Annotated in this window: 93 protein-coding genes, 1 pseudogene and 3 riboswitches (2 of these 97 running past the window's edge); of the genes and pseudogenes, 36 read left to right on the top strand and 58 right to left on the bottom strand. The window is 64.2% G+C overall.

The genetic code is table 11. The annotated features are described in order from the left end of the window. The 4 genes in view from rfbA to rfbC are tightly spaced (at most 10 nt apart) and all read right to left on the bottom strand, a layout consistent with a single transcriptional unit that may run on beyond the window. Positions 1-738 carry the 5' portion of a glucose-1-phosphate thymidylyltransferase RfbA gene (gene rfbA / locus IVB26_RS15930; RefSeq protein ID WP_247972519.1) on the bottom strand. It extends 168 nt beyond the left edge of the window, so the window shows 738 of its 906 coding nt (coding positions 1-738); its start codon is at positions 736-738; the stop codon falls past the left edge of the window. Then, a complete protein-coding gene (gene rfbD / locus IVB26_RS15925) occupies positions 647-1,636 on the bottom strand; it encodes a dTDP-4-dehydrorhamnose reductase (protein ID WP_247972518.1) in 990 nt (329 codons plus the stop codon). Before rfbD ends, rfbA begins: the two co-directional genes overlap by 92 nt. 7 nt (positions 1,637-1,643) lie before the next feature. Further along, positions 1,644-2,702 carry a dTDP-glucose 4,6-dehydratase gene (gene rfbB / locus IVB26_RS15920; RefSeq protein WP_247972517.1) on the bottom strand — a complete coding sequence of 353 codons (1,059 nt, stop codon included), beginning with the start codon at positions 2,700-2,702 and terminating at the stop codon, positions 1,644-1,646. Positions 2,703-2,712: 10 nt separating this feature from the next. Continuing rightward, complete coding sequence (rfbC, locus tag IVB26_RS15915; protein ID WP_247972516.1) at positions 2,713-3,270, bottom strand: dTDP-4-dehydrorhamnose 3,5-epimerase; 558 nt, start codon at positions 3,268-3,270, stop codon at positions 2,713-2,715. Positions 3,271-3,568: 298 nt separating this feature from the next. Here rfbC and IVB26_RS15910 point away from each other — a divergent pair, with 298 nt between their 5' ends. The 3 genes from IVB26_RS15910 (at position 3,569) to IVB26_RS15900 (ending at position 9,701) form a co-directional block, all read left to right on the top strand. Further along, on the top strand, positions 3,569-5,902 hold the full coding sequence (locus IVB26_RS15910) for an AAA family ATPase (RefSeq protein ID WP_247972515.1): 2,334 nt from the start codon (positions 3,569-3,571) through the stop codon (positions 5,900-5,902). Between the two features lie 93 nt (positions 5,903-5,995). Further along, positions 5,996-8,092 carry a hypothetical protein gene (locus IVB26_RS15905; protein WP_247972514.1) on the top strand — a complete coding sequence of 699 codons (2,097 nt, stop codon included), beginning with the start codon at positions 5,996-5,998 and terminating at the stop codon, positions 8,090-8,092. Positions 8,093-8,231: 139 nt separating this feature from the next. Further along, positions 8,232-9,701 (top strand): exopolysaccharide biosynthesis polyprenyl glycosylphosphotransferase, encoded by a 1,470-nt coding sequence (locus IVB26_RS15900; RefSeq protein ID WP_247972513.1) that lies wholly within the window; start codon positions 8,232-8,234, stop codon positions 9,699-9,701. A 55-nt stretch (positions 9,702-9,756) separates the two neighbouring features. Here the strand turns inward: IVB26_RS15900 and IVB26_RS15895 are convergent, their stop codons facing one another. Beyond that, entirely contained in the window at positions 9,757-10,125 is a 369-nt protein-coding gene (locus IVB26_RS15895) for an H-NS histone family protein (RefSeq protein WP_247972512.1), read from the bottom strand. Positions 10,126-10,846: 721 nt separating this feature from the next. Between IVB26_RS15895 and IVB26_RS15890 the strand changes: the two genes are divergently transcribed. Beyond that, positions 10,847-11,230 carry an H-NS histone family protein gene (locus tag IVB26_RS15890; protein WP_247972511.1) on the top strand — a complete coding sequence of 128 codons (384 nt, stop codon included), beginning with the start codon at positions 10,847-10,849 and terminating at the stop codon, positions 11,228-11,230. A 459-nt stretch (positions 11,231-11,689) separates the two neighbouring features. Here IVB26_RS15890 and IVB26_RS15885 read toward each other — a convergent pair whose 3' ends face one another. The 11 genes from IVB26_RS15885 to IVB26_RS15830 all read right to left on the bottom strand — a co-directional run bounded on the left by IVB26_RS15885 (position 11,690) and on the right by IVB26_RS15830 (position 23,754). Further along, the gene (locus tag IVB26_RS15885) at positions 11,690-12,160 is read right to left on the bottom strand and encodes a nucleotidyltransferase family protein (RefSeq protein WP_247972510.1); all 471 of its coding nucleotides are present in this window, start codon (positions 12,158-12,160) and stop codon (positions 11,690-11,692) included. Between the two features lie 67 nt (positions 12,161-12,227). Next, entirely contained in the window at positions 12,228-13,343 is a 1,116-nt protein-coding gene (locus IVB26_RS15880) for a serine/threonine protein kinase (protein WP_247972509.1), read from the bottom strand. A 186-nt stretch (positions 13,344-13,529) separates the two neighbouring features. Then, positions 13,530-13,772, bottom strand: coding sequence for a hypothetical protein (locus tag IVB26_RS15875; RefSeq protein ID WP_247972508.1), 243 nt, complete (start codon positions 13,770-13,772; stop codon positions 13,530-13,532). A 1,644-nt stretch (positions 13,773-15,416) separates the two neighbouring features. Then, positions 15,417-16,544, bottom strand: coding sequence for a mandelate racemase/muconate lactonizing enzyme family protein (locus IVB26_RS15865; protein WP_247972507.1), 1,128 nt, complete (start codon positions 16,542-16,544; stop codon positions 15,417-15,419). Positions 16,545-16,588: 44 nt separating this feature from the next. Continuing rightward, positions 16,589-17,626: a tagatose 1,6-diphosphate aldolase gene (locus tag IVB26_RS15860; RefSeq protein ID WP_247972506.1), complete on the bottom strand. Its 1,038-nt coding sequence runs from the start codon at positions 17,624-17,626 to the stop codon at positions 16,589-16,591. After that, complete coding sequence (locus IVB26_RS15855) at positions 17,623-18,582, bottom strand: sugar kinase (protein ID WP_247972505.1); 960 nt, start codon at positions 18,580-18,582, stop codon at positions 17,623-17,625. The genes IVB26_RS15860 and IVB26_RS15855 overlap by 4 nt, the downstream gene beginning before the upstream one ends. After that, positions 18,579-19,652 carry an ABC transporter ATP-binding protein gene (locus IVB26_RS15850; protein WP_247972504.1) on the bottom strand — a complete coding sequence of 358 codons (1,074 nt, stop codon included), beginning with the start codon at positions 19,650-19,652 and terminating at the stop codon, positions 18,579-18,581. The genes IVB26_RS15855 and IVB26_RS15850 overlap by 4 nt, the downstream gene beginning before the upstream one ends. A gap of 6 nt (positions 19,653-19,658) precedes the next feature. Continuing rightward, positions 19,659-20,663: a zinc-dependent alcohol dehydrogenase family protein gene (locus IVB26_RS15845; protein ID WP_247972503.1), complete on the bottom strand. Its 1,005-nt coding sequence runs from the start codon at positions 20,661-20,663 to the stop codon at positions 19,659-19,661. Positions 20,664-20,670: 7 nt separating this feature from the next. Continuing rightward, positions 20,671-21,498, bottom strand: coding sequence for a carbohydrate ABC transporter permease (locus tag IVB26_RS15840; RefSeq protein WP_247311985.1), 828 nt, complete (start codon positions 21,496-21,498; stop codon positions 20,671-20,673). 4 nt (positions 21,499-21,502) lie between these two features. Continuing rightward, positions 21,503-22,390 (bottom strand): carbohydrate ABC transporter permease, encoded by an 888-nt coding sequence (locus IVB26_RS15835; protein WP_247972502.1) that lies wholly within the window; start codon positions 22,388-22,390, stop codon positions 21,503-21,505. 62 nt (positions 22,391-22,452) lie between these two features. Continuing rightward, complete coding sequence (locus IVB26_RS15830; RefSeq protein WP_247972501.1) at positions 22,453-23,754, bottom strand: ABC transporter substrate-binding protein; 1,302 nt, start codon at positions 23,752-23,754, stop codon at positions 22,453-22,455. A 191-nt stretch (positions 23,755-23,945) separates the two neighbouring features. On the opposite strand from IVB26_RS15830, the gene IVB26_RS15825 reads away from it, so the two are divergent. After that, a complete protein-coding gene (locus IVB26_RS15825) occupies positions 23,946-24,986 on the top strand; it encodes a LacI family DNA-binding transcriptional regulator (protein WP_247972500.1) in 1,041 nt (346 codons plus the stop codon). Positions 24,987-24,996: 10 nt separating this feature from the next. Beyond that, positions 24,997-25,731 carry an SDR family NAD(P)-dependent oxidoreductase gene (locus IVB26_RS15820; protein WP_247972499.1) on the top strand — a complete coding sequence of 245 codons (735 nt, stop codon included), beginning with the start codon at positions 24,997-24,999 and terminating at the stop codon, positions 25,729-25,731. A 22-nt stretch (positions 25,732-25,753) separates the two neighbouring features. On the opposite strand, the gene IVB26_RS15815 is transcribed toward IVB26_RS15820, so the two are convergent. Then, a complete protein-coding gene (locus IVB26_RS15815) occupies positions 25,754-26,536 on the bottom strand; it encodes an SDR family NAD(P)-dependent oxidoreductase (protein WP_247972498.1) in 783 nt (260 codons plus the stop codon). 161 nt (positions 26,537-26,697) lie between these two features. Here IVB26_RS15815 and IVB26_RS15810 point away from each other — a divergent pair, with 161 nt between their 5' ends. The 7 genes from IVB26_RS15810 to IVB26_RS15780 all read left to right on the top strand — a co-directional run bounded on the left by IVB26_RS15810 (position 26,698) and on the right by IVB26_RS15780 (position 33,904). After that, positions 26,698-27,873 (top strand): zinc-dependent alcohol dehydrogenase, encoded by a 1,176-nt coding sequence (locus IVB26_RS15810; protein ID WP_247973175.1) that lies wholly within the window; start codon positions 26,698-26,700, stop codon positions 27,871-27,873. A gap of 11 nt (positions 27,874-27,884) precedes the next feature. Next, entirely contained in the window at positions 27,885-28,451 is a 567-nt protein-coding gene (locus IVB26_RS15805) for a hypothetical protein (RefSeq protein WP_247972497.1), read from the top strand. Then, the gene (locus IVB26_RS15800; protein ID WP_247972496.1) at positions 28,435-30,033 is read left to right on the top strand and encodes an alpha-amylase family glycosyl hydrolase; all 1,599 of its coding nucleotides are present in this window, start codon (positions 28,435-28,437) and stop codon (positions 30,031-30,033) included. The genes IVB26_RS15805 and IVB26_RS15800 overlap by 17 nt, the downstream gene beginning before the upstream one ends. A gap of 148 nt (positions 30,034-30,181) precedes the next feature. Beyond that, positions 30,182-30,379, top strand: a complete 198-nt coding sequence (locus IVB26_RS15795; protein ID WP_247972495.1) for a CsbD family protein — start codon at positions 30,182-30,184, stop codon at positions 30,377-30,379. Next, complete coding sequence (locus IVB26_RS15790; protein WP_247972494.1) at positions 30,376-31,551, top strand: DUF305 domain-containing protein; 1,176 nt, start codon at positions 30,376-30,378, stop codon at positions 31,549-31,551. Before IVB26_RS15795 ends, IVB26_RS15790 begins: the two co-directional genes overlap by 4 nt. A gap of 178 nt (positions 31,552-31,729) precedes the next feature. Next, positions 31,730-32,509 (top strand): Crp/Fnr family transcriptional regulator, encoded by a 780-nt coding sequence (locus IVB26_RS15785; RefSeq protein WP_247972493.1) that lies wholly within the window; start codon positions 31,730-31,732, stop codon positions 32,507-32,509. Positions 32,510-32,632: 123 nt separating this feature from the next. Next, positions 32,633-33,904, top strand: a complete 1,272-nt coding sequence (locus IVB26_RS15780; protein ID WP_247972492.1) for a DUF892 family protein — start codon at positions 32,633-32,635, stop codon at positions 33,902-33,904. 19 nt (positions 33,905-33,923) lie between these two features. Here IVB26_RS15780 and IVB26_RS15775 read toward each other — a convergent pair whose 3' ends face one another. The 3 genes from IVB26_RS15775 to dctA are packed head-to-tail and all read right to left on the bottom strand — an operon-like array spanning position 33,924 to position 36,647. After that, on the bottom strand, positions 33,924-34,763 hold the full coding sequence (locus IVB26_RS15775; RefSeq protein WP_247973174.1) for a bifunctional allantoicase/(S)-ureidoglycine aminohydrolase: 840 nt from the start codon (positions 34,761-34,763) through the stop codon (positions 33,924-33,926). 18 nt (positions 34,764-34,781) lie between these two features. After that, positions 34,782-35,288, bottom strand: a complete 507-nt coding sequence (locus IVB26_RS15770) for an ureidoglycolate lyase (RefSeq protein ID WP_247973173.1) — start codon at positions 35,286-35,288, stop codon at positions 34,782-34,784. A 24-nt stretch (positions 35,289-35,312) separates the two neighbouring features. Further along, positions 35,313-36,647: a C4-dicarboxylate transporter DctA gene (dctA, locus tag IVB26_RS15765; RefSeq protein WP_247972491.1), complete on the bottom strand. Its 1,335-nt coding sequence runs from the start codon at positions 36,645-36,647 to the stop codon at positions 35,313-35,315. 191 nt (positions 36,648-36,838) lie between these two features. Here dctA and IVB26_RS15760 point away from each other — a divergent pair, with 191 nt between their 5' ends. Beyond that, the gene (locus IVB26_RS15760) at positions 36,839-37,735 is read left to right on the top strand and encodes a LysR substrate-binding domain-containing protein (RefSeq protein ID WP_247972490.1); all 897 of its coding nucleotides are present in this window, start codon (positions 36,839-36,841) and stop codon (positions 37,733-37,735) included. A 1,176-nt stretch (positions 37,736-38,911) separates the two neighbouring features. Here IVB26_RS15760 and IVB26_RS15755 read toward each other — a convergent pair. The 4 genes from IVB26_RS15755 to IVB26_RS15740 all read right to left on the bottom strand — a co-directional run bounded on the left by IVB26_RS15755 (position 38,912) and on the right by IVB26_RS15740 (position 46,116). Next, positions 38,912-41,224: a TonB-dependent receptor gene (locus IVB26_RS15755; RefSeq protein ID WP_247972489.1), complete on the bottom strand. Its 2,313-nt coding sequence runs from the start codon at positions 41,222-41,224 to the stop codon at positions 38,912-38,914. Continuing rightward, positions 41,205-42,284, bottom strand: a complete 1,080-nt coding sequence (locus IVB26_RS15750) for a HoxN/HupN/NixA family nickel/cobalt transporter (protein ID WP_247972488.1) — start codon at positions 42,282-42,284, stop codon at positions 41,205-41,207. The genes IVB26_RS15755 and IVB26_RS15750 overlap by 20 nt, the downstream gene beginning before the upstream one ends. 263 nt (positions 42,285-42,547) lie before the next feature. Continuing rightward, entirely contained in the window at positions 42,548-44,839 is a 2,292-nt protein-coding gene (locus tag IVB26_RS15745; protein WP_458309353.1) for a TonB-dependent receptor, read from the bottom strand. A 281-nt stretch (positions 44,840-45,120) separates the two neighbouring features. Beyond that, complete coding sequence (locus tag IVB26_RS15740) at positions 45,121-46,116, bottom strand: Bug family tripartite tricarboxylate transporter substrate binding protein (RefSeq protein ID WP_247972486.1); 996 nt, start codon at positions 46,114-46,116, stop codon at positions 45,121-45,123. A 225-nt stretch (positions 46,117-46,341) separates the two neighbouring features. Between IVB26_RS15740 and IVB26_RS15735 the strand changes: the two genes are divergently transcribed. Beyond that, on the top strand, positions 46,342-47,478 hold the full coding sequence (locus tag IVB26_RS15735; RefSeq protein WP_247972485.1) for a GNAT family N-acetyltransferase: 1,137 nt from the start codon (positions 46,342-46,344) through the stop codon (positions 47,476-47,478). A gap of 27 nt (positions 47,479-47,505) precedes the next feature. Here IVB26_RS15735 and IVB26_RS15730 read toward each other — a convergent pair whose 3' ends face one another. Continuing rightward, entirely contained in the window at positions 47,506-48,729 is a 1,224-nt protein-coding gene (locus IVB26_RS15730; protein WP_247972484.1) for an FAD-dependent oxidoreductase, read from the bottom strand. 434 nt (positions 48,730-49,163) lie between these two features. Between IVB26_RS15730 and IVB26_RS15725 the strand changes: the two genes are divergently transcribed. From IVB26_RS15725 to IVB26_RS15715, 3 genes are all read left to right on the top strand, one after another. Then, positions 49,164-50,510, top strand: a complete 1,347-nt coding sequence (locus IVB26_RS15725; RefSeq protein ID WP_247972483.1) for a lipopolysaccharide biosynthesis protein — start codon at positions 49,164-49,166, stop codon at positions 50,508-50,510. A 207-nt stretch (positions 50,511-50,717) separates the two neighbouring features. Further along, positions 50,718-51,893 carry a glycosyltransferase family 4 protein gene (locus IVB26_RS15720; RefSeq protein WP_247972482.1) on the top strand — a complete coding sequence of 392 codons (1,176 nt, stop codon included), beginning with the start codon at positions 50,718-50,720 and terminating at the stop codon, positions 51,891-51,893. Between the two features lie 29 nt (positions 51,894-51,922). Continuing rightward, complete coding sequence (locus IVB26_RS15715; protein ID WP_247972481.1) at positions 51,923-53,458, top strand: glucosamine inositolphosphorylceramide transferase family protein; 1,536 nt, start codon at positions 51,923-51,925, stop codon at positions 53,456-53,458. Here the strand turns inward: IVB26_RS15715 and IVB26_RS15710 are convergent. From IVB26_RS15710 to IVB26_RS15680, 7 genes are all read right to left on the bottom strand, one after another. After that, a complete protein-coding gene (locus IVB26_RS15710) occupies positions 53,441-55,180 on the bottom strand; it encodes an FAD-dependent oxidoreductase (protein ID WP_247972480.1) in 1,740 nt (579 codons plus the stop codon). The genes IVB26_RS15715 and IVB26_RS15710 overlap by 18 nt on opposite strands. Positions 55,181-55,226: 46 nt before the next feature. Next, positions 55,227-55,718: a MarR family winged helix-turn-helix transcriptional regulator gene (locus tag IVB26_RS15705; RefSeq protein WP_247972479.1), complete on the bottom strand. Its 492-nt coding sequence runs from the start codon at positions 55,716-55,718 to the stop codon at positions 55,227-55,229. Positions 55,719-55,889: 171 nt separating this feature from the next. Beyond that, on the bottom strand, positions 55,890-56,837 hold the full coding sequence (locus IVB26_RS15700; protein ID WP_247972478.1) for an ABC transporter substrate-binding protein: 948 nt from the start codon (positions 56,835-56,837) through the stop codon (positions 55,890-55,892). Between the two features lie 101 nt (positions 56,838-56,938). After that, on the bottom strand, positions 56,939-57,982 hold the full coding sequence (locus tag IVB26_RS15695) for an ABC transporter permease subunit (protein ID WP_247972477.1): 1,044 nt from the start codon (positions 57,980-57,982) through the stop codon (positions 56,939-56,941). Further along, positions 57,975-59,498: a sugar ABC transporter ATP-binding protein gene (locus IVB26_RS15690; RefSeq protein WP_247972476.1), complete on the bottom strand. Its 1,524-nt coding sequence runs from the start codon at positions 59,496-59,498 to the stop codon at positions 57,975-57,977. The genes IVB26_RS15695 and IVB26_RS15690 overlap by 8 nt, the downstream gene beginning before the upstream one ends. 129 nt (positions 59,499-59,627) lie before the next feature. Continuing rightward, positions 59,628-61,073, bottom strand: a complete 1,446-nt coding sequence (gene xylB / locus IVB26_RS15685; RefSeq protein WP_247972475.1) for a xylulokinase — start codon at positions 61,071-61,073, stop codon at positions 59,628-59,630. A 13-nt stretch (positions 61,074-61,086) separates the two neighbouring features. Further along, complete coding sequence (locus tag IVB26_RS15680; RefSeq protein WP_247972474.1) at positions 61,087-62,010, bottom strand: LysR family transcriptional regulator; 924 nt, start codon at positions 62,008-62,010, stop codon at positions 61,087-61,089. A 106-nt stretch (positions 62,011-62,116) separates the two neighbouring features. On the opposite strand from IVB26_RS15680, the gene IVB26_RS15675 reads away from it, so the two are divergent. The 11 genes and pseudogenes from IVB26_RS15675 to IVB26_RS15625 all read left to right on the top strand — a co-directional run bounded on the left by IVB26_RS15675 (position 62,117) and on the right by IVB26_RS15625 (position 73,001). After that, positions 62,117-62,440, top strand: coding sequence for a Dabb family protein (locus IVB26_RS15675; RefSeq protein WP_247972473.1), 324 nt, complete (start codon positions 62,117-62,119; stop codon positions 62,438-62,440). Continuing rightward, complete coding sequence (locus IVB26_RS15670) at positions 62,437-63,516, top strand: maleylacetate reductase (protein ID WP_247972472.1); 1,080 nt, start codon at positions 62,437-62,439, stop codon at positions 63,514-63,516. The genes IVB26_RS15675 and IVB26_RS15670 overlap by 4 nt, the downstream gene beginning before the upstream one ends. 4 nt (positions 63,517-63,520) lie before the next feature. Continuing rightward, positions 63,521-64,894, top strand: coding sequence for an amidohydrolase family protein (locus IVB26_RS15665; RefSeq protein ID WP_247972471.1), 1,374 nt, complete (start codon positions 63,521-63,523; stop codon positions 64,892-64,894). A 21-nt stretch (positions 64,895-64,915) separates the two neighbouring features. Continuing rightward, entirely contained in the window at positions 64,916-65,818 is a 903-nt protein-coding gene (locus IVB26_RS15660) for an NAD(P)-dependent oxidoreductase (RefSeq protein WP_247972470.1), read from the top strand. Positions 65,819-65,833: 15 nt separating this feature from the next. After that, a complete protein-coding gene (locus tag IVB26_RS15655; RefSeq protein ID WP_247972469.1) occupies positions 65,834-66,718 on the top strand; it encodes an intradiol ring-cleavage dioxygenase in 885 nt (294 codons plus the stop codon). Between the two features lie 58 nt (positions 66,719-66,776). After that, positions 66,777-68,171 carry an FAD-linked oxidase C-terminal domain-containing protein gene (locus IVB26_RS15650; RefSeq protein WP_247972468.1) on the top strand — a complete coding sequence of 465 codons (1,395 nt, stop codon included), beginning with the start codon at positions 66,777-66,779 and terminating at the stop codon, positions 68,169-68,171. 10 nt (positions 68,172-68,181) lie between these two features. Continuing rightward, the gene (locus IVB26_RS15645) at positions 68,182-69,705 is read left to right on the top strand and encodes a sugar ABC transporter ATP-binding protein (protein WP_247972467.1); all 1,524 of its coding nucleotides are present in this window, start codon (positions 68,182-68,184) and stop codon (positions 69,703-69,705) included. Beyond that, on the top strand, positions 69,698-70,648 hold the full coding sequence (locus IVB26_RS15640) for an ABC transporter permease (RefSeq protein WP_246920908.1): 951 nt from the start codon (positions 69,698-69,700) through the stop codon (positions 70,646-70,648). The genes IVB26_RS15645 and IVB26_RS15640 overlap by 8 nt, the downstream gene beginning before the upstream one ends. Beyond that, a pseudogene (locus tag IVB26_RS15635) lies at positions 70,645-71,621 on the top strand (ABC transporter permease). Before IVB26_RS15640 ends, IVB26_RS15635 begins: the two are co-directional and overlap by 4 nt. A gap of 42 nt (positions 71,622-71,663) precedes the next feature. Beyond that, the gene (locus IVB26_RS15630; protein ID WP_247972466.1) at positions 71,664-72,638 is read left to right on the top strand and encodes a sugar ABC transporter substrate-binding protein; all 975 of its coding nucleotides are present in this window, start codon (positions 71,664-71,666) and stop codon (positions 72,636-72,638) included. 75 nt (positions 72,639-72,713) lie between these two features. After that, the gene (locus IVB26_RS15625) at positions 72,714-73,001 is read left to right on the top strand and encodes a YciI family protein (RefSeq protein ID WP_247972465.1); all 288 of its coding nucleotides are present in this window, start codon (positions 72,714-72,716) and stop codon (positions 72,999-73,001) included. 88 nt (positions 73,002-73,089) lie between these two features. Here IVB26_RS15625 and IVB26_RS15620 read toward each other — a convergent pair whose 3' ends face one another. The 7 genes from IVB26_RS15620 to IVB26_RS15590 all read right to left on the bottom strand — a co-directional run bounded on the left by IVB26_RS15620 (position 73,090) and on the right by IVB26_RS15590 (position 82,560). Continuing rightward, positions 73,090-74,085 carry an ABC transporter ATP-binding protein gene (locus IVB26_RS15620; RefSeq protein WP_247972464.1) on the bottom strand — a complete coding sequence of 332 codons (996 nt, stop codon included), beginning with the start codon at positions 74,083-74,085 and terminating at the stop codon, positions 73,090-73,092. Continuing rightward, positions 74,082-75,071, bottom strand: coding sequence for an ABC transporter ATP-binding protein (locus tag IVB26_RS15615; protein ID WP_247972463.1), 990 nt, complete (start codon positions 75,069-75,071; stop codon positions 74,082-74,084). Before IVB26_RS15615 ends, IVB26_RS15620 begins: the two co-directional genes overlap by 4 nt. A gap of 19 nt (positions 75,072-75,090) precedes the next feature. Continuing rightward, positions 75,091-76,014 (bottom strand): ABC transporter permease, encoded by a 924-nt coding sequence (locus tag IVB26_RS15610; protein ID WP_247972462.1) that lies wholly within the window; start codon positions 76,012-76,014, stop codon positions 75,091-75,093. Then, positions 76,011-76,952: an ABC transporter permease gene (locus tag IVB26_RS15605; protein WP_247972461.1), complete on the bottom strand. Its 942-nt coding sequence runs from the start codon at positions 76,950-76,952 to the stop codon at positions 76,011-76,013. Before IVB26_RS15605 ends, IVB26_RS15610 begins: the two co-directional genes overlap by 4 nt. A gap of 17 nt (positions 76,953-76,969) precedes the next feature. After that, a complete protein-coding gene (locus IVB26_RS15600) occupies positions 76,970-78,571 on the bottom strand; it encodes an ABC transporter substrate-binding protein (protein WP_247972460.1) in 1,602 nt (533 codons plus the stop codon). A gap of 185 nt (positions 78,572-78,756) precedes the next feature. Then, complete coding sequence (locus tag IVB26_RS15595) at positions 78,757-80,190, bottom strand: PepSY domain-containing protein (RefSeq protein ID WP_247972459.1); 1,434 nt, start codon at positions 80,188-80,190, stop codon at positions 78,757-78,759. Positions 80,191-80,202: 12 nt separating this feature from the next. Continuing rightward, a complete protein-coding gene (locus tag IVB26_RS15590) occupies positions 80,203-82,560 on the bottom strand; it encodes a TonB-dependent receptor (protein ID WP_247972458.1) in 2,358 nt (785 codons plus the stop codon). A 116-nt stretch (positions 82,561-82,676) separates the two neighbouring features. Then, positions 82,677-82,878, bottom strand: a riboswitch (cobalamin riboswitch). Positions 82,879-82,950: 72 nt separating this feature from the next. Here IVB26_RS15590 and IVB26_RS15585 point away from each other — a divergent pair. Beyond that, positions 82,951-83,523 (top strand): histidine phosphatase family protein, encoded by a 573-nt coding sequence (locus IVB26_RS15585; protein WP_247972457.1) that lies wholly within the window; start codon positions 82,951-82,953, stop codon positions 83,521-83,523. Here IVB26_RS15585 and cobT read toward each other — a convergent pair. The 8 genes from cobT to cbiT form a co-directional block, all read right to left on the bottom strand. Next, positions 83,516-84,568: a nicotinate-nucleotide--dimethylbenzimidazole phosphoribosyltransferase gene (gene cobT / locus IVB26_RS15580; protein ID WP_247972456.1), complete on the bottom strand. Its 1,053-nt coding sequence runs from the start codon at positions 84,566-84,568 to the stop codon at positions 83,516-83,518. The genes IVB26_RS15585 and cobT overlap by 8 nt on opposite strands. 10 nt (positions 84,569-84,578) lie before the next feature. Beyond that, complete coding sequence (gene cobF / locus IVB26_RS15575; RefSeq protein ID WP_247972455.1) at positions 84,579-85,328, bottom strand: precorrin-6A synthase (deacetylating); 750 nt, start codon at positions 85,326-85,328, stop codon at positions 84,579-84,581. 38 nt (positions 85,329-85,366) lie between these two features. Beyond that, positions 85,367-86,044: an energy-coupling factor ABC transporter permease gene (locus IVB26_RS15570; RefSeq protein ID WP_246931078.1), complete on the bottom strand. Its 678-nt coding sequence runs from the start codon at positions 86,042-86,044 to the stop codon at positions 85,367-85,369. Positions 86,045-86,081: 37 nt separating this feature from the next. Beyond that, positions 86,082-86,301: riboswitch (cobalamin riboswitch) on the bottom strand. Between the two features lie 45 nt (positions 86,302-86,346). Further along, positions 86,347-87,078 carry a uroporphyrinogen-III C-methyltransferase gene (gene cobA / locus IVB26_RS15565; RefSeq protein ID WP_247972454.1) on the bottom strand — a complete coding sequence of 244 codons (732 nt, stop codon included), beginning with the start codon at positions 87,076-87,078 and terminating at the stop codon, positions 86,347-86,349. Continuing rightward, positions 87,075-88,385, bottom strand: a complete 1,311-nt coding sequence (locus IVB26_RS15560) for a cobyrinate a,c-diamide synthase (protein WP_247972453.1) — start codon at positions 88,383-88,385, stop codon at positions 87,075-87,077. Before IVB26_RS15560 ends, cobA begins: the two co-directional genes overlap by 4 nt. Beyond that, on the bottom strand, positions 88,385-89,167 hold the full coding sequence (gene cobM / locus IVB26_RS15555) for a precorrin-4 C(11)-methyltransferase (RefSeq protein ID WP_247972452.1): 783 nt from the start codon (positions 89,165-89,167) through the stop codon (positions 88,385-88,387). Before cobM ends, IVB26_RS15560 begins: the two co-directional genes overlap by 1 nt. After that, on the bottom strand, positions 89,164-89,532 hold the full coding sequence (locus tag IVB26_RS15550) for a cobalamin biosynthesis protein (protein ID WP_247972451.1): 369 nt from the start codon (positions 89,530-89,532) through the stop codon (positions 89,164-89,166). The genes cobM and IVB26_RS15550 overlap by 4 nt, the downstream gene beginning before the upstream one ends. Beyond that, a complete protein-coding gene (cbiT, locus tag IVB26_RS15545) occupies positions 89,529-90,710 on the bottom strand; it encodes a precorrin-6Y C5,15-methyltransferase (decarboxylating) subunit CbiT (protein ID WP_247972450.1) in 1,182 nt (393 codons plus the stop codon). The genes IVB26_RS15550 and cbiT overlap by 4 nt, the downstream gene beginning before the upstream one ends. Between cbiT and IVB26_RS15540 the strand changes: the two genes are divergently transcribed. Beyond that, complete coding sequence (locus IVB26_RS15540) at positions 90,709-91,455, top strand: cobalt-precorrin-6A reductase (RefSeq protein WP_247972449.1); 747 nt, start codon at positions 90,709-90,711, stop codon at positions 91,453-91,455. The genes cbiT and IVB26_RS15540 overlap by 2 nt on opposite strands. Here IVB26_RS15540 and cobJ read toward each other — a convergent pair. The 7 genes from cobJ to IVB26_RS15505 are packed head-to-tail and all read right to left on the bottom strand — an operon-like array spanning position 91,431 to position 99,338. After that, positions 91,431-92,165 (bottom strand): precorrin-3B C(17)-methyltransferase, encoded by a 735-nt coding sequence (gene cobJ, locus IVB26_RS15535; protein ID WP_247972448.1) that lies wholly within the window; start codon positions 92,163-92,165, stop codon positions 91,431-91,433. The genes IVB26_RS15540 and cobJ overlap by 25 nt on opposite strands. Continuing rightward, the gene (locus IVB26_RS15530; protein ID WP_247972447.1) at positions 92,162-92,893 is read right to left on the bottom strand and encodes a precorrin-2 C(20)-methyltransferase; all 732 of its coding nucleotides are present in this window, start codon (positions 92,891-92,893) and stop codon (positions 92,162-92,164) included. Before IVB26_RS15530 ends, cobJ begins: the two co-directional genes overlap by 4 nt. Before the next feature lie 2 nt (positions 92,894-92,895). Further along, positions 92,896-93,525 carry a precorrin-8X methylmutase gene (locus IVB26_RS15525; RefSeq protein WP_247972446.1) on the bottom strand — a complete coding sequence of 210 codons (630 nt, stop codon included), beginning with the start codon at positions 93,523-93,525 and terminating at the stop codon, positions 92,896-92,898. Continuing rightward, positions 93,525-94,688, bottom strand: coding sequence for a precorrin-3B synthase (gene cobG, locus IVB26_RS15520; RefSeq protein WP_247972445.1), 1,164 nt, complete (start codon positions 94,686-94,688; stop codon positions 93,525-93,527). Before cobG ends, IVB26_RS15525 begins: the two co-directional genes overlap by 1 nt. Then, a complete protein-coding gene (gene cobN, locus IVB26_RS15515; RefSeq protein ID WP_247972444.1) occupies positions 94,685-97,933 on the bottom strand; it encodes a cobaltochelatase subunit CobN in 3,249 nt (1,082 codons plus the stop codon). Before cobN ends, cobG begins: the two co-directional genes overlap by 4 nt. After that, complete coding sequence (cobW, locus tag IVB26_RS15510) at positions 97,933-98,967, bottom strand: cobalamin biosynthesis protein CobW (RefSeq protein WP_247972443.1); 1,035 nt, start codon at positions 98,965-98,967, stop codon at positions 97,933-97,935. Before cobW ends, cobN begins: the two co-directional genes overlap by 1 nt. Continuing rightward, positions 98,964-99,338 (bottom strand): DUF1636 family protein, encoded by a 375-nt coding sequence (locus IVB26_RS15505; RefSeq protein ID WP_246930030.1) that lies wholly within the window; start codon positions 99,336-99,338, stop codon positions 98,964-98,966. Before IVB26_RS15505 ends, cobW begins: the two co-directional genes overlap by 4 nt. Before the next feature lie 94 nt (positions 99,339-99,432). Further along, a riboswitch (cobalamin riboswitch) is annotated at positions 99,433-99,652 on the bottom strand. 40 nt (positions 99,653-99,692) lie between these two features. On the opposite strand from IVB26_RS15505, the gene cobO reads away from it, so the two are divergent. Further along, complete coding sequence (cobO, locus tag IVB26_RS15500; RefSeq protein ID WP_246930025.1) at positions 99,693-100,328, top strand: cob(I)yrinic acid a,c-diamide adenosyltransferase; 636 nt, start codon at positions 99,693-99,695, stop codon at positions 100,326-100,328. A 5-nt stretch (positions 100,329-100,333) separates the two neighbouring features. Further along, complete coding sequence (locus IVB26_RS15495) at positions 100,334-101,782, top strand: cobyric acid synthase (RefSeq protein WP_247972442.1); 1,449 nt, start codon at positions 100,334-100,336, stop codon at positions 101,780-101,782. On the opposite strand, the gene cobD is transcribed toward IVB26_RS15495, so the two are convergent. Together cobD and cbiB are read right to left on the bottom strand one after the other, a co-directional pair. Beyond that, positions 101,771-102,736 carry a threonine-phosphate decarboxylase CobD gene (gene cobD, locus IVB26_RS15490; protein ID WP_247972441.1) on the bottom strand — a complete coding sequence of 322 codons (966 nt, stop codon included), beginning with the start codon at positions 102,734-102,736 and terminating at the stop codon, positions 101,771-101,773. The genes IVB26_RS15495 and cobD overlap by 12 nt on opposite strands. Positions 102,737-102,747: 11 nt before the next feature. Next, on the bottom strand, positions 102,748-103,689 hold the full coding sequence (gene cbiB / locus IVB26_RS15485) for an adenosylcobinamide-phosphate synthase CbiB (RefSeq protein ID WP_247972440.1): 942 nt from the start codon (positions 103,687-103,689) through the stop codon (positions 102,748-102,750). A gap of 120 nt (positions 103,690-103,809) precedes the next feature. Here cbiB and cobU point away from each other — a divergent pair, with 120 nt between their 5' ends. The 3 genes from cobU to bluB are packed head-to-tail and all read left to right on the top strand — an operon-like array spanning position 103,810 to position 105,729. Beyond that, positions 103,810-104,313, top strand: coding sequence for a bifunctional adenosylcobinamide kinase/adenosylcobinamide-phosphate guanylyltransferase (gene cobU / locus IVB26_RS15480; RefSeq protein WP_247972439.1), 504 nt, complete (start codon positions 103,810-103,812; stop codon positions 104,311-104,313). Beyond that, complete coding sequence (cobS, locus tag IVB26_RS15475) at positions 104,310-105,092, top strand: adenosylcobinamide-GDP ribazoletransferase (protein WP_247972438.1); 783 nt, start codon at positions 104,310-104,312, stop codon at positions 105,090-105,092. Before cobU ends, cobS begins: the two co-directional genes overlap by 4 nt. 4 nt (positions 105,093-105,096) lie before the next feature. Further along, entirely contained in the window at positions 105,097-105,729 is a 633-nt protein-coding gene (gene bluB / locus IVB26_RS15470) for a 5,6-dimethylbenzimidazole synthase (RefSeq protein WP_247972437.1), read from the top strand. 188 nt (positions 105,730-105,917) lie between these two features. Here the strand turns inward: bluB and IVB26_RS15465 are convergent, their stop codons facing one another. Further along, positions 105,918-107,600, bottom strand: coding sequence for a ShlB/FhaC/HecB family hemolysin secretion/activation protein (locus IVB26_RS15465; RefSeq protein ID WP_247972436.1), 1,683 nt, complete (start codon positions 107,598-107,600; stop codon positions 105,918-105,920). A gap of 11 nt (positions 107,601-107,611) precedes the next feature. Beyond that, positions 107,612-115,343: the 3' portion of a leukotoxin LktA family filamentous adhesin gene (locus IVB26_RS15460; RefSeq protein WP_247972435.1), read on the bottom strand. Its footprint extends 9,251 nt past the window's final position; 7,732 of the gene's 16,983 nt are visible here — the last part of the coding sequence; its start codon lies off the right edge, out of view — the gene reads right to left on this strand; the stop codon is at positions 107,612-107,614.

Genomic DNA, 115,343 nt, shown 5'->3' with positions numbered 1-115,343 from the left:
GCCCTGTCGCTTTTCGAGCGTCTGCACGAAGGTCCCTGCATCGATAAGCGACTCGACCGTGCCCGTATCCAACCATGCAAAGCCTCGTCCCATGCGCTCGACGTGGAGAGCGCCGGCCGCGAGATAGCGCATTTGCAGATCAGTTATCTCGAGCTCTCCCCGCTGCGACGGCTTGACACGGCGGGCATATCGCACGACCCGGTTGTCGAAAAAATAGAGACCGGTGATGGCCCAGTTCGATGTCGGCTTTCTCGGCTTCTCCTCGATTTGCAGCGGACGGCCCGCCTCGTCGAATGTAACGACGCCGTATCGTTCGGGATCACGCACGTGATACGCGAACACGGTTGCGCCTTCCTCGCGGGCTGCGGCCTTGGCGAGCAGCTCGCTCAAGCCGCCGCCGAAAAAGATATTGTCTCCGAGCACCATTGCGACCCGATCGGTTCCGATGAAATCGGCACCTACGATAAACGCTTCCGCAAGCCCACCGGGACGGGGTTGTTCCGCATAACTGAGCCGAATTCCCCACTGACTTCCATTCCCGAGCAATCGTTCAAACTGGGCCCGATCTGCCGGCGTCGTAATCACCAGGATCTCGCGGATTCCTGCCAGCATCAGCGTCGACAGCGGGTAGTAGATCATCGGCTTGTCATAGACGGGCAGCAGTTGCTTGCTCACCACACGTGTGATCGGGTAGAGCCGCGTTCCGCTGCCGCCAGCCAGGACAATTCCCTTCAGCATCGGTGTCTCCTTTTCCGACAAGTTGGTCGAGACAGGTTTCGAGAGAGTGGCGCCAGGCCGGCAGTCGAATTCCAAACACGCGCTCCGCTTTGGATGAGTCCAGGCGGGAGTTTAGGGGCCTGCGCGCAGCGCAGGGATACTGCTCGGTCGTGATCGCTTCCAGCGCCGGCGGCCGCACTCCACGACGGGCTAAACCATCGAAGATTGCCTCGGCAAAGCCGTGCCAGCTCGTTGTTCCCTCGCCGGACACATGAAAGATGCCTGCCGCGGTGCGGCGATCATCGGTGACCGACCGCTCTGCGATCTTCAGGAGCGCTGCGGCCAGTTCCGCCGCTGACGTCGGGCTTCCGTGTTGGTCGCCGACGACCCTTACGATTGGACGCGTCTCGGCCAGTCGCAACATCGTCCGAACGAAGTTGCTGCCTGTTGCGCTGTAGATCCAAGACGACCTGACGACGGTCGCGAGCGGATGCGCCGCCAAAACGGCCGCCTCGCCGGCCAACTTTGATGCACCATATGTGTTCAGCGGCGCCGGCACGTCGGCTTCGTCGTAAGGCTCGCGCTTGGCACCATCAAAGACATAATCCGTCGACAAATGCACAAATGGAATGTTTCTCTGCCATGCGACATCCGCTAACGCAGCCGCACCATCGCGGTTGATACTGAAGGCTTTTCCGACTTCAGCCTCTGCCCCATCCACAGCCGTATAAGCAGCGGCATTGATGATCAAACTAGGGGCGATCGAGGCGACCGTCCTGTCGATCCCGTCCCGGACTTCTAGATCGAGCTCCTCACGTCCGAGGGCTATCGCAGACAGGCCGCGAAGAGCAGCGAGATCACGAAGGCAACTGCCCAATTGGCCATTTCGACCAGCAATCAGAATCGGTCGTTCGATCATGGCAACCTCAGTGTCGAGTGGCTGGGAGGCCAAGGCGCGCGCCATCGTAGACCATATTGCGAGCCCGCGCCCACCAGGTGCCGCTGCCCAGATACCATTCCACCGTGTCGGCGAGACCTTGTTCGAAGCTTCGGCTCGGCTGCCATCCCAGCTCGCTTCGAGCTTTAGACGCATCAATTGCGTAACGTGCGTCGTGTCCCGGACGGTCCGGCACAAACGAGATCAATGATCGCCTTGTTGCCGGCCCTGGACGTAATCGATCAAGCACGTCACAAATCTGGGTGACGACCTCCAGGTTTGAGCGTTCGCTGTCGCCGCCGAAATTGTACTTCTCTCCAGCTCTGCCCTCGAATAGCAGCCTGATCAGGCCTGCTGCGTGATCGTCGACATGAAGCCAATCGCGCACATTGCTGCCGTCGCCATAGACAGGCAATGACTTGTGCTCCATCGCGTTGAGAATCGTCAGCGGAATGAGCTTTTCCGGGAATTGGAATGGTCCGTAATTGTTCGAACAGTTCGATACGATCACTGGCAGGCCATAGGTCTTATACCAGGCGAGCGCGAGGTGGTCCGAGGCAGCCTTGCTCGCCGAATAGGGCGAGCTCGGCCGATAAGGGGTATCTTCCCGGAAGCAGTCCACCGGCCCCAACGAACCGTAGACCTCGTCAGTCGACACGTGAACGAACCTGAACTGTCTCTGCCTCTGGCTTGGAAGCCCGTCGTAATATCGTCTAGCTGCTTCCAGCAGAGTATAGGTGCCGACGATGTTGGTATTGACGAATGTTGCCGATCCGGTAATCGACCGATCGACATGGCTCTCAGCTGCCAAGTGGATGACTGCACTGGGCTCCCACTTGTAAAACAAACGAGTGATCGCTTCCTGATCGCAAATGTCGTGCTGCTCGAATCCATAGCGGCTTGTCCCCTCGATGGATGCCAGCGAGGCCAAATTGGCTGCATAGGTCAATTTGTCGACATTGATGACAGAGGCCCCGACCTCCGACACCAACTGTCGACAGACCGCAGACCCGATAAATCCCGCTCCACCGGTCACCAGGACACGCATGCCACGCCCTCTATTCAAACACTGATGCAAGCTGGTCAAAGGTGGGCAGCGCTCGATCCTTCGGTGAGAGCTGGGCCGCCGAGGCCCTCACCGGCCATTCGATCGCCAATTCGGGATCTGCCCAATAGACACCGCCGTCGTGGTCCGGGGAGTAGACCTCGTCGACTTTATAAAAGACCGTGGTTTGAGGCTCGAGCGTACAGAAGCCGTGAGCGAACCCTTTTGGAACGAGCAACTGCTCGTCACTCCCGCTATCCAGTTTGATCGAGATGTGCTTGCCGAACGTCGGCGATCGCCGCCGCAGATCGACCACCACATCGAGGATCGCTCCCCTCAGCACGCGGACCAGCTTGGCCTGCGCGAAGGGAGGCCGCTGGAAGTGCAATCCACGAACTGTCCCGACCCGCTCCGAGCAGGACTGATTGTCCTGGATGAAATCGTGAGAAATTCCCTTTTCGGCAAAATCAGAGCGGCGAAACGTCTCGCAAAAGTAGCCCCGCGAATCAGAAAAGCGCTTCGATCGGACCAGCTTGACATCCGGAATCGCCAAACTTCGCACTTCCAGCATGACCGCACGCTCCGATACGCGGCGCTATCGCCCCGGACGGTCGGCCTGATCTCCCCAATGTCTGCCCAACGGAGTAGCGCACCGAACCAGGTCCGCCTCTCTGTTCGCAACAAATATCGGGTTTAACCCGGCACCGGCCTCTCGCGGAATTAAATTCCCAGACAATTAATGCCCGAGCCATATTTAATTGGCAATACAAATTTTATCATATATATTATTTTAAATGCGGCCGCAGGTTCTAATGGCGCCTGCGGCCTTGTGCTCCCGCGCGATTGTCGACAGCCGAGAGAATTGTCCGATGCTTCAGACCAATACGCTCCAGACCGATGGGGCACGTCTACCCTCCGCCATGCCAATGCAGCCGGATCGCCAGGACGGCGCAGGCATCGGCGAGCTCATTAAATTGGCGCTCGTCTTTATACGGCGGCAATACCTCGTCATCATTTTCACCACCGTCCTGGCAGGTGCCGCCAGCCTGGTCTACCTCCGGCTGGTCTCGCCGGCCTATACCGCCCAGGTTCAGGTCCTGTTTGAAAACCCAAGGGCACAATTCCTCCAGAAGCAATCGCTACTCTCCGAACCACTCGTCGACATCACCCAGATCGAAACGCAGTTGCAGATCATCAAGTCTCAGGCAACCGCTGCGGCCGTGATCAAGCAATTGAAATTGGGCGATCATCCGGATTTCAGAGAGCCCCAGCCGCTGCAGTCCCGGCTAGTGGGCTGGCTTCGACGATGGCGATCGAATCCGTCGGAAGCTGCGCGATCTGCTGCGCCAGACCAGCCCTCAGAAGCCGCCATTGCGAGCTTTCTGGATCGCCTATCTGCAGGTCGGGTCGGCTTTAGTCACGTTATCGAAGTCGCCTTCACCTCGAGCGATCCAGCGCTAGCAGCGGAAATCTCGAACGCAATTGCCAAAGCCTACATCAACGATCAGCTCGAGGCGAAATTCGAAGCCAGTCGAACTGCCACTAGCTGGCTGCGGGAACGCTTACGAAACCTCGGTGAGGAGGCGCTGACCGCCGAACGTGCCGTCGAGGCTTACAAATCTCAGAACAACATCGTTTCGCCTGGTGGAAAGCCGATCGACGAGCAGCAGATCACGGAACTCAACACTCGGCTGGCTACCGCCCGCGCGCTGAGTTCCGAGGCTGCGGCCAAGCTGTCGCGCTACGAAACTCTGCTTGGCGCCGACCCGGCAAAACCATCCTCGATCGGCAATCTGGATGCTATCGGCTCCGACGCGATGAACAGTCCAATCATTACGTCGCTACGCCAGCAATATCTCGAACTCGCCAGGCGTGAGGCCGAGTTGTCGGCCCGCGTCGGGCGCGATCATCTGGCGGTCGTTAACGTCCGAAACAGGCTGCGTGAATTTCGCGTCTCCATTATGGACGAGGTCAAGAGACTTTCTGAGATCAGTCGCAGCGAAGCCGAACTCGCAAAGCAGCGGCAGCAAGAGATCGAAAAACGCCTGTCCGTGGCCATTGCGCAGTCGCGCCTCACGAACTCGGCAGAGCTGACGATAAGAGATCTGGAAAGTCGGGCGAAAAGCCTGCGGGCCCTCTACGACACCTTTCTTCAGCAGTACATGGGCTCGACGCAGCAGGAGACCTTCCCTATCTCGGAAACCCGGGTCATCTTCCCCGCCTCCGCCGCTCAGGTCAAGAGCAAGCCTAAGACGAAGGTCGTGCTGAGTCTCGGTCTTCTGGGTGGTCTCGCGCTGGGACTACTCCTCGGTTTCGTGAGAGACGTAATGGACCGCGTTTTCCGTACGTCTTCCCAACTCGAGGCTGCGCTTGAACTTCCGTGCCTGTCTCTCGTGCCCATCCTGAACTTGCCCAAGCAGCAGAGGCCGTCGGCCCGGCTTCAACAGTCGCAGGAAGACTCGAGCCAGCGGGTACTTTCGACCGCTCCGGACATTCATCGCGCCGTCGTAGGCATGCCTCTCTCTCGGTACACGGAGGCCATCCGTGCGATCAAGATTGCGATCGATCATAGCCCGGCGAAGACCCCCAACCAAGTGATTGGCGTGACGTCAGCTCTCCCAAATGAGGGCAAGACCACGATTGCTGCCTCCGTGGCGCAGCTCATCGGACACAGCGGGAAGAAGGTGATCATAGTGGACTGCGATCTCCGGAATCCATCGCTCTCGGCCCGTGTCGTCCCGAAGGCAGTGGATGGCATTATTGAGGTCATGAACGGTGATCGCCCACTCGAGGAGGTGGTATGGCGGGATCCGAGGACAAATCTTGCCGTTCTTCCGGCCGTTCAACGCGGGCCCGTGCTTCACTCGAGCGAACTTCTGTCCGACGGCTCGATATGCAAGCTCTTTGACCGACTGCGGCAAAGCTATGACTATGTCATTGTAGATCTTCCGCCGCTGAGCCCGCTTGTCGACGTACGGGTCACAGCGCCTCTGATCGATTGCTACGTTCTCGTCGTTGAGTGGGGACGCACCAAGATCGAGGTCGTTCAGCATGCGCTGCACACCGCCCCGACGATCTCGGACTCGCTGATCGGCGCAGTCCTGAACAAGACGGACATCAAGACGATGGCGCGCTACGACACCCAGCGAAGCGACTATTACGACGACAGTCACTATGTTCGTTATGGCCTTTCAAGCTCCTGAGCGGCCTGGCGCAATGCGCTATCGCGATTTCGCATTGGACGGCCTGCCGATCTGAGCATCCGGAGGAACGCCACGCCAGAGAGGTGACGTAGTATGCTCGTCAGGTTCATGATGCTGACGCTCGTTGTGTCCGTCGCTGCGGCTTTTGCGATGCCCGAGATCCCGCAGAAGCGAGCTCTATGCTCTGCTCTTCTCGCGACCGCGGTGCTGGCAGCCGCGGTCTTCGCCTCATCCTCCGCCATCGCGAGTCTGGTACGACGGTTGGGATTCTTTCTCATCCTCATTCTCGCTGCACCGGCGATCTACATGGCCTTCCAACTCGCTCCAATTCCTATCCACGGGATCGGCAATCCAATATGGGAGACCGCGTCAGCCGCATTGAATGCCCCGCTTGCCGAACGGCTCACGGTGGACATCCGTGCAACTATGCAGGCATTCCTGCACTACAATGCCGCCGTCGCCCTCGCGCTCGTCACGGCCGTCGTCGCGCTGGACAGACAGCGTGCGTGGCAACTCCTCTCCATGCTGGTCTCGATCGCGACGATCGTTAGTGCGTACCTGCTGTTGCGGCAGACGATTGGATCTGACGGCTTCTCGCACGGCGATACTCCTGTCCTCGCCGTGACCGGCACAGTCCCGTCAGTGCTGGGGCTGGTGCTGTCCGCAGCGATGATGGCCCGTGCGTTCGAGGAACGCCGCCGGGTCAAGCAACGCTCTTTTCGAGTGACGACCGCCCTGTCGTTCGCACTCCTCGCAACGTTTCTCTGTCTGTCGGCAATCCTAGCCAGCGGAGATGGGCCGAGAACGGTCACAGCGGCATTGCTCGGAGTGGGAATCGTGCTCGCCGCGTTCGCGATCCAGAACTGGTTCTCTGGGGTTTGGGGTATCGCGAGCGTCCTGGCCACGGCTGCAGTGTTGTTTCTGGCGGCTTTCACCCTCATGCCAATGAGGCCTAATGCCGATCTGACAGTTGCCCTGTCCGAGCACGCCCTGGTGGCGACTGAGCGGATGTTGCAGGATTCCGGCCATGCCGGCTCCGGCGCGGGAACCTACGCGGCATTGCTACCAATCCATCGCGACATTGCCGCACCGTTGTCACAAGAGCGCTCGACGGCTGCCGCGGCCATCGCAATCGAGATGGGCCGCCCCTTTCTGTTCGGCGTATTGATCGTTGCGGTGCTTAGCGCCGGGGCTTTGCTCAGATGCTCCTTGCGGCGAAGGCATGACTACGTCTACGCGGCCATTGGCGCCGGAGCTGCGGCTTCGTTGGTTGTGCTGGCCTTGGTCGAGGACGGCATTCTCGAGTTCGGCGCATCGCTGTTGGCTGCAGCGCTGTTCGGACTTGCGGTTGCCCAAAGCCAGCGTGATAAAGGCGCTGCGACCGTGCAGTCGCGTTCAACGCGGCCCGTAACTGGGCTGGACAATCCGGGCTTGGCATGCGTGCCAATACGCTCATATGGAATTGGCAATGCATCGATGCGTATTGGATTGGGCTCCGTTGCAGTCGCGCTGATCGCGCAAACGGTCTGGCTGTTCGCTCAGCCGTCGTATCCTGGTGGTTTGCCGGTTGACGCGCGTGCTGCCAATCATCCGTCGCGCCAAGCACTTCTGAGGGGGCTAGCGCCGAACTCACCGCGCAGTGATGGCGATTTGCAGTCTGGGAGACTCGCTGGCGACCCACAGCCCGCGGCCAATGGAGCGACGGCTTCAAGACCGGAGCTCGGAGTCCATCCTGCCGCGCCGACTGTACTGGCACAGGCACTGCGGTCCTCGCCATTGCGAGGAGATCTTTGGCTCATGCTTGCGCTACAGTCGAGGGAACAAAGGCCGGTCGAACACGACGTCGCGGCCTTGCTAAAACTCTCGTACTACACAGCCCCAAACGATCTGGCCCTGCTTCCGCTACGACTGACTGTCGCTCTCGGCGAGGCCTCTTTCGTCAACGAGCCTGAATTGCGTGAACTGGTGCAGCGCGACGTCAGGATTTCCTTTGCTAGGCAGCCCGCTCTCCGACCCGCTCTCATTGCTGCCTATCAATCGGCAGCGCCTGATGGGAAGGCCCTTGTGGACAATCTGATTTCGGAATGGGATTCAGCAGCTCTTCAAAGCATGCGCAAGGAAGTTCCGATTCCTTCGCCCGGAACGGATTTGCCTCTGCCAAACCGCGTCTCCGGCCGAGGGCCGCGGTAGTTCCTCTTGTTCCGGTGCAATAAGCAGGCCGCCGGGCATAGAATAACAGCGGCAAATAGCACCATTTAAATAACGAATTTTTTCTTGATACATTCAACAAATTAATAATATATTAAATACTAGTGTTGAGTGCCCCATCATGAATTTCGTGAACCGACACTTCCCCGATCGAAATGATACGGCTCGCGTCAGTCTCGAGCCATCGGCGTTCCCCAAGCATAAATGGCCCCTCCGGTATGACTGGATCGAGCATGTTGCCCTCTGTGCCGATGTCGCGACGATTTTGTTTGCAAGCGCGATCTCCACATTACTGTACCGGTTCCAAAGCGGGCAGATTGAGGGAGGCCACGGCAACGCATTTGGCGTGGCACTGGTCAGCGCAGCTTGCGTGGCTTCCGTGCTGAAGGCTCAAGGCCTTTATCGCCCGATTGAGCTCCTCGTCCTCAAGAACCAGATTCGGGCCGTCTGTGTGACGTGGGCGTCATTGCTGCTCTTGATCTGGGCCGCGTACGGCTTTGCAATTCGTCCGGGCGCATCTCAGCAAGCTGGCCCACTCTTCGCCATCCTGGGCCTGGGGTTTCTTGTAGCCGAGCGATGGGCTGTCAGGTCGCTGTTGGTGAGAGGTCTGAGCGAAAGAAGATTCGCCAGCACGAATATCATTCTAATCACCGACCAGCCGCTTTCGAAGAATGCCGGCCTGCCGGAAACCTTGGCTATGCACGGTTATTGCGTCCAGGGACGGTTCAGCCTGCCGCCGGTTGGGTTCGGTCCCGCCGGTCGCAAGCGGCTCACGTCTCGGGTAATCGACCATATTCGCAACGCCCGGCTCGACCAGGTGGTGGTCGAAGCCAGCCCGGAGCGATGGCCTGAACTGCGGGCATTTGTTGCCGAGCTGCGGGTATTGCCGTTTCCGATCATATTCGTGCCGGTCGGCACATCATCCGAATTGCTTCGGCATCCTACGCGGAATTTGGGAAGTGCCGTTTGCGTAGAATTGCAGCGCGGTCCCCTTACGCCGTTCGAGTGCGCGGCCAAGCGAATCATTGATATTCTTGGCGCGGGGCTCGCCTTGGCTGTATCCGCACCATTGCTTGCGCTTGCTGCGCTCGCAATCAAGCTGGATTCTCCCGGCCCTGTGTTCTTCCGACAACAACGCTGTGGTTTTAATGGTCGGACATTCTTGATCCGCAAGTTTCGGACCATGCATGTGCTCGAGGACGGCAGCGTGATCGTTCAGGCGACCCCCGTCGACCAACGCGTCACCCGCGTGGGCAAATGGCTGCGTCGAACTAGTTTCGATGAACTGCCGCAACTGCTGAACGTGCTCGAGGGCAGCATGTCGCTGGTGGGTCCACGTCCCCACGCCTTGGCCCACGACGGACAGTTTGACAAGCTCGTGCGAAACTACGCGTTTCGCCGCAGGGTCAGGCCAGGACTGACCGGATGGGCCCAGATCCACGGCTGCCGCGGCGCAACTCCCACGGCCTCCATGATCGAAGCACGCGTACAGTACGATCTGTGGTATATCGACAATTGGAGTCTTCGGCTGGATCTCGGAATCCTGTTGCGAACTCCGATGGAAGTATTGCGGGGCCGCAACGCCTACTAGGCTGGATCTTCGCTTAAAGCGCCGAGCTACGCCAGCCTGTCGGCGTAGCGACGCTTCACGCTCTCTGCCGAAACTTCGGAGCCGCTTCCCCTATGCGAAACTCCTCGATCCGACGGCCCGATTTCATGGCAGCAACCAACCACCGCGGCCGCTTGCCACGACCCGACCAGGTTTCAGAAGTCTGGGGGTTGCGATATTTCGGCAGCACGCGCGGATATTTGCGCCTCTGCTTGCCGGCCGGGGAGACGCCCGACTCGCTTCTTTCGGCTAACACAGCCATCCCGCCGCCGAGAACCGCCAGGCGCTTCTCCAGTTCCTGCTTTTCCGCCTTAATCCGATCCGACAAAATGCCGCTAATCTCCTCATGAAGCGACCATAGATCGTCGAGGGACATCGCTTCTAGTTCGAGCTTCTTGGTCGACATGTTGGCATCCTGTAGTTGCGCCCATTTAATATTGTCCCGGCCGGGTAATCAAGAACCAAGTGGTCGGCGTTAACAAAAAAATATGTGGAACCGAACGGCACGTTCGAGCTCCACATAACTGCGTCGCCGGTCCCAATCAAGACAAAAAAATGAACTATCCCGCTCAATTTAATAGCGGGCAAAGTAATATCACGCGCGCTACGTGCACCGACGTCTCGTCTTCAGCCAGGAATAGCAGGTCAAGCTGGCCGCGAGATCAATCTGCGACGCCGCAATCTTGGCAAATAGGATCGTCGCGCGAGCCCGCCCTGCTTCGTTCTTACTGAAATACGGCCATCAGCCCGCTGTAACCGGGAGCTTATGACCGCGATATCCCTCAGCGCGAGCCGTCGCAGCTGGATTTGTAGCTTCAAAGCCTGGATGTCGGTCAATCCAGCCGAGGGAGCGATGAACTGGCCGATGGCCGCTTGAAGGCGCCCTAAAGGGCAATCGATAACATCCAATGTTTCTCTTCGGGCCTGTAGCAAAGGCTGCCTCGCTATCATTAAAGTTGGTGAAAATAATCCTCGCAATAAATATTAAATAATATATTATTTATTTATTGTTGCGTCAATTTGAAAGACTAGCCCTGGACCGGTCGAATATTCAGCGCTCGAAAAACGATATTCGGCGTGGAGATGTCAAGGTAGTCAGGGCGTCGTCGAACGGTGACGAGAATGCTATGCATAGGCAAGATCTCGAAGCCATGGATTTCGAAGAACTATGGCTCCTCCACGAGGAGCTAACAAAGATTCTTGCTGAAAAGATCACGGCCGAAAAGCGGGAGCTGGAGAAGCGCCTGGCGCAACTCAATCAACCGGACCAAGTCGGTGGGCCCGAAAGCGGGGCGGCAGAGATGGGCCTAGGCCAGCCTCCCCGCCGCAAATACCCAAAGGTCGTACCGAAATACTTCAACCCCCTCAAACCGACGGAGACCTGGTCTGGGCGTGGCAAACAGCCGCGCTGGCTGGTCGCCGCGCTACAATCGGGGCACACGCTGGAGGAGTTCAGGATTCACGAGACCGGTGAAGCGTCCAACCGGAATACTGGTGGTCAGGAGCATTGATAGCCCTGCCACTGCAAATGCCCGCGGGTGCGAACCGTTAGATCCACTGATCCGTAACTGGCACTCGCTTAGAGCGCGGCTATTTGAATGCGTCCGCATGGGATCGGCCGCCTCACGAAGGAGCTTGCGGTTTAGACCTTCCCTGCGCGCACCGCGACGGCCGCCTTCAACAGAAACTGCAAGGTTCGCATCCTCGGCAAGGACAATCTCGACGCCAAGCAACTCGGCAAGAGCGAACAGCTGGGTTTCAACCGCGTTCGTCGTCAATTCGCCCGAGACAAGAGAGGTGAGCTCCCTCCAATCGAGGCCCTCGGCAGAATTGTTTAGATCACGCAATTCAACGAGGTGCCGTAGGTCGAGGTCGCCGAGCCAATAACCAGAGTCTTAAAATTGATCATGGATGATCAACATAAGCGCTCGGTAGGTAGGGTGGGGATAGCGGCGCGGGGACGCAATGGTTCAGCGGGTGCCCGAAGCGCTGGTAGAGGTACGCAGGGCCTGGAGCTGCCTGCTGCAGGTCGATGGTCCGACGTCCTGCGATCGATTCAGTTCGACGTGCCATCTCGGGCTTTCGGGAGGGGTCTGATGGTCGACATCGTAGCCAATTGCGCATAGAGCGGAGACTGCCGTTCTGGCTTGGTCCGGCATAACCATAATATCCAGATCAGACATTAGCCGAACGCCTCGTCGCTCCTCGGGAGCGGTCGCCAGCGTCGATGCTCCCTTGAGCATGATCGGCGTAATTTCCAGGCCGTTCATCGCAACGACGGCTTCTTCGAGCTGAGCGACGAGCCGATTGTTGCGCAGCACGTTTCGGCGGTGGATCTGGCGAATATATCCGCAGACGTCCTCGGGCAGGATCGGTGCAAATTTGTCGACAAAATCGATGAGCGCCGGCGTCGTCAGAGTCTGATTTGCGAGGCCGATCACGGACGTCCACTCGACATCGACGGGTGGCATGCCTTACAAGCAATTGCAGAGGCTCGTCAGCGCAGCGCTATGCCTTGCCATTGCATAAATCCATAAGCACGCGCCGAGCCTCCACGGCCTCGCAGTAGGTGAGTTGAAGCGATGGCGCGCCGGCGACGATCCGCTTCAAAGCGAAAAAGCCGGCCTGCGAAAGTCGTCCGTCAGCAGCAAATGCGTTCTCGATGAGCCGCTTCATCGAATCCAGTTGATCTATCGCGGTCAATTCGGCCGGACCGCTCGCGACACGGTTCAGGAAGATGATCCAGCTTGCGGAAAAGCATTGGTGGTACGCATCCGCGATGGGTACGTACCGCACCAGAACGCCGTCGGAGCGGCAATGCGTCGCATCGTACCGGTCGCCATGTAGTCGCGAGAGCAAGTCCCACGATCCTTCCTTGACGGTGAGAGCAAACGGGATTCCGCAGATCGCTCCGTCAGTTCCAACAAGCGCAACGTCATCACCGGCGTACCGAAGTCCGGCGTCCACCAACTGCAGCGTGAGGGTGGACTTTCCGGCTCCCGGTTGTCCGCATAACAATAGGCCCGCACCGTCTTTCACGAGGGAAGCGGCATGGAGGGAGAAGGTCCAGCGATTGCTTCGAATAAGTCGCTCGGTGATGTGTGCTTTGATCGTAGGGGCAAGTGCTTCGACCTGACACCTGGAGATGCTGGAATCCTCTCCGCGCCAGAGCACTTGCTCGTCGAGCATCATTGCCTCGATCGCAATGTCGTCGCCGCCGGCGCTCTGGCCCGAAACACAAAACAGCGAGCGCAGCCGTCTCAAGAGGTCCCGATTTGCAGCCCGGATCCCTATTCGGTGCCGGCCTAAATCCGCCGAGAAGGTAAAATCGGTCGGCATTCGCCAGTCGACCTCGAGCAACGCTCGATCGATCCATATATCCACAACCTGTCGCGTGAACTGGCGTGCTGAGTGCCCGTCAATACCTAACGTCCCGAGCCCCTGATGGATGTCCTCCAGAGAGGCGCCTTGCGCTAGCTTACACCAGATGAATGCGCCTACTTGGTCCAGTTCAAAGATCTTCTGCCCTGTTTCGCTGAAGAGCATTGATCGACCTTCCAGCAGCGCGAACACTGCATCCGCAGCCGGTCTCAACACCATCTCGGCCGACGATCTTTCCAGCACGGCTCCAACCAATGTGAAGAACTCTGCCTCGTCCTGCAGCGACGAGGCGACGACAGCGTCTGGAAGGCTCTCGCCGCCCTCGGCAGCCCATGAAAATCAATCTGACCCGTCCGCGGCACGGCAATTCCCGTCTGCCGGGCACAAGTCACCTAATCGGTCTCGTTTCGAAACGACAATCCGGTCAGGTCATGCCAGAGCTGACCGCCCTGCCTCCTCCCTGCCGAGAAATGTTTCAATACCTGCTCTCAAAGAAAGCTCGCTCGCGCTCAACCGATGAGCATCCAGGAGGTACCGATAGGCTTCGCGATCGGCACTGCGTTCTCGCAGAATGCGCTCCTTCTCGCCAATATCCACCAACTCCGCGCGCATCTGGGTCAACTGCGGCGCATCGGGGGCGCGGTCGTACTCGCCAAAAGTTAAATCCCACATTGTCTCCTCCAGCCGAACGAAACCTGGGCGAGCTTAGCTTAAGTTGATCGGCAGCAATTAACAACGATATTTACAACACCGCCATATAACAAAATTTATTTCATATTTGAACCACGCACAAACCATCCGTTACCAAGTCAAATCGTGGCGTCCCCAAACCGGCGACAGGTAGTAAGGGAATGGCTGAATGTGCGCAGGGCTTGACGCTTTCCGATGTGACATCCCGCCGCGTCAGCCCCCGCAAAATAAATCGCTCGAACGTCGCAAACCGGACCGACAATGCGAATTTAATTGCACATTAAATGAAAAACAAAGAGTATTAACGAATTGCGTGAGGGGGAGTGAGACCGTTGGCTGATCTGTCCGACAAGAGGAAGATATTGGCTTCGTTGCGAGCGGAATATTCCGCACGAAGCCGCAGGGATTTGGACATGATAATTGCTAGGGGTCCTCCAGAAGCTTTCGGTTGAGGTCGAAGCCTCATTGCATAGGCCTGCCGGGCCAAAGCCGGCAGTATCCCAAGAATTCGCCCAGCAAGAATCCGGTCGGTTGGAGAAGCGTCGTTACGAGCAAGGTGCCCTTTGTTCGAACATCGACCCAGGTGCGATGCCCCCCAAGTAACCCGCACCGACAAGAGCGCACTCCAGCCGACCGGCCCCCTTTTATCCGTCAGACGTTTCAGGGAGCTCACATGGGTATGATTATGGTTAAGTGTCCGAAAACCGGTCGCGCGATTCCGACCGGTATCAAATCCGATCGTGAGACGTTCCTGCGAAGCATCGTGTTTTTCGGCAATACTCGTTGCCCGACTTGTCAGGCTGATCACAACTGGTTCGCTCGCGAGGCCTGGGTCGAAGAGCCAATCGTTCGGACGACGGATATCCTCGGTGCGGCTCCCTCGTGCTGATGCAGAGGCCGTTTTAGAGAGTCCGTCCAGATTCTCTCTCTTCGAGACAGGCATTTCTGTTGCGGCGCATTAGAACGCTCGAAAATATTTCCGCGTATCGTCGTAAAGCGAACGGACGGCTCGAGGATGCATCGCTTAGACGTTATTGGCACGTCATCACAATTTTGAGCTTCCCGTCGCGGATTCGAAGGCCTGTTTGGGGGTGTGGTAGTGAGTAGTGGAGTCTGCAGCCTCGCTGTTCTGCGTCACACAACGATCGAACTCGCTAGCCTGCTGGCTCAATTAAAGCGGCTCAGGGAGAGAGTACGAGGGGCGGAAGCACGGCACTCGGTAGAAAGACGGCGGTCAGCGTCGTCGCGGCACATGCAAAGGCCCCGAGCAACGAGGTATCGCACGCGCGGGATTCCCAAGCCGGTGCGTTTCTGATCACCGTCTGGCTTGATTGCAGACCACATGGATGCGCAAGCCTTATTCTCTGGAACTCCCGCAAGCCTCGTGTCCTGTCTATCCCGCTTCCACAAGCGCCGGCTTGACCTTCCTTCGATGGACTTCTCCTGATCTCCCGGTGCGCACATCGTGCACACGCCACCTTCTAACCGCTTGAGAAGCTTGAACTCGCGCTCCAATCCATCCTCGCAGCCGCCCAAAATCCATCCGCTAGATGTTATTGCGCTTTATCGTCTCACCCGGAGCGGTTGATTTTTGGGACCGACCCACGGCGCCATCTCGGCTTCGCGTCAGGCCAAGCTGCGATAGCGCTCGATACTGGAGAGATCAGGCGCGACTCCGAGCCCCGGCTCGTGGTCCAGTTCGACCGTGCCGTCCCTGACGTTGATGACCGGGCCGCAAAGCAGATCGCGCAGCGGGTTGTCATTGGCATCGACTTCCAGCCAGCCATCGCCTCCGACACCGGCAAGCAGATGCGCGGACGCCAGCAAGCCAATGCCTCCGCCGAGATAGTGCGGGCAAAACGTCTTGCCCGCCTTCAGGATGTCGCGCGCCAGCCCGGCACAGACGCTAAGGCCGCCCCATTTCGCGATATCGGGTTGAACCACGCCGAGCACATCTTCGGCCAGAACCTCCCCGAAGGCATCGAGACTCGAGATGTTTTCGCCGGCGGCAATGGGCATCTTGGCGAGTCCGTGCAGCCTGCACCATTCCTCGCGCGGGCGATCGGCGCGGATCGGCTCCTCCAGCCAGCGCAGATCGAATTCGGCAAGCCGCGGCAGCATCTCCATGGCCTGCGCGACCGACCAGCCCTGATTGGCATCGCTGGCGAGCATGCCGGCGCCGACGATTCCGCGCAGCGCGGCTAGATTGGCGAGATCGGTCTCGGCGCCGAACCCGACCTTCAGCTTCAGCGCGCGATGGCCCCGTTTGAGCGCGGCTTCCGCCGTCCGCGTGGCGCCGCCAGGATTGATGCCGCTGGCATAGACCTTGATCTTGTTCGACTGGCCGCCGAACAGCCGCCACAGCGGCAAGCGCTGGCGACGCGCGGAGAGGTCCCACAGCGCGAGATCGATGCCCGCAATTGCCTGCGCGAACGGACCGGGTTCGCCGCATTGAAGCGCCAGCACCTCGGTACCCCCCGTCAGCACCTCAAAGGCCCGAGCGGGGCTGTCGAATTTGCGCCCGACAAGCCCCGGCGCCAGCACCTCGTTGACGAGCCGGGCACGATGCTCCGCGCCTGGGGCCGGAAAGTTCGACCAGGCTTCGCCCCATCCCTCGACGCCGTCCTCGTCGATGGCGCGAACGATGACGGCGGGACGGTTGAGCATCTTGCCGAACGACGTCACCACCGGCGTCGCCAGCGGATAGCGATAGCAGAACGCCTCGATCGAGCGGATGGTGAAGCCGTCAGTCATGTTGCGGAGCCTGCGATCGGGATGAACCACGCGGAACCACTATCTCAATAGGCGCGCGCGAAGTCACCTTCCTGCTTGATATCGGCGAACACCGGAAAACGCGCCTTCCAGGGCGAGCCCTTGGCCGTGGTGAGCTTGTTGAGCCGTTCCAGCACGCCAAGACCATCCTTGCGCAGGCTCGCCGATACCGCCGCACGATCCGGAAAATTCTTCAGAACGGCGTCGAGCCAGATGGTGCGGCCGGCGAGGAAGCCGCTTGCGCCCGCGGCATAGGAGTAGTCGAGAACGCGTTCGAATTTTTCAGGGGCGGCGCCGCCCGACAGCAGCACCCAGGGGATGCTCCGTTGGCGGCAGATGTCGCCGATCGCATCGAACTCCTTCTGCGCGGCCTTCGCCTCCGCAGTGCCGTCGCGGGCCGGCAGGCCGCCCGCCGCAAGCGGGCTCTCCAGCTTGAGGAGATCGACGCAATATTCCGGCTTGGCAAACTCGCGCACGCTGTCGATGACGAGGCCTGGCAGCTTGCCGGGCGATTCCACATAGTCCGCGGTGTGGCTGGCGCTGCCGAGGAACGGATAGACCAGCAATTCAAGGACGTAGGGAATGTCGTGGCGGGCGCAGTCCTCGCCGACCTCACGGACGAAACGCTTCTGATGCTCGTTGACCGCGGCATCGGCGTCCGGCCGGTACCAGGCCAGCACCTTGACGGCGTCGCCGCCCATCGCGCGGATCTTCTCCACGCTCCAATTGGTGATCGCGCGCGACTTGCGGCCGCCCGCGGTTTCCTCGACACGGTGCTCCTCCAGCGTCATGATCAAGCCGCAGCGCGGCGGCAACAGATCGATCGCCGCGGGCACCGCGAAATTCGGGTCGAACAGCATCGAGCTGCAATGCGGCGCGAGGTTCTCGACCAGAAGACGCTTCGCCGCCGTGACGTCGGAATATTCGACCTGTTCCCGGGTGATGCCTTTTGCTTTCGCGATGGCATCGAACAAAGGCGGCCGCTGGTCCAGCGCGACCATGCGAAAGTGGCCCTCCGCGTCAGCGAGCCGTGCCAGGCCGCGGTTCTTTCCAATCGTTCTCATGGCGTCGTCCTCATGAATTCAAGACACTCGTTGATATCAGGGATTCCATTGCGGCCACCGGCGTGGCGGCATTTCATGGCGGCTGTCGCCGCCGAAAACGCCATGGTTGCGCGCACATCGAGTCCGACGCCGATCGCAAGCGCATAGGCGCCGTGGAAGACGTCGCCGGCGCCTGTGGTGTCGACGACCTCGACGGCATAGGCCGACTGCCGGTGCAGTTCGCCGGTCTCGTACCAGCTCACGCCCCCCTCGCCGCGCGTGACGGCGATGACGCGGCAGCCGAAGCGCGCGAGCGTGGTGAGAGATTCATCTTTGGCCGATCCGGCAAAGGCGGTGAGCGCGGGTTCGGAGAAGATGGCATGGTCGGTCAGCGGCAGCAGCCGTTCGAACACCTCGGCATCGGCCATGTCGCCGTCGAGCACCGTTGGAATGCCGCACCTTCGGGCTTCGCGGAACAGCGTCGCTGCGCCCCCGACCCAGCGCGGATCCGCCAGCACGGATGAAGCGCGTGCGACGGCTTCAAGCGGAAGCCAGTCCGCGGCTTCCGGATAGAGGCCGCGGAAGTTGACGATCTGGCGTTCACCGAAACTGTCTACGATGATCCCGGAGACCGACGAGCGACCCTCGGGAAACAGCCGGAAGTTCTCGACATCGACGCCTTCGGTGATGAAGGCCAATCTCATCTCATGTCCTGCGGCGTCGTTCCCTGCCCGCCCCCAGAACGCGACGGACCCGCCAAGCTTTGCTATCGCGACCGAAGCGTTGGCAGACATACCGCCGCCGAGCGTGCCGTAACCGATTGCCTTGATCTTCTCACTTCCACCCGCGAATGGACGATCGACGCGCCAGACCTGGTCGAGCGCGGACAGGCCAAGGCAGATCACATGCACCGGCCTTTCCCGCGACGCGATGTCCGCCAGCGCCGACAAATCACCGATGTCCGCCGACCCGCTCACCGCAAAACCTGCCCGTTGGAAGCATCGAACAGATGCGTCCTGCCCGGCTGCGGCCGCAAGCTGATGCGATCGCCGACCTTCGGCCGCAGCGACGGATCGACCCGCGCGATCGCGGAGACGCCGGCGAGATCGAAATGGATCAGCGTATCCGATCCAAGGGGTTCGACCAGCTTGACGTTGACGGCAATGCCGTCGGCGACCTCCGTGGTCACGGCGAAATGCTCAGGGCGAATTCCGAGCACGGCATTGCCCGCCAGCCTGAGACGGCATGCACTCTCGCCTTCCAGCGGCACCACCATCCCGCCTTGCGAGAGGATCGCGCGCTCCTGCCGCCACTCGACCGGAAAGAAGTTCATGGCGGGCGAGCCGATGAAGCCGGCGACGAACTGATTGGCGGGTCGTTCGTAAACGGTCTCGGGTGTGTCGTATTGCTGGATCGTGCCGCTCTGAAGCACCACGATCCGGTCGGCCATGGTCATGGCCTCGATCTGGTCGTGGGTGACGAAGACCATGGTGGTCTTCAGTTCCTGCGACAGTGCCTTGATCTCGGCCCGCACCTGCCCGCGCAGCTTTGCGTCGAGATTGGACAGCGGTTCGTCGAACAGGAACGCCTTGGGATTGCGCACGATGGCGCGGCCCATGGCGACGCGCTGGCGCTGGCCGCCGGAGAGCTCCTTCGGTTTACGGTCGAGATAGGGCTCGATGTGCAAGAGCGCCGCGGCGCGCTTCACGCGCGCGTCGATCTCGGCCTTCGACACTCCACGCAGCTCCAGCGCAAAGGACATGTTGTCGTAGACCTTCATGTGCGGATAGAGCGCGTAGTCCTGAAATACCATTGCGATGTCGCGGTGGGCGGCCTGCACGCCGTTGACGCGCTTGTCGCCGATATAGAGCTCTCCCGAAGAAATCGGCTCCAGGCCGGCGATGATGCGCAGCAAGGTGGATTTGCCGCAGCCGGACGGGCCGACGAACACCACGAATTCATGGTCCGCGATCTCCAGATTGAGATCGGGGATCACGGTGAAATTGCCGTAGCGCTTGACGAGGTTGCGGATCGAGATCGAGGCCATGATCGCTCAGTCCAGCGCCAGCACAGGCTTGATCAGCTCGCCCTTGGCGAAGCGGGCGAAATTCTCTGGTAGCGCCGAGAGACCGAACTCGCCGTCGACGAGGACGCGGTATTCGTCCTTGTATTTGCGCAGCAGCTCGACATTCGGCTCGAAATCGGAAATCGGGAAGTAGAAGGTCCGGATCATGTAGAAATCCTTGCGGCGAAACACCTTGCCTTCCTCGATGGTCCAGGGCGCGGCGTTCTCGCCGACCAGCACCAAGGCGCCGCGCGGCAGGACCAGGTCAATGCCGAGGTTGCGTGCGGCATGGGCACCGGAGCATTCCATGATGAGGGCAAAGCGCTTCGAGGTATCGCCGACGGGGTACGCCTTCGCACCGAGGGATTGCGCGATCTTGAGCCGTGCGGCGTTGGGATCGGCGACATGGACGTCGTCGTAGCCAAGTGCGCGGAGGGCCAGAACGACGCCGAGGCCGACAGGCCCTGCTCCCATCACGAGAACCGGCCCGGCCTCGCTTGCTGGCACCACGCGGCTGACGAAACGCACGGCGTGGCCCGACGTGCCGATGGTGTCGAGCAGCAGCGGCGCGAGACTGTCCTCGATATCGTCAGGCACCGGCAGCAGGCAATTTTCCGGCACCGGCACGTATTCGGCATAGCCGCCCGGCCTGTTCCAGCCGATCAGGCTGGAGACTTCCAGGCACATCTGGGTGTCGCCGCGCTTGCAGGCGGCGCAGCGGTCGCAGTGCAAGGGGATATAGACGGCGCAGCGCCGGCCATGCAGGCGGTGACCCGGCTGCTCGACCACGCCGAAGATCTCGTGGCCGGCGGTGAATTCGGCGCCCTTGTGCCAGAGCTTGAAGTCCGAGCCGCACAGCGCAGTGCGGGAGACGCGCACCAGCACCTCGCCTGTGCCGATTTCGGGCATCGCCACGCGCTCGATGGTGATGCGATCGTTGCCGTGGAAGACCGCGGCCTGCATGATCGAATTGGGACGGGGTGATACATTCATCAAAGACCTAGCCTTTCACCGCGCCGAGCGTCAGTCCGGAAACGAGCCAGCGCTGAACCAGGGCCGCCAGCACCAGCGGCGGCAGAGCGATCAGCGTCGCCGCAGCCATCAGGGCGCCCCATTGCGTCGAGCCTTCGCCGATGAAGTTGAAGGCCGCCGCGATCAGCGTCTTGGTGTCGCCATTGGAGAGCACCAGCGCAAACAGGAAGTAGTTCCACGAAAACACGAAGGCGAGGATCGCCGACACCGCGACGCCGGATGCCACCAGTGGCAGCGCGATGCGCCAGAGGATGCGCGTGACGCTGCATCCATCCACCTGCGCCGCCTCGAACACGCTGCGCGGGATGCCGTCGAAGGACGGCAACAGCACCCAGATCACGATCGGCAACGTGATCACGGCGTGGCTGAGGATCAGCGCGGTATAGGAGCCGATCATGCCGACCTGCCGGAACATGACGTACCACGGCAGCAGGAACAGCGTGCCGGGCGCCATGCGCGCCGCCAGCGTCAGGATCGCCGGCCAGGAAATCCGCGTCCAGGAGACGGCAAAGGCGGCGGGGATCCCAAATAGCAGCCCGAGCGCGGTCGAGCCGACGGTGACGATGAGGCTGTTGAGCGCATAGCTCAGGAATGGCGTGGTTCTCGTCAGTTCGACATAGTTTTCCAATGTCGGCGTGAAGATCAGCGCCGGCGGATAGGCGGTGACCTCGAAGGACGGCTTGAACGAGGACAGCACCATCCAGACCGTCGGGGCCATGATGATGATCCCGGCAAGCACGAGCTGCACCAGATTGAGCCAGCGGATCCAGCGGTCGGTATTGGCGGCATCGGTCATGGCGTCACCAGGCCACCGCGCCGCGCAGGCGGTTGAAGGCGAGCACGGCGCCGAACACGATCGCGGTCAGGGTCAGCATCAGGGCGCTGGCATAGCCGATGTTGAAGAACTCGAAGCCGACGCGGAAGCCGTAGATGTTGAGCGTGTTCGAGGCGTTGCCCGGGCCGCCCTGGGTGGTGATGTAGATGATGTCGAAGAAGCGCAGGAGATCGACGCTGCGCAGGATCGCCGCGGTGACGATGGTCGGAAGCAGCAGCGGCAGCGTGATGCGCTGGAAGGTCTTGAACGGCGATGCGCCGTCGATCTGCGCGGCCTCATAGACGCTCGGCGGCAGCGATTGCAGGCCGCCCAGCACGATCAAGGCGACGTAGGGGGTCCACTGCCAGCTGTCTATCAGGGCAACCGTCGGAATGACCCATGTCGGCGACGCCAGCCACTCCGACGTCGGCAGGCCGAACGCTTGCAGGATGTAGTTGGCCGCTCCCAGCGAGGGATCGAGGATCACCAGCCACATCATGCCGGCGACCACCGGCGGCATCATGAAGGGCGAGATGAACAGCGAGCGCACGATCCCCGGCAGTCGCTTGGCATGAAACAGCACCAGTGCCAGCCACACGCCGAAGACCAGCTGCAGCACCAGCGACAGCACATAGAGCGCGATCGTGACCCACAGCCCGTGCCAGAATTCGTAGTCGGAGACCAGCTTGGAATAGTTGGCAAGGCCGGCGAAGGACTGCTTGCCGGTCGAGGAGAAGTTCTGGAAGCCGAGCCAGACCGTATAGACGACGGGAAACGCGATCATGGCGACCGTGAAGATCACGGCCGGCGCGGAGAGCGCCGACATTTCCAGCTTCTGCCGGTCCTGCGCGAGTGTCGCAGCCGCATCAGACATGCGTGCGTTTCCTTGGGAGTGAGGAGATACCGGCAGGCAGCAAGCCCGCCGGCCTAGAGCCGTTACTTCTGTGCAATCAGCGCATCGAGCGCCTTGTCGGCATCCGCGCAAGCCTGCTCGATCGGCTTCTGCTTCAGGATCAGATCCTGCACCGCCTGGCCGATGAACTCGCGCGATTCCGGGTTCGCAACGATGGGATAGCCGACCTCGGATGAGCCCTTGGTGGCGAGCACGTCGAGCGCGGCCTGCCATTCCTTGCGGACCGGCTCCTCGTCGATCCACTTGCGATACTCAGGGTCCTTGGCGACAGACGGACGCGGCGGGGCAATGCCTTGTAGCGCCATCTTCTTCTGCACCTCAGGGCTGGTCGCCCATTGCACGAAATACCAGGCTGCCTCCGGCTGCTTGCTGTGCGAGGACACCGCCATGCCCCAGCCGATCGTGGTCGGCACCTGGCCGGCCTCGCCTGCCGGGAACGGCAGCAGGCCGGTGTCCTTCAGCCGGGCGCCGCCTTCCATCACCGTGCGCAGCTCATTGGACGATTCGAACGACATCGCCGCGCGGCCGCTGCGATAGAGCGCCGAAATCTGCTGGAAGCTGTAGTTCACGACGCCGGGCGGTCCGAAGTCGCGCAGCAGCCGGCTATAGGTGTCGAGCGCCTCCTTGCCCTTGGCCGAGCAGAGGTTCGACTTGCCGCTGGCGATGTAGCTGCCGCCGATATTGTGCAGCATGTTGCTGAAGGTGTAGGCGATCGCGGGCTTGAGGCCGCGCGAGACGAACGGCGTTACCGCGCTGTCGCAGGTCTTGATCTTGGCGGCGGCAGCTTCGACCTCTTTGATGGTCTTCGGAGCCTCGAGGCCGCACTTCTTGAAGATGTCGGTGCGGTAATAGAAGATCGGACCTTCGATGTTCATCGGCATGCTGGTCAGCTTGCCGCCGAAGGTCGCGGCCTTCAGTAGCGCCTGGCTCAGCCCGGCCGGGTCGTAGTCCTTGGCGACGTCGGTCTTGGCCATCGTCGTGAGATCGCCGTACCAGCCGGCGGCGGCAAACTGCTCGCCCTCGCGCGAGGGCAGCGTCATGAACACGTCGACCTCGTCGCTGTTCGCGTTCATGACGGTGACCAGACGCTGACGCATCTGCTGTTCCTGATAGCCGTCGACCTTCAGGGTCATGCCGGTCAGCTTTTCGAAATCGGCTTTGTAAGTCAGCAGCGCCTGCGCGACCGGATTGTTGTTGGCGAGAAAGGTGACGGTCTTGCCCTTGAACTTCATCCAGTCGAAATCGGCGGCATGCGCCTGCGCGCCGGCGGCGGCGATCGCGAGAACGGGCAACGCGACGTGGGTCGCGAGCATCCTGACCTTCATCGAACTCTCCTCCCGGCTGGCCGCCTTAAGTCGGCGGACCATTTTGAACATCTACGAGCACAATCTGAAAACGGTTACAAAATAGACCTCAGCCCAGCCGTGTCAAGCGATGGACAGATGGCGCAATCTGCCGCAGACTAGAGAATTATCACGACCACGCGGCGCGATCCGCAAGATGTAACGTTACATTCATGAGATTGACCAACGCCAAGTCCGTCAAACAAGGCATCCGCGCCGTCGCGGCTCGCGCTGGCGTTTCAACCGCCTCGGTCTCGCGCGCCCTCAACAATCCGGATGCGGTGAGCCCTTCCCTGCGCGCGCGGATCGAGCAGGCCATCGACGCACTCGGTTACATCCCGCATGCGCCGGCGCGCATCCTGTCGTCGCGCCGCTCGCGCACGCTTGGCGCGATCGTGCCGACGATCGACAACACGATGTTCGCGCGCGGCATCGCCTCACTGCAGCAATATCTATCGTCAGTCGGATACATGCTGTTCCTCACCACGAGCGGATATGACCTCGATGTCGAATTGCAGCAGGCGCGCAATCTGATCAGCCGCGGCGTCGACGGCCTCGTGCTGCGCGGCGATTGCCATCACGACGGATTGCGCAAGCTGCTTGCCGACAACAAAGTGCCCTTCATCAATGTCGGCATCTACCAGCCCGACAGGCCCTACCCTTGCGTCGGAACAGACAACGAAGCCGCAGCCCACCGCGCAGCAGCCCACGTCATCGAGCTCGGTCATCGCCGCATCGGAATCGTCTCGGCGCTCCAGCGCAACAACGACCGCGCCAGCGCCCGCGTCGCCGGCTTTCGCCGCGCGCTGACGGAGAACGGCCTCGAGATTCCTCCGCAATGGCACGTCGAGGTGCCCTATACGCTGGACGATGCGCGCGAGGCGGCCCGCTATCTCCTCAACCTCAAGGACCGCCCAACAGCCGTGGTGTGCGGCAACGACGTCATCGCCTACGGCGTGTTGCTCGAGGCGGAGCGCGACGGGTTCTCCGTGCCGCGCGATCTGTCGGTGGTCGGCTTCGACGACCTCGACTGGAGCCGCCATTTGCGCCCGAGCCTCACCACGATCCACGTTCCGACCGCCGAAACCTGGCAGCGCGCAGGCGAATATCTGGTGCGGAGCCTCGCCGGCGAGCAGACCATCATGCATCGCGAGATCGATTTCTCGCTGGTGGTTCGCGAATCGACGGCTCCGCCTCCGAAATCCCTGAAGTGAGACGCGTCCAATGAACTCGAACTTTTCCCTTGCACCCGGCTTTCATGCCGTCGTGATCGGCGGCGCCGGGGACATTGGCGCCGCGATCAGCAATCAGTTTTGCGATCTCGGCGCGACAGTCACCGCAACGGGCGCGAACGACGCCGATCTGGCCCGCACCCTGCTGAAGCCACGCGCGGGACTCATGCTCGCGACGCTTGATGTCACCGACGACGCCGCCGTCACGTCCTTCGCCCGCCAGCACCAGCGCGTCGACGCACTCGTTAATTGCGCCGGGATTCTCGCGCGCGACAAGGAGTTCGAGATCGAGACCTTCATGAAGGTCCTCGACGTCAATCTCACCGGCACGTTCCGCACCTGCATGGCGTTCCATCCGCTCCTCGCGCAGACGAGGGGCTCGATCGTCAACATCGCTTCGATGAATGCGACGCTGGCTCTGCCACGGATTCCTGCCTATTGCGCCAGCAAGGGCGGCGTCGTGATGCTGACCAAGGCGCTGGCTCTGAAGTGGGCCGAGGACGATATCCGCGTCAATGCCGTTGCGCCCGGCTACATCGAGACCGCGATCAATGCCGCGGGCCGCACCGATCGCGCTCACTATCAGCGCATTGCCGAACGCACCGCGTTCAAGCGATGGGGGCAGCCGGAAGATATCGCCGGTGCGGTTGCTTTCCTTTGCATGCCGGCTTCGCGATACGCGACCGGAACAGTCGTCGCGGTGGACGGAGGGTTTCTCGCGGGATGAGGCCCGTCGCGCCTACGGCCAGCTACGATTTTGCCGTACCTGGTTCGGCCATCTTGCGATGCTGCTTTGCCAGCACCTCGTTCGGGGTGACGTTGGCGACCGTGGTCTGGATCTTGTTCTTCAGCCCGGTGACGATATCGGAGTCCCCGCGCAACATCGCATCGAAGCCCGCCTTGGCGACATCGTAGGCGCCGTCCTTCTTCTCGGTGCCGACCTTGGTATCCATCATCTCGGCGCGGCGAAAGAACTCGGTGTCGGTGGCGCCGGGCATCAGGCAGGTGACGGTGACGCCGCTGTCGCGCAGTTCTTCGCGCAGCGCGAACGAGAATGAGTCCAGAAACGCCTTGCTGGCGTTGTAGGCCGCCTGGAAGCTGCCGGGCGTGAAGCCGGCGATCGAGCCCGTGATCAGGATGCGCCCGGCATTGCGCCGGAGCATCTCGTTGCCGACACGATGGATCAGATAGAGCGTGCCGGTGATGTTGGTGTCGATGAGATGCCTCACCCTGGCAAAATCCTGATCAAGGAAGGCCTTGCCGAGCCCGACGCCGGCATTGGCAAGCAGTGCGTCGATCGGCCGGTCGCCGACCGCGGCGCAGAGCTTATCGACGCCTTCGGTGGTGGAAAGATCGGCCTCGATCGGCTCGACGCTGACGCCGAGCCGGCGCAGATCGACGGCCACTCGTTCGATCTGGGGCTCGTCGGCGGCGATGACGAGGTTGAATCCTGCCTGGGCGCTGCACCGTGCGAGTTCCAGGCCGATACCGGTGGAGGCGCCGGTGACGACGGCGAGTTGATTGGCGGGCATAAGCGTATCCTCGCTTGACTGTCGATCACGTCCAATCGCTGCCCTGCTCTCTCGTTCCAAATTTGCACGCGCCGGTGCGGTGCGAGATTTGCGCGCGGCGATAGCAACCATCGTTCATTCCTGGACTTAAGTGCCAACTGGTTCAGCCCGGAGGATGGATGATGAAGGCGCTGGTTTGGCACGGCAAGGAGGATATCAGGTGCGACACCGTCACCGATCCGGAGATCCAGGACCCGCGCGACGCCATCATCAAGGTCACGAGCTGCGCCATCTGCGGATCCGACTTGCACCTGTTCCACAATTTCATCCCGGGCATGATGCCCGGTGACATCATGGGCCACGAGACCATGGGCGAAGTGGTCGAGGTCGGCTCCGGCGTCGACGGCAAGCTGAAGAAGGGCGACCGCATCGTCGTGCCCTTCACGATCATTTGCGGCGAATGCGACCAGTGCAAGCGCGGCAATTTCTCCGTCTGCGAGACCACCAACCGCAAGCGGCATCTCGCAGACAAGGTGTTCGGACACACGACCGCCGGCCTGTTCGGCTACACGCATCTGACCGGCGGCTATCCCGGCGGACAGGCCGAATATCTCCGCGTGCCCTTTGCTGACGCCACCCACATCAAGGTGCCCGCCGGCATCCCCGACGAACAGCTCCTGTTCCTCAGCGACATCTTCCCGACCGGCTGGCAGGCTGCCGTGCAATGCGACATCGAGCCGACCGACACGGTCGCGATCTGGGGCTGTGGTCCCGTGGGGCAGATGGCGATCCGCAGCGCGATCCTGCTCGGCGCCAACCAGGTGATCGCGATCGATTGCCTGCCCGAGCGGCTCAGCATGGCGGAAGCGGGCGGCGCCACCACGATCAACTTCGAGAGCGAGAGCGTCCTCGAGCGGCTCAAGGAGCTGACCGACGGCAAAGGCCCCGAAAAATGCATCGATTGCGTCGGCATGGAATCGCATGTGATGGCGTCCCTGCCCGATACGCTGCTCGACCGCGCCAAGCAGATGGTGATGGCGGAGAGCGACAGACCGCATGTGCTGCGCGAAATGATCTATGTCTGCCGCCCGGGCGGCGTGATCTCCGTCGCCGGCGTCTATAGCGGCCTCTCCGACATGCTGCCCATGGGCGCCTTCATGAACAAGGGCCTGACGATGCGAACCGGCCAAACCCACGTCAACCGGTGGACTGACGACCTGCTCCGCCGCATCGAAGAGGGCGAGATCGATCCGTCCTTCGTCATCACCCACACCGTCCCGCTCGAACAGGGACCGGAGATGTACCAGGTGTTTCGCGACAAGCGGGTCTCCTGCGTCAAGGTCGTATTGAGGCCCTGAAGGAGCAAGCCATGTTTCATTTCTCCAACATCGTCCGCACCAAGGGCGACCCGAAGATCATCGAGGGCGGCCCGAGCCTGAAACGCCCCGAAGATCAGCTCGCACGCGCGCTCGGCTGGTTCAGCATCGGTCTCGGCGTCGTCGAGTTTCTCGCGCCCCGACGCGTCACGGAAACGCTGGGCATGGAAGGCCATGAGACCATGGTCCGCGCCTTCGGCGTCCGCGAGATCCTGGCCGGGATCATGTCGCTGTCCGTCGACAAGAACGCCGGCCTATGGGCCCGCGTGGGCGGCGACGGCCTCGACGCCGCTGCGCTGCTCTCGGGGCTGACGCCGGACAATCCCAAGAAGGGCAACATCGCGTTGGCGCTGTTGATGGTCGGCGGCATCGCCATGCTCGACTACCGCGCCGCGCAGGACACCAAGCCACGACGCCCGCCGCGCGATGCACGGCGCAAGCTCTATCCCAACCGCAGCGGCTTTCCCAAGGGCATCGAGAGCGCCCGAACCGCGGCCAGGCAGATCGCAGCACAGGCCAAGCCTGACGAGGTGAAGCAAGGCAATGAGCGAGTTCAGTGACGAAGCTGCGTGGTGGCAATCCGCCGTCATCTACGAGATCGCACTGATCTCCTTCCAGGACTCGAACGGCGACGGCAAGGGCGACCTTGCCGGCCTGTTGTCTCGCATCGACTATCTGAAATGGCTCGGCGTCGACGCCGTATGGCTGACGCCGATCTACAAGAGTCCCTTCCGTGACCTCGGCTACGACATCTCCGACTATTGCTCCATCGATCCCACCTTCGGCAGCCTCGACGAGTTCGACCACCTGCTCGAAGCCCTGCACGCCGCGGATATCCGTCTGATCCTTGATCTCGTTCCCAACCACACCGCTGACGATCACGCATGGTTCGTCGAGAGCTCGAGCTCGCGCAACAGCGCCAAGGCCGATTGGTACATCTGGGCCGACGCGGCCGAGAACGGCGGGCCGCCCAATAACTGGCTGAGCCGCTTCGGCGGCAGTGGTTGGGAATGGTGCGAAGCGCGGCGGCAATATTACTATCATTCCTTCCTGGTCGAGCAGCCCGACCTCAACTGGCGCAATCCCCAGGTTCGGGCCGCGATAGCGGACGTCATGCGCTTCTGGCTCGACCGCGGCGTCGACGGCTTTCGCGTCGACGCCAGCGCGGTCCTGATCAAGGACGAGCTGTTGCGCGACAATCCGTCGAACCCGCAGGCGGAAGGCAAACCGCCGCCGCAGCGACAGACGCCCGTCTTTACCGACGACCGGCCGGAGGCGATGGACTGCATCGAGTTCATTCGGGAAGTGATCGACAGCTATTCGGGGCGAATGTTGTGCGGCGAGGTGCAGGGCAAGACTGACCGCATCGGGCACTTCTACAGCAACGACCGGCCGCGGCTGCATCTGCCGCTGAATTTCGCCCTGCTCGACTCGAAGTGGAACGCCTTGTCGCTGCAAGCGGCGATCGACGCGTATTTCAACGCCCTCCCTGAACATGCCTGGCCGGTCTGGGTGATCGGCGGCCACGACAAGCAGCGGATCGCGAGCAAGATCGGCGAGCCGCCGATGCGCTTGCTGGCGATGCTGCTAATGACGCTGCGAGGAACGCCGTTCTTTTTCATGGGCGACGAGATCGGCCGCAAACGCGTGCCCATTCCGTCCGACTGCGTCCGCGATCTTTTCGAGAGGCTGGTGCCGGGACACGGACTTTGCCGCGATCCCGAACGCGCGCCGATGCGATGGGACGGCAGCGCCGCCGGAGGATTTACCAATGGTGACCCATGGCTGCCGCTGGAGCCCGGCGGGACGCCCAACGTGGCTGAGCAACAGCGCAGCGAGCGGTCGGTGCTTGCACTGTTCCGCGCATTGATCAGGCTGAGGCACGAACATGCGTGCTTGCGTCAGGGTGGCTATGAGCCGCTGCGATCCCAGAACGATGTCCTCGCCTACAAGCGGACCGACGGCAGGACCGAAATCCTGATCGTGCTCAATATCGCCGCCGAGCCGCGGAAATGGCACTGGCTCGGTCGCGGTCGCCTGCTGATGTCGACGCATCTCGACCGGCCATCGGAAACATTGCCGGAGGCATCGATCCTGCTGCGGGGCAATGAAGGCGTGATCATTGAGCTCGAGGTCAGGTGAGGCCCACAGGAACCATCCGCCCGTCAGAGAGTCTCACCAACGCTTCCCGGCGTCCCCCCCTGCTGCCGGAAGCCGAGTGGACGAAACCGCAAGCCCCGGCGCTCCCCCTTCACGCGCCGGGGCTGCGGCATGAGCGCGGAGATAGGTCATGGGCAAGACGAAGGATCTTCAGCGACGGATCGTCGGCAAGACCAGGCAAGCCATCGGCGAGATCATCGGCGACCAGGATCTCCACGATGACGGCAAGGCGCAAGCGCAGCGCGGCCGCGACGAACAGGTCAAGCAGGCCAAGCAGGACAAGCCGAGCGAGTTGAATCCACTGAAGAAACTCAAGCAGCTCACGTGACCGCCGGTTCGCAACCGGCGCATTTCCCTGCAGCGCGGCGCGCTGACCAAAGCGCGTCGTACGTCACCGGCGAACGGCGGCGATCGCGTTGGCTCGCGGCGGCCGAACTCGGCCTGATCAGCAGCACCTTCTCGACCATCGTCAGCCAGCTCTTCGCCGCCCGGATCGGCCGCGATGCGGCGGTCGACTGGATGACGGTCGCCGCCATCCCTGCACGGGACTGGGCCATCAGTGCGGAGCCGTCGTGGCACGCGATCCTCGCCGGGATCGCCTTCCATCAATGGGCGGATTTCTCCTGGGCGCTGTTGTTCTTCGGCGTGCTCGGGCGCTGGACCGCCGATCTGCGCCCGCGGACGATCCTGTTGCTCGCACTGCCCTGGGCCGTGTTCTCTTCAAGTTTGGAATGGTTCGTGCTCGTACCGCTGTTTCCGTTCTGGCAGCCGCTGATCACGCTGCAACAGCCCTATTGGATCGGCTTGCTCGTCCACGGTTCATCGGCCGTGATGTATCCCCTGTTCGCCCGCCTGCGCTGGAGGCGTGGCCATGCGCCGGAACACGACGTCCGCTTCACCAATGCTTGGACCACAGGCGCACTCGGCGTGGTCGCAGTGCTTGGAGCAAGCGCATTGTTCGGCGGCCATGGCTACGAGTCGCCGTGGATCGGCCGTGTCAGGGATGCGGACCAGACCTATATCCGCCACATGACGGCACACCATGCGCAAGGCATCGAGCTGGCGCGGATTGCCGTCGGGCGCGCGCAGGCTCCGCATCTGCAGAAGCTCGCGATGCTGATGGTCGCGAGCCAGTCCGGCGAAAACCGGATTTTCGAGAACTGGTGGCTCAGCTGGTTCGACACCGAGATGCCCGATTGCAGCACGGAGGAACGTGCCGCCATGCCCGGCTTTCTGACGGCCGCCGAGATGCGAGAGGTCAAGACTGCGTCGCCCGATCAGTTCGATACGGTGTTCGTGGAGATGATGAGCAAGCATCACAGGGGCGCGGTCAGGATGGCAGACCAAATGTGGCACAGCCAGGGAGACCCGCGCCTGCGCATCATGGCCCATGCCATTCGTCACGAGCAGCAGGGTGAAATCGCGCTGATGCACGGCGCGAACGGCATTGCCGCCGTCACCACCGCCTTCCACAACATGCTCGGCGACAAAGTCAATTGAGCGACGGAATTTCGCGCCGAACGCGCCTCTCCTCGCTCGGCAGGCGCCTTGAGCTTTGCAAGTGCCGGGTCACGTTTCCGCGGTGCATCGGCGATACATTCGTCGACCTATCACAGGTTAATGCTCGCTCCCCACCCGATCGGCCAAGGTATGAAGCGGGCGGGCCATCGGACATCAGATGCAGGCAGGATTTGCTTTCTCCAAGCTCGCCGATCGATTGACGAGCCTTGCCGAAATATCCAGCGACGATCTCGACCTCCTCGCGGACATGCCGAGCAGCATTGCCCATTTCGGCGCCCGTCAGGCCATCCTGCGGCACGGCGACGAGACAACCCGATGCTGCCTGCTGCTGCAGGGATATCTCTCCTGGCAGAATCCGGAGAGTCCGGACGGCCAGATTACCTCGATCTGCGTTCCCGGTGACATCGCGGACCCCCACACGCTCTACCGTCCCCGCATTGACGGCAATCTGGTCGCGCTCGGCCCCGCCATCGTCGCACTCGTGCCACACCGCTTCTTTCACGAATTGGCGGCGCGCTCGCCGGCGATGTCGCGCGCCCTGCTGCTGATGCTGCTGACAGATCACGCCATCCAGCGAAACTGGACCATCAGCCTCGGCAGTCGAGACGCACTGACGCGCGTGGCGCATCTGCTCTGCGAGATCACCGTGCGCCTGCAAAGCGTAGGGCTCGCCAGGGATTTCCGGTTGTCCTCGCCCTTCACCCAGTCCGATCTCGCTGCCGCTTGCGGCATCTCCCCGGTTCACGCCAATCGCACGATACAGGAGCTGCGCCGCTGCAACCTGCTGCAATGGCGGGGCAAGACCATCGCGATCACGGACTGGCGAGGCCTGGTCCGCCTCGCTGGCTTCAACCCGGCCTATCTGAGCATGCGGTCCGGAGAGGATGCGCGGCCGCCACTCCCGAGACCGGTAGCTGCAGATGTCGCGGTTGCTTGACCACTTTCAAGGCGCACATGCAGTGCGCTGCATACGTCGACGCGGATCTGCGCAATAGGAACAAACAGCAGCGGCGCCTATTGGAGACACATCTTCTACTGTCCTCCGACACCGAGAGCTCCCATGTATCACCACGTCAAGAAGTTGATGTTCACCGTTCGCGTCGATGAGCCGGACCCCCGTTTTGGCAACATGCTGCTGGAGCAATTCGGAGGCGCCAATGGCGAACTCGCAGCTGCAATGCAGTATTCGATACAGGGCCTGAACTGCGAGGATCCCGACCGCAAGGACCTCTTGATGGACATCGGCACCGAAGAGCTCAGCCATCTGGAAGTGGTCGGCACGCTCGCGCGGATGCACCTCAAGCCCTCGAAGTTCGATCGTCAGGCCGCCGAGGCCGATCCCCTGATCGCGATCGCGGGCGGTGGCGGGGTCAATCTCTTCAACTCCCAGGGCAATGCCTGGACCGCGGACTATCTGAAGATCACCGGCGAGCTCGACGTCGACCTGCGCAGCAATATCGCGGCGGAGGCGCGGGCGAAGATCGTCTATGAGCGGCTCATCAACTTCTGCGACGACGCCGGCACCAAGGACGCGCTGCAATTCCTGATGACCCGCGAGATCACGCACATGAAGGCGTTCGCGCTGGCGCTCGAGAGCATGGGCAAGCCGTCGCTCAGCATCGGCCGTATCGCGCCGACTCCAGGCCTGGTCGATCAGTTCTTCAACGATTCGACCGGCAGCGGAGATCACGGCGAGATCGATACACGGGGGCCCTGGAACGAGGGTGGCGATTGGGTCTTCACGGACTCGCCCGCAATCCAGGCCGGCGAGCCCGGCCCCGCCACCGCCATCGTCACGGAGAGTTCGCCGCCGGTGGATGAAGCCGGTCTCGGCGATCTGCTGATCGATGAGCTCCGCGACATCCTGCATGCGGAAAAGCAGCTGACCAAGGCGCTGCCCAAAATGGCGGAAGCTGCCCGCTTCGATCAATTGCGCGAGCTGTTCGAACAGCATCTGGCAGAGACCGAGGCCCAGGTCGAGCGCATCAACGAATGCTTCGAGATGCTCGGCAAGTCCGCACGGGCCAAGCCCTGCAAGGGAATGATGGGGCTCGTCGAGGAAGGTCAGGAGATCATGGCAGAAGGCGAGGACAAGGAGGATGCGGCCGCGGACCTCGCCCTGATTGGAGCAGCGCAACGGGTCGAGCACTACGAGATCGCCGCCTACACGACGGCACGCAATCTCGCCCAGCAGCTTCGCCACAGCGCCATCGTCAGCCTGTTGTCGAAGTCGCTCGCCGAAGAGGAAAACTCAGATCAGCTCCTCAATCAGGTTGCACGATCGCTGATGTCGGTCGCGAAGATGCCGGCCGCGGTCGAGCAGACGGAATAGCCTCTCACAGCGCTCAAGGCTAAATCAGCGGAGGTCCCTGCCGCAGATTCATGTGCCGGTTGACGTCCTTGTAAAGAAGGTAGCGGAACCGGCCGGGGCCTCCCGCGTAGCACGCCTGCGGGCAGAAGGCGCGCAGCCACATGTAGTCTCCGGCCTCCACCTCGACCCAGTCCCGATTGAGACGGTAGACCGCCTTGCCTTCGAGCACGTACAAGCCGTGCTCCATGACGTGCGTCTCCGCGAACGGAATCGTGGCGCCCGGCTCGAACGTCACGATATTGAGGTGCATGTCATGGCGCATGTCGGCCGGATCGATGAAGCGTGTGGTTGCCCATCGTCCTTCCGTGCCCGGCATCGCCACGCGCTCGATCGCGTCCTCGTTGGTCGCGAACGCTTCGGGCGCGGCCAACCCCGGCACGCGCTGGTACAGCTTGCGGATCCAGTGAACCTGCGCAGGGCCCTCGCCGCGGTTGTGAATGCGCCAGGCGCAGCCGGGCGGCACATAGGCGAAGCTGCCGGGCCTCAGCTCAAATTCCTTCTCAACCAACTTGAGAGTCAGCTGGCCGCCCACGACGAACAGCGCTCCCTCGGCATCGTCGTCCGGCTCGGGCATGTCGCTTCCCCCGGTCGGCGCGATCTCCATGAGATAATGGGAGAACGTCTCGGCGAAGCCGGACAACGGTCGCGCCAGGACCCAGACACGCGTGTTGTCCCAGTGCGGCAAATGGCTGACGACGATGTCGCGTTGCACGCCGTTGGGGATGACGGCGTAGGCGTTGGTAAAGACCGCCCGGCCGCTCAGAAGGTCCGTCTGCGGCGGAAGGCCGCCCTGCGGTATGTGATAGGTTTGCGACGACATCATCAAGCCTCGTGAAAGTTACCGGTGCGATGCGATCGACCCGAGATCGAGGTGCATCGCCTCGTTCAGCCAATATTCTTCGAGATTATCGCCGTCTCCCATCCGGTCGACAACGAGGAATGAGCTTGCATCCTCGAGAACCAGCAGCGGGTGGTGCCAGCAGTTCCGGGCATAGTTTACCCCCTGGCGGCCATTTGCCACGAACGCCCGATAGCTCGATACCACCAGCGGGTCGGCGCAAACGACAACCAGCCAGTTCGCTCCGGTCAAGGGCATGAACATCTGGCTTCCGAGAGGATGACGCTCCATCAGGCGGATGGCGATCGGCACAGGCCGTTTTGACGCGACAAACCAGCTGATGTTGATCTCTCCACCTTCCGCGGCGACGTCGATATCGGCGAGTCCATTATAGCGCTCGGCATATCCCTGGTTGATCGACAGGGGCGTCATCCCCTCCGTGTCGACGACGTCTCCGAACGGAGCGAACGCCCTCTTCGTCAAAGGTTCGATCGAGAGTGTCACCATCGCCAAGCTCAAATGCCTCCAAGTTCAAAGGGTCTGCAGACCCGCGACGGAAGCCTCCGCACCGACTGGGTCGGCCCGCAGATCCTCTCCCGAAGGATCGACCTCGCCGTTCAGAATACGGTGCGCCTTGGCATGATCAAGGTCTCCCTCCCATGAGGCGACGACGACCGTCGCAACGCAGTTACCAACATAGTTGCCGAGTGCGCGGGCGATGCCGATGAACCAGTCCACCGACAAGATAAGCACCAGTCCGATCGCCGGGATGGCCGGAATGGCGGCCAGTGTCGCGGCGAGGACGACGATGGCCGAACCCGGGACGCCATGAGCACCTTTGGAGGTCAGCAACGCGACGCCCAGGATAGCCAGGAGATCGCCCGTGGCAAGCGGCGTATTCGTCGCCTGTGCAATGAAGACGGCCGCCAGGGTCAGGTAGATGGAGAACGCATCCAGATTGAACGAGTACCCGGTCGGGATCACCAGACCCACGGTCGATCGCTTGATCCCCAGCAGCTCGAGCTTTCGCATGGTCTGCGGAAGCACGCTATCGCCCGCGGCCGTCCCGAGCACGATCAACAGCTCTTCGCGCAGGTAGGCCAGCAACTTGAACAGGCTGAAGCCAGAGAGCCGCATGATCGCGCCGAGCACGACGACCACAAACAGAACCACCGCGAGATAGAACAGGGCAACGAGGCCCCCGAGCTGCTTGAGGGAACCGATGCCGTATTTCCCGACCGTGAAGGCGATCGCTCCGAAGACGCCGATCGGCGCGAGCCGGACGACGAAGTTCATCATCTTGAAGATGATCTCGTTCACCCGCTCGACGAAATCGACGACCGGCTTGGCGCGCTCGCCGCACAGTGACACGGCACAACCGAACATGATCGAGACGATCAGGACCTGCAGAACATCGCCGGAGCTGAAAGCTCCGACGAGCGTCGTCGGAATGAGCTTCATCAGGAATTCGGAGACACCCCCACCGGAGACCTGAGCCGCCGTCTGGCTGAACCCGCTGAGCGCCTTGGCGTCCAACGTCCTCGGGTCGATGTTCATTCCGGCGCCCGGCTGGAAATAATAGGCGAGCGCAATGCCGAACACCAAGGCGATGGTGGTGACGATCTCGAAATAGAGCAGCGATCGAATGCCGACCCTTCCAACCTTTGTGAGGTCACCGGCTGCTGAAATTCCGTGCACGACAACGCAGAACACGATCACGGGGACCAGCATCTTGATGAGCTTGATGAAGCCGTCACCCAGCGGCTTCATCTGCAACGCGATGTCCGGATAGGCCACGCCTAGAGCAATTCCCGCGGCGAGTGCAACGACGACCTGGAAGAAGAGTGACTTGAAGATCCTGGGCATGGCTTTCCTCGCTCGCTGGGCTTCCATCTGGCTTGGTCGGCCGGAGCCTCCGCCATTCTTGTCGTTGGCGGCGAGGTCGCCGCGTACGGAGCCTTTCGCGGCAAGACGCAGGAAGGCTCCATTGGTCATTCGTTGACCAGGTGCGACATCAAGTCCAATATATAGAGCGACACGATTGATAGGTTTTCGCTATGGATCTCCGCCAGCTCCGGTACTTCATTGCGGTTGCCGAAGAGCGCAGCTTTACGCTCGCCGCCCGGCGGCTGAACCTCTCGCAGCCCCCGCTCAGCCAGCATATCCAGTCCCTCGAGGCCGAGCTCGGGACCCAACTCCTCTACAGGACCAGCCGCAGGGTCGAGCTGACCCAGGCCGGTGAAGCCATGATGGTGCGGGGACGCGCCATCCTGCAACAGGTCAAAGTCGCCGAGGACGAGGTTCGCTCGATTGGGGCCGGCCTGATCGGAACGCTGGATGTCGGAGCGACCGGCTCCATTCTGCGCGGCCGTCTCGCAGAGCTGCTCGCGGCCTACCGGGAGGTCGCTCCACGGGTCAAGATGACGGTGCATGAGCAGGCACCCGCGCTGCAGATCGCGGCACTTCTCGGCCGCACCACCAACATCTGCCTCATTCGCGGCATTCCGGCCGAGCGCGACCTGACCAGCAAGCTTGCATGGCGGGAAGAGGTCGTTCTCGCAATGCCCGGCACCCATCGGCTGGCGCGCCGCAAGCGCATCGCCCTCGGTGACCTGGCATCGGAGGATCACGTCGTCCTCGATCCCAATAGCTCCGACTTCGCACGGTACGTGCAGACGTGCTGTGTCGATGCCGGCTTCCTGCCAAGAGTGTCCCAACAGGTCGTCGACGCCCAGTCGATCCCAAGCTTGATTGCCGCCGGTTTCGGCGTGGCACTCGTGCCGCAGTCGATTGCGCGATTCACAACGGCCGACATCGTATTCCGTCCGATCAGGCCCTCACCGCCCACGGCCGACGTGTTTCTGGTCTTCAGAGAGGACGAGACGTCGATGGTGGTGCACAATTTCGTCAAGCTGGCTCTCCGGTATCTGAATCAGCGAAAGAGTGTGGGCTAACGCCCCGGGCGGCCGATGCCGGTCGCGCTTCCTCCGCCTCGTCATTGCGAGCGCAGCGAAGCAATCCAGAATCTATTCCGTTGAGGGATTCTGGATTGCTTCGTCGCAAGGGCTCCTCGCAATGACGGAGCAAGAGTGCCGTAGGGTGGGCAAAGCGACTTGTCCGCCGTAGCTCGAAGAGCGAAGGCGGAAGCGTGCCCACGTATCTTTCGCGGCCGAGAGAGATCGTGGGCACGGCGCAAGAGCGCCTTTGCCCACCCTACGATGTCCGAGTGCGTGACAAGCAGCAAGTAGGATGGGTAGAGCGAAGCGAAACCCAACGCCTCTCATCCTCGCGGAAGCATGATGGGTTTCGCTTCGCTCTACCCATCCTACGTCATCGCAGACATGCCTTCGCAGCCTCGCGGCGCATTTCGCCCGAGCTTTGCTTGGTCGCTCCACCCTCAAGCCAAGAGGGTGCAGGGAAGGCCGGGTGCCGGCAGGCACCCGCGGTCCGCTGCGCGAATAAAGCGCAAAGGAGACCGCACAGCAGCATACAGGTGGTGCCAATCACTCGGCCTTCCCTGCGCGATGGTCGGACGGCTTATGCCGTGCTCTCCCGGGAGCCGAACTTTCCTTTGGCCTCCCTCGCCCCGCGAATTGGATGATGCAGTCCACCCGGTTGGGCTCGCTCGCATCTCCGCAAAAAGCTTGATCGTAGCAACGACGGCCAGGACCACACGGTTTTGCCGTACGCACGGCTCGCCATGTCGCCGCAGTTTTCCCAGCCCTGTCGACAAAGCCGGAAACTTACAAGCGAGACGAACCTGACAGCGCCGCTCGTCTGCACGCGGCCGCGGACTCACAGGGACTACCCGCCCTGCCCGCACCTCTCATGCCGACGCTGCTGCGTCCACCGCAAGCCCGGCTCGCGACAGTGACGACACAAGATCGCCCCTCTTGGTGAGCCGGGATGGACGACACATACGCCGAAACCGAATTTCGGTAAAGTGGAATATTTTGCGACGGAGGATTGACAGCGGCGCGACACAGACGCGATCGCGTAGCCCGGATGGAGCGCAGCGCAATCCAGGGAAGTACGAAATGCCGGGCGAGCGGCCCCGGATTACGCTTTCGCTCCATCCGGGCTGCTGACCGGCCATGGTTCTTGGTGCGACAGCGCACCAGCCGGCAAACCTAGAACGCCCCGGCGATCGTAAGCCGGAACGTCAGCGGCTCCACAGGATGCAGCACGTAGTCCATCACACCATTCTGGCAGACCGCGATCGGCGCGGCACCACCGGTGCAGAGGTTGTAGAGCGTGTCGGTCTTGAGCAGCGACCCATAGGCATAGGTGATCTGGTTCGCCCTTGTGTTGAAGAGGTTGAGCACGTCGAGCTGAAGACGCCAGCCATTGTCGATGCGGTAGCCAACGCGGCCGTTGAAGATGCTGATCGCAGAGGAGCGGAACGCGTTGTCCTCCGTCAGTGGGCTCGACGCCAGATAGCGCCAGCGCAAGGTTCCGAACCAGCCGGTCTTCTCGCCCAGCGTGACGCCGACTGATGTCACCATCGCCGGCGCGTTTGGAATGTAGTTGCCGGGCGCATTGCCTACTTGCGCCTCCGGATAGCCGGCGAGCGAGGCATAGACCTCCGCCTGCTCGCTGTCATAGCCACGGAAGCGCGCATGGGTCATTGCGAGATCGGCGTCGATGTCGATCCAGGACCTGGGCCGGTAATGGTTGGTCCATTCGAAGCCATAGCGGCGGCTGGCGCGGGTCGCCGACGTGTCGCCGGCGTCGCCGGCGAACAGGATCTCGGAATCCTGATCCAGCATGAAGACGCTGAGCGAGGTGTCGAGGCCGGGGACGATTTTGCTGCGAACACCGACCTCCGCACCCCTGGTGCGCACCAGGAGCGGCGACGGCGTGAGCCGCGTCGCGGGATCGCCGGGGTCCTCCGTCGTGGTCGCGCCGCGGGCGTCGTTGGAATGCATGCCGTAGCCAGCGCCGAGGAAGAACTCGGTCTGGCTGAATGGACCAAGCACCATCCTGAATTTCGGGCTGCCGAGCGCAGCGTCAGTGCGGCCGGAATTGTTGGCGTTGAACAGCGACGTGACGTCGGCGGCATAATAATCGCCGCGCCAACCCACAGTCGTCCTGAGCCAGTCCGTCCAGCGCACCGTGTTTTCGGCATAGACGCCGACGCTGCCCTCGCCGGCCTTGTCGCTGCGGATGTTGGAAAGAAAACCGCGCCGAAACGTGTTGGTGAGCGCGAGGTCGATCGCATCATAGCGCGATTGCAGGCCGAAGGTGGTTTGCACCGGCAGGCCGGCCAACGAACCGTTCAGCGTGCGCGCGATGTTGGCGCCGGCCATCAGGCGATCGTCGTGCTGGTGGAACTGATCGCCGAGCACGGGATCGCTGAGGAAGTAGGTGAAATTATTGAAGAGGTCGAGCTGGCTCTTCACGACATAGGCGTTGGCTTTCCACGAGCCGAGATCGTCGCTCTGCGCGATGCGGCCCGAAAGCGCAAAGCGGTTGGTATTGCCGCCGTCGCTCGGGTCTTCCGAACCGAACCGGTCGAGCAGGCCGCCAGTGATCGCGCGCTGCGGCACCTGGTCGGTCGAATTCCATTTGTTCGCATAGGCCATACCGGTGACGGAGACGCCATCGGTCGCGGTGCCCTGGCTGTAGCGCACGAGGCCGTTGAGCTTGCGCACATTGTCCGGATTGTCCCACGGGCCGTTGTAGGTGCCGATCTCGCCGGCCACGAGCAGCGAACCATCACCGACCTTCGCGGAATCCATGCCGAGCAGGCGGCGGTAGCCGAAGCTGCCGACGCTTAACTGCGCCAGTCCCTTGGTACGGTCGATCAAGCCGATATGAATGCTTCCAACGGAGGCGAAATCGCCTTCGTCGGCGAAGTACGGACCCTTGCGCACATCCACCGCGGCGATGGTTTCCGGGATCAGCCAGTTGAGATCGGCATAGCCCTGGCCATGCGCGTGGGTGCGCATGTTGACGGGAACGCCGTCGACGGTGATGGCAAGGTCGGTGCCATGGTCGAGATTATAGCCGCGCAAGAAATACTGGTTGGCTTTGCCCTCGCCGGAATGCTGCGTCACGATGAGACCGGGCACGGCTTCGAGCGCTTCGCCCGGCCGCGTGAACGGGCGTGCATTGATCTCTTCGCCGGAGATCGTGATCTCGCTCGCCATGCCGGGCTGGCCCTTCGCACCCGAGGCGACGCTGCGCACATCCTGTGCTTGCGTCGCCGCTGGATACACTGGGATGCGGTGGCCGGCCGGGAGCGGCTTGGCTGAGCGGCGCGATGCGACCGGCTTCTTGCGCGCCGCTGTCTCGCCGCCGCCGACCTGGATCGGCGGCAGCTCGCGCGAGGTGTCACGGACCTGCGCGAAGGCGCGGCCGTCATCCGCGAGCAGCACCAGGGCCGAGAGTGCCGTCAGCGCGCCGCCGCCACGGCAGAGCTCACGCCGCTTCGGTCGCATCGGCGCATTCCAGAGCTTTCGTCTCGGCCCGGTGCAGTCCGTCGGCAAAGATGCGACGATAGAGCACGACCGAGACGAGCCAGGCGATTACGAACAGCGCGATGACGGCGAAGCCGACATTGGCGAGCGACTCGTTGAGGCCGTCGACCAGCGTCCAAACGCCCCCGGACAGGCCGAGCCGGTCGGCGGCCAACCCGAGCGCCTCGATGCCGCCGATCAACAGCGCGACCGCCACGGAGGCGCCGGTGATCGTGAGGTTGTACCAGAGCTTTCGCAGGGGATCGACGAACGCCCATCGATAGGCGCTCACCATCAGCGCGGAGTCGGCGGTGTCGACCAGCGCCATGCCGGAGGCGAACAGCGCGGGGAAAACCAGGATATCCGCAACCGAAGCGCCGCGTGCCGCTTCGGTTGCGGAGATGCTGAGCAGGCCGATCTCGGTCGCCGTGTCGAAGCCGAGTCCAAACAGGAAGCCGAGCGGATACATGTGCCATGGTTTTGTGACCAGGCGGAACAACGGTCCGAGCAGTCGCGCGAAGACGCCGCGATTGGCGAGCAGCCTCTCGAGGCCTTCGGCGTCGTGGACGCCCTGCTCCCGTGCAGCGCGGAACGTCCGCCACAGGCCGACGAAGATGACGAGATTGATGGCCGCGATCACGAGCAGGAACAGGGCCGACACCGACGTGCCGATGAGGCCGCCGATCTCCTTGAGCAAGCTGTCGCCGCCAAAGCTCACCACGCCGAGCGCGAGCAATATGGTCGCGGCCACGACGACGGTGGAATGGCCGAGCGCAAAATAGAGGCCGACGCTGTGCGGCGCGCCGCCCGTCTGCATCAATTTGCGCACGACGTTGTCGATGGCGGCGATGTGGTCGGCATCGACGGCGTGGCGCAGACCGAACACCCAAGCCAGCAGCGCAGTCGCCAGCACCGTCGGCCGGTCGCCGAACAGCGCGAAGGCCCAGGCCCATGCTGCGATGTTGGCGGCGATGAGCCCCCCGAACAGCACCAGCGTTCCGGATTCGACCGCCCGTAAAGTCCGCCTCACCGCTTGCTCCATCCACCCGATCCCGCAGTATGATGTTTATCAAGAACCCTCATACTGGCAAGAGCAAGAGCCGCGCCGCTTTCGCGCCTTGCGGCCGAAAAGTACAGCGAAACGGAAAGTCACCTCATTGATTCAATAGAAGATTTTTCGCCCGGCGCTCATAGCCCCGGAGCGGGATGCTCTGCTTTTATTGGCAAGCAACTATTCACTTTGACGACCAATCTGACCGGTCTGCACGCGACGGTCAGGGACATGCCTGCTGCAAGCTGCAGCGATTACATATCCACGGTCATCGACAGCAGATAGGTGCGTGGTGCTCCCAGGAAGAACGTTCCGAATGAAGCCACGCTGGACCAGTAACTCTCGCCGGTCACATTCTGGATGTTTGCGCGGAAAACCGTCTTCTTGCCGTTGATCGCCGTGGTGTAACGAGCGCCGAGGTCGAGCCGCGTCCATTCCGGAATCGGCTGCTTGTTCGCGCTGTCGACGAACTGTCTGCCGGTGTAGATGACGGCGCCGTTCAAGGTGAGATCTCTCATCCACGGCAGGTCCCACTCCGCCCCGATATTGGCCTGAATGTTCGGAACGCCGATGGGCGTGTTGCCCTGATTGGCCGCAACGGCGGTCTTCGTCAGCGTGCCATCCAGCAGCGAGATGCCTCCGAGGAGACGAACATCCGGCATGAGTTCGCCGGAGACGTTGAACTCGAGCCCGCGGACCCGTTGCTCGGCGGTCGCCGCGAAGCGCCCGGCGGACAGCTCGCCGCTCGCCTTCGATATCTCGAAGGCACTGAAGGTGGTTGCGATGCGGCCGAAGTCCACCTTGATGCCGGCTTCGTACTGCTTGGCGACGTAAGGCTGCAGCACTTCGCCGAAATTGGATGCGGTCTGAGGAGCCACATCGCCCCTAGCGAGACCTTCGACATAGTTCGCGTACAGCGAGACATTCTCCAGAGGACGGACGACGAGGCCGACCACCGGCGTGACGGCGCTCTTGTCATAGGACGACGTCAGCGTGCCGACATTGGAGGCATAGTTGTTCGCTTCGATGCCCTGGCGCCGGACACCCAAGGTCAGCAGGATGCGCTCGTCGAGCACGGACATGGTGTCCGCAATCGAAAGCCCCGTGAGCTGACTATCCGAGAGCCGGGGGCGGTCGCTGATCTCGTTGGCAAACTGAGTTGGCGCGATGGTCGGATTGTAGATGTTCGACCCGACCACACTGCCATTGGTCAGCCGCCGGTACAGCGCGTCATGGTAGACCGAGGCCTGGAAGGCAAGGGCATGGTGGACGAAGCCGGTATCGAAGCGGGCACGGAGGCCGCCATCATATGTGGTTCGGTCAATGCTCAGCCCGAAGAACTGAGGCGTAGAGTTCGTGTTGCCGTTCGCGTTGACGATGGTCGGAAGACCGAAGAATCGCTCTACATTGGTCTTGGAGCCACCGACGTCCGCAAACAGCGTAACCTGGTCGCTGAGATCGTATTCGGTCCGCAGCAACGCCGATTTGTCGGTGATGTGCGACCATTCCCAGGGCTGGTTCACATTCAAGCGGCCATCCGGTGCCTTCGGCACTTGCAGGCCGGGAGCCATGAGAAACGGACGCGACGGAGCATCGAACCGGTCGGTTTGCGCGATGAGATAGAGCCAGGACCTGAATCGCTCGCCCTGATAGTCGAGAGCCAGCGATCCGACACCTGTCGTTTCGGACTGGCGATCGATCGGCGTGTCGCCGTCGCGGAGGCTCCCGCTGGCCCGTACGCCCCATTGCTTGCCGTCGCCGTAACGTCGCGCGACATCCCAGTGACCGCCGAAGCGGGCAACCGAGCCGTAGCTTGCGGTCAAGCGGGTCAAATCCTCTTCCGCGCGCTTGGGCACGACGTTGATGACACCGCCGACGCCGCCATTGGGTGCCATGCCGGAAAGCGCGGCCGAGGGCCCCTTGAGCACTTCGATGCGCTCGACGTAGTCGGTAAAGATGCGATATGTCGGCGCGATTCCGTAAAGGCCTTCGAAAGCAAATTCACCGTTGTTGCCTTCGTTGATTGGGAATCCGCGAATGTTGAAGGAGTCCACGATACCGCCCGTCGGGTGGGAGCTTCGCACGGACGGATCGAGGATCAGGGCATCCGCACCTGTTGCCGCCTGCCGATCGCGAATGAACTTGTCCGTGTAGCTCGTCACGTTGAACGGTGACTTCATGGTGCTGGAATTGCCGAGCATTCCCAGCCGCGCGCCCTGAGCGACCTCGCCACCCGCATAGGCGGGAGCGACACCCGATTGCGGTCGCGCTGCGGCTGTTTCGACTTGCGGGGCGCCACGCGCCGGCGCGCGCCGCGAATTCGATCGGGCCCGGACATCGTTTCGCTTGGTCGGCGCACGGCGGGCCGATTGTTGCGCCGGAGCATCGACGGTCACGGGTGGAATGGAACTGCCGCCTTGTGGCGTTTGGGATCGAGCAGGCGATTCAAACCACGTGAGCAACGCAACTCCACCCAGCAGCGCCGCGCCAAATCGCGCGACCGTCTCAACTCCACCCATACGTCGCATTCCCAGAAAGCCCCTCATCGATGGCCCTCTCTAGAAAGGCGCCATGATGACGGCAACGAAAATGCGTGCGCTGCGATTTAGAATGTCTCGATCATCGCTGACTGCAGTGGAAATTTATCTGGAACGATTCCAATGGCGCTGTGCGATCGCGCGCAGAATGAAGATGCGCGGTTGGATCTGCGACAGCACGTCCCTTGCAAAATGCCGCGCGATCGAGATCACGACTCTCTTGTTGCGAGACGGGCGATGTTGAGCTGGTGAATCTGGCTGGTGCCCTCCCGGCAGGCAAGCCGGCGTGATCATTCGCGCTTGATCCCGATCGACTTGACGATGGGTGCCAGGCGGGCCAGCTCGTCCTCGACCAGGCGCTGAAACTTGTCGGGACCTGAATCGACGTCCGGCTCCAGACCTTGCGAACGATAGCTTTGCTGCAATTGTGGATCGGCCATCGCCGTACGGGTCGCAGCAGCGATCCGCTCCACGATCACATCCGGGGTCGCTCTTGGAGCGAACAAGCCAAACCAGCCGGCATAGCTGAGGCCCGGCATGCCGGATTCGATGACCGTCGGAATGTCCGGCGCGCCACTCAACCGCCGATCGCTCGTCACGGCGATCATCCGCAGCTTGCCCGCATGGTGCAATTGCAGGATCTGGCTCGAGACCACGGCAATGACCGAGGAGATCTGGCCGCTGACAAGGTCGTTGGTCGCTGGCCCCATGCCCCGATAAGGGACATGGACAAGGTCCGCCGTGAGGCCGGATTGCATCCTGAACATCTCTCCGACGAGATGATTGCCGGTGCCGACGCCCGGCGTGCCATAGGAAAGCCCGCCCGGATTGCGCCGCGCAAAAGCTGCCAGCTCCCGCAGGTCCTTGACCGGCAAGGACGGATAAACCGCGAATGCCAGCGTGCTGGTGATCAGGCGATAGATGGCGCGGAAATCGCGAACCGTGTCGTAGGCGGGCTGCGCGGAGGACAATGGAATCATCACCTGGGTGCTGCCATTGCCGAGCAGAAGCGAATAACCGTCGGCTGCGCTCTGCGCCACCGCGGCGGTGCCGATCGCGCCGCCGGCGCCGCCGATATTCTCGACATAGATCGGCCCCAGCAGCGAGCCGATCCTGTCGGCCCAGGGACGGCCGATCTGATCACCCGCGGCACCAGCCGTGTAGGGAATAACCAGCCTGATGGGGCGGGAGGGGTATTCGTCAGCGGCTGCGCCGCCGGGCCAGGCGGCCAGAGCCGAGATCCCCGCCGCCATATCGAGCAGTTCTCGCCGTGAGAGAGGGGGCATTTTCTGCATATTCGGGACTGAGCTGGTCATCATACACGAATGTGGTGCCTGGAAAACGTGCAGGACCAGCGGCTGCGGAATTAAGAATCTGGTAACGATACGAACGTGGTTGAACGCATTAATGCAAATCGCACGCCGCCAGTGTCTAGCCCGTAACGACCCTGCTATAAAACGCAGTGACGGCTCGATCGATCTTCGCGAATTGTCCGGTTTCCTTGATTGCGCATGAACAAGCTTAGCAACACGTTCGACATCTCCATCGAGCAGTCGTTCGACTTTCTGTCTTCGGAATATGCCGAGCTGTTTGGCCGCTCGGCCGCCACCGCGTTCCAGCATCCGATCTGGCTGCATTGCCTCTACACCAGGCTCGCGCCGGAAGCGGGTGCGGCACCGCTGGTCGTCGTAGTCCGCCACCGCGCGACGGGAGCCCTCGCGATGGTGCTGCCCCTGCTCCGGATCCGGCGCGGTCCGATCCGAACCGTCGAGTTCGCCGACCTGCGCGTCTCCGACTATCTGGCGCCGGTCTGTAGCCCGGAATTGTTTGCGCAACTGCTCGACGATGCGGCTGCATGCGCGCAGATTCAGCGCCTCGTTCGTCCTTTCGATCTGCTCCGCATGACCAAGCTGCCCGACGGGCGGCTTCCGATCGAAAACCTCCTGGCTGCGTCGCGCCGCGTCGCGATGGACACCAACGCCTACGCGACGGTTCTCGTCGCGCCGTTCGAGCAATGGCGGGCCAGTGCGATCGATCGCTCCTATCAGAAGGAGCTCGCAAAGAAATATCGTCAGCTCCAGAAGAAAGGCGAGCTGAGCTTCTCATGCTGCAACGACAGCGCCTCCGTAATTGAGGCCATGGAGGTGATGAAGAAGTTTCGCGGTCCGCGCTTTCAGGCCCAAGGCGACGGCGATTTGCTGCAGCGCTCCGAATATTTCGGCTTCTATTCCGACGTGGCCCTTCGTGGTCTCGGCGCCTTTGTGCGCCTCTACGCCATGACGATGGACGGCGAAGTGATCGCCGCCGTGCTCGGACTGTGCCATCGCGACAGCTTCCTCATCATCATGAGCGCCTTCGACATCGCCGGCTACAAGAGCCAGTCCTTGGGCGCGCTGATGTTCGAGCAGGTGGCGCGGGATTGTATCGAGCGCGGGGATCAGATGCTCGATTTCACCATTGGCGACGAGCCCTACAAGAAATTGTTCGGCGGACAGCCTTCGCCAATGTGGGCGGTCACGAAAGCCGGCAGCACCGCAGGCGCCGTCGCCCTGTTCGCGCTGAAACAGGCTCCGTGGCTGAAACTGGCGGCCAAGCGGCTATCGGATCTGCGGCTGCTGCCCGCCCGCACCCCAACGCCCACGCGCTGACGGACGGCGGGCGAAGCGTCGCAGGGCTCAGGCGCGCAGCGCGCCGCGAACACGTCCAAGCCAGCCCGGATGCATTTGATCGACGCGGTGTGCCCAGCTGCGCCGCAGGAAGTGCAGCCGCCGCCGGACATCCCAGCCGATATCGTCACGAGACGTCAGCGCCTGACGGAAGCGCGCCATCTTCAGGGACTGCTGGTCCGCCGCGATCTTGTCGCGATCGGAATAGAACTGCGCAATCTTCTCCTGGCCCATACCGGCGGTCATGAGCCATCGCGGCGCATATTCGGTGCAAAGACGATCGACGTCCACCAGCAGGCGCGCGACGCCCGTGCCGGCCGCGGGGCAATTGGTCTGGAACGCATCGCCGATGAGCACGATTCCGGGCTGAAGATGTCCCTCGACGACGGTCAGATCCATCACCCAGTTCTGGACCCGGTCGGTGACGCGGAAATCGCCGAGATAGGGCCGCAATCCCGGCAGCAGACGCAAGAGTGTCGCTTCCGGCTCGCGGCGCAGCTCGCGCATGATCGGATCGGTCGGGTCGCGAAACATGAAGAGATTGGCCCGCATGCCGGCGCGAACGGGAAACAGGCTGAGATAATCGATGCCGTCCGCCGTGCGCTCGCCATAGCAGGTCAGCGCCTCGAAATCGAACGGGCGACCGTCCTGGCGGGCAATCGTGAAGCCGAACGACACCGAATGGCGCTCGGCCAGCACGCGCCGCCTGATACAGAGTTTGTAGCCGAGAGCTGCCGCCATGCCCGTGGCCAGAACGACAAGGCGCGCGGTCACGCGCCGCCCGGAGGCCAATTCGATATGCTGGACATCATCGCTGCAGCTGATCGCAGTGACCTCGTCGACGATCAGGCTGGATGGATCGGGGAGCTGGCTGCGCGCCATGGCAACGAGGTCGGCATATGGAAATCCATAGGCCTGGCCGACGCTGACATCGACCACCTTGCCTTCCCGGATATTGAGCACCTGATCATATCGAGAAGCGGCCTTATCGAGCGCATCGAGGAAGCCCAGCTTGCGGAGCATCTCCAACTGATGGCCGCCGATCTTTTCGACCCGGAACTCGTCCGGATGGACCGCCCGCTTGTCGATCAGGGCGATGCGGTGCCCTGCCCGCGCCAGCACGGCCGCTGCGAGCGATCCCGCAAGGCCGCCGCCGACGATCGCGATGTCCGCGACGGTTCTCGACCCGCCAGCTGTGGCGTTCGGCTCGGTCACAGTTCTATCCGCCGTCATGATCCAGGCTCCCACGGTCAACCAAAGTCGCACGTGCAATTCTCTGGCCTGATGTCGCATCGCAGGGCCGAACGCGATCATTTCTCGATATCGAGGTTAACGGGGCGGAGAGCCTGTCGACCTGACGATAGCCGGCACGCCTCTTGCTCGGGATTCTCCGTAAATTCCGGTTTCTGGCAGCTCAGTGGCCGATCCCGGCGAGTCAGCCCGCATTCAAACGGCTGATCTCGCCTTCGGTCCGAGTCGGGCCTTGCTTGATTTGAGACAATGAGGACGACGATGTTCCACAGTGAAGCAACCGGCATGAGCGCGATGTCGCCGCCGCCGGCAGGATCCTGCACTCCGCCCATTAACACTCGCGGTTTTTCGGCATGCTAGGTTGCCGCCGATATCGGAACATGTCTCTTCAGGAGAGAGCAGCTCCTTAAAATTCCATGATCGGATCCATCCTCCAGTTCCTGCGGCGTGACGTCACGCGCGGTGTCGTCGGGACCATCCTTCTCAAGGTTGGTAGCGGCGCGCTTGCGTTTGCGTTGTTCTCGCTGGCTGCACGAACGATGTCGCCCGATGGCTTCGGCATCTTTGCGACCTGGCTTTCGGTTGCCCAGATCGCCGCCGTCGTGGGACTGGTCGGCCAGGAATCCTTGCTGGTGCGCTTCCTGAACGAGTATCAGGTCGGTGACAGGCCGGACCTCACCAAAGGTATCCTCCTGTCGAGCTTCAGGATTGCCTCGGTCGCAATGCTGATCGTGATCGCCGGGATCGCCATCGTGGCGAACATGAGAGGCGATTGGTGGCTGCTCATTCTGGCGGTGTCGGCCTACACGGCCGTGAATGCCGGAGTGATGCTGGGCAGCCAGGTCGCACGCTCGCTCGTCAGCATCCTCATGGGCGAAGGAAATCGCGAGTTCTTCTGGCGGGTCATCGTCGTCCTGTTTCTGCTCGCCATGCTGTTTGGCCATCGGCAACTCGATCCCGCCGAGTTGATCGCGGTGATGACGATTGCCATGTCGGTCGGCCTGGTTGCGCAGATCATTTCGATCGCGCGGGTGCTGCCGGATCTGCGCGGCACGGCGGCGCGCTCCGAAACGTCCCGCTGGCGGTCGAGCGCCCTTCACTTCTGGCTCGCGTCCATCCTTGAAGTCGCAAACCAGTATTTCGACGTCATCCTGGTCTACTGGATGCTGGATCCGGCGACGGCCGGTATCTACTTTGCCGCCTCGCGCCTCGCCAACATCTTCGCCATGGTGTCCGCGGCGTTGTACACTTTCGGCGCGCGCCGGCTCCCCTCGCTGTATTTCAGCAAGAACCATCGGGAGTTCGAGCGAACCTTGCGGTTGATGGCAGAAGTGACCGCGCTTTGCGTGGCCGCCGGGCTCGCCACGGTCTGGATCGGCGGCCCCTATCTCCTCAACCTGTTCGGGCCCCATTTCACCGAGCAGCATTCGGTTCTGATCGTGCTTGCGATCGGAACGGCCATCCAGGCCGCAGGCGGCCCGTCTGCTGCGATCCTGCAGCTGACCGGCCATGAACGAATCTATGTGCCCGTCGTTGCCGCCAACGTCGCGCTGCGGCTTGCGGGATTTCTCATCCTCATTCCCTGGCTCGGCGTGCTCGGCGCGGCGGTCTCGGCCACAGTATCGCTGGCGCTCGCGACCATTGCCCTGAACTTGCTCTGCCGCCGGCGCACAGGGGTGGACCCTTCGATCCTCGTGCTTTTGCGCTTCAGCGCCATAAAACGCGGCAATTATGCAGTCGGCAGCGCCGATTCCAGCGACTAGGCGTCGATCGCGCATCGGCGCGAGATCGATTGGTTAACGCGCGTTTCGCGTACCATGCGGAAACCAGCGAAATGATCGCGCGAAGGATGTCGACAGACGAGCCTCGCATTAACTCCGTTTGTTTCTAGTCGGTGTCCGCGCGATACCCGCATGGTAGGTACGGAGCCAAGAAGGTGAAGATTTCGTTTCTCTAGCGGGTCGGGATCCGTGCTCCACTATCAGCCGAACAAGGAATTGGGCGAGACGACCGCGACAGCACCCGCGCGGCCAGACGGCGGCGGACCAAAGCTGCACGTGCTTCTCGCGCAAACCCAGGCCGAGAACGCCGGTGCGCAGGAGATCTCCAGGCTGCTCGGCGCCGGGCTGACCGCGCGCGGCTACCGGGTCACCAATCTGTTCTTCTTTCGTAAATCGGAATCGTTCGACGAGCCGCCCGATACGCTCTATTGCGCGTCGAGCCGGCCCGGCAATCCGGTGGCGCTGCTGCGGATGCTGTGGACGCTCGGCCGTCATATCAGGACGATCAAGCCCGACGCCGTGCTGACGTTCCAGCATTTCGGCAACGTCATCGGCGCCGGCGTGACGCGCCTCGTCAGCCGCGCACCGGTCATCGCCAACCAGGTTTCATCCGCGCTGGCGATGAGCCGGCCGGTCCGCACCGCCGACATCGTCATGGGCAGTGTCGGCTTCTTCGACCGCATCACGCTCAATTCGCGGGACATGGAGCGCGAATATTCGCGCTACCCTGCGGCTTATCGTTCGCGCATGGTGCATGTGCCGCACGGCTTCGACGACAAGGCGCTTATCCTGTCGAAGGAGGCTGCACGACAGAAATTCAATCTACCGCCGGATCGTGTCCTGCTCGGCTGCGCGGCGCGGCTGCATCCGCACAAGCGGCTCGACATGGCGATACGTCTGTTGCCGGATCAACCGTCCTGGCATCTCGCGCTCGCCGGCCAGGGCGCCGACAAGGCCCGACTGCGGCAGTTGGCCAGCGACTTGAAGGTATCGGACCGGCTGCATTTGCTCGGGGAAATCCCCCCCAGCCGAATGGCGGATTTTCTCGCCTGCCTGGACGTGTTTGTATTCCCGACGCAGGCGGAAACCTTCGGTCTGGCTGCGGTCGAGGCTGCAAACGCCGGTGTTCCCTCCGTCGTGACCGATCTTCCCGTCTTGCGCGAAGTGTTGTCTTACGAAGGAAAACCGACTGCACTCTTCGTCGACGCCTCCGATCATACGAAGCTCGCGACAGCCGTCTCCCGGCTGCTGATGGACCAGAATCTGAGCGATGAACTGCGACAAAATGCCAAAGGCCTCAGGCTGCGCTATTCGGTAGATGCCATGGTGGAGGAATACGTTCGGATTCTCGGCCAGGTCACTTGACCTGATACGTTGGAATAGATGGGCTCGACATGATCATCGAGTTTCGCTGTGAACGAGAGCACGCGCGGCGCTGGATGGGCCGCGACATGCTGTCGATCGACGGCCAAAACGTTCCGGTGCAAATCGCGTGGGTGGCAACGGCCGAGCCGCGGCCCGCGGGTCTCGACGCCCTGTTCGAGCTCGAACGTATGGTGTTGCACAAGGGCAAGCACAGCGGCGCCAACAGGCTGAACATCGCTCCGGAACAGACGCAGGTTCGCAACCAGACGGCCGACGTGATCGTCGATTTCACCGGCGGCGCGCGCGATCCAAGCAGCTCCGCCCCGCGGTATCTCCGTCCGCTGTTCAATGGAACTGCAGGCGAAAACGCCGCCCTCGCCGCCATTCTGGCCGGCGACCTGCCGGTGATCGACATCGTCAACGAGATCGACGGTTCGGTCCTCGATCGCGGCCATCCATCCGGAGAAATTGCCGCAGGCCTCAGCGGCGCACTCGAAACCGTCATGGCGCGAACCCTGACCATGGTGGCGGCGATCCTGTCGGGACGGCCGCGCATCGTGCCGCAGTTGGCGCACCGCGCTGGAAATGGCTCGTACCGCGCACCCCTAGGCTACGTCACGCGCGGCCTTGCCGTCTCGATCGCCAAGGAGATCTATCGCCTCTGCTGCTATGCCCCGCATTGGCATATCGGATGGCGCTTCAATGAGGGCGCGGGCGTCTGGCAGACCGGAGATCTATCGGGTCCAGGCTGGAACGTTCTGGAAGATCCCGGAAACCACTTCTACGCCGATCCTTTCCCCATCACATGGCAGGGACGAACATTCGTCTTCTTCGAGGATCTCGATCACCGTGTCGGAAAAGGCATCATCTCGGCGATCGAGTTCAGTGACAGTGGACCGGTTGGCGAGGTTGTGCCGGTGCTGGAGGAGCCCTGGCATCTCTCCTATCCGTTTCTGATCGAAGACGGTGGCGAGTTGTGGATGATCCCGGAGAGTTCGACTCACGGGGATGTCGCCCTCTACAAATGCGCCCGGTTCCCGGACACATGGGAGCGACACACGACGCTCCTTTCGGACCTCGAACTCGCTGACGTCACGATCACACAGCACAACGGCCTGCATTATCTGTTCGGATCCTGGCGCGACGGAACCGGCGGCTATTCGGATTCGCTGGCGATCTATTATGCCGATCGCCTGTTGGGCCCCTGGTTGCCGCATGCCAGCAATCCAGTCCTGATCGACCGCGCAAGCACGCGGCCGGCCGGGAATTTCGTCACGCTCAATGACAAATTGTGGCGCCCGATCCAGAACTGCACCGACGGGTACGGCGCGGCGCTCGCGCTGGCGGAAGTGGTGGAACTGTCGCCGACCGCCTTCAAGCAGATCGTGCGCCATTCTCTGAGGCCGGGACCGCACTGGCCCGGCAGGAAGCTCCACACCCTGAACCGCTGCGGCCGGCTCGAGGTGATCGACGGATCCCGCGTCCAACCCAAGACCCGCGCCTTCGCGAGTAGACTTCCATCGGCGATTCAGTCTCCGCGCACCAGTTCATCCACGGCCAGTTGAGGCCACCGGCGTGATGCAAAGTAGAGCCGCGCTGTCGCTCGCATCGCGTCCGAGCGCGCGGGCAAGGACGTGCCCGATCCTTCCCGCCTTCGACGCGGCACCGCGCCAGGCCACGATCTGGTCGGGACGTATCAAAGCGAGATCGGCATCGTAGAGATCGCGCAAGGCCGCCGGCAGCGTGACGAGCTTCAAATCCACCCCGAGCGCGCGGACGGCGTCGGCGATTCCGGCATGAGCCGATGCGGCCTCGCCGAACTGGAGCAGCGTCCATTCGAACCCGAACAGGTCATACAAGGACACGCCGTCGTCCAGCCACGCATGCGGTGCGCGGCCGCCGGGACAGGCGCTGGGAACGTAGACGTTCGCAGCATCGGGCGGCGGCTGGCTGCCATCGGAGACGATGATCGGCGAGCCGTCGTAGCGCCCGCCGAAAGTCACACCGGGGATGTTGAACTCCGCACGGGCGTGCTGCTCGAGATAGACGCCTGCAATCCTTCGCGCCTCGCTGCCCTCGTCCGTGGCGTCTTCGATCTCCGGCGCCGGCGCGAACAAACCAAGGGAATCGGCAAAGCGCCGGGCATAATCGGTGTTGCGGAGCGCGACCGGGCGTCGCTCGATTTCGTAGCTGTCGAGTAGCGTTGCCGGGCTCAGACCCTTGACGACGCTTGCGAGCTTCCAGCCGAGATTGACCGCATCCTCGATCGCGGTGTTGTAGCCGAGGCCGCCGGTCGGCGTGAACAGATGCGCCGCGTCGCCGCCGAGAAGGACCCTGCCCCTTTGCATGCCGTCCGCAACCAGCGCGTGACCGGCGGTCCAGGTCAGGAAGGACAGCACCTCGCAGTCGATCGGCGCACCGCAGGCGCGCTGGAAGGCAGCCCTGGCGTCGTTGATCGTGATCGCACTCTCGTCTTCGCCTGGTCGAAGCTGCGTGTGAAATGCGAACTCGTCGCGTCCGTTCACCGATGCCATGAAGGCGCGGCGGTCGCCGTTGAAGCAATTGTACATCCAGGCCCTGGCGTGCGGGATGCTCGCATAGAAGTCCGGCGAACGGAGATAGACCGCCAGCATGCGGCCACCCATGAAATCGCGTTGCGTTCCGGTCTCGCCGCCATAGACGATCCCGAGCGATTGACGAACCATCGAGCGCGGCCCGTCGGCGCCAACGAGGAAGTCGGCGCGAACCTGAAAACGGCTGCCATCATCGAGGCGTTCGACTTCGCCCACGATGCCGTCATCGCTTTCGGCGTAACTGATCAGCCGGTGGCCATAGTTGAGCTTGATGCCGGCAAGCCGTTCGGCATGGCGGCGCAGCACCGCCTCGACATATTTCTGCGAGACCCGGTGCGGCAGCTCCGCCGCGCTCCAGGAGCCTGACATGCCCCTGATGAGCTCGCCCGCACGTGACGATGACGGCAATCGAAAACGCGCCAGTTCGTAAGCCGTGTAGCGCGTGAAGTACGCAACGTCGGTCGGATAATCGGCAGGCAGTCCTTCGCGCCTGATCTCATCAGCAAAACCCAGCCGCCGATAATGCTCCATCGAGCGCGCCTGCGTCGCGTTGGCTTGCGGATTGAACGCGGTGCCCGGCTTTTCGTCGACCAGGATCGCGGACACGCCGCGCCGGCCGAGCTCATTGGCCAGCATCAGCCCGCAGGGTCCCCCGCCCACGATGAGCACCGAGGCTGTCAGACCTGTTTCCAAGACGCTTCTCCCTACCGGCATTATCCTGCATGGTAAGGACGCCTGACGATATCGTCAAGTTGCATGACTAATCGGCATCGTCGAGCGTGTCGAACTTCGCGCCATAGAGCGCCAGCCCCTTCAGGATCGCCTCCATCGTGGCCTTGCCGAGCTCGGTACGCATCTCCTGCTCGGCGATGTCGACCGCATCGCGGAAGGCATCGAGCCATTTGTGACCGGCCCGCGTGAACATGACAATGCGCGCACGACGGTCGGTCGGGTCCGCGATGCGATCGACGAGGCCGAGCTCCGCGCATTGATCGACCAGCTCGCCCATCGCCTGCTTGCTCATCGAGGCACGGCGGGCAAGCTCTGTGAGCCGCGTCCCCTCGACGTCGAGATTGCGGGTCAGGCTGACATGCGCAATGCGCGTCTCGTCGTGTCCCCGCTCGCTCATCAATTCGAGCACGCGGCCCTCGAAGCGCCGCACCGCGTTGTTGAGCAGGCGACCGATATTGGCATGCCGCCACGCGGTGCCGGATGCGGTGCCGGATGAGATGCCGGCTGTCTTGGCTTTCACGAGATCTGCTTCCGATTCGACCGATCGAGGTTGCGCGAAGCTAACACAACAGGCGGCCTGACGCGCTCGGACAGCTGATCAGCGTGTGTTGGCGACTCTGGCGCCGCGGACGGCGTGGATCAATACGCCGCCCGTCGTTTCGTGGTTCGATCACTTCCGGCTGCGGACGGCTTACTGGGAGCGATCCGAGGTCCAGCCCTTGTACTGGGCGACGTTGTCCCTGGTCACGAGCTTGGACGGCAGCAGCTCGACGGTCGAGGCCGGCTTCTGGCCATTGAGAATGCCGACACCGACCTGCACGGCCCGCCGCGCCATGAAGAACGGGTCCTGCGAAGCCGAGGCCTGGATCTGCGGCGATTGCGGATCTTTCAGCGCCGCTTCGATATCGGGCGCGCCATCGACCGCAGTGATGACGATGCCGCTGCGGTTCTGCTGGCGAGCCGCAAGATCGGTGCCGATCGCCTGCGGATCGTTGATGGCGAAGATGGCGTCGATCTTGGGGAAACGCGTCAGATAGCCCTGCGCGACGGTGAGGCCGCCCTCGCGCGAGCCTTTGCCGTCCTGGTCGTTGGACAACACCTTGATGGCGGGATTCTTCGAGAACACGTTCTTGCAGCCCACGACACGATCGATCACGGCGGAGACTTGCGGCCCGTTCTCGATGATGACGTCGCCCTTGCCGCCCAGTTTGTCGACGATGTACTGGCACGAGATCTCGCCGGCCTGGACGTTGTTCGTGGTCACCGTCGCATCGGCGCCTTCGGCCGCGGTATCGACCGCAACGACGACGATGCCTGCGGCTTGCGCCTTCTTGATCGCCGGCCCGATAGCCTTGGGATCGCCCGGGTTCAACAGGATCAGATCGACACCGGCGGCAATGAAATTGTCGATCTGGGTCACCTGCTTGCCGAGATCGTATTCGAAGCCGACCGTCGTGATCTTCACATTGGGATTGGTCTTCTTGGCCTCGAACTCGGCGCCCTTCGACAGTGCGACGAAGAACGGGTTGCCCATCGACCCCAGCGAGACACCGATCGACTTGAGCTCCTTGGCCGAGGACGGCACGGTGCTAAGAACAAGCGCCGTCGCGGCGCCGGCGAGCATGATCGTCTTCAACATGGACTTCCTCCCTGGTCTGTCTTCGTCCCCGGCACGGCAGACCAGTTGCCGCAGCGGAATCCCGTATCACGTCATGCGCGCTCAGACGCGCGCACCGTCCTTCACGTTCTGGCAGAGCCTTGCAGCCGGTAGCGATCGAGCGCGACGGCGCCGATGATCACCAGGCCCTTGATCACGTATTGCCAGATGTCGGAAACGCCGACGAGGATCAGGCCGTTCGACAGCACGGCGATGATCAGCGCACCGACCAGCGTGCCCCAGATCGAACCGATGCCGCCGACGAAGGAGGTCCCGCCCAGGATCACGGCCGTGATCGCATCGAGCTCGTAGGATTGACCGAGCTGCAGGCCGTTGGCCGCATAGAGTCGCGCCGCCTGCATCGCGCCGCCGAGCCCGGCGAAAAGCCCGGAGATGCCGTAGACGAAGATCAGGACGGCCCAAACCTTGATGCCGGCAAGCCGCGCGGCGCTTTCATTGCCGCCCACCGCATAGATGTGCACGCCGAGTACGGTCCGGCGCAGCACCAGCCACGAGACCAGGATGACGAGCAAGGCAATCACCGAGAGCCACGGGATCGACGCGACGCCGGGGATGAGCGTGAGCGAGCCGTTGCCGATGAAGGCATAGGGAATGGAGGGATTGAAAACGGTGGTGTCGGCGCCGAGCAGCCGCGCCAGGCCGCGCACGGCGGTGAGAGAGCCGAGCGTGACGATGAAAGGCGGCAGGCGGAGCAGCGCAATCAGCGCGCCGTTGACGATACCGAAGCCCAGGCCGGTGAGCAGCGCGGCCGGCAGCCACAGCATTCCGAGCTCCGGCAGCTTGGAGAGCGTCAACCCGGCCATCGCTGAGGCCGCCAGGATCGAGCCGACCGAGAGGTCGATGCCGCCGGTGAGGATGACGAAGGTCATGCCTGCGGCGAGCACGGTGTTCACTGCGGCCTGCTGCAACACGATGCCGAGATTTTGTCCGGTGAAGAAGCGTCCCTCGGACAGGAAATGGAAGCCGATGCAGAGAATCAGCAGCACCGGGAGCATGCCGAGTGCGCCGATCAGCATCCTCACCCGCTGGCGCTTTGTCTCGGCCGCGGCACCGTTGGCCGTCGTGGTCGCGGCGGGCTGGGCCTGCGAAGCACCATTGTCAGGCATCCAGATGCTCCATCCCCGTGGCAAGCGCCATGATGTCTTCTTGTGTCAGCGGCGAATTGGGACCTCGCGTGACCTCGCCGGCCATGCGCCCGGCACGCATGACGACAACCCGGTCGCAGATGCCGATGATTTCAGGCAGATCGGACGAGATGACGAGGATGGCGGTGCCCGCCTTGGCCAGATTGTCGATGATCGAATAGATCTCCGACTTGGCGCCGACATCGACGCCACGCGTCGGCTCGTCGAGGATCAGCACCTTTGGTGCAATCGCGAGAAGCCGCGACAGCAGCAGCTTCTGCTGATTGCCGCCGGAGAGCCCGCCTGCGGGGACGGCGACATTGGCGGCGCGGATGCTGAGCCCCGCGAAGGCCCTGTCGGCGCGCTCGCGCGCCTTGTCGCGATCCAGGAACCAGCCGAGCTTCGCATCGCGCGCGAGCACCGCGAGGTTGATGTTGTCCAGACATGACATGTCCAGGAACAGGCCGAGCGCCTTGCGGTCCTCGGTCAGATAGGCGATCCCAGCCTCGAGCGCCTCACCGGGGCTGCGGATCTCGACCGGCCGTCCCTCGAGCTCGAGCCGGCCGGAGGTTTTGGGCAACGCGCCGATCATGAGATGCGCAAGCTCGGTGCGGCCGGCGCCGATCAGACCGGCAAGTCCTACCACCTCGCCCGCGTGCACGGTGAGCGAGCAACCCTTGACGCGCTGACCATCGGCCATATCGATCGCTGCGAGCACGGGATGTCCCCGCCCCGCCTCCGGATCGTGGTCCTTCTTGTAGAACGATGAGACGTCGCGCCCGACCATCAGCCGCACGATGGTGTCGGCGCGAATGTCCTGCTTGTCGAGCGAGCCGACCAGCCTGCCGTCGCGCAGCACGGTGACGCGGTCGCCGAGCGCGTAGACCTCGTCCATCCGATGCGAGATGTAGATGATAGCGAGGCCCTCGGCGCGAAGCTGGCGGATCAGCGCGAACAGCCGCGCGCTCTCGCCGGCCGACAGCGCCGTGGTCGGCTCGTCCATGATCAGGATCTTTGACCTCGCATGGAGCGCACGCGCGATCTCGACCAATTGCCGCTGGCCCATGGAGAGATGCGCCACCAGCGTCGATGGCAGGAAGTCTGCGCCCAGCCGTTTCAGGATGGGGCCGACGCCCTCGCGCATGACACCGCGCGCCAGCATTCCCGAACGCGAGATCTCGCGTCCCAGATAAATATTCTCGGCGACACTGAGATTGGGGGCGAGCGACAGTTCCTGATAGATGATGGAGATGCCTGCGTTGCGGCCGCCGAGCGGACCTTCGATCCGCACCGGGTGTCCTTCGATGCGGATCTCGCCGCCGGGATCAGGCCTGTAGGCGCCGGACAGGATCTTCATCAGCGTCGACTTGCCGGCGCCGTTCTCGCCCATCAAGGCATGCACTTCGCCGGCATAGACAGTGAGATCGACGGCACGCAGCGCTTTGATGCCAAAGAAGGATTTTGAGACCCCGCGCATCTCGAGGATCGGATCGTTCATCGTGCCTCCCGGCGCACAATGCGTTTCCCACCCGCGTCTCGATCGTTCTGTCAGCGCGGTTCACGCATTAAACAAAACGCCGCAGGCCAGAGCAATACCGAACACGCGAGAATGCAACGTCGAGGCGTGCTAGTAGCGCGGCCGATACAGTTCGCGCCACGCGGGAAGCCGCTCGGCATAAGCATCCGTCAGCCCGGCGTCAGGTTCGAACGTCTCGATGCGCTGCGGCCGCGTGCATACGACATCGATTGCCTCACCGGTGACAGCAAGCCGCCCCAATCTCGCCGCACCGAACGCCGCGCCGGTCTCACCCCCGGCAAAGCGATGGACTGGAACATTCAGCACGTTTGCCAGCACCGAGAGCCAGAACGGGGATCGCGATCCACCGCCAATGACATCCGCTTCCGCGATCGCAATGCCGGCACTCGCGAGTGCGTCGCGGCAATCGGATAGCGCGAAAGCAACGCCTTCGAGCACCGCCTGCCCGATCATCTCGCGATCGGTGCCGTGGCTCAAACCATCGAGCATGCCGCGCACGACGGGATCGTCGTGCGGCGTCCGCTCACCCGCGAGATAAGGCAGGAAGCTCACCGGCGATGGCGCCTGCGGGCGCGATCCAAGCGGCGCCAGCAACTCGGCCTCGGTGACGCCGAACAAGCGAGCGATCCAGGCGAGGCAGGAGGCGGCCGAGAGGATCGCACCAGCCTGAATCCACATGCCGGGAATGGCGTGGCAGAACGTGTGTACGATGCGATCAGGGTTTGCGGCAATCCTGTCGGTCGGTGCCAGCAAGGCACCCGAAGTTCCCAGCGACACGAAGGCGGTTCCTGGCCGGATCGCACCGATGCCGACGGCCCCTGCCGGATTGTCCCCCGCGCCGCCCGCAATGATCGGCTGCCCCGTCATGCCCCAACGCCGCGCCAGCTCGCTGCGCAGGGTCGTTGCGGGCGCGCATCCCTCGACGAGACGCGGCATGTGATCGCGCGACAGGCCGCTCGCGGCCAGTGCTGCGTCCGACCAGTCCCGGCGCGCGGCGTCGAGCCACAGCGATCCCGATGCATCCGAGACGTCCTCGATGGCCTCGCCTGATAGCACCAGGCGCAAATAGGCTTTTGGCAACAGAACGAGCCTTAACGCTGCAAAAATGTCAGGCTCATGCGCCGCGATCCAGAGCAGCTTCGGCGCGGTGAAACCCGGCATCGCCTTGTTGCCCGTCGTCGCACGCAACGCGGGCCAGCGCAGCTCCAGGATACGACACTCAAGGGCCGCGCGTCCGTCGTTCCAGAGGATGCAGGGCCGCAAGGGTCGCAAGCTCGCATCGAGCAGCGTGGCGCCGTGCATCTGGCCGGACAGTCCAATGCCTTCGACTGCCGCCAGCTCGCCGGGATGCGTTGCCTTCAGGGCGTCCAGCGTGGCGAAGGCCGCATCGATCCACTGCGCGGGATCCTGCTCATAGTAGCCGGCCTGCGGCGAAGCCGTCGTCAGCGGCCGGCTCTCGCTTGCAATTACGCGCTGGGCATCGTCGACGAGAACGGTCTTGACCGCGGAGGTGCCGAGATCGATGCCGAGATACATGAATGCTCTCCGCTTACTTCGCCGGATCGATCCAGATCCCCGGCTGCGAATGCTCGCGAATATAGCCGACCAGGAAGTCGGAGAAGACCCTGATCTTGGCGGGCAGCCTGACGCGGTTTTGATAGGCGATGTTCATGGTGAGCAGCGGCAATTCCCAGCCCATCAGGACCGGCACCAGCCGGCCGGCGGCGATATCGGCTTGAACGATATAGAGCGGCTGGATCAGGATGCCGAGCCCTGCGCGGGCTGCACCACAGATGATCTGGCCGTCATTGCTGTCGAGCGTCGGCGCGATCCGGACCGTCTGCGTCGTGCTGCCCTGGCTCAGCCGCAGCGAATAGGGATCGTTGGCGAGATTGTAGATCAGCATGTTGTGGCGGGTGAGATCGGTAGGATGCTCCGGCCGGCCGTGCTTCTCCAGGTAGGAGGGAGCTGCCGCGAGCACACGATGCATCTGGCCGATGCGGCGGACGATGATGTTGGAATCCGGCTCGTGCTCGCGCGTGCGGATCGCGACGTCGATGCCGGCTTCGATGAAGTCGAGATAGCGGTTGGCGCTGATGATCTGCACGCTGAGATCTGGATAGAGCGCGCGGAAGGCGGGCAGCATCGGCGCCAGATAGATCATCGCGAAGGACAGCGAAGACGTCACGCGCAGCATGCCCTTCGGCGACAGCGCGCGGTCGGAGACGGCGTCCTCGGCTTCGGCGAGCTCGTTCAAGAGCGTGCTGCAACGCTGCAGCAGCTCCTGCCCGGCTTCGGTCAGCCATTGCCGCCGCGTGTTGCGCTCGATCAGCCGGACGGCAAGCCGCTCCTCCAGCGCACTGAGATGGCGGCTCGCGGCCGCGTTCGACATCCGCAGAATTTCGGCAGCTTTCGAAAGACTGCCGAGTTCGGCGGTTTTGGAGAAGACCTCGAGTTGGAGCAGCCGGTCCATTTTTGCTAAAAGAGGAAAAGAGACTTACTAATTTTGACCTTTATTTCCGATTTCTGCAAGGCAAAATGAGCCCAACAAGAGAGAATGGCAGGCGAGGAAATCAGAAATGTCGGGCCCGATCAGGCACATCGTGATGTGGCGGCTGCGCGGGGAGACCTCCGAGGAGCGCTCCGCCGCCCGGGTCAAGGTCAAGACCCTGTTCGAGGGCCTCAAGGGCCGGATCGACGGCCTCACCCATATCGAAGTCGGCATGGACGTCAGCGCAGTCGATTACGCCTGCGACGTGGTCCTGTTCTCCGAATTCACCGACCAGGCCGCGCTCGCCGCCTATGCCAACCATCCGGAACATCTGCGCGTACGCGAGGCGCTGGGTGACTTGCGGATCGGGCGCTTCCAGGTCGATTATCCCATCAAAGAGACCGGCGCATGATCGGTTCGTTCACCTTCGAAAACCTGCCCTGCCGCGTCGTGTTCGGCAGCGGAACGCTGGCGAACGCGAAGGCCGAAGTTGAACGGTTCGGCGGCACCCGCGCGCTGGTGCTGACGACGCCGCAGCAGGAGGCGCAGGGCAAGAATCTTGGTGCCGCGCTCGGCGCGCTCTATGCCGGCATCTTTCCCGGCGCCACCATGCATACGCCGGTCGATGTCACGGAACGCGCGCTTGCGGCCATGAAGGCGTCCGATGCCGATTGCGTCGTCTCGCTCGGCGGCGGTTCGACCACGGGTCTCGGCAAGGCGCTGGCCTTGCGCACCGGCGTCAACCAGCTCTGCATCGCCACCACCTATGCCGGCTCGGAAATGACGCCGATCGTCGGCCAGACCGAGAACGGGTTGAAGACCACGGTGCGCGATGCGGCGATCCTGCCCGAGACCGTGATCTACGATGTCGATCTTACCCTGACGCTGCCGGTGAGCTTAGCCGCAACATCCGGCATCAACGCGATCGCCCACGCCGTCGAGGCGCTGTATGCGCGCGACACCAATCCGGTGACCTCGCTGATGGCGGAAGAAGGCATCCGCGCGCTCGCGCGCGCCCTGCCCGCGATCGCCGCCAAGTCCGACGACCGCGAGGCCCGCACCGAGGCGCTCTATGGGGCCTGGCTGTGCGGCGTCTGCCTCGGCACCGTCGGCATGGCGCTTCATCACAAGCTCTGCCACACGCTCGGCGGCACTTTTGATCTGCCGCACGCCGAGACCCACACCATCGTGCTGCCGCACGCGCTGGCCTACAACGCACCGGCGGTGCCGGACGCGATGGCGCGGATCTCGCGCGCAATCGGCTCGGCGGATGCATCACAGGGGCTCTACGACCTTGCCAAGCGACTGGGCGCGAAACTTGCGCTGCGCGACGTCGGCATGCCCGAAAGCGGGATCGACAAGGCGGCCGAGCTTGCTGTGACGAATGCCTACTGGAACCCGCGTCCGCTCGACCGCAATGCCATCCGCGACCTGATCGCACGCGCCTGGGCCGGCGAGCCGCCGGCCGCGACCAAAGCGGCGGCGTGAGGCGATGCAGCGCACGCTGATCAAATCAGCCACCGTCATCAGCATGGATGACGCGATTGGCGATCTCGCGACCGGCGACGTGCTGGTCGAGGGCAGCCGCATCGTCGAGGTGCGGCCATCGATCGATTTCGGCAGCGGCGCGGCCGACACCGAGATTGTCGACGGCAAGGGCCGCATCGTCATTCCCGGCCTGATCAACGCGCATATGCACACCTGGCAGACGGGCTTGCGCGGCTATGCCGCGAACTGGACGCTGCTGGAATATTTCCGCCGCATGCATGCCGGCCTCGCCACGGTATTCCGGCCCGAGGACATCCATATCGCCACCCTCGTCGGCGCGCTGAACCAGATCAATTGCGGCACCACCACGCTGGTCGACTGGTGCCACAACAATCCGACCCCCGATCACACTGACGCTGCCGTGCGCGGCCTGATCGAGAGCGGCATTCGCGCCGCCTTTTTCCACGGCTCGCCGAAACCTGAGCCGAAGCCGGGCGAGCCGCATTTCTCGGAGGTGCCGCATCCGCGCCGCGAGGTCGAGCGGCTGCTTGCAGGCCCCCTCGCCGATCGCGATGGCCTCGTCACATTGGGGCTCGCCATTCTCGGCCCGCATTATTCGACCCTCGACGTCGCCATGCATGACTTCCGCATGGCGCGGGAGCTGAAGCTGATCGCCTCCATGCATCAGGGCGGCGGACCGGCCAAGACTCCAGGCGGCTGGGAGAAGCTGATTGCGGCCGGCCTCGTCGGCGCGGGCATCAACATCGTCCATGGCAACGATCTGGCTGATGATCTGCTCGACCGGATGGTCGATCTCGGCGTGTCCTTCTCGGTGACGCCAGAGAACGAGATGATCCAGGGCCACGGCTTCCCGATTACCGGACGCCTGTTGAAGCGTGGCGTCCGCCCGACGATCGGCATTGACCTCGAATCCATCCTGGCCGGCGATCTCTTCTCCGCGGCCCGCATCGCGCTGTCGATGCAGCGGTCGCTCGACAATGCGGACACACGCAAAGTGAGTGGCGCCATTCCGGCAACGACCACGATCCCCGTCCGCGAGGCCCTGCGCTGGATCACGACGGAAGGCGCCCACATGCTCGGTCGCGAGCATCAGATCGGATCGCTGACGCCGGGCAAGCTCGCCGACCTCGTCATCATCAACGCCTCCGACCTCAACCTTGTCCCGGTGCACGATCCGGTTGCGACCGTCGTGATGCAGACGAGCCTCGCGAATATCGAGGCCGTGATGATCGGTGGCGCCTGGAAGAAACGGAATGGCCAATTGCTGGTTGACGGGCTGGAAACGAAGAAAGAGCTGCTGGCGCAATCCGGCCGGCGGCTGGTGCAGGACATCGAACGACAGGGACGCGCCGCCTGAAGGCGCCAACGGACAACAACAATGACAGATACTTCGAAAAACATCGCTTTCATCGGGATCGGCAAGATGGGTCTGCCGATGTCGGTGCTCGTCGCCAAGGCCGGCTACACCGTTACCGCATTCGATCAGAGCACGGCGCGGCTCGATGAGGCTCGCGCACAGGGCATTTCGATTGCGGCATCGCCGGCCGAGGCCGTGAAGGGCAAGTCCGCCGTCATCACGTCCCTGCCCGATGACACGGCCCTGTGCGGCGCGCTGCTCGGCCCCGCCGGCCTCATCGCCGCGATGGCGCCTGGAGCGATCTTGATCGAGACCAGCACCGTGAGCGTTGACGCTTCCAACGAAGTTGCGACCGCCGCGCAGGCACACGGCATCGCTTATCTTCGTGCGCCGGTCTCCGGCAATGCCAGCATCGTTCATACGGGCGCGCTGACCTGCTTCGTCTCGGGGCCGAAGGACGCCTTCGAGAACGCAAAGCCGCTGTTCGCCGCCTTCACCCGCGCGCAGACCTATCTCGGGCCGGCCGAGGAAGCGCGCTACGCAAAGCTCTCGGTCAATCTGATGATCGCCGTGTCGGCGGCGATGATGGCCGAGAGCCTGGCACTGGCGCGCAAGGGCGGCATCGCCTGGCAGGACATCTTGAAGGTGCTCGACGACAGCGCAGTGGCTTCGCCGATGGTGAAGTACAAGACCGCACCGCTGCGCAGCCGCGATTTCGAGTCCACCTTCTCCTGCAAGCAGATGGCCAAGGATCTCGACCTCATCCTCGGCGCCGGCCACGCTGTCGGCGTGCCGCTGCAGCTCGCAGCGCAGGTGCGCGAGACCTATGGCTCGCTGGTCGCACAAGGCGATGGCGACACCGACTTCATCGCGACGGTCAAGCACCTCGAACGGCTATCCGGCCTCGGCGAGCCCAAACTCTGATCGGCGGAAACACATATGCGCAATTTCAACGAGAACACGATCACCGAAGCGGTGCTGGAGCGAATCAAGGACGCGACCGATCCGCGCATCAAAGAGATTAGCGAGGCTCTGGTGCGCCACCTGCACGCCTTCGTCCGCGAGGTGCGTCCGACGCAGAAGGAATGGGAATACGGCATCGATTTCCTGACCCGCACCGGGCACATGTGCGACGACAAGCGCCAGGAATTCATCCTGCTGTCCGATACGCTCGGCGTCTCCATGCTGGTCGATGCGATCAACCACCCAGTGCCGGCGGGTGCAACCGAGACCACGGTGCTCGGCCCGTTCTTCGTCCAGGCCGCGCCGGAAAAGGACAGCGGTGCCGACATCTCCGGCCCGATGGAGGGCGATCCGATGCTGGTTACCGGCTCGGTTTCCACCGTGGACGGAAAGCCGCTCGTGGGCGCCGTCGTGGACGTCTGGCATTCCGACGATGACGGCTATTACGATGTGCAGCAACTCGACGCCATCGGCGATCTCGCGATGCGCGCGCGCTTCCACACTGACGCGAGCGGCAGATTCCATTTCTGGTCGATCAAGCCGGCCGCCTACCCCGTCCCGCATGACGGCCCGGTCGGCCAGATGCTGGAGGCGCAGGGCCGTCATCCCTGGCGCCCGGCGCATGTGCATTTCATGATCTCGGCGCCCGGCTTCGAACAGCTCGTGACCCATGTGTTCATCGCCGGCGACCAGTATCTCGACAGCGACGTGGTGTTCGGCGTCAAGGACAGCCTGATCCGGGAGTTCGTCCACCAGCCCGCCGGCCGTGCGCCGGATGGTCGCATGGTGGAGCGCGACTATTTCCACCTCAATTACGATTTCGGCCTGAAGCAGGTCGCGAGCAACGCAAGAGCCGCTTAGACTTATGCGGCGACGGACCAACAAGAGTCCGGCAACAGGGAGCAGACGGGAGCTGAGGATGGGACCGCGGGTCAGCACGGCAGCATTGGCCGATCGCCTCACAGGCATGATCGGCCCGCGCGCGAGCGTCGCGCGCGGCGTGCTCGATCAGCACGGGCAGAGCGAGTCGCATTACCGCAATTTGCCGCCCGACATCGTCGTCTTTCCCGAAACGACGCAGGAGGTCGCCGAGATCGTCAAGCTGTGCGCTGGCGCGGGCATGCCGATCGTCCCGTTCGGCGCCGGCACCTCGCTCGAAGGTAACGCGGCGTCTGTCGCCGGCGGCGTCTGCTTCGACTTCGCGCGCATGAACAAGGTGCTGGCCGTGCACGACAGCGACATGGATGTCGTGGTGCAGCCCGGCATCACGCGCAAGCAGCTTAATGCGGAGCTGCGCAACACAGGCCTGTTCTTCCCGATCGACCCCGGCGCGGATGCCTCGATCGGCGGCATGACCTCCACCCGCGCCTCCGGCACCATGGCCGTGCGCTACGGCACCATGAAGGACAACGTCATGGCGCTCGAGGTCGTGCTGGCCGATGGCCGCGTGATCCGCACCGCCCGGCGCGCGCGCAAGTCGGCGGCCGGCTACGATTTGACACGCATGTTCGTGGGCGCGGAAGGCACGCTGGGCGTCATCACCGAGATTACGCTGAAGGTGCATCCCGTCCCGCAAGCGATCTCTGCCGCCGTCTGCAGCTTTGACACGCTGCACGACGCCGTCGATACCGCGATCTCCGTGATCCAGTCCGCGATCCCCGTGGCGCGCATCGAGCTGCTCGACGAGGTCATGATACGCGGCATCAACGCCTACGCGAAACTCGGCTATCGCGAGGCGCCCACCCTGTTCTTTGAATTCCATGGGTCCGAAACCTCCGTCGCCGAACAGGCCGAGGCGGCGCAGGCGATTGCCGCCGACCACGGCGGCCATGGCTTTGCCTGGGCCAAGGCAGCGGAAGACCGCAGCCGGCTGTGGCACGCCCGCGACAACACCCTCTATGCCGGCCTCGGCCTGCGGCCCGGCGCACGCGCCGTGATCACCGATGTCTGCGTGCCGATCTCGCGGCTGGCGGAGTGCCTCACCGAGACGCGACGCGATGCCGACGAGCACGGCTTTGTCGCGCCCATCGTCGGCCATGTCGGCGACGGCAATTTCCACATGCTGATCCTGATCGACCCGGCAATGCCGGAGGAGGCCGACGGCGCCAAGGCGCTGCAGGCCCGCATGGTCGCCCGCGCTATCGCCATGGACGGCACCTGCACCGGCGAGCACGGCATCGGGCTCGGCAAGATCGATTATCTCACCGATGAACTCGGCGAGGCCGTCGATGTGATGCGGTCGATCAAGACTGCGCTCGATCCGAATGGTCTGATGAATCCCGGAAAGATCTTTGCGAGCGGAGCCAAGACATGAGCGACATGGCATGAGCGACGCGCTCCCCATCGAGGTCACCTCGCCCACGCCGCTGCTCGAGCTGCGCGGCATCAGCAAGGAATTTCCCGGCGTCAAGGCGCTGGACGACGTGTCCTTTGCCGTCTACCCCGGCGAGGTCCATATGTTGCTGGGCGAGAACGGCGCCGGCAAGTCGAGCCTGATGAAGGTGCTGTGCGGCGCCTACAGCGCCGATGCCGGCGAGTTCTACTACAAGGGTGACAAGGTCGCGATCTCCTCGACTGCCGATGCGCAGAAGCTCGGCATTGCCGTGATCTTCCAGGAATTCTCGCTGGTCCCCTATCTCGATATCGCCCAGAACATTTTCCTCGGCCGCGAGCCTGGGGGACGCATCCCCGGCACCATCGACCGCCGCAAGATCCTGGCCGATGCGAAGCGCGTGCTCGGCACGATCGGCTTCGACATCGATCCTTCGACCACCGTGGACAAGCTCGGAGTCGCGCAGCAGCAGATGGTCGAGATCGCGAAGGCGATCAGCCAGAACGCGCGCATCCTTGTCATGGACGAGCCGACCGCCGCGTTATCCGATCGGGAGACCGAGTTGCTATTCGAGCTGATCGCGCGACTGAAAGCTGACGGCGTCTCGATCGTCTACATCTCACACCGCATGGCCGAGGTGTTCGCACTCGGTGATCGCATCACCGTGCTGCGCGACGGCCGCCGCATTGACGGCGTCCGGCCCGCCGACGTCACGCCGGACCAGCTCGTGCGCATGATGGTCGGCCGCAACGTCGACATGACCTATCCGCGCAACTTCGCCGACAAGCCGGGCGAGGTGCTGCTGGAGGTCAAGGGCCTGACCTCCTCGACCGGTATCTCCGACATCAACATCGAGGTGCGCCGGGGCGAGATCGTCGGCCTGTGCGGCCTGGTTGGCTCGGGCCGCAGCGAGGTCGCGCGCGCCATCTTCGGCGCCGATCCCATCACATCGGGCGAGATCATCTTCGACGGCAAGACCATTTCCGGCGAGCCTGACCTTGCCGCCCGCCGCGGCATCGCGCTGATCCCGGAAAGTCGCAAGAGCGAGGGCCTCGCGCTGCTGCGGTCTGTGAGCGACAACCTCGTGGTGTCGGCGCTGCGGAAGCTGTTCCCGAGCGGTCTCTTCGACCAGCGTAGCGCACAGCGCACCGCCGACGGCCTGATCCGGCAGCTGCGCATTGCAACCCCGAGCGCTCGGCAGACCGTCGGCCTGCTCTCGGGCGGCAACCAGCAGAAGGTCGTGATCGGGAAATGGCTGGCGGCCGGCTCAAAGCTCTTCATCTTCGACGAGCCAACGCGCGGCATCGACATCGGCGCCAAGTCCGAGATTTTTGCCCTGATCGACCACCTGGTCGCGGAGGGCGCCGCGGCGCTGATGATCTCGTCCGAGCAGATCGAGATCTGCCACGTCTGCGACCGCGCCTATGTGATGCGCGAAGGGCGCATCGCCGGGCACCTGACGCGCAACGAACTGACCGAGGAGAACATCGTGCGACTGGGGATGCATCATGCGTGAAGCCGCGGTCGTCTCACAGCCCAACCCGCTGCAACGTATTCCCGGCGTTGCCATCGTGCTGGTGCTCCTGATCGCGCTGTTCAGCGCGATCGCGCCCGGCTTCCTGTCGGTCGCCAATCTCTCCAACGTGCTGGTGCAGTCGACCATCCTGACCATGCTCGCGTTGCCGATGACGCTGATCATCATGACCGAAGGGCTGGACCTGTCGATGGGGGCGGTGCTGACGCTGACCTCGCTCTGCGTCGCCATCGTGTCGCTCGCGACCAAATCGATGCTGCTGGGCCTCGGCGCCGGCCTGCTGGTTGGCACTGCCTTCGGCGTCGCCAACGGCTGGCTGGTCGCCATCCTGGGCATTCCGCCCTTCGTTGCGACGCTGGGCACGCTCGGCATGGCGCAGGGCCTGTCGCTGATCGTCAGCGACGGCCAGAGCGTGGTCGGTATCCCCCACAGCGTGCGCGACATCTATTCGGCGACGCTTCTCGGTGTGCCCGTGCCGATCGTGATGGCGCTCGTGACCTATGCGGCGTTCCACGGTTTGCTCTATCACACCCGCTTCGGCACCTACATCTTTGCCCTCGGTGGCAATCGCGAGGCGCTGCGCTATGCCGGTCTCTCGCCGAACAAGCTGCTGATCGCGGTCTATGCGATCGGCGGCGCCATGGCCGGCATCGCCGGCCTGTTGATGACCGCCCGGATGAATTCCGGCCACCCCACTGCCGGCCTCGGGCTCGAATTCGACGCCATCGCGGCCGTGGCCGTCGGCGGCACCTCGTTCGAGCGCGGCAATGGCTGGCTGCTCGGCACGCTGCTCGGTGTCCTCTCTGTCGGCGTGCTGCGCAACGGGCTGAACCTGATCTCGCTGCCGTCCTCGGTGCAGGTCGCAAGCGTCGGCGTGCTCGTCATCGTCGCCCTGTTCCTCGACGGCCTCAGGAGCCGCGCATGACCGACATCACCAAGGACGCCATCGCGCCGCATCGCTCCTTCCTGTCGCAGGATGCGATCCAGGTGTTCTATCGCCTGCTCGCGGCGTTTCTGATCTGCGCGGTGCTCGCCGTGCTCAGCGATTCCTTCCTGAGCCTCGGCAACATCCTCAACGTGCTGCGGCAGGCGAGCCTGACCTTCTTCATCGCCTCCGGTCTGACGCTAGTGGTCCTGACCGCCGGCCTCGATCTCTCAGTCGGCGCCAATGTCGCGCTTTCGGCCTGCATCGCCGGCACCGTGATCCACAAGACCGGCTCGCCGGCACTCGGCATCCTCACCGGACTTGCTTGCGGCGGCATCGTTGGCCTGCTCAACGGCATCATGGTCACCGCGCTGCGCATCCCCTCCTTCATCGCGACCTACGGCATGCTCTGGGTGCTGAACGGCCTCACCTATTGGTACATGCGGGCGAGACCCTGCACGGCTTCCCCGCGGGCTTCCGCCAGATCGGCAGCGGCTATCTGTTCGGCCTGCCGATCCCGGTCTATCTGCTGCTGGTGTTCCTCGGGATCGGGACATTCTTCGCACAGCGTACGATCTGGGGCCAGGAGATCTATGCGATCGGGGCCAATCCGGTCGCGGCGCGGCTCTCCGGCATTGCGGTCGCGCGGCGCCTGCTGCTGGTCTACGCGGTATCAGGCACCATGGCGGGGCTTGCCTCGATCATCTTCCTGTCGCGGCTCAATTCGGCGGAGGCCGACATCGGCGAAAGCCTGACGCTGCCCGCGATCGCGGCCGTGCTGATCGGCGGCACCTCGCTGTTCGGCGGCGTCGGCACCGTGTTCGGCACCTTCATCGGCGCGCTGATCCTGACGCTGGTGCTGAATGGCATGAACCTGCTCTCGGTCAGTGCCAACTGGCAGCCACTCGTCACCGGCATCATCGTCATTCTCGCGGTCTGGCTCGACATGAAGACGCGCCGCCGCGCGCAATGAGTTCTAGAGTTCCAAACAAGCAAAATGAGGGATGGAGGCAACATGAAACGGACACTGGGCTATCTGGCGCTGCCGCTGCTGATGGCGGCCGCGTTCACCACAGGGGCGCGCGCCGACGGCGAGACCATCGCCGTCTTCACCAAGAACCAGACCAACCCGTTCTTCCAGACGGTGCGGGTCGGCGCCGACAACATGGCGAAGACGCTGAACGCGAAGACGCTGCAGTACATTCCGACCAAGCCGGACTCGATCCCCGAGCAACTCAGCCAGATCGAGGACGTCGTGGTGAAGAAGCCGAGCGCGATCGTGTTCACGCCGGTCGACTACAAGGCGATGGTGCCCGGTGTCGAGAAGATCAACGAGGCCAAGATCCCGGTCGTCAACATCACCGACCGCTCGGCGGGCGGCAAGTTCCTGTCCTTCGTCGGCGCCGACGATTACAGCCTTGGCCTGGAGACCGCGCGCTTCCTGCTCAAGACGCTGGGCGGCAAGGGCAACATCGTCATCATCGAGGGCGTCAAGGGCTCGCTGACCAATGTCGACCGCGTCCGCGGCTTCAACGACGCGCTGAAGGAGGCTCCGGGCGCCAAGCTGCTCGCCTCGCAGCCCGGCAACTACCAGCGGCTGCAGGCGCTCCAGGTCATGGAGAACCTGATGCAGTCGAACTCGCAGATCGACGGCGTGCTGGCTGCCAACGACGCCATGGCGGTCGGGGCGATCGAGGCGCTCGACGGCGCCAACCGCAAGGCGCAGGTGATCGGCATCAACGGCACCAAGGAAGCGATCGACGCGATCAAATCAGGCAAGCTGCTCGCGAGCGGCGACTACAACGGATTCGCGCAAGGCTGCCTCGGCACCATGATGGCGATCCGCGCCTTGCGCAACCAGCCCGTCATCAACGAGATCGTGCTGAAGCCGACCGTCATCACCAAGGACAATTACCAGCCGTTCGACGTGCCGCTGGAGCAGCGGACCTGCCCGACCTTCGAGGATGCCAGCAAGCTCAGCGCCAAGTAGACAAACCGATCATATCAAGCCCGGACGGCCGTCGCGGCGGCCGTCCCAACAACTGAGCCAAGAAACGGAGACACCATGCTGTTCGCCATTCACGCCGTCGACCGCGCCGGTGCGCTGCCGACCCGGCTCGCCAATTACGATGCCCACAAGACGTTCCTGAGCGACACCTCGCGCTTCGGCATCAAGATCGTGATGTCGGGGCCGCTGGTGTCCGACGATGGCCAGACGATGATCGGCAGCCTGTTCCTGATCGAGGCGCCTGGTCGTGGCGAGGTCGAGGCCTTCAACCGCGCCGATCCCTTTGCCGCGGCCGACATCTGGGAAGAAGTCACGATCACCGGCTTCCTGCGCCGGCAAGGCTGAGGCTCGCTACGTCAAAAACGCAAAACAAACCCATGCACAGTAGAACGGGATTGTTCTTGCTGAGAAATTTCCGACGGGAATCTCGCCCTCAGTTGCTCGGCGGTGCTGCGCCGTCTTCGAGGTGACAGGCCACCCATTGCTCGGCTCCAGCCGCGCGCAGCACCGGTTCTTCGACCCGGCAGCGGTCGAAGACAAGCGGACAGCGGGTGTGGAAGCGGCAGCCCTTCGGCGGATTGATCGGGCTCGGCACGTCGCCCTTGAGGATGATGGGATTGCGCTGGGCGCCGGGCTCGGGCAGCGGCACCGCGGAGAGCAGCGCCCTGGTGTAGGGATGCCTTGGTGCGGCAAAGATCTCGCGGCGCGGGGCGACCTCGACGATCTTGCCGAGATACATCACCGCGACGCGGTGGGTCATGTGCTCGACGATCGCGAGATCATGACTGATGAACAGCAGCGCGAGGCCGAACTCGCGCTGGAGGTCCTGCAGCAGATTGACGATCTGTGCCTTGACCGAGACGTCGAGCGCCGAAACCGCCTCGTCGCAGACGATCAGTTCGGGCTCGGCCGCAAGCGCCCGCGCAATGCCGATGCGCTGGCGCTGGCCGCCGGAGAATTCGTGCGGCCTGCGGTTCAGCGCCTCGCGCGGCAGGCGGACGGTGTCTATCAGCGACGTGACCCGCACCTCGATATCTTCTGCTGATTTGGCGAGGCCGAAATTGCGGATCGGCTCGGCCAGGATGTCGCGCACGCGCATGCGCGGATTGAGGCTCGAGAACGGGTCCTGGAACACCACCTGCACGCGCCGGCGCATCTGACGCATCGTGCTCGGATGGGCGTCGTCGATCCGCTGGCCGTCGAGGATCACCTGGCCCGCGGTGATGTCGAACAGCCGCAGAATGGCGCGGCCGACCGTCGACTTGCCGCAACCGGATTCGCCGACCAGCGACAGCGTCTCGCCGCGCGCGATCTCGAAGGAGACGCCGTCGACGGCATAGACGAATTCGGACGTGCGGCCGAACAGGCCGGTCTTGACCGGAAAATGCTTCTTGAGGTCGTTGACCTGGAGCAGCGGGGGACTACTCATGCCGCGACGGCCCCCTTGGCCGCGTAGTGGCAGGCGGCGATGTGACGGGGTCCCTTCTCTTCGAGCCCCGGCGCATATTGCCGGCAGAGATCGGTCGCAAGCGCGCATCGCCCGGCGAAGACGCAGCCGGCGATCGGCTTGCGCAGATCAGGCACCTGCCCCGGTATCTCGGCGAGCCGCGTCGCGGTGCCCGCGAGCGAGGAACCGAGCTTCGGTACGGCGCCCAGCAGGCCTTGCGTATAGGGATGACGCGGCGAACGGAACAGCTCGGCCACAGGGGCTTCCTCCACCTTGCGGCCGGCATACATCACCATGACGCGCTCGGCGATCTCCGCGACGACGCCGAGATCGTGGGTGATCAGGATGATGGCCGCGCCGACCCGGCGCTTCAGATCCAGCATCAGCTTCAGGATCTGCGCCTGGATCGTCACGTCCAGCGCGGTGGTCGGCTCGTCCGCAATGAGAAGCTTGGGATTGCAGGCGAGCGCAATGGCGATCATGACGCGCTGGCGCATGCCGCCGGAGAGCTGGTGCGGATATTCGCGCACGCGGCGCTTCGGCTCGGGAATGCCGACCAGCGTCAGCATCTCGACCGCGTGCGCTTCGGCGGCTGCCTTGTCGAGGCCCTGATGGATCATCAAGGTCTCGCGGATCTGACGGCCGACGGTGAGCACCGGATTGAGGCTCGTCATCGGCTCCTGGAAGATCATCGAGATGTCGTTGCCTCGGATCGCGCGCATTTCGCGGTCGGAGAGTTGCAGCAGGTCCCTTCCCGCAAAGCGGATGGTGCCGGCGATTCTGCCCGGCGGCTCCGGGATCAACCGCATCAGCGACATCGAGGTCACCGATTTGCCGCAGCCGGATTCGCCGACGATGGCGAGCGTCTCGCCCTCGTTGACATGGAAGGACACGCCGTCGACCGCGCGGTTGATGCCGCCGGGGGTGCGGAAATGGGTCTGGAGGTTTTCGACTTCGAGCAGCGCCATCGCGATCAGCCTCGATTCATCAGAGGCTCTTGGCCATGCGCGGATCGAGCGCATCGCGAAGGCCGTCGCCGAGCAGGTTCACGGCGAGCACCGTGACGGAGAGGAAGGCCGCCGGGAAGAACACGATGTAGGGCTTGACCTGCCACAGCGCGCGGCCCTCGGCCATGATGTTGCCCCAGGACGGAATGGTCGGGGGCGTGCCCGCGCCGATGAAGGACAGGATCGCCTCGGTGATCATGGCGCTGGCGCAGATATAAGTCGCCTGCACCAGCATCGGCGCCACCGTGTTGGGCAGGATGTGGCGAAGGATGATCATGGGCGTGCGCGTGCCGCAGGCCACGGCCGCGTCCACATAGGGCTGCTCGCGCAGCGACAGCACCACGCTGCGGACGAGGCGCGAGACACGCGGGATCTCGGCAACAGTGATGGCCAGAATGACGTTGCCGACGCTGCCGCGAGTCAAGGCCATCAGCGCGATCGCCAGCAGGATCGGCGGGATCGACATCAAACCGTCCATGAAGCGCATCAGGATGCCGTCGGCCCAGCGGATGAAGCCGGAGACCATGCCGATGGCAAGGCCGGCAGCGGATGCGAAGATCGCTACTGACAGGCCGACCGTGAGCGAGACCCGCGCGCCAAACAGCACGCGCGAATAGATGTCGCGGCCGAGCACGTCGGTGCCGAACCAGAAATCGGCCGACGGTGCGCGGGTGCGTTTTGCAGGCGCGAGCGCGGTCGGATCGACCGTGCCGAGATAGGGCGCGAAGATCGCGATCAGGACCAGCGTCAGCAGCAGCGCCCCACCGATCGCAACGGTGGGATGACCGCGCAACAGCCCGATGAAGCCGCGCCGGATCGTGACCGGCCGCAAGATTTCGGGCAGTTGCGGCGCCAGGACGAGGCCGGCCGGGAGCGATTGCGGATTGACGGTGGTATCGGTCAATAGCGGATCCTCGGGTCAACGAGCGTATAAATGACGTCGATCATCAGATTGACGAGGACGTAGACGAAGCTGAACAGCAGCACGATGCCCAGGATGACGGGGTAGTCGCGGCGCAGGATCGCATCGATCGTGAGCCGGCCCAGACCGGGGATCGCGAACACGCTTTCGGTGACCACGGCGCCGCCGATCAGGAGCGCGATGCCGATCCCGATCACAGTCACGATCGGCACCGCCGCGTTCTTCAGCGCGTGAATGAACAGGATGCCGCCCTGCCCCAAACCCTTTGCCCGCGCGGTGCGGATATAGTCCTGCTGCAAGACCTCGAGCATGGCGGCGCGGGTGATGCGCGCGACCAGCGCGATATAGACGCAACCGAGCGCGATTGACGGCAGGATCAAATTCTCCAGCCACGGCCAGAAGCCTTGCGTGAGCGGCGTATAGCCCTGCACCGGCAACCATTCCAGTTCGAGCGCGAAGATGTAGGCGAGCATGTAGCCGACCACGAAGACGGGCAGCGAGAAACCGAACACGGCAAAGCCCATGATGATCCGGTCGATCAGGCTGCCGGCCTTCCACGCCGCCACCACGCCGAGCGGCACCGCCACCACGATCGTCAGCAGCAACGTGACGATCATCAGCGACAGCGTCGGTCCAAGCCGCTGTCCGATCATCGCCGACACCGGCAGGTTGGTGAAGATCGAGGTGCCGAGGTCGCCGTGCAGGATGCGCCAGACCCAGCTGCCGAACTGGATCAGGAAGGGCCGGTCGAGGCCGAGGCTCTGGCGGATGCGCTCCACATCCTCCGGGCTTGCCTGGTCGCCCGCGATCACCACGGCGGGATCACCCGGCGCGATGTAGAGCAGGCTGAACACGAACAGCGCGACGATCGCCATCACCGGCAAGGTCGCGACGATGCGACGGAGGATATAAGAGAGCATCTGGCCTCAGCGCGCGATCATGCAGACTTCGACACGCCCCAGAAGAACGGCAGCGGACCCTTGGTGATGCCCGAAACGTTCTTGCGCCATGCCGTGTAGGTCAGGAAGAAACCGGTCGGCGCGTAGACGACATCCTCGATCGCCGCCTTGTTGACCCGCCCGATCGCCGCCTTCTCTTCCTCGAGATTCTTGGCGTCGAACCAGGATGTGATCTCCTTCTCGGTGTTCGGGCTGTTGGGCCAACCGAACCAGGCCTTCTCGCCATTGGCGCGGATGGCCGTGTAGGCGGCGGGCGTGATGCAATCGGCGCCGGCATGCCAGCTGTGGAACATGTTCCAGCCGCCCTGGCCCGGCGGCGTCTTTGCGGCGCGCCGGGAGCCGACCGTGCCCCAATCGGTGGCGACGAAGTCGACATTCATGCCGAGCCTCTTCAGGAGGTCCGCGGTGACGTCGCCTTGCGCCTTCGTGATCGGCTGATCCTGCGCGACCAGGCACGTCACGGGCTGGCCGGAATAGCCGCTCTCCGCCAGCAGCTTCTTGGCGGCATCGAAGTCGCGCTTGCCCTTCAGGATCTCGCCGCCCATCTCGTTGTAGACAGGTGTGTCCGGGGTGAAGAAGCCGGGCAATGACTTCCACAATGCGTTGTCGTCGCCGACGATCGCGCGCATATAGTCTTCCTGGCTGAGCGCCATCAGCACCGCGCGCCGCGCCCGCACGTCGTTGAACGGCGCGAACAGATGGTTCATGCGGAACGAGCCGATATTGCCGAGGGGATCGCCGATATCGACGCTGATGTTCCTGTTCTTCTTCAGCACGGGCACGAGATCGGCGATCGGGTTCTCCCACCAATCGACCTCGCCGTTCTGCAACGCGGCAGCGGCAGTGGCGGGGTCCGGCATCACGATCCATTCGACACGATCGACCATGATCTGCTTGCCGCCGGCCAGCCACGACGCCTTCTCCTGCCGCGGCACGTAATCGGTGAACTTCTCGAACACCGACTTGGCGCCGGGGACCCATTCGCTCTTGGCGAACTTCATCGGACCCGAGCCGACATATTCGGTGATCTGCTTGAACGGATCGGTCTTGGCGATACGCTCGGGCATGATGAAGGAGCACGGCGCGTTGTTCTTGGCGAGCGCATAGAGCATCTTCGGAAAGGGCTGCTTCAAGACCCATTTGAAGGTGCGGTCGTCGACGGCGGTCAATTCCTGCTGGATCGCGATGATCATCAGCCCCATCGGATCGCGCGCGGCCCAGCGCGCCAGGCTCGCAACGACGTCCTTGGCCAGCACCGGCTCGCCGTCGTGGAATTTGAGGCCCGGGCGCAGCTTGAACGTCCAGATCTTGCCGTCGTCGGAGGTCTCCTCGGACTCGACCATTTGCCGCTGCGGCTGCAACTGCGCGTCGATCCCGTAGAGCGTATCCCAGACCAGCGCGGCGGCATTGCGCACGACATATTGCGTGCCCCAGATCGGATCGAAATTGGCAAGATTAGCCTGCGGCACGAAGCGCAGGGTGCGGGCCGATGCGCCTTGCGCGATGGCCGGGGCCGAGACGCCGGTCAATGCCAGACCGCCCGCGCCCGCCAGTCCCTTCAATACGGTCCTGCGATCCATGAAGTCCTCCCAGTAATGCCGTGATGCCGGCCATCGTTGGCCAAGGGCAGGTGAAACCAGAGCCCATTGGCTTGCAAATGGTATGCCACTAACCGGGCCTTCGCCAGCAGGATCTCACCGCCATTTGAACCGGCCAAGCCTCAAAGACCCGCCGCACGTTGTGACCGTGGCTGGATCGCCCGGGGTCAGGCTGTCAGGGAGCGCCGCAAGCGCCGCCAGCCGATGACGACGCCGGTCATGGAGAACGCGAACCCTAGCGCACAGAGTCCGACGATCAGGGCATCGCGCAGACGCGGGCGCGCCATGAGGATCGGGAAATCGAGTGTGTGCAGCGCGCCGTACACCCAACGATAGGCGCGCCGCGAGGCATCCAGCCGTTGCAGCAAATTGCCGTCGGCGCCGTCGATGTCGAACCAGAGGTCGCCGCAGCGCGATCGGTAGACCGGCGCGCCTTGGACGGCGGATCGAGCGGGATAGTCGTCGCTCTCGGCAACAACGGACGGTGCAGCGCAGCCCGAGGCGAGGCGCGTCGCCAATTCCTGGATGTCGCGCGCGCCGAGGAAGCCGGCGTATCCCTCATTGGGCGTCTCCGCGGCCTTGACCAGAGTCTGGCTGCCGAGAGCGATCCGGTCGCGTCGATAGACATTGCCGTTGAAGGCGAACCATTCAATCTCCCGGGCCGACGACGATATCGGCTGCCGGTCGAGCGGCGAGGCAGCCGCCCAATCCGGCGCGGCATACACCACGCCCGCTTCCGCCGAGGTCAGCTGCCCGCGCGAGAACAGCCGGCCATGATCCATGGAGAGCCAGCCGCTGAATATCCAGGTCAGCACGAACATTGTCGCCGCAAGGCCGAGGATGTGATGCAATGCGTGCCACCCGCGGTAAGGTGAGGACATACGGCGTCCGCGCACCTTGATCTGCAGGATCCCGAGCAGAGCGCCAAGCATCGCCGCAATCGATGCCAGCAGCGACAATGTCCAGACCACCCCATCCCACAGCGCCCAATTGCTCCTCAGCACCGTCGGATAGATCCAGTGCAGCACGCTGCCGACGAGATTCCAGCCCCGCTCGCTTCGCGTCGTATCCAGGACGATCTCGCCAGTGAGCGAGGAGACATAGACCTCCGTCCCGGCGGCATCGCCGAGGGCCACGCGAAACAGTGGCCGGTGGCGATCAAAGCCGTTTGGCACCGTCCACTGATCGTAATCCGCCTGCGCGAGCATCGTTACGCGTGGGGCGTCGAGCCCGCGGCTGCGGGCGTGATCCCGCGCGATGGCGAGCGCGACATCGGAAGACGTCACCCGGGCGTCCTGTCCATCGAGAGCGCGGACCGCGCGCAGATGCGACGGGCCGGAGACGACATAGACCGGCCCGTCACTTCGCTGGATCAGCCGAACGCGCACGGCATCCTTGATTGCGCTGGCGGCGACCGCATCGCGGACTGCCATGCGAACCTGCGCGCGTTCCACCGGCGCGAGGCCGGCAAACCGCTCCGCTTCCGTCAGCGACGGAAACGGAACGAAGTGCATCACGATTCCCGTCGCGAACCACATCGCGAACAGCAGGCAGAACGCGATCCCGAGCCAGCGGTGCAGCAGGATGATCGCGCTCATCATGCGTTCAGTGCCCTACCATTTGAACGCGGCCGAGAGCTCATAGGTGCGCGGCGCGCCGAGCAGGATCTGGTCGGGATAGAACGGATCGCCCCAGATCGCGTAGCGCTTGTCGGTGATGTTGCGGACGCGGAAGGTCAGGCGGGCCTGGTCGACGGCGTTGAACACCGCCTTGGGGATGTCGACGAAGGCGTAGACGTCTGCCACGGTATAGGCCTTCATCGTCACCGTGTTGGCGTCGGTGTTGTAGCGGTCGCCGACATGGCGGCCGGTGATGCCCAGCTCGACCGGCCAGGGCGTGAAGAAGCGCCAGGACGCGCCGGCATTGGCGACGATGCGCGGCACGTTCGGCGGCGTGTTGCCGGAGAACGAGCCGCCGACGAAATTGAAGTCGTCATAGCGCGCATCGACATAGGCGATATTGCCCCACAGCCGCAGCGGATCGATCGGACGGATGGCCGCCGCAAGCTCGACGCCCTTGGATTCCTGCCGCCCGGCGATGTTGAGCGCCTGCCCGCCTGCGGCGGCATAGACGTTCTTGCGCAGGATATCGTAGGCCGAGAACGACCACTCCGCCCTGTTGTCCCAGAACAGGTGCTTGACGCCGGTCTCGTAGGTGCGCGCGGTGGTGAGATCCAGCGGCTGCGTGGGTCCGAGCAGGAAGATATTGTTGGCGGAGACATCGGCGCCGGTGGCGTACTGGCTGAAGAAGGTCAGGCCGGGCACGGCCTCCCAAGTGTAGCCGATGCGCCCCGTTACGGGCGCCCAGTCCTTCGTGTACGGGAAGCCAGCGTTCACGATACCGGCGGCGTCAGTCGAGTTGCGATCGAGCCCGATATGCTCGACGCGCAGGCCGCCGACCAGCGCAAACGTCCGCGTCAGCTTCAGCCGGTCCTCGAACGACAGCGCCTCGTTGTCGATGCGCGCGGTCTGCTGCTTGGTCGTGAGCGTGCCGTAGAAGCCACGGTTGGGATCGACGAGCGAGACGTTATCGAACGGAAAGTTTGCCGCGCCCGGCCTGACGAAATCGAGATAGCTCGACGACAACGTCGTGACCAGGCGGTTGTCGAAGCCTGCGATGTTCGCGTCCCAGGTCAGATCGGTGATGTTGCCGACGAGGCGCTGGCTGTGCGCGACATAAAAGCGCTCGCGATCGACAAGGTTCGTCCCGGAGTTGAACGCCTCGACCTCATTGTTGAACCAGCTCCGTTCCGCCCCATAGCCATAGGCTTGGCTCTTCAAGGTCAGGTCGGGCGCGAGCTTCAGCTCGAAGCCGCCGCGCAGCCACACCTCCTGTGCGACGTTGCGGTTGTCGAGGACGTTGTAGTTGGTGTTGAAGGTGCGGTCGTCGATGGTGACCGCGCCGAGATTTGTTTTGTTGTAGTTCGAGATATAGTTTCCGGAAACGATCCCCGTCGTCGCATGCGAGCCGCTGAAGGCAATCGGCACCAGCGGCGCGCCCCAATAGGCCTTCGAGCGGTCTTCGCGATACTCGACCGCGCCCCAGGTCTTGAGGCTGTCGGAGATGCGGTAGTTGAGCTGGCCCGACACGTCCAGCGTCTTGGTGTTGGTGTCATCGGCAAAGCCGTTGAGCGAGGAGCGGCTGATGTCGAAGCGGTAGTCCAGGCCCTGCACATTGGTGCTGCCGCCCGAGCCGTAATGCGCGCGGAACGAGTTCAGGGAGTCCCAGGAAAAGTCCGCCTCGTTGCGCACAGGCCCGGTGTGCGGCGCCTTGGTGACGAAATTGATCGCACCGCCGGCGGCGCCCTCGCCCGAGATCAGCGAGGCCGGGCCTTTCAAGAATTCAACAGCTTCCAGATTGGCCGTGTCGGTGATCCGCGAGGTCATGTTCTGCGGACCGATCTTGATGCCGTTGTAGAGGATGTTGATCTGGCTGTTGGTAAAGCCGCGCATCGAGAACGCCGCGGGCTCGGCCGGGTTGTCGCCGGAGGTGACGCCGACCGCGCCCTGCGCCGTCTCGGACACGGTGCGATAGCCCTGCTCGCGCATGGTCTCGGCGGAGATCACCTCGACCGTTGCGGGTATCTCCCGCACCGTCAGGCCGAGCCGCGAGGCGCTTTCGGCCACGGCATTGGTGTTGAGCGGCGTTTGTACCGTCGCAGCCGGCATGGCGGGCTTGGGCGCCGCGGATGCAGTCGCCGGCCTGCGTGCGGCCGCGCGGCGCGGGCTTTGCGCGTCCCGGCCCGCCGGTTTGGCCTGCTTGCGCGACTGGGCCGGCGATACCTCGACGGGCGGCAGCGGTTCGCGCGCCGGCTGCGCCAGCGCAGCGGGCAGATCAAAAGCGGCAAAGGATGTGAGCGCAGCGGAGGCGAGCAGGAATTTTCGCGGTCGTACAATACGGATGGAAGACACGGCTTTGGACCTCGGTATGACGTCAGTGGCACGTCACAGCGAACGAGGTCTCACCTTTTGGCCCTGCAGCCGTCCGATGAAGCCGAATGCCTGTACTCCCCGACCGACATCTTCGCGTGTGACCACGGCTGACGGCAGGTCTCCTGGCTCGCGGGTCAGTACCTTGCATCGCCTTCCCGGGACCGAGATACCCAGTGGCTCGTGACGCAAGATTCGCCGCTCACAGTTGCGGGGGCAGCCACGGCATTGGGGACAACGTCCCCGCACCGCATTCCCTTTTCATCCCCTCTCGGGGAAACCGTCGCGAGCATCTAGGATTACCATCAGGACAGAGTCAATGTGCGAGTTGCGGCGTTATGGCCACAACGACCAACTTCCTTGGAGACGAGCATGGAAGGCGAGACCTTCCTCTGGCTGATACGACACGCACCCGTCGCGGGCGTAACAGGCGCCATCCACGCGGCCGACGCGCCGGCCGATCTCGGCGATCGCGCGCAGCTGGAGGCGCTACGGCAGCGGCTGCCTGGGAGCGCCGCCAGCTATGCCAGCCCGTCGCGGCGCACGGTCGAGACTGCGCGCGCGCTGGGGCTCGAACCGGAGTTGATCGGTGAATTCCGCGAGCAGGATTTCGGCGACTGGACCGGCCATCGGCACGACGAGCTCGCGGCGACCGGCGGCGAGGCCTATGCGCAGTTCTGGAATGATCCGGCTGGCGGACGGCCGCCGGCCGGCGAGAGTTTTGCGGATCAGGTCGCGCGCGTCCGGCTGGGTCTGTCGCGGATCGGGGCCGGATCGACCACCCTCGTCGTGCACTCCGGCACCATCCGCGCCGCGCTCTGCATCGCGCTAGATCTCACGCCGCAAGCAGCCTTGCGCTTCGTGATCGATCCGCTGTCGCTGACTCGGATCGATCGCCTCGCGGCCGGCTGGCGCGTCGTGTCCGTCAACCAGCGGATCAGCTAGGTCTGTCAGGCACGTTGGCTTGCGCGAATGTTGCCATGCCGTTGTGGAGCGCGCAGGCGAGGCGCACCAGCGGCAGCGCGATGGCCGCGCCCGATCCCTCGCCGAGCCTGAGGTCGAGGCTGATCAGCGGTTGCACGTTCAGTGCGCGGAGCACCAGCCGGTGCCCCTGCTCCGCCGATTGATGCGAGGCTAGCTGGAACGGCTGGCACGACGGGTTCAGCCGTGCTGCGGCGAGCGCTGCCACCGACACGATGAAGCCGTCGATCAGCACGGGGATGCGGCGCTGCGCGGCCGCGATGATCGCGCCTGAGATCGCTGCGATCTCGAGCCCGCCGACGGCGCACAGAATTTCTTCGGGCGACGCACCCGCAACGCCATGCAGCGCAATCGCGGCATCGATCACGCGCGCCTTGTGTGCGCGGCCGGCCGCATCGACCCCGGTGCCGCTGCCGGCGATTTCCTCGGCACTCACGCCAAGCAGGCTCGCCGCGATCGCCGCCGAGGTCGTGGTGTTGCCGATCCCCATCTCGCCGAAGATCAGCAGATCGGGCTGATTGGTCGCCGCACGCGCAACCGCGCGCTGGCCGGCCTCGAAGGCAAACGCCAGCTCCGCAGGTTGGAGCGCAGGCTCGACGCTGAAATCGCGCGTGCCCTTGCGCGGCTTGACGGTGACGACGCCCGCCATCGTCTCATCTGCCAGCGTGCCGGCATCGACGACCTCCAGGCTGGAGCCAAGCTCGCGCGCCAGCACCGAGATGGCGGCGCCGCCGGAGGCAAAATTCGCCATCATCGCGATGGTCACTTCTTGCGGATAGGCCGAGACACCCTGCGCGACGATGCCGTGATCGCCGGCGAAGATGATGATCGGCACAAGCGCGGCGCGCGGTTGCTCGGTCGCCTGCAGGCCGGCAAGCTCGATCGCAAGCTGCTCGAGCCGGCCGAGCGCACCGGTCGGCTTTGTCAGCTGCGCCTGCCGCGCGATTGCCGCCTCGCGATGGATCGCGGAGATCTCGGGGCACTTTTGGTAGACCCATTCGGGGAGCATGCTGCCTCGCTTAACGCGCGCGCTTGAGGATGTAGCTGTCCATGATCCAGCCGTGCCGCGCGCGCGCCTCCTGCCGCGCCGCGACGATGCGCGGGCCGATCTCGGCCAACTCGCCGGACATGATGATCTGGTCGGGCATGCCGAGATAAGCACCCCAATAAATTTGAATCCCAGCTGAATCTAGCGACTGGAACGCCGTGTCGCCGTCGAGCATCACAACCACGGTGTCGACGCCCTGCGGCCAGCCGCCTTCGCGCAAGCGCCGCCCCGTCGTGACCAGAAAAGGCTCGCCGATATCATTGAGGGGCAGTGCATGCGCCGCGCACAGCGCCTGGATCGAGGTGATACCGGGCACGACTTCAATCTTCGGCAAGGGATTGAGCCGACGCGCAATGCGCAGCGAGGAATCATACAGCGAGGGATCGCCCCAGATCAGCAGCGCGACCTTGCCCTTGCCTGCAAGATGTTTTGCGATCGTCTGCGACCAGGTCGCGGCGACTGCATCGTGCCAATCGTCCACACCCTTGCGGTAATCCGCTTCACCGGCGTCGCGCACGGGGAGATCGAACTCGGCGATTTCAGTCTTGTCGCTGGTGAGCACGTCCGCGCAGATCGTCCGCCGGAGATCGGCGAGGTCGGACTTCGCAGTTCCCTTGCGCGGGATCAGGACGAGATCGGCCGCATTGATGGCGCGGATCGCGGCGCGCGTGAGCTGGTCGGGATCGCCGCAGCCGATGCCTATCAGGGAGAGCGTGAGCATCGCGAGCGCGAAGGGCGGCGTACCGCCCTTCGCTCCCCTCAGGCCGCGTTATGCAGGCGCGGGGTGACGAGGCCGGGCGCGGTGACGCCACGCAGCGACTTCGCCAGCGCCAGCACGGCGAGATCGGCCAGCGGCTCGATCACGATGACCAGCGCATAGGAGGCCGCGAACGCCGCGATGTTAGCGAGGTTGCTCATGGCAAAACCGGAGCCATAGAGCGCCCAGAACGCCACCCAGGCGATCACGCCGGCCTGATAGGTCGTCGAGAGCGCCAGCGCCTGCCGATACTTCAAATCGACATAGGCGGTGTTACGGGCAATGATCCGCGAGGCGATCGCCTGGATCGCGAACAACGGCACGAGCAGCGTCGTGACGTTCATGCCGTATTGCGGGATGTCGGCCGGCTCAAACAACACGCCCTGGAGCAACAGGCCGAGCGCGAGGCCGAAGGCCGCAGGCGCCGCGCCGAACAGCAGGAACAACGTCGAGCCGAGGATGAAGTGCACTTCGGAGACGCCGACCGGGAAGTGCGGCAGAACCTGGAAGAAAGTGAAGACGAGGCCCGTTGTGGCGAGTGTTCGCGCCGCGAACGAGCCGACGCCCTGCTCGCGCACGGTCTCGGCTGCAAGTTTCAAGGCAACGCCGCCCGCGGCGATGCCGGTTGCGTAACTCAACACGAGCTTGGCGCCCGTCACGATTCCGGGTTCGATATGCATGGCTCAATCCCTTCCTGCCGTCACACCCGACGGCCTTGGCCTCAAAACGTGCAGGGCCGGTCTCCTGGCTCGCGGTTCACTGGGGATCTCCGGCCTTCCCGAACCTTTCGGCCCAGTGGCGGTTCGGAGCCCCTCACCGCTTACAGTCGCGGGGGCGGCTGGGGTTTTGGGCGCCGCAACTTGGTCCGCCCACCCCCATTCCCGATTATGCTCCGACGCTTTGCGCCGCGTTGAGCACCATGCCTCTCCTGTGTGCCCCTTTCGGCGAGCCTGCGTCAAGGGGCGAAGGGCGGCCGCGGCCGTCACGACGGATAATCCCCCGCCAGCGCGCCGAACAGGATCACCGCAGCCGTCGAGGCGGCGCCGCCGCGGGCAAGCTGCTCGGCAAGCTCGGCAATGGTGGTGCGGACCAGCCGCTCGTCGGGGCGGCCGAGGGATTCGGCGAACAGCGCCGGCGTATCCGCGGCGAGACCGTGCGCGATCAATTTTGCGGCAAGCGCCGGGAAGGTGCGCCGGCCCATATAGACCACGGTCGTCGCTTCAGGATCGGCCAGTGCAGCCCAGTTCAGATTCGGCGGCAGCTCGCCCGTCACGTCAGCCCCGGTCACGAACTGCACCCGGCGCGAGGTATGACGACGGGTCAGGGGAATGCCGGCTTGCGCGGCGGCCACACAGGCCGAGGTCACGCCGGGGATAATCTCATAGCCGATGCCCGCCTCGCGCAGCGTCTCCAGCTCCTCCTCGAGCCGGCCGAAAATACCGGCATCGCCCGACTTGAGCCGCACCAAGCGCACGCCTGTCGCGGCATAGTCGACCAGGAGACGATTGACATGGTGCTGCTTGGTCGAGGGTCGCCCGGCCCGCTTCCCGACTGCGACGAGATTGGCGCCGGGCCGGGCGAGATCGAGGATCGCGCCTGAGGCAAGATCGTCATAGAGCACGACGTCGGCCTCGCGCAGCCGCGCGGCGCCCTTGAGGGTGAGCAGTTCGGGATCGCCGGGGCCGGCGGAGATGAAGGAGACAAAACCGCTCACCGGTCCTCCGCGATCAGATGAAAGAACGTGCCGGTGGCAAGTCCGCGCTGTGAGCCGGTCTCGGCGATGACCGCGCCGGTCGCATCCTGCACCACGGCCAGCGGCGTGTCGGGCTGGGCGAGGATCGTCGAATAGTGGAATTCGTGGCCGCGCAGGCGCGCACCGGCCTGATGGCCCGGTATCGGCGCGGCGAGTTCGGCAAGGCGGTAGCCCAGATGCATGCGGCGTTTGGCAAAGCTCGTCTCGAGGCCAAGCAGGCCTGTCATCTCATGGCGGATACCGTCCGCGTCGGTCAAAGCGGTTCCCAGCACCATATAGCCCCCGCATTCGCCATGCACCGGCCGCGTTTCGGCAAAGGCGCGCAGGCCGCTGCGAAAGCGTGCATTGGACGCGATCCTGCCGGCATGAAGCTCGGGATAGCCGCCGGGCAGCCAGCAGATGTCGGCGCTCGCGTCAGGCGTTTCATCGGCCAGCGGCGAGAACAGCAATATCTCGGCGCCCGCCGCGCGCCAGGCCTCGAGCATATGCGGATAGACGAAGGAGAATGCGGCATCACGGGCTAGCGCGATGCGCTGGCCGGGCGGCGCCACGTTGAAGCCACTCGCCGCCGGCTGCGGCGACCAGTTGGCAGCGAAGCGCAGCACCGCGTCGAGATCGACGTGCTCGGCAACGAAGCGCGCGGCCTCGTCGATCAGCTTGCCGATCTCAGCCTGCTCTTCGGCCTGGACGAGGCCGAGATGCCGTTTCGGCAGGCTGATCTCGGCATGCCGCGGCAGCGCGCCGAACACGGCGATGCCGGCGTCAGCAAGAGCACGTCGCACCAGGTCTTCGTGGCGCGGGCTGGCGACGCGATTGAGCACGACGCCCGCAAGTCTCACGCCGGGGCGATAATCGCGAAGGCCCGCGGCGATCGCCGCCGCCGTCTGCGCCTGACCGGAGGGATCGATCACCAGCACCACCGGCCAGCCCAGCATCTCCGCGATATCGGCGGTGGCACCGGTGCCGGAGACGCCGCGCGCGGCGACGCCGTCGAACAGGCCCATCGAGCCCTCGGCAAGCACGACATCGGCATCCGCGCCGCGGATGACGAGATGCGCGATTGTCCCGCGGTCCATCGCCCAGCTATCGACGTTGACGGAGGCCCGTCCCGTGGCGGCGGCGTGAAAGGCGGGATCGATGTAATCAGGGCCGCTCTTGAAGCACTGCACGTTCAGGCCACGATTGCGCCAGGCGCGCGCGAGCGCCAGCGTCAGCGTGGTCTTGCCGACTCCGGAGGCGGGTGCGGAAATGACGAGGCTTGCTGCCATCACGACGCCTCCGGAAAGCGCGGTTCAGTGCCAACCGGCCGATAGCGACGGTCGTAGTCGGCCGCATAGAGGCGGCTCTCGTCGAAATCCGCAGCGCCAAGCGTCTTGCCGACCAGGATCAGCGCGGTGCGCTCCATTTCCGTGCCGACGGCCGCATCGAGTGTGCCGAGCGTCGCGCGGACGATGCGCTGGTCCGGCCAGCTCGCGCGCCAGACGATCGCGACCGAGCAGTCCGGGCCATAATGCGGCGTGAGCTCGGCAACGACGTTGTCGAGCAGATGGATCGACAGATGGATCGCGAGCACCGCGCCGGTTGCGGCGAATGCGGCCAGCTTCTCGCCTTCAGGCATCGCGCTGGCGCGGCCCGGCGTGCGCGTCAGCACCACCGTCTGGGCAAGTCCCGGCAGCGTGAGCTCGGTTTCGAGCGCGGCGGCGGCGGCGGAGAAGGACGGCACGCCCGGCGTGATCGAACAGGGAATGCCAAGCGCGCGCAGGCGGCGGAGCTGCTCGCCCATCGCAGACCAGATCGAAAGATCGCCGGAATGCAGGCGAGCCACGTCCTGGCCGGCCGCATGGGCGGTGGCGATCTCGGCGATGATCTCGTCGAGCGACAGGGATGCGGTGTTGACGATGCGCGCGCCAGGCGGGCAATGCGCCAACACGCCCTCCGGCACGAGCGAGCCGGCATAGAGACAGACCGGACAGGCCGCGATCAGGTCGCGGCCGCGCAGGGTGAGCAAGTCAGGCGCGCCCGGTCCTGCGCCGATGAAATGCACCGTCATGCGCCGTCTCCTTCCGCGATCGCGGCGGTCGCGGTGCGATCCTGCGAGACCACGCGTGTCGCAATCAGCCGCGCGCGCGGCCCGGCTGCTGCGAGCGCCGCGGCTTCGGCGATCGAACCCGTCCCGAATTTTTCGGCGACAAGCTTCGACTGCGTCGGCGTGTCGATGCCCGCCAGCCTATCGGCCGGGACAGCCCTGATCGGAACGCTGCATTCGCGTGCGAGCTGCTTCAACGCCTCCGCGTTGGCCTTGTCGCTGACGGTCGCAAGCGCGGCAAGGCCTTGGGCACCGCCGGCCGCCAGCAGCGCCTCGCGCAACGAGGCCAGCGTGACATCCTTCTTGAATCCGAGCCCCGCGACCTTCATCGGACCGCACTCCATTGCACCACGGGACGGGCCGCCTCCCAGGAGCGATAGCGGCCGAGCGGCGCGGCATGGGCGATCTCCACCCGCATCAGCTCGCCACCGTGGCGCTGATGCAGCTCGCCGAGCAGCGCGTCCGTCTCCAGCGTCACCGCGTGCGCAACCAGCCGCGTCCCCGGCGCAAGCGGCGACCAGATCGCATCGAACATCGCATGATCGAGACCGCCGCCGATGAAGACGGCATCTGGCGCTTCCAATCCAGCAAGAGCTTCCGGTGCCCTCCCCGAGACGACACTGATCACATGCGCCAGTCCGAACGCGGCTGCATTCTTGCGGATGTTCGCGACACGATCCTCGCGCGCCTCGATGGCGATCGCCGTCCCGCCGCACAGCGCCCATTCGACCGAGATCGAACCCGAGCCGGCGCCGATGTCCCACAGCCGTTCGCCCGGACGCGCCGCCAGCGCCGAGAGCGCGAGCGCGCGCACCGGCCGCTTGGTGATCTGGCCGTCGTGGACAAACAGATCGTCGGGTAAGCCCGAGCTGCGGGGAATGCCCTGTGCGCCCTTCGCCTCAATTGCCACGGCGACCAGGTTTGCAGTGACATCACCTGTGAATTCGCCAGCCCGATGCTCTGCGATGCCTTCGCGCGGCCCTCCGAGCGCGGCGAGCGTCCAGAATGCCGAGGCGCCCCAGCCGCGCTCGCTCAGCCATTTCGCGAGATCGCCCGCAGCCTTGCCATCGCGCACGAGGCAGATGATGCGCGCGCCCTGCGCGAGATGCGGCACGAGGCGTTCGAATGGCGCGGCGTGCAGACCGAGACAGGCCACCCCTTCCAGATGCCAACCCAGCCTCGCAGCAGCGAGCGAAAATGTCGACGGCGCCGAGTGCGCTATCCACTCGCCTGCGTCGAGCTTTTCGGCGAGGCCTGCGCCAGCGCCATGCCAGAACGGATCACCGGACGCCAGCACTGCCGTTGGACGGCCGCGACAGCTCAGCACGACATTCGCATCGAAGGGCACGGGCCATGGACGGCTGCGGCTGCCCACGCCGGCAAGTGCAAGGTGTCGTTCACCGCCGAAGACGGTTTCGGCATCATTGAGCGCCTTTCGGCTTGCCTCGGATAGCCCGGCAAGGCCATCTTCGCCGATACCGATGATGGTCAGCCAGGGATCAGCCATGACACGCGCCCTCATTCTGGGCGGAACTGCCGATGCGAGCCTGCTTGCGGCGGAGATCGCGCGCGCGGGCATCGATGCCGTCTATTCCTATGGCGGCCGCACCCGCGCGCCCGCCGACCAGCCGCTGCCGACCCGCATCGGCGGTTTTGGCGGCGTGAGCGGGCTTGCCGATTACATTCGCAGCGAACGCATCACGCATGTGATCGACGCGACGCATCCGTTCGCCGCCGAGATGAGCCGAAATGCGGTCGCGGCCTGCGCAGAAACCGATACGCCGCTGATCGCGCTGGAGCGCGCGCCCTGGACGAGGGCGACCGGCGACAACTGGATCGAAATAGCTGATGTCGCCGCCGCGGTCGCCGCGCTGCCCGAGGCGCCGGCAAAAGTGTTCCTCGCCATCGGCCGCCAGCACATCGCGCCCTTTGCGATGAAGCCGCAGCACGCCTACACGCTGCGCTTCGTCGATCCGCCCGAAGCGCCCCTGCCCTTTGCGGCCGAAATGATCGTATCGCGCGGGCCGTTCACGCTTCATAGCGAACTGGAGATGATGCGTACGCGCGGCATCGCCTGGATCGTCGCCCGCAATTCCGGCGGCGACGGCGCGCGTGCCAAGTTCGACGCGGCCCGCATGCTCGGCCTGCCCGTAATCGTGATCTCGCGGCCGGAGCTGCCCCGGCGCAGGCGGGTTGAGAGCGTCAATGACGTGATGCAGTGGCTCGGTCATTCCACCCGCCTCGGCGCATAGACCCAGCGGCCGACGCGACGCGTCTGCGAATTGCCGACGATCACCAGCGTGCGCATGTCGGCCATCTCTGGTGTCGCGTCCTTCAGCGTGACCGTCTCGATCTTCTCGTCGGCCGCGCTGACAGCGCGCGCGAAGATCACGAGGCGCTCGCCGCAACCTGCGTCCTTCAGCACCGCGAGCGCGCGGCCAAATCCTTCCGGCCGGCTCGCCGAGCGCGGATTGTACATCGCAATCGAAAAATCGGCTTCTGCGGCAAGGCGCAGCCGTTTCTCGATCATCGTCCATGGCTTGAGATTGTCCGAGAGATTGATCGCGCAAAAATCATGGCCGAGCGGCGCCCCGGCGCGGGCCGCCGCCGCCAGCATCGCGGTGATGCCGGGCAGCACGCGGATCGGCAGCTCCCGCCATTGCGGCGCCTGTTCGAGCGCCTCGAACACGGCGGAGGCCATCGCGAACACGCCGGGATCGCCGGAGGACACGACGACGACCTGCCCGCCTTCGGACGCAAGCCGCAAAGCCTCGCTGGCGCGCTGCAGCTCCTCGCGATTGTCGGAGGGATGCAGGTTAAGTCCCGGCCGCGGCGCCACACGCGCAACATAGGGCGCATAACCGAGAATGTCGGTCGCGGATTCCAGCGCGGCCGTGACCTCCGGTGTCACCAGCGCATCGCTGCCCGGCCCGAGGCCCGCGATGGTCAAGGTACCAGTCATTCGGCGGCGTCCAGATGCCGGCCCTTGCCGTGAACCAGCACGATCGCGAAATAGGGACAGTCGGCGCCGTCGATCTCGGCGAGCCGAACCACGCGCTCGCCCGGCATGGTGCCGCGTTCGACCAGCCAGGCATCGTCCAGCCGGCCGGCGGATGCGAGCGCGCGGCGCACCTTTGCGAGATTGCGGCCGGTCTTCATGACGACGAGCGCATCGGAATCGCGCATGCGCCGCTCGAGCTCGTCTTCAGCCAGCGTGCCCATCAGCACCGTCGTCACGTCATCGCCGAGCGCGATCGGTTGCCCGACGCCGTTCCAGCAGCCGACCATGCCGGGAATGCCGGCGATCACCTCGATCTCGACCCGGCCTTGCAGGCGCGTGTGCAGGTGCATGAACGAGCCGTAGAAGTAGGGATCGCCCTCGCAGAGCACGACGACATCGACCGCGCGCGCAAGCCGCGCCAGGCGCTCGGCCCATTCGTCGTAGAAGCCGGCGAGCAGCTGGACGTACTCCACGCTGTCGAAGGCGATCTCCGTCGTAACAGGATATTCCATGGGGTATTCGATGACGTCCGTCGCCAGCATGCCGTCGACGATGCGGCGCGCCTGGCCCGGCCGGCCCTTCTTGCGAAAATAGGCCACGTGCTTCGCGCCGCGCACCGTCCGGTCCGCGCGCACGCTCATCATATCAGGATCGCCAGGGCCGAGACCGCAGCAGATGATGCGTCCCATCGCTATTCGCTCCGGCTCGCCAGGGCATTCACGGCGGCCACCGTGATCGCGGAGCCGCCGAGGCGGCCCTCGACCGTCAACGCGGGTACCGGCGGATCGGCCATCAGCGCAGCCTTGGATTCGGCGGCGCCGACGAAGCCGACGGGGCAGCCGATGATCGCCGCCGGCCGCGGGCAGTCGCGGTCCTCCAGCATGTTGAGCAGATGAAACAGCGCAGTCGGCGCGTTGCCGATCGCCACGATCGCGCCATCGAGATGCGGCCGCCACAGCTCCAGCGCCGCGGCCGAGCGCGTATTGCGCATCGATTGCGCCAGCGCGGGAACCGCGGCATCGCCGAGCGTGCAGATCACCGCGTTCGCCGCGGGAAGCCTTGCGCGCGTAATCCCTTCCGAGACCATGCGCGCGTCGCACAGGATCGGCGCACCCTTCTGCAAGGCCGCGCGCGCGGTGGTCGCCATATCAGGCGTGAAGCGGATATGCGCCTCGAGGCCAACCATGCCGGCGGCATGGATCATCCGCACCACGACCTGCTCTTCGTCAGGCGAAAAGCGCGCAAGGTCCGCCTCGGCGCGGATGGTCGCGAAGGACTGACGATAGATCGCCGCGCCATCGGTTTCGTAAGTGTGCGGCATCAGTGCCCTCCGACCAGAATGGAGGGATCGCTGACGATATCGGCGCCGTTGAGGCCGCGCAGGACCGGCTCATCACGCGTCGAGCCGTCGCGGACGAGATCGAAGCCGGCGCCTGTCGCGACCAGCGTGATTGCGGCCGCGCCGGAATGGGCACAGCCCTTGCCACAGCCGGAAACGTGGAGGCGGGCATCGGCGGCGATGCGCGGCGCGAGCGCCGCGGCCAGTGCGCGCGTATCGGCATGGGCTTCGCGGCAGCGCGGCGCGCCGCTGCAGGCGATGACGCGCAGCGCGGGGTCGAAGGGCTCGGTAATGAGGCCCGCCGCGCTCGGCATCTCGCGCTTGCCCTCGCTCAGCACCATCCGCCAGGGCGTCATGCGCAGCGCATGTCCGCAACTGGCGAATTGATGCAGTGTCGTGTGCAGCATCTGCCCGAACGCGACGCCGACCATCACGCCTTGCGGATAGTGCCCGGGCCGCAACGCCGCCATCACGGGCGCGGGCTCGGTCTCGCCGCGCAGCGATTGAGGCAACGCCGCTCCGGAGGCAATGTGGGCGGCCATGCGCCCTCGCCCGCTCCTCGCGCCGCCGGAGACCAGGAACCAGCTTGCGAGCGCCAGCGCCGTGCTGACGGCCTCGCCGCGAGCGACGGAGCGGCCGAGGCTTGCACCATCGGCCCGCACCAGGAGACGGCCCGACCGATCGCGCTCGATGCGTATGTCGGCGGAATCGCCGGCGAGCACCCGCGATCTTCCGTCATCGATGGCGAAGCCGAACTTGGTGGGAAGCGCCAGGCCGCTGTCGGCGAGCGCCTCCTCCAGCTCGGCGGCGAGCGACTGGGTTTGGTCGCCGCCGCTCCAGAACGGCATCACCACAATATTGCGCCGGGCTTCGATATCGGCGTCGGGATCGAGCAGTGCAAGTTGCGCAAGGCCCTCGAGCAGCGGCCGATGGCTTTGCTCGCTGACGCCGCGGATCTGCAGATTGGCGCGGCTCGTCACGTCGATCAGACCATTGCCGTGTTGCCCGGCGAGTTCGGCAAGCCCCGTGATTTGTGGTGCCTCAAGGCGCCCACCGAACGGACGCACGCGGACCACGAGCCCGTCCCCCGATTGCATCGGCCGCAGCGCGCCGGGACACCAGCCCTTGACCGCAGACGCGCTCATGATGCCTCCCGCAGTGCTGCCGCGATCGAATTGCGGCGCGTTTGCCAGAGTGCCGCATCGTGCAAGCGCGCAAAACAGGTTTCCATCGCGGCGAGAGCGTGCGGATTTTCACGCGCCATGAAGGCGCGGACGTCATCATTGCCGAGCGTCGCATCGTAGTAGAGATCGAACAGATGCGGCGGCACGGCGCCGGCAAGATGCGCGAATGCGGCCATGTGCTCCAGCGTCGCCGTGATCTCGGCGGCACCACGAAAACCGTGACGCATCATGCCGGCGATCCAGGCCGGATTGGCGGCGCGCGCCCGGACGACACGGGAGATTTCCTCGGTCAGCGTGCGCGCGTGCGGCTGTTCGGGACACGTCGTGTCGAGGTGATAGAGCGATGGTCCTGCCGCGCCGAGATGCGCTGCAGCCGCGGCAACGCCGGCTTCATGCGCGGCATAGTCGGCGGCGAGCAGCAGATCGGTTTCCGGCAAGTCCTGGACGTGGACAAAGGCGTCGGCCGAGGCGAGCCGCGCCTCGATGCCGGCGCGATCGGGCTGCATCTCGCCATCGGCCGAGAATGCCCAGGACGATGCCGACAGCCAGGCTTCGCCGGCGGCATCGCGCGTCTCCGCCGTGAACGCATCGGGGATCGCCGACAGACCAACGCCGTATTGTCCGGGGCGCGGCGCAAACACGCGGGAGGCGCGGTGGCGGTACGGATTCTCATCGCCCTCTCCCTCGCGCGTTGCGAGCGCCTCGGCAGCGGCCTCGAACAATTGCGCAAGGCCTGAGAAGACATCGCGGAAAAGGCCGGAGACGCGCAGCGTGACGTCGATGCGGGGCCGGCCCAGCTCGGCCGGCGCGATGATGTCGTAGCCGGTGACGCGGCCGGAGGCGTAATCCCAGCGCGGCGCGAGGCCCGCCAGATGCAGCGCCATCGCAAACTCCTCGCCGGCGGTGCGCATCGTCGCCGAACCCCAGAGATCGACGACGAGGCCTTTCGGCCAGTCACCGTGATCCTGCAGGTGACGGCGCAGCAACTCTTCGGCGAGCCTGATGCCTTGCGCATGCGCCGATGGCGTCGGCACCGCGCGCGGATCGACGGCAAAGAGATTGCGCCCGGTGGGCAGCACGTCCTGGCGGCCGCGATAGGGCGAGCCCGACGGACCCGGCGCGACACGCTGGCCTGCGAGCGCGGAACGCAGCGCATCCCGCTCGGCGTCACCGCAGACGCCGCGGCCGAACACGTGCAAGCCATCGCCAAACTGGCTTTCCTTGAGATCGCAGACGAAGCGGTCGATCCGCGGAATGGCTTCGGCCGGTGCGGCCGAAGCATCCAGACCGAGATCGTCTTCGAGGCCCGCGGCGCGGGCCTCGTCACGGATCGCAGCGATCAGCCGCTGGCGACGCGCGGGATCGAGACCGTCGGCGGTCGAGTATTCGTCGAGGAGACGTTCGAGCCGGCGCAGCCCTTCCGGCACCGCAGACTTTTCCAGCGGCGGCGGCAGATGGCCAATCGTCACCGCGCCGATACGCCGCTTGGCCTGCGCGGCCTCGCCGGGATCGTTGACGATGAAGGGATAGATGATTGGGAGATCGCCGACCAGCGCTTCCGGCCAGCAGCGCGATGACAGCGCCACGGATTTTCCGGGCAGCCATTCCAGCGTGCCATGCGCGCCCATGTGCACGACTGCATCACAGGCCTGCTGCCGAAGCCAGAGATAGAACGCGACATAGGCGTGGCGCGGCGTACGGGCGAGATCGTGATAGTCGGCATCGCGCGTCGTCGCATCGCCGCGCTCGGGCTGGACGGCGACAACAGACTGACCGCATTGGATCGCAGCGAAGTGGAACGCGCCGTCGCGACAGCTCGGATCATCCTCCGGCACGCCCCAGGCTTGCGCGAGATCATCCTGCAAGACTTGCGGCAGGCGCGAAAGCGCCACGCGATAGTCGGCAACGCGCCAGGTCAGTTGCCGCTTGAGCAGCGTTTCGCCGAGCGCATGGACCGGCGCAACATCGAAACCGACCTCCGCAAGATCAGACAGCAAGGCCTCGACAGACGCCAGCGCATCGAGACCGACGGCGTGCGCGATCTGGTGCGGGCGTCCCGGATAGTTCGAGAGCACGAGTGCCAGCCGCTTCTCACCGGCGGGCTTCTCCACAAGGCGTCGCCAGGCAGCGACGCGTCCGGCGACAGCCCTCACGCGCTCCTCGTCGGGCCTGTGCGCCAGATGCGAGAATTGCAGATCGGGATCGCGCTCGGCCGCCGACTTGAAGCTCACCACGCCCGTGAACAGCCGACCGTCGACCTCGGGCAGCACGACATGCATCGCAAGATCGCCGGGCGAGAGGCCACGCAGCGACTCCGCCCAGTCCTCGCGCCGCGCCGTGGAAAGTGCGACCTGGAACGCCGGACACGATGCAGCGTCGAACGCCGTCGTGCCGTCGTCGCTGAGGGCCGAGAACGCCGTCGCGTTGATGATCGCGGCCGGAGGATTTTGCGCGAGATAGGCGCGCAGCCAGTCGGCGACGCCCGCAGCCTTCAGCGAGGTGACGAACACGCCACAGGCGTCAAAGCCCTTCTCGCGCAGCGCGGCGATCAGCGCATCGACCGGGCCCGTGTCCGCGGCGGTGAGATAGGAGCGATAGAACGTGACCAGTGCGCGCGGCTTTCCCTCGTCACCCACCGGCGCGGCAATGACGCCGCGCGCGGGATCGTAGAAACCCATCTCAGGCACGCTCATCTCGCCGATAACAGGACCGGCATAGAGACCCGAGGCCAATGCCAGTTGCGCAATCGCGGCTTGGGCGGCGACCGGGCCGCCCATGTCGCAGAGCACCTTGAGGCGGCGCAGCGTCGAGACCGGCAGAGTCGAATATGCATCGAGCCGCGTGTCGTCACGGCCATCGGCCGGCAGCACGGCAAGGACGATGCCGCGATCCTTCGCCAATTGATGCAAGGCAGCCAGCCCATACGCCCAGTAGGACTCCCCGCCGATCAGGCGCACCAGAATCCCCCGCGCCTGCGACAGCGTGCGCTCGACATAGGTGTCGACCGAGAGCGGGTGCCGCAGTTCCGCGAGATTGGCGAGCCGCAGCGACGGCAGGCTGCCCTGGCCGCGCCTCCAGCCGGCGGCGAACGCGGCGAGATCGGAATCCGAATACGAGAGCACCACGAGATCGGCCGGGTCCTGGCCGATGTCCCTTGGCGTCGCGGTCTCCTCCAGACCGCGGCTCTCGCGGAAGACGACGTGCATCAGATGCCGAGTCCTACCTTGATGGCAGCCTCATCGATATCACCGTGCTCGCCGATCACGACGAGCTTCGACTGCCTGTGACCTGCGCCCCAGGGCTTGTCGAACTGGTGGCGCACGCGCTCGCCGACCGCCTGCAACAACAGGCGCATCGGCTTGCCCGCGACCGCGATATAGCCCTTGGCCCGCAGCACGTTCTGCTCGCGCGCCAGCCTCTGCACCGATGCGACCAGCGCATCGATGTCGGCGACCTCAGGCAGATCGATTACGACGGAGGCGAAGTCGTCATGCTCGTGCTCCTCCTCGCCGTCATGGTGCGAGGGGCGCGCGGCGAGATCGTTCTCGGCGGCGGCGCCGAGGCCGAGGATGAGGCGCGCATCGATCGCGCCGTCGGTGACAGGGAGCATCGGCACGCGGCGCGGCATCTCGGCCGTGATCGCGGCCTTGGCGGCTTCAATACCGGCGGCGCCCGCGAGATCGGCCTTGGTCAGCAGCACGATGTCGGCGCAGGCGATCTGGTCCTCGAACACTTCCGACAGCGGCGTCTCGTGATCGAGATTTTCGTCCGCCGCGCGTTGCGCTTCGACGGCGTCAGGATCCGGCGCAAAGCGGCCGGCCGCGACAGCCTCGGCATCGGCCAGCGCGATCACACCGTCGACCGTGATGCGCGAACGGATCTCCGGCCAGTCGAACGCCTTCAGCAGCGGTTTTGGCAGCGCCAGGCCCGAGGTCTCGATCAGGATGTGATCAGGCCTTACCGGCCGCGCCAGCAGTTTTTCCATGGTCGGAATGAAATCGTCGGCAACCGTGCAGCAGATGCAGCCATTGGCGAGCTCGACGATATTCTCTTCCGGGCAGTTTGCGTCGGCGCAAGACTTCAGGATTTCGCCGTCGACGCCCTCGCTGCCGAACTCGTTGACGAGGACCGCGAGCTTCTTGCCGTTTGCATTGGTGAGCAGATGCTGGATCAGCGTGGTCTTGCCGGAGCCGAGAAAACCCGTGACCACCGTCACAGGGACTTTTGCGAGCGAGTTCATTCGGCGGCCTCCGGCACGACGGCAACAGGGGGAATGCGGGCAAGCGACTGCTTGCGGAAGATCTCGGGACGGCTGCGCCATGGCACGATTCCGTCGGGCGCCGCCGCATAGGCCGCAGCGCCCGCGACCACGTCCTGCGCATTGGCATCCGAGAGGCGGCCATAAACATAGGACCAACGGCCGGGCGCGCTGAGCGCCACGGAACAGCCCTGGCTGCAGGCCGACAGGCATTCGACGGGAACCACATTGACGCCGTCGGGCACGCCGGCGTCGAGGATCGCACCATGCAGGCGTTTTCCGGGCGTGGTCTCGCCCTCGCCGGGCGTCTCGCCGGCACGGCAGGTGATGCAGACGTGAAGTGTGACGGTCATCGCCTCTTCCAGATAATAGCGGGAGGCGATGAGGCACACGGACCATTCCCCAGAAGGCCCGTTTCCCCGTCGCGGAACACCCCGTCCGCCGGTCCAAAACTCGTCCGCGCTGGCAGGTCTCCCGGCTTGCGGAGCAGGGTCTTGCCCTTCGATCCCCGCCTTCCCGATTCCAAAGGGAATCAGTGGCTTCGGGCATCTCTCCGGTCACGGTCGCGGGGGCGGCTGCAGTTTGGACCCAAATCTTGCCGATTCGGACCCTATCGCATTCCCTCTTCGCCTGTCATAGGACAGGAACCAACGCCGGGCCACCATTTGCCGGTGGCCGCCTCTTGTCAAGCCGAAGGACCGGGACCGATGACGCCTGAACCGGATACCCAAACAGCCGAGGAAACCGACGCCCGGCACGCCCAGAAAATGGCGAAGAAGAAGGCCGCCCGCGACAAGATCATGGCGACCAAGAGCGGCGAAAAGGGACTGATCATCGTCCACACCGGCGCCGGCAAGGGCAAGTCGTCCTCGGCCTTCGGCATGATCGTCCGCTGCGTCGCCCATGGCTTCCCCTGCGCGGTCGTGCAGTTCATCAAGGGTGCCTGGGATACCGGCGAGCGGCGCCTGCTGACCGGCCATTTCGGCGACCTCTGCCAGTTCCACGCGATGGGCGAAGGCTTTACCTGGGAGACGCAGGACCGCGCCCGCGACATCGCCGCGGCGCGCGCCGGCTGGGAGAAGGCCAAGGAGCTGATCCTCGACGAGAGCTTGCGCATGGTCGTGCTCGACGAGATCAACATCGCGCTGCGCTACGACTATCTCGATATCGCCGAGATCGTCGAATTCCTGACGACGCAAAAGCCTGCGATGACCCATGTCGTGCTCACCGGGCGCAACGCCAAGGACGAGCTGATCGAGATCGCCGATCTCGTCACCGAGATGACCCTGGTCAAGCATCCCTTCCGCTCCGGCATCAAGGCGCAGGCCGGCGTCGAGTTCTGAATTCTATGGCGCGCACATTGATGATCCAGGGGGCCGGCTCGGACGTGGGCAAATCGCTCATCGTCGCCGGACTCGCGCGCGCCTTCACGCAGCGCGGCCTGCGCGTGCTTCCGTTCAAGCCGCAAAACATGTCGAACAACGCGGCCGTCACCGTCGATGGCGGCGAGATCGGCCGTGCCCAAGCGCTCCAGGCGCTCGCCGCCGGCGTCGAGCCGCACACCGACATGAATCCGGTGCTGCTGAAGCCCGAGACCGATGTCGGCGCGCAGGTGATTGTCCAAGGCAAACGTATCGCGACCGCGCGGGCGCGCGACTACGCCGCGATGAAGCCGTCGCTCATGGGCGCGGTGCTGGAGAGCTTTGAGCGACTGAAGGCGCGCGCCGATCTGGTGCTGGTGGAAGGCGCCGGCAGTCCCGCCGAGGTGAACCTGCGCAAGGCCGACATCGCCAATATGGGCTTTGCCCGCAAGGCCGACGTGCCGGTCGTGCTGGTCGGCGACATCGACCGCGGCGGCGTCATCGCCCAGCTCGTCGGCATCAAGACGGTGATCGACCCCGACGATGCCGCGATGATCCAAGGTTTCGTCATCAACAAGTTCCGCGGCGATCCCACGTTATTCAAAGATGGTTATGGGCTAATCGAAACGAAGACCGCCTGGCGCGGCCTTGGTGTGCTGCCCTGGTTTGCGCGCGCCGGCGAGCTGCCGGCCGAGGACGCGCTGGGCCTGACCGACGCGCGAAAACTCGGTCAATGCAAGATCGCGTGCCTCGCGCTGTCGCGGATCGCCAATTTCGACGACCTCGATCCGCTCAAGCTCGAGCCGGGCGTCGATCTCGTGATGGTGCGCCCGGGCGAAGCGATCCCCGGTGACGTCAGGCTCGTCGTTATCCCCGGCTCAAAGTCCACCCGCGGCGATCTCGCCTTCCTGCGGGCGCAGGGCTGGGACATCGATCTCTTCGCGCATCATCGCAGGGGCGGCCATGTGCTCGGCCTCTGCGGCGGCTATCAGATGCTCGGGCGCAGCGTTGCGGACCCCGATGGGATCGAGGGCCCCGCGGGCGATACGCCAGGACTTGGGCTGCTGGATGTCGACACGGTCATGAGCCCGCAGAAGACGCTGACACGCGTCTCCGCCGTGCACGCCGCGACCGACCAGCCAATCGAAGCCTACGAGATCCACATCGGCCGCACCGACGGGCCCGATCGCGCACGGCCATTTGCGAAACTGAACGGCGAGCCGGAAGGCGCGATCTCGCGCGACGGCCGCGTGCAGGGCAGCTATCTGCACGGCCTGTTCACGTCGGACGATTTCCGCAAGGCGTTTTTGGCCAAGCTCGACATTCCCGCAGGCAAGGAGCCCTACCACGCCAGGGTCGAGAGCGCGCTCGATGCCCTCGCCGACCACATCGAGAAGCATCTCGACGTCGAAGGCCTGCTCGCGCTAGCGCGCTAGGACCTCGGCAAGGCGAGACCATTCGGCTTCGCTGCCAGGAAGCCCGAGGCGCAGCCATGTCGGCTTTTGTGCGAAGACACGCGACCAGATGTGACCATGCGCGAGCTTCTCCTGCGCGGCGAGCGCGTCGGGTGTCTCGTAGAGACGGAACAGCGGCGTGCCGCCGACCAGCCGCCAGCCTTGCGCCCGCGCCATGTCATCGAGGCGGACACAGTCTTTCGCAAGCCGCGCGGACGTGGCCTCGGCCCAGGCGTCGTCGCGCAAGGCGCGGCAGCCGATCGCGATCGCTGCCCCTGATACGGGCCAGGGACCGGACATCGCAGCAAGCCTGGCGACGTCAGCCGCATTGCCGATCGCAAACCCGAGCCGCAGTCCGGCAAGGCCATAGAACTTCCCGAACGAGCGCAGGATCAGCAGCCCCGGCCGATCCGCGTCGGACGCGAGCGACAACTGCGGAGCGGCATCGGCAAAGCTCTCGTCGATCACGAGACGGCCGACGCGCGGCAGCAGTGTCAGCAAATCCTCTGGCGAATGACCGCGGCCGTCGGGATTGTTGGGATTGACGACGATCGCCAGGTCCGCGCCTGCCAGCGCGTCGATCTCCCCGACCTCCTGGACATCCCAGCCGGCAGCCGACAACACACCGGCATATTCATTATAGGTCGGCGCGAGAATGCGCGCGCGACGGGGTGGCACGAGTTGCGGCAGCAATTGGATAGCCGCCTGCGCGCCGCCAAGTGCGACGATCGGTGCGCTGGTGCGGTACGCGTGCCGCGCGGCCTGATGCAAGGCCTCGGTCTCGGCGCGCGAGGGCAGCGCACTCCAGGCGCGCGCGCCTACCTCGCCGACGGGATAAGGCAGCCGGTTGATCCCGGTCGACAGATCGATCCAATCCTCAGCTCGTCCGCCAAAACGTTGCTGGGCCTGATCCAGATTTCCACCGTGCTCGCGCATACCCCGTTCTTTCACGCGAGGGCCAGGATCGCAAGGAGGCCTCCGAGCAGCAGCATGGCACGGCCGTAGACCGTCAATGCCTCGCCGATATCCGCGGCGCGCGGATCGCGCGCGCCCTCGTTCAGCCAGGGCTCGTCGGTGACCCTGCCGTGATAAAGGCGGGGGCCGCTGAGCCGCACACCGAGTGCGCCCGCCATGGCCGCTTCCGGCCAGCCGGCATTGGGCGAACGATGACGGCGCGCATCGCGCGTCATGCACGACAGCGCCTCGGACCGCCGCGGCGCCAGCAGCACGAACAGGAATCCGGTCAGCCGCGCCGGAACGAAATTGGCGACATCGTCGATGCGCGCCGCAGCCCAGCCGAAGGCTTCGTGGCGTTCGCTGCGATGGCCAATCATGGAGTCCAGCGTGTTGATCGCTTTGTAACCCAAAATGCCGGGCAATCCGAACAGCGCGCCCCAGAACACGGGCGCTACAATGCCGTCAGACGCGTTCTCGGCGAGACTCTCGATCGCCGCGCGCGCGATGCCGGCTTCATCGAGCGCTGCGGGATCGCGGCCGACGATGCGCGAGACCGCCTCGCGCGCGGCGGCGATGTCGCCAGCCATCAGAGGATGCGCGACGGCGGCGACGTGATCATGGAGCGAGCGCGAAGCGACCAGCGGCCAGGCCAGGATGCCGATCAGCACGATCTGGATCCAGCCCAAGGGCAGCAAGGATTGAAGCATCCAACCGAGTGCAACTGAGAGCGCAATCACGAGAAGCGCGCCAGCAACGCCCGCGCCGCGGCGTAGTGCCGGCGGATCGGCCGCACGATTCCAGCCAGTATCGACAACGCCGATCAGCCGCCCCAGCCAGGTCACGGGATGCCCGATCCGTGCGAACAGCCACGACGGCCAGCCCAAGAGGGCATCCACCGCCATCGCCACCACCATCGCGCCCGCAAAGTCCACACCTGCCTCCTGTCCCGCCCCTGTTGCGCAAAGCGAGGCGCGAGCGCAAGCCCCCAGCCGCCTGATTTCGGCTTTGTCTTTGGGCGCGTTTGGTGATTAGTCAGGCCACAGGAGACTTTCATGGCCGTCATCTTGATCACGGGGGGAGCGCGATCGGGCAAGAGCAAGCGTGCGGAAATGCGCACGCGCGCCTTTCCCGGGCAGCCCGTCTATGTCGCGACGGCTGAGGCGCTCGACACTGAGATGGAGGCGCGTATCGCCAAGCATCGCGCGCGGCGCGGAACCGACTGGATCGAGCGCGAGGTGCCGCTCGATCTCGTCGACGTCCTGGTCGCAACCGACGGCGGCGGCGCAAGGCTGGTGGATTGCCTGACGCTGTGGCTCTCCAACCTGATGCACGAGCAGCGTGATTGGGAACGCGAGGTGAGCGCGCTCGCCGGCACACTGCCCCGTCTGAAAAGTCCCGTCGTTTTCGTCACCAACGAAGTCGGCCTCGGCATCGTGCCCGACAACGCGCTGGCCCGCAGCTTTCGTGACGCCGCCGGGATCATGAACCAGACGATTGCCGATGTTGCCGACGAGGTCGAGTTCGTCGTTGCCGGCCTGCCGATGAAGCTGAAATGATGCCGCGTACCGAGCTTCTCAAAGACATCATTGCCGATCTCAGGATGGCGGCATCGTTCGTGACGATCCTCCCTGTGGCATCGTCGAAGCCTGCGGCGGACGGCGCGGTCGCGCGCGCAACCTGGGCCCTGCCCGTCGCGGGACTGCTGGTCGGCCTTGCCGGCGCGTTGGTCTACAAGATCGCCAGCCGGTTCGGACTGACGCCGGACCTTGCTGCCCTGCTCGCTTTGGCCACGACCGCCCTCATCACCGGCGCGCTGCATGAAGATGGCCTTGCCGACACCGCCGACGGGCTCGGCGGCGGGCGAACGCGCGAGCACAAGCTCGAGATCATGCGCGACAGCCGGATCGGGACTTACGGCGTCTGCGCGCTGATCCTGTCGTTCGGCCTGCGCTGGAGCGCGCTTGCGGCCATCGCCAATCCCTTCGCCGTCACGCTGGCGCTGTGCGCCGCGCATGTTGCTGCCCGCGCGGGCGTGCCGGCCTTCATGTCGCTGGTCCCACCCGCGCGACCTGACGGGCTTTCGGCGAGTGCGGGAGCGCCACCCGGCCGCAGCGTCGCCATTGCGTTCGCGCTTGGAACGCTCGCGCTCGCCCTCGCGTTAGGGCCGGGCAAGGCGCTGGTCGGCCTGGTTCTGCTGTCGCTCGCAGGCCTGATGCTGGCGCGGCTCGCCATCCGTCAGATCGGCGGACAGACTGGCGATATCCTCGGCGCGTTCGAGCAGCTAGGAGAGATCCTGATCCTGCTGGTTGCGGCCGCCTTCCAGATGGGGCGCTAGCTTCATGGTCGAGTTCGACGACACCTTCCGCCAGCATTTGCGCGAGCTGTTCGTGTGGCGGCGCGACGTGCGCCGCTTCCGAGCCGAAGCGCTGCCGGATGGCGCCATCGACCGCCTGATCGAGACCGCTTGCCTGTCGCCCTCGGTCGGCCTCAGCCAGCCCTGGCGCTTCGTCGTCGTCGACGATGCCGCATGCCGCCGCGCCGTGGCCGAGGACTTCAAGGCGTGCAACGCCGACGCTTTGGGTTCTTATGCCGGCGAACGCGCGGCGCGCTACGCCACACTGAAGCTGTCGGGCCTCGAGCAAGCTCCCGGCCACCTCGCCGTGTTCGCCGACAAGGCCAGCGACATCGGTCACGGCCTCGGCCGCGCGACCATGCCGGAGACCACGGAATATTCCGTGGTCGCCGCGATCACCGCGATGTGGCTCGCCGCGCGCGCTGAGAGCATCGGCCTCGGCTGGGTGTCGATCCTGAACCCGGATCGTATCCACGCGATTCTCGATGTGCCTCTTAGCTGGAAGTTCATCGCCTATCTCTGCATCGGCTATCCGGAAATCGAATGCGACCGGCCCGAGCTGGAGCAGGCCAAATGGGAACACCGGCGCGGGGCGGCGGAGTTCACGTTGAAGCGCTGATTGAGCGGCGCCTCAAGCTCGAACATCAGACGCCAGCGCACTCCATCCTCCGTCATTGCGAGCGAAGCGAAGCAATCCAGAATCCTTCCGCGGAAACACTCTGGATTGCTTCGTCGCAAGGGCTCCTCGCAATGACGGCGAGAGAGTTGCGCTCGCAACGCCGACGGCGAGAGCGGCGCAGCTTCCGGCTACGACTTGCTCCTGCCGGCCACGGCCGCCACAGGCGGCTCCGGCTTCTGGAACATCAACAGCGGCCGGAAGATGACGCGGCCATAGGCCTCGTAATGGTTCTGGGTCGACACCGCCATCTTCAGCGGCGTCGCGTAATTTGCCTCGAACGTCATGAATGATGCGTAGGTCCAGGAGAAGCCGACGCCGACGGACGCCATTTCGGTGACGCCGGGGAAGGTCGAGTACACCGCACCCCAGTCGGTGAAGATGTAGGTGTCGAAACCCCTGAGCCATTGCGACCAGTTGTAGTGCAGCTCGGCGTTGAAATAATAGCCACTGTCGCCGGAGGCCGCGTTGGAGGGATAACCGCGTACGGTGGTGGGACCGCCGATCGAGAAGATCTGATCGCCCGGCAGCAGCTTCTCCTGCGTGTACTGCCAGCTCGCCAGCACATTGGCGCTGAAGTTCTGGGGCCCCGCGGCGCTGGTCGCGATCAGCGAGCCGGTATAGGTGTTGAACGCGCGGTTATTGCCGAGCACGTAGTCGTGCCACGCGATGTAATTCACCGCCGGCGAGACCGTGATCGAATAGGTGTTGCCGGACTTGGTCACCGAGACGCCCGCCGTGGTCTTGTCGTAGTGATCGTCGGTGACGGCGACGGTGGCGAAGCGGCTGACCGTCTTGCCCTCGGTCAAGGCGGCGTTGAGCAGCACCAGCCAGTCCTGCGTCACCCAGACCGGCTGGCTGAAATTGACCGCGGCCTGGCTCGATCGACCCGTGACGTCGAGCGCGACGAACGGTCCCTGGATGATCTTGATCTTGCCTTCGGTATAGCTGACGCCGGCGCGTCCGCCCCAGGGATTGACCGGGATGCTGTAGGCAACGTTGCCGTTGAGATTGCCGTCGGAACGAACGCCGTAGAAGGTCAGGCGGTCGTCGACGCCGAACAGGCCGTGGCGCTTGTAGAAGGCTCCGCCCTCCCAACGCCCGGTGTTCTCCGCGCCCTGGTTGTCGGTAAAGAGCTGCAAGGTGTCGACCGGCGGCTCGATCACCGCGAATTGCAGGTCGGTGAGGCCGAAGCTCGTGCCGGGCTGCAGCAGCGCCTTGATCTGCACGTCGTTGGTCCGGTTGAACCAGATCACGTCGCGGTTGAGCTTGGGAACGTCGAGGACCTCGCCTTCGGGCTCCTTCACGCGATCGAGGATATAGTCGGCGCGGGTCTGCTTGTTGCCCTCGACCGTCGTCTTCTGCAGCCGGCCTTCGGTCAGCTTGACGCGGACGATTCCGCCCTTGGCGTCCTGCTCGGGCAGCGTCGCGATGCCCGTGACGATGCCGCGTGCGGCATAGACGGCATTGATGTCGGCAACGAGCTGCAACAGCGAGGCGATGTCGACGTCCTTGCCGACATACTTCTTCGCGATCTCATCCAGCTCGGCCGGCGTGATGAACTTGGACTCGTCGAACGTGACCTTGCGCAGGCGGAATTTCGGCCCGCCCGGCTTCAGGAGCTGGGACTTTTCGCGCTCGCCGCCGATCACCGCCGGCCCTGTGAGCTTGGGCGGCGCGCTCTGCTGCTCGATCTGACGGCGCTGCCGGTCGACGTCGTTCTGGATTACGCCGGGATTGATCGATTGGGCGCGCGCGGAGGCAATGCAGGACGCTGCCAGCCCGACCGCCAATGCTGCCCCCCGAATCCGCATCCCGAATCCAACTACCATGCCTCTGCGAGACGGCCAATCGCCGGCTTCGCCGTCTCGATCGCCGCGTCCTTCCAGCCCGTACGTCCCGCACGCTGACCCTTCTGGCGCAGCTTGCGCATGTCGCTGAGGCCCTCGATGTTGACGGCGGGACCGGAGCCGATGGCCTCGACCGGCCGCGGCGTCAGCAGCGCGTCGAGCCGTGCCTGGCCGGAGAGGCCGAGCAGGTAGAACGTTCCCCCGTCCTTCTTGGCGAGCCAGGTCTCGATGCTCTCTTTGCCCTCGCTGTCGACCGCGATGTTGCGCATCATGCTGGCGCCGGTGAAGGCGTTGCAGCAGGTATGAGTCGGGCTGTAATTGGTGACGGTCGCCGAGACATCGCCGGTATAGAACACCACATAGGCGTTGCTGACATTGGCGTTGCCGACCTGGCTCATGGTGAACACGCCGCCCGGCTGATAGAGCTGGAGCGACGGCCAGCTGGACGGCGCCGGCGTGCGGTTGTTGAGCAGCACCTGCTGGTGGGCTGTAGTGAGCATGAGCTGACCCGGCACATAGCCGTTCAGGATCGTCACGGCAGGCGCATCCGTCCAGAAGGTCGCGTCCACCACCCTGAACTGATTGACGATGATGCTGTCCGGGTCGATCGAGATGTTGGCGGACTTCGCGACGCCGCCATTGTAGCCGGTGATGTTCAGGATCAGCGGGATTGCCGGGTTCGACCGGATCTGCTCGCCCTTGACGTTGATCGTATCGGCCGCGAGATCGAGCTCCCGCACGACGCTGACCCAGTTGATCGTCAGGTCGCCCGACGAGGTCATCTTGACGACGTTGCCGCTGACCCGGTCGAACGAGACCGATCCGGCCACCTCGAAATGCGTATCGCCGTTGGCGGAGATCGATCCGCCGCGGAGCGAGCCGGTGTCGGACTTGACGTTGAGGCCGCCGGCATCGCCTGGGATCCCCGTCGTGGTGAGCTGGCTGAAGACGATGTCGTTTACGGCATGCAGGGTCTGCGTGCCGCCGCTGATGGCGGTGCCGACGGTGATCCCTCCGGCCGTCGCGCTGACGTCGAGCGTGCCGCCGGCCGCGAGATTATCCCAATGAACGACCGTGCCGCTCAGGACTGCGTTGCCGGTCGAGGCCGTGAGGTCATGACCGGTGTTGGTGCCTGCGGCGAGCAGCTTCGCGGAGCCGTGGGCCGAGACCGAGCCGAGTGTCGGCACGCCGCCTGACGTCACGGTCTGCGCGAGGATGAAACCGTTGTCCGCGGTGACGTTGATGCTGCCGGCATCGCCGTTGATGCCCGTCGCCGTTAGCGCGTTGAAGGTGACGTTGTCGCGGGCGCGGATGGTCTGCGTGCCGCCGCTCTGCGCGGTCTGGAGGTTGATGCTGCCCTGCCCCGCGGTCACGCCCAGCATCGTGCCGACATTGAGCACGTTCCAGTTGATCGGGCCGCCGTTGGCCGTCAGCAGGCCGGAGCCTGTGGTGGCGGCGAGCGTGTTGCCGGTGATGGTCGTGGCCGCCAACAGCGTCGCCGAGCCATGGGCCGAGACCGAGCCGAGCGTGGTCAGGCCGCCTGATGTCATCGTCTGCGCGAGGATGAAGCCGTTGTCGGCGGTGACGTTGATGCTGCCGGCATCGCCGTTGATGCCCGTCGTGGTCAACGCGTTGAAAGTGACGTTATCGCGGGCGCGAATGGTCTGCGTGCCGCCGCTCTGCGCGGTCTGGAGGTTGATGCTGCCCTGCTCCGCGGTCACGCCAAGCGTCGTGCCGACATTGAGAGCGTTCCAGTTGACCGGGCCGCCGTTGGCCGTCAGCAGGCCGGAGCCTGCGGTGACGGCGAGCGTGTTGCCGGTGATGGTCGTGGCGGCCAGCAGGCTCGCCGAACCATGGGCCGAGACCGAGCCGAGCGTCGTCACGCCGCCTGAGGTCACCGTCTGCGCCAGGATGAAGCCGTTGTCGGCGGTGACGTTGATGCTGCCGGCATCGCCGCTATTGCCGGTCGTCGCGAGCGACTTGAACGTCACATTCTGGGTCGCGTGGACCGTCTGCGAGCCGCTGCTGTCGGCGGTGCCGACGACGATGCTGCCGTTGTTCGCGATCGCGCTGAAGCTGCCGCTAGCGCCGGTCGCGGTGCCCGCCACCACCTGGTCGAGCGTCAGCCCGCCCGTGCCGACGATATCCACGCTGCCCTTCACTGCGGACAGCAGGCTCACCTCGGTGTCGGTCAGCGCCTTCAGGTAGATGTCGCCGGCGCTCGCACTGGCCGACAGCCTCGTGGCGTTGGTGGTGAAACGGCCCGTCGCGTTGCCGATTCCGTTCGATGCGCTCAGCGACACTTCGGCGCCGGCGCCGGACACGAGGAGCTTGGTCTGACCGTCGCCATTGTCGATGATCGCTCCGAGCGAGGCAACGCCGCCGGCGGTGACGATGATCGACGGGGTGTTCGAGGCGGCAGCGTAGGACAACGACGAATTCAGCTGGCCGATCGTCGCGTCACCCGTGGTGGTCACCGAGATCAATCCGGGGGCATTGATGGCCGAATAGGCGCCCATCGACAGCGTCGCGGCCACCAGCGTCACGCCGTCCGAGTTGCTGGTCGCAACCACCGGCGCCGCGCTGGTGCCGGCCGCAAAGGTCATGCCGCGATCGGCGAGCAGCTGCATCAGGCCGTTGCTGCTGATGCTGGTATTGATGGCAAGCGCGCCGCGCGCCACGTTCAGCGTCAGCGCGCCGCCGGCCGTCAGCGTCCCATAGGCGCCGCTCCTGCCGACGGCGAGGTCGCCGGTGACGGCAAGGATGCTGACGTCGCCGACCGCCGTGCCGGTCACCGCGCCGGAGATATTCACCTGCAACGGCTGGAAGGACGAGCCGTTGAAGCCGATATTGCCGCCGGCGCGCAGGTCGAGGTCGGTGCCCAGGATGTGGATCGCGCTGCGGTCCGTGAAGTCGGCCTCGGCATAGATGCTGCCGGCCGCAGTGAGCTGGATCGCATTGCCGGCGGAGATGTTGCCGAGGATGAGATCGCCGGTGGTTTGCTTCACATAGATGCCCTGTGCCGACGAGACCTGGTCGAGCTGGTCGTGGCCGGGGTCGGCAAAGGCGACCTGAAGCGCATTGGAATTGTTGGCGGGATTGCTGCCGGCGGCCCCGGGGGCACCGACATTGCCGCGCTCGGCGATCAGCGTCAGGTTGGCGATATCGCCAGAGATCACGGCGCCACCCACATTGGCGGAGATGCTGGTGACGGCGTCGAGCTTGACGTCGCCGCGGCCGGTCACCTCGATGCCGTTGGCCTGCGCCGCCGTGATCGGACCGTAATTGGCGGTGACGCCGCCGAGCGCGAGACTGTTCTTGCTGCCGAGATAGATATTGGTCAGCGCCTTGGCCGAGATCGCGATCGGGTTGTCGACGACGACGAGGTTCTGCTGCGACAGGCTGACCGTATAGGTCGTGACATGGGTCGTCGGGTCCGTCACCGCGCCGACGGTGAGTTGGCCGGGACCGGCCGAGGACAGCAATGCCCTCTGCTCCGTCGTCAGCGACGAAGCATCGACGCTGGTGAAGGTGAAGGTCTGGGGCGCGGCCGAATTGCCGACCGAGCCGCGCGGCGCATAGAGCATGACCTGGTTGGCGCTGACATTGGCGATGACGTTCTCGTCGATCGGCGGCGGCGCCGCTCCGATCGACGACGACGAGACGGTGTAGGCGAGCTGGCTCTGCGTCCACTGCGCGCCCGCGGTGATGATGCCGTAGACCCGCTCGGTCGATGCGAGCGTATAACTGTAATTCGCATCATAGGTGTTCAACGCCGTCTGCAGCGCCGTGTTGGTGGGCATGCGCTGATTGGCCGTCGAAACGCCATCGAACAGCTTCGTGAACAGCGTCGTCGAGAGTGAGCTGCCGAACACTGTCCCCAGCGGATCCGAAGGCGCGGTGCCGAGCAAGGTCGTCAGCGAGGTCTTGAGCTCGTCGCTACTGATCTTGCCGAGCAGGAACTGGTCCCTCAGGAACCGCGTCGTGGCCTCGGTCTTCATCTGCGTCGTCGTGACGTTGGCGGGATCAATGCCGAGCTTGGCCGCCACCTGCGCCCGCAGCACCGTCTGCCCCACCGAGGTCGGGTTGTAGGTGCTGCCGTTCTGGAACGCGATGTTCTTGAGCTGGAAGTAGTCGTTATAGGCCGACGTCACCATCGCCTGGTAGCTGTTGACGGCGTTGGTGGCGGCGTTGCCGCTGAGCAGATCGAGGCTCGCCCAGACGTCCTGCAGATGCTGGCTCTGCGCCTGGGTGAGACCGACCGCCGCCCGGCCGTTCAGGATGCTGGCCTGGTTGCCGTCTGAGCCGGCGGCCTCGAGGAACACCGGTCCGCCGGTCGACTGGATCGTGCCGAGGCGCAGATCGCCCTTGGACTGGATGATGTAGGTGCCGGTGGCCGAGGCGCTGTCGAGAACGCCGCCATCGACGCTGCCGCCCGCCTGAACCGTCCCCGTCGCCTGGATCACCAGCGGATTGATGTTGGTCAGGGTGCTCGCGCCGTTGACGACGGCGCTCGTCGCGCCGATCGCACCGGACGTAGAGTTAATCTCGATATTCTTGCCGATCACGACCGGGCTGGCGGGGTTGTAGGCGGAGGCCGAGTTGATGTCGCCGACCGCCGAGAGGAAGACGTTGCCCTGCGGCGTGGCGCCTGCCGAATTCACCTTGACCTGATTGATCGACAGCGACCCGACCGCCGCGATCGCGATGTCGCGATCGATCGAGCTCGCAGTCAGGTTGCCACCATAGAGCTGCACCTGGACGGGAGCCTTGTTGGTGCCGAGCGTGCCGATGCCGCCGTCACCCCGAAGCGTCACGCTCGTGCCCGAGATCACCGGGTTGTTGGCATTGGCGCCGACCGTGATGGACGAGTTGGTGCCGGTGGCGTTGAGCGTCGTCGCACCCTGAAGGTTGTTGATCGAGCCGTTGATGACGATGCCGGAGGTCGAATTGACCACGACGTCGCTGCTCCCGCCGCCGGTGAACTTGATGTTGATCGGGTTCGACGCCTTGACCGTGTTGGTCAGTGTCAGCGTCAGGTGATCATAGATCGCCTGGTACCAGTTGAACTGGGCGTCCGCGCCGCAGCACTTTTCCACGTGAGTGTTGAGTCCAACGGGGGACCCGTCCGGGTTCACCCCTCCCGCCCAGTGATAGCTGCCCGTGGCGGTGGTGACCTTCTGGTAGTTGGTGCTCTGCGTGCCCGAAACCAGACTGGTGGTACGGGTCCAGTTCTCTCCGGTGGTCTGATTGGGCGTGAAAGCCCAGCCGTAGTCGAACTGCGTGCTGGTGGTCGGACGATCCAGGGTCGCGGTGTCGACCCACTGATAGAGCATGTTCTCCTTGGTCGCGTACTGGATGCCTGACGTGCCGGTCCTGGCTGCAAGCATCGAAGCGTCGGGCGCGGCCGCATTGACGCTGTTGACCTCGTACCGCGACACCTGCTGGTTGCCCGCTGCCTTGGGATCGTAGACCCACCAGGTCGTCTTGCCCTTCAGCTGGTCGACGATCTCGACCACGCTTTGGGCGGTGGCGCCGGTATTGATGGTGTTGGTGACGAGCGCAAGGCCGCTCGTGTTGTTGACCGTGATCGTGCCGGCGCCGCCCTTGATCTCGATATTGCCCTGGGTCTGGGTGCTGTCGGTCGAGGTCGAGATGATCTTGCCGTTCAGATAGACGTAGCCGCCCGCGCCCTGCACCACGCCGTTCAGGATGAACTGGTCGGTGAGAGCGTTGTACCTGACCCCGATCTTGACGTCGTCGCTCACCGACGTCGTCACCGAGCCAGAGACGTCGTAATAGACGCCATTCCGCGCATTGGCCTGAGCCGTGGCAAAGTCCGCACCGCCATTGCGGTTCTTGAGGCCGTTCGTGCCGTAGATGGCAGCATAGGCGTCGGCGCCGATGTTGACCGAGTAATTGCTGCTCGAGCCGGCTTGGATGGTGCCGTTGATGTTGATCACCGACGCCGAGATGATGACCGCCTGGCCGGTGATGGTCCGGGTGGCCGTCGCGGTCGCCGGCGTATTCGCGGTCTTCGCCGTGATCGCATCAGGCTGGATCTGGATGACCTGGAAGAAGGCATCGCAGCCTGCACAATTGAACGGCGTCTTGTACGGACCACTATCCGCGTAAACGTTCCGGCCGTCGTAAGTCGTTTTCTCCCAAGGCGCGGTGGCAACAATGGTCGAGTTCGACGGCTGCCCCTCGATGACCTTTAGCGTAGCGACATCAGGCACGCTGCCGGCATTGGGAGTGCTGGTGTTCCCAGGCGTACCCCGGCCCACCGGCAGGAAGATCGACGAATAGAGCGAGGTGCCGTCGTAGAACGTCATCAGCATGCGGGCGGTGAAGATCGTGCTGGCGTCAGCGTTGCCGACCGGTGCATAGATGCCGCTACTGCCGCTGGCGCAGCAGTAATAGAAATATGGGTGATCGCCTCCAGAACCGATATGCGGAGCGCTCTCGTAAGCGCCGTAAGCGCCGAGATAGGTCGCCGCCGTCATCACCGCCGTCAGCGCGTCCTCCGGCCTGTTCTCGGTGCTGGCCCATTGCGAGGTGACGGCGCTGCTGCTGTCGTAGAAGCTGCCGATGCCGCCGAGGAACGTGAACGTGCCCTTGGGCACCACGATCTGGACGGTCGCGGCGCTGAGCGACTGCGATGCGACGACACTGCCGAGATTGTTGACGACCTTGAGCAGGCCGTTCGGATTGTTGACTGCGCCGTTGAAATAGATGTCGGGCGTGCGGGTCAGCACATTGCCGTTCTGGTCGATGCCCTGGCCGCTGTCGGGATCGAGGCGGTTGTAGGTGGCGGAGACGTCGATCACGGGCGAGGCGCTCGGCATCGCGGTGAAGGTCACGTTGGAGTGCGAATCCGGGTCGATATGGTCGATCTGACGGTAGGTGATGTTGCCTCCGCTCACGTCGGTGACCGTGAGGTTGCCGAGGCTCATGAAGTCGAGGCCCTTGTTCTCGATCTTGATCAAGGGCGAGCTACGCGCGATCACCGCCGGCGCCGCGGGATTGGTGCCGCTGTTTCCGGTCAGCTTCTGCGCCAGGATCGAGACGTTGCCGGCGGAGATCAGGATGTCGCCGAATGCGAAGGCGTTGCCGGGCGCGTCGGAGGTGAACGGCGCCTGCTTGATCAGCGTGTCGATCTGGCGCTGGATGTCGCCGGTCGGATCGGTGCCGGATGGCGACATCGTGGCGGGGCTCGTGGGCGTCGCCGCCGCGAGCTGAGAGCGAACTTGGGCCTCGGAGAGGCCAGTCAACGTCGCCAGCTGGTTGACCACCAGCTGGTAGGGATTGAAGTTGCCGATAGTGGTGTACTGGACCGTCTGGTGGTTCCAGCTCATCACCGGACTGAAGTGATTGACGTCGGAAACGGATTCGAGGGTCAGCGCGGAGTAAGGGCTGGTCGTGCTCAGGGTCGGCGTGCTCGCGCCGAGGTCGATCGTGATGGTCACGTCGTTGTTGATGCCCGCGACAACCAGTCCGTTGAGCGCGACATCGCCGGTTCCGCTGGTATGGCTATGGTTGTCGCTGTTCTTGGCGCTGAAGATGTCCAGATACGGGTTGTAGTTGCTGCCGTTGCCGGCCGCGGTGACCTGCCCTTGCGTTGCGCCGAGATAGATGTTTCGCGCGCCGAGCACGCTCGAGGTCGGGGCCAGGGTCAGGCTCGTGGTGTCGTCGGCATTGGCCGTG

This window comes from Bradyrhizobium sp. 195, from assembly GCF_023101665.1.
Lineage (GTDB): Bacteria > Pseudomonadota > Alphaproteobacteria > Rhizobiales > Xanthobacteraceae > Bradyrhizobium.
Note: the sequence above shows the minus strand (reverse complement) of the source record. Positions and strands in the feature narration are given on the sequence as shown.

Bases quoted from the DNA above. Each gene is read 5' to 3' on its own strand.
- rfbD (WP_247972518.1), bottom strand. From the start codon at position 1,636: ATGATCGAACGACCGATTCTGATTGCTGGTCGAAATGGCCAATTGGGC.
- rfbB (WP_247972517.1), bottom strand. From the start codon at position 2,702: ATGCGTGTCCTGGTGACCGGTGGAGCGGGATTTATCGGGTCTGCGGTC.
- rfbC (WP_247972516.1), bottom strand. From the start codon at position 3,270: ATGCTGGAAGTGCGAAGTTTGGCGATTCCGGATGTCAAGCTGGTCCGA.
- IVB26_RS15910 (WP_247972515.1), top strand. From the start codon at position 3,569: ATGCTTCAGACCAATACGCTCCAGACCGATGGGGCACGTCTACCCTCC.
- IVB26_RS15905 (WP_247972514.1), top strand. From the start codon at position 5,996: ATGCTCGTCAGGTTCATGATGCTGACGCTCGTTGTGTCCGTCGCTGCG.
- IVB26_RS15900 (WP_247972513.1), top strand. From the start codon at position 8,232: ATGAATTTCGTGAACCGACACTTCCCCGATCGAAATGATACGGCTCGC.
- IVB26_RS15895 (WP_247972512.1), bottom strand. From the start codon at position 10,125: ATGTCGACCAAGAAGCTCGAACTAGAAGCGATGTCCCTCGACGATCTA.
- IVB26_RS15890 (WP_247972511.1), top strand. From the start codon at position 10,847: ATGCATAGGCAAGATCTCGAAGCCATGGATTTCGAAGAACTATGGCTC.
- IVB26_RS15875 (WP_247972508.1), bottom strand. From the start codon at position 13,772: ATGTGGGATTTAACTTTTGGCGAGTACGACCGCGCCCCCGATGCGCCG.
- IVB26_RS15865 (WP_247972507.1), bottom strand. From the start codon at position 16,544: ATGACTGACGGCTTCACCATCCGCTCGATCGAGGCGTTCTGCTATCGC.
- IVB26_RS15860 (WP_247972506.1), bottom strand. From the start codon at position 17,626: ATGAGAACGATTGGAAAGAACCGCGGCCTGGCACGGCTCGCTGACGCG.
- IVB26_RS15850 (WP_247972504.1), bottom strand. From the start codon at position 19,652: ATGGCCTCGATCTCGATCCGCAACCTCGTCAAGCGCTACGGCAATTTC.
- IVB26_RS15845 (WP_247972503.1), bottom strand. From the start codon at position 20,663: ATGAATGTATCACCCCGTCCCAATTCGATCATGCAGGCCGCGGTCTTC.
- IVB26_RS15840 (WP_247311985.1), bottom strand. From the start codon at position 21,498: ATGACCGATGCCGCCAATACCGACCGCTGGATCCGCTGGCTCAATCTG.
- IVB26_RS15835 (WP_247972502.1), bottom strand. From the start codon at position 22,390: ATGTCTGATGCGGCTGCGACACTCGCGCAGGACCGGCAGAAGCTGGAA.
- IVB26_RS15830 (WP_247972501.1), bottom strand. From the start codon at position 23,754: ATGAAGGTCAGGATGCTCGCGACCCACGTCGCGTTGCCCGTTCTCGCG.
- IVB26_RS15825 (WP_247972500.1), top strand. From the start codon at position 23,946: ATGAGATTGACCAACGCCAAGTCCGTCAAACAAGGCATCCGCGCCGTC.
- IVB26_RS15820 (WP_247972499.1), top strand. From the start codon at position 24,997: ATGAACTCGAACTTTTCCCTTGCACCCGGCTTTCATGCCGTCGTGATC.
- IVB26_RS15815 (WP_247972498.1), bottom strand. From the start codon at position 26,536: ATGCCCGCCAATCAACTCGCCGTCGTCACCGGCGCCTCCACCGGTATC.
- IVB26_RS15810 (WP_247973175.1), top strand. From the start codon at position 26,698: ATGAAGGCGCTGGTTTGGCACGGCAAGGAGGATATCAGGTGCGACACC.
- IVB26_RS15805 (WP_247972497.1), top strand. From the start codon at position 27,885: ATGTTTCATTTCTCCAACATCGTCCGCACCAAGGGCGACCCGAAGATC.
- IVB26_RS15800 (WP_247972496.1), top strand. From the start codon at position 28,435: ATGAGCGAGTTCAGTGACGAAGCTGCGTGGTGGCAATCCGCCGTCATC.
- IVB26_RS15795 (WP_247972495.1), top strand. From the start codon at position 30,182: ATGGGCAAGACGAAGGATCTTCAGCGACGGATCGTCGGCAAGACCAGG.
- IVB26_RS15785 (WP_247972493.1), top strand. From the start codon at position 31,730: ATGCAGGCAGGATTTGCTTTCTCCAAGCTCGCCGATCGATTGACGAGC.
- IVB26_RS15780 (WP_247972492.1), top strand. From the start codon at position 32,633: ATGTATCACCACGTCAAGAAGTTGATGTTCACCGTTCGCGTCGATGAG.
- IVB26_RS15775 (WP_247973174.1), bottom strand. From the start codon at position 34,763: ATGTCGTCGCAAACCTATCACATACCGCAGGGCGGCCTTCCGCCGCAG.
- IVB26_RS15770 (WP_247973173.1), bottom strand. From the start codon at position 35,288: ATGGTGACACTCTCGATCGAACCTTTGACGAAGAGGGCGTTCGCTCCG.
- dctA (WP_247972491.1), bottom strand. From the start codon at position 36,647: ATGCCCAGGATCTTCAAGTCACTCTTCTTCCAGGTCGTCGTTGCACTC.
- IVB26_RS15760 (WP_247972490.1), top strand. From the start codon at position 36,839: ATGGATCTCCGCCAGCTCCGGTACTTCATTGCGGTTGCCGAAGAGCGC.
- IVB26_RS15755 (WP_247972489.1), bottom strand. From the start codon at position 41,224: ATGCGACCGAAGCGGCGTGAGCTCTGCCGTGGCGGCGGCGCGCTGACG.
- IVB26_RS15750 (WP_247972488.1), bottom strand. From the start codon at position 42,284: ATGGAGCAAGCGGTGAGGCGGACTTTACGGGCGGTCGAATCCGGAACG.
- IVB26_RS15745 (WP_458309353.1), bottom strand. From the start codon at position 44,839: ATGAGGGGCTTTCTGGGAATGCGACGTATGGGTGGAGTTGAGACGGTC.
- IVB26_RS15740 (WP_247972486.1), bottom strand. From the start codon at position 46,116: ATGCCCCCTCTCTCACGGCGAGAACTGCTCGATATGGCGGCGGGGATC.
- IVB26_RS15735 (WP_247972485.1), top strand. From the start codon at position 46,342: ATGAACAAGCTTAGCAACACGTTCGACATCTCCATCGAGCAGTCGTTC.
- IVB26_RS15730 (WP_247972484.1), bottom strand. From the start codon at position 48,729: ATGACGGCGGATAGAACTGTGACCGAGCCGAACGCCACAGCTGGCGGG.
- IVB26_RS15725 (WP_247972483.1), top strand. From the start codon at position 49,164: ATGATCGGATCCATCCTCCAGTTCCTGCGGCGTGACGTCACGCGCGGT.
- IVB26_RS15715 (WP_247972481.1), top strand. From the start codon at position 51,923: ATGATCATCGAGTTTCGCTGTGAACGAGAGCACGCGCGGCGCTGGATG.
- IVB26_RS15710 (WP_247972480.1), bottom strand. From the start codon at position 55,180: ATGCCGGTAGGGAGAAGCGTCTTGGAAACAGGTCTGACAGCCTCGGTG.
- IVB26_RS15700 (WP_247972478.1), bottom strand. From the start codon at position 56,837: ATGTTGAAGACGATCATGCTCGCCGGCGCCGCGACGGCGCTTGTTCTT.
- IVB26_RS15695 (WP_247972477.1), bottom strand. From the start codon at position 57,982: ATGCCTGACAATGGTGCTTCGCAGGCCCAGCCCGCCGCGACCACGACG.
- IVB26_RS15690 (WP_247972476.1), bottom strand. From the start codon at position 59,498: ATGAACGATCCGATCCTCGAGATGCGCGGGGTCTCAAAATCCTTCTTT.
- xylB (WP_247972475.1), bottom strand. From the start codon at position 61,073: ATGTATCTCGGCATCGATCTCGGCACCTCCGCGGTCAAGACCGTTCTC.
- IVB26_RS15680 (WP_247972474.1), bottom strand. From the start codon at position 62,010: ATGGACCGGCTGCTCCAACTCGAGGTCTTCTCCAAAACCGCCGAACTC.
- IVB26_RS15675 (WP_247972473.1), top strand. From the start codon at position 62,117: ATGTCGGGCCCGATCAGGCACATCGTGATGTGGCGGCTGCGCGGGGAG.
- IVB26_RS15670 (WP_247972472.1), top strand. From the start codon at position 62,437: ATGATCGGTTCGTTCACCTTCGAAAACCTGCCCTGCCGCGTCGTGTTC.
- IVB26_RS15665 (WP_247972471.1), top strand. From the start codon at position 63,521: ATGCAGCGCACGCTGATCAAATCAGCCACCGTCATCAGCATGGATGAC.
- IVB26_RS15660 (WP_247972470.1), top strand. From the start codon at position 64,916: ATGACAGATACTTCGAAAAACATCGCTTTCATCGGGATCGGCAAGATG.
- IVB26_RS15655 (WP_247972469.1), top strand. From the start codon at position 65,834: ATGCGCAATTTCAACGAGAACACGATCACCGAAGCGGTGCTGGAGCGA.
- IVB26_RS15650 (WP_247972468.1), top strand. From the start codon at position 66,777: ATGGGACCGCGGGTCAGCACGGCAGCATTGGCCGATCGCCTCACAGGC.
- IVB26_RS15645 (WP_247972467.1), top strand. From the start codon at position 68,182: ATGAGCGACGCGCTCCCCATCGAGGTCACCTCGCCCACGCCGCTGCTC.
- IVB26_RS15640 (WP_246920908.1), top strand. From the start codon at position 69,698: ATGCGTGAAGCCGCGGTCGTCTCACAGCCCAACCCGCTGCAACGTATT.
- IVB26_RS15630 (WP_247972466.1), top strand. From the start codon at position 71,664: ATGAAACGGACACTGGGCTATCTGGCGCTGCCGCTGCTGATGGCGGCC.
- IVB26_RS15625 (WP_247972465.1), top strand. From the start codon at position 72,714: ATGCTGTTCGCCATTCACGCCGTCGACCGCGCCGGTGCGCTGCCGACC.
- IVB26_RS15620 (WP_247972464.1), bottom strand. From the start codon at position 74,085: ATGAGTAGTCCCCCGCTGCTCCAGGTCAACGACCTCAAGAAGCATTTT.
- IVB26_RS15615 (WP_247972463.1), bottom strand. From the start codon at position 75,071: ATGGCGCTGCTCGAAGTCGAAAACCTCCAGACCCATTTCCGCACCCCC.
- IVB26_RS15605 (WP_247972461.1), bottom strand. From the start codon at position 76,952: ATGCTCTCTTATATCCTCCGTCGCATCGTCGCGACCTTGCCGGTGATG.
- IVB26_RS15600 (WP_247972460.1), bottom strand. From the start codon at position 78,571: ATGGATCGCAGGACCGTATTGAAGGGACTGGCGGGCGCGGGCGGTCTG.
- IVB26_RS15595 (WP_247972459.1), bottom strand. From the start codon at position 80,190: ATGATGAGCGCGATCATCCTGCTGCACCGCTGGCTCGGGATCGCGTTC.
- IVB26_RS15585 (WP_247972457.1), top strand. From the start codon at position 82,951: ATGGAAGGCGAGACCTTCCTCTGGCTGATACGACACGCACCCGTCGCG.
- cobT (WP_247972456.1), bottom strand. From the start codon at position 84,568: ATGCTCCCCGAATGGGTCTACCAAAAGTGCCCCGAGATCTCCGCGATC.
- cobF (WP_247972455.1), bottom strand. From the start codon at position 85,328: ATGCTCACGCTCTCCCTGATAGGCATCGGCTGCGGCGATCCCGACCAG.
- IVB26_RS15570 (WP_246931078.1), bottom strand. From the start codon at position 86,044: ATGCATATCGAACCCGGAATCGTGACGGGCGCCAAGCTCGTGTTGAGT.
- IVB26_RS15560 (WP_247972453.1), bottom strand. From the start codon at position 88,385: ATGGCAGCAAGCCTCGTCATTTCCGCACCCGCCTCCGGAGTCGGCAAG.
- cobM (WP_247972452.1), bottom strand. From the start codon at position 89,167: ATGACGGTGCATTTCATCGGCGCAGGACCGGGCGCGCCTGACTTGCTC.
- IVB26_RS15550 (WP_247972451.1), bottom strand. From the start codon at position 89,532: ATGAAGGTCGCGGGGCTCGGATTCAAGAAGGATGTCACGCTGGCCTCG.
- IVB26_RS15540 (WP_247972449.1), top strand. From the start codon at position 90,709: ATGACACGCGCCCTCATTCTGGGCGGAACTGCCGATGCGAGCCTGCTT.
- cbiT (WP_247972450.1), bottom strand. From the start codon at position 90,710: ATGGCTGATCCCTGGCTGACCATCATCGGTATCGGCGAAGATGGCCTT.
- cobJ (WP_247972448.1), bottom strand. From the start codon at position 92,165: ATGACTGGTACCTTGACCATCGCGGGCCTCGGGCCGGGCAGCGATGCG.
- IVB26_RS15530 (WP_247972447.1), bottom strand. From the start codon at position 92,893: ATGGGACGCATCATCTGCTGCGGTCTCGGCCCTGGCGATCCTGATATG.
- IVB26_RS15525 (WP_247972446.1), bottom strand. From the start codon at position 93,525: ATGCCGCACACTTACGAAACCGATGGCGCGGCGATCTATCGTCAGTCC.
- cobG (WP_247972445.1), bottom strand. From the start codon at position 94,688: ATGAGCGCGTCTGCGGTCAAGGGCTGGTGTCCCGGCGCGCTGCGGCCG.
- cobN (WP_247972444.1), bottom strand. From the start codon at position 97,933: ATGCACGTCGTCTTCCGCGAGAGCCGCGGTCTGGAGGAGACCGCGACG.
- cobW (WP_247972443.1), bottom strand. From the start codon at position 98,967: ATGAACTCGCTCGCAAAAGTCCCTGTGACGGTGGTCACGGGTTTTCTC.
- IVB26_RS15505 (WP_246930030.1), bottom strand. From the start codon at position 99,338: ATGACCGTCACACTTCACGTCTGCATCACCTGCCGTGCCGGCGAGACG.
- cobO (WP_246930025.1), top strand. From the start codon at position 99,693: ATGACGCCTGAACCGGATACCCAAACAGCCGAGGAAACCGACGCCCGG.
- IVB26_RS15495 (WP_247972442.1), top strand. From the start codon at position 100,334: ATGGCGCGCACATTGATGATCCAGGGGGCCGGCTCGGACGTGGGCAAA.
- cobD (WP_247972441.1), bottom strand. From the start codon at position 102,736: ATGCGCGAGCACGGTGGAAATCTGGATCAGGCCCAGCAACGTTTTGGC.
- cobU (WP_247972439.1), top strand. From the start codon at position 103,810: ATGGCCGTCATCTTGATCACGGGGGGAGCGCGATCGGGCAAGAGCAAG.
- cobS (WP_247972438.1), top strand. From the start codon at position 104,310: ATGATGCCGCGTACCGAGCTTCTCAAAGACATCATTGCCGATCTCAGG.
- bluB (WP_247972437.1), top strand. From the start codon at position 105,097: ATGGTCGAGTTCGACGACACCTTCCGCCAGCATTTGCGCGAGCTGTTC.
- IVB26_RS15465 (WP_247972436.1), bottom strand. From the start codon at position 107,600: ATGCGGATTCGGGGGGCAGCATTGGCGGTCGGGCTGGCAGCGTCCTGC.